This is a genomic window from Polaribacter sp. KT 15 (assembly GCF_900143115.1).
Classification (GTDB): Bacteria; Bacteroidota; Bacteroidia; order Flavobacteriales; family Flavobacteriaceae; genus Polaribacter; species Polaribacter marinaquae.
The window spans coordinates 906,072-1,021,414 of the sequence record NZ_LT670850.1 but is presented as its reverse complement, the minus strand read 5'-3'; the positions used below and the strand labels follow the sequence as shown (position 1 = coordinate 1,021,414).

Annotated in this window: 104 protein-coding genes, 2 tRNA genes and 1 riboswitch (2 of these 107 cut by a window edge); of the genes, 56 read left to right on the top strand and 50 right to left on the bottom strand. The window is 29.9% G+C overall.

What is annotated here, in order from left to right; genetic code table 11:
- Together ilvA and B5464_RS04780 are read left to right on the top strand one after the other, a co-directional pair.
- Nucleotides 1-860: the 3' portion of a threonine ammonia-lyase IlvA gene (gene ilvA / locus B5464_RS04785; protein WP_079738969.1), read on the top strand. The gene continues 403 nt to the left of window position 1, outside the view; the window shows 860 of its 1,263 coding nt (coding positions 404-1,263); the start codon falls outside the window, past its left edge; it ends in the stop codon at nucleotides 858-860.
- A gap of 142 nt (nucleotides 861-1,002) precedes the next feature.
- Nucleotides 1,003-2,595 carry an NADP-dependent glyceraldehyde-3-phosphate dehydrogenase gene (locus tag B5464_RS04780; protein ID WP_079737426.1) on the top strand — a complete coding sequence of 531 codons (1,593 nt, stop codon included), beginning with the start codon at nucleotides 1,003-1,005 and terminating at the stop codon, nucleotides 2,593-2,595.
- A gap of 57 nt (nucleotides 2,596-2,652) precedes the next feature.
- Here B5464_RS04780 and B5464_RS04775 read toward each other — a convergent pair whose 3' ends face one another.
- The gene (locus B5464_RS04775; protein ID WP_079737425.1) at nucleotides 2,653-3,480 is read right to left on the bottom strand and encodes a universal stress protein; all 828 of its coding nucleotides are present in this window, start codon (nucleotides 3,478-3,480) and stop codon (nucleotides 2,653-2,655) included.
- Between the two features lie 176 nt (nucleotides 3,481-3,656).
- Here B5464_RS04775 and rimP point away from each other — a divergent pair, with 176 nt between their 5' ends.
- The 3 genes from rimP (at nucleotide 3,657) to infB (ending at nucleotide 8,304) form a co-directional block, all read left to right on the top strand.
- Entirely contained in the window at nucleotides 3,657-4,118 is a 462-nt protein-coding gene (rimP, locus tag B5464_RS04770; protein WP_079737424.1) for a ribosome assembly cofactor RimP, read from the top strand.
- A 12-nt stretch (nucleotides 4,119-4,130) separates the two neighbouring features.
- Complete coding sequence (gene nusA / locus B5464_RS04765; protein WP_079737423.1) at nucleotides 4,131-5,387, top strand: transcription termination factor NusA; 1,257 nt, start codon at nucleotides 4,131-4,133, stop codon at nucleotides 5,385-5,387.
- 70 nt (nucleotides 5,388-5,457) lie between these two features.
- Entirely contained in the window at nucleotides 5,458-8,304 is a 2,847-nt protein-coding gene (gene infB, locus B5464_RS04760; RefSeq protein WP_079737422.1) for a translation initiation factor IF-2, read from the top strand.
- A gap of 74 nt (nucleotides 8,305-8,378) precedes the next feature.
- On the opposite strand, the gene B5464_RS04755 is transcribed toward infB, so the two are convergent.
- On the bottom strand, nucleotides 8,379-8,747 hold the full coding sequence (locus tag B5464_RS04755) for an SPOR domain-containing protein (RefSeq protein WP_079737421.1): 369 nt from the start codon (nucleotides 8,745-8,747) through the stop codon (nucleotides 8,379-8,381).
- Nucleotides 8,748-8,946: 199 nt separating this feature from the next.
- Here B5464_RS04755 and B5464_RS04750 point away from each other — a divergent pair, with 199 nt between their 5' ends.
- The 13 genes from B5464_RS04750 (at nucleotide 8,947) to B5464_RS04690 (ending at nucleotide 25,297) form a co-directional block, all read left to right on the top strand.
- Nucleotides 8,947-10,248, top strand: a complete 1,302-nt coding sequence (locus B5464_RS04750; protein ID WP_079737420.1) for a c-type cytochrome — start codon at nucleotides 8,947-8,949, stop codon at nucleotides 10,246-10,248.
- 88 nt (nucleotides 10,249-10,336) lie between these two features.
- Nucleotides 10,337-13,399, top strand: a complete 3,063-nt coding sequence (locus tag B5464_RS04745; RefSeq protein ID WP_079737419.1) for a TAT-variant-translocated molybdopterin oxidoreductase — start codon at nucleotides 10,337-10,339, stop codon at nucleotides 13,397-13,399.
- 22 nt (nucleotides 13,400-13,421) lie between these two features.
- Nucleotides 13,422-14,885, top strand: a complete 1,464-nt coding sequence (gene nrfD, locus B5464_RS04740) for an NrfD/PsrC family molybdoenzyme membrane anchor subunit (protein WP_077810259.1) — start codon at nucleotides 13,422-13,424, stop codon at nucleotides 14,883-14,885.
- Between the two features lie 2 nt (nucleotides 14,886-14,887).
- The gene (locus B5464_RS04735) at nucleotides 14,888-15,415 is read left to right on the top strand and encodes a DUF3341 domain-containing protein (protein WP_079737418.1); all 528 of its coding nucleotides are present in this window, start codon (nucleotides 14,888-14,890) and stop codon (nucleotides 15,413-15,415) included.
- Between the two features lie 10 nt (nucleotides 15,416-15,425).
- Nucleotides 15,426-15,974, top strand: a complete 549-nt coding sequence (locus B5464_RS04730) for a cytochrome c (RefSeq protein WP_231963650.1) — start codon at nucleotides 15,426-15,428, stop codon at nucleotides 15,972-15,974.
- 27 nt (nucleotides 15,975-16,001) lie between these two features.
- Complete coding sequence (locus tag B5464_RS04725; RefSeq protein ID WP_079737417.1) at nucleotides 16,002-17,453, top strand: quinol:cytochrome C oxidoreductase; 1,452 nt, start codon at nucleotides 16,002-16,004, stop codon at nucleotides 17,451-17,453.
- Between the two features lie 37 nt (nucleotides 17,454-17,490).
- Nucleotides 17,491-18,498 carry a cytochrome c oxidase subunit II gene (locus tag B5464_RS04720; RefSeq protein ID WP_079737416.1) on the top strand — a complete coding sequence of 336 codons (1,008 nt, stop codon included), beginning with the start codon at nucleotides 17,491-17,493 and terminating at the stop codon, nucleotides 18,496-18,498.
- Between the two features lie 33 nt (nucleotides 18,499-18,531).
- Complete coding sequence (locus tag B5464_RS04715; RefSeq protein ID WP_079737415.1) at nucleotides 18,532-20,313, top strand: cbb3-type cytochrome c oxidase subunit I; 1,782 nt, start codon at nucleotides 18,532-18,534, stop codon at nucleotides 20,311-20,313.
- 101 nt (nucleotides 20,314-20,414) lie between these two features.
- On the top strand, nucleotides 20,415-21,437 hold the full coding sequence (gene ruvB, locus B5464_RS04710; RefSeq protein ID WP_077810254.1) for a Holliday junction branch migration DNA helicase RuvB: 1,023 nt from the start codon (nucleotides 20,415-20,417) through the stop codon (nucleotides 21,435-21,437).
- Nucleotides 21,437-23,164 carry a SulP family inorganic anion transporter gene (locus tag B5464_RS04705; RefSeq protein ID WP_079737414.1) on the top strand — a complete coding sequence of 576 codons (1,728 nt, stop codon included), beginning with the start codon at nucleotides 21,437-21,439 and terminating at the stop codon, nucleotides 23,162-23,164. Before ruvB ends, B5464_RS04705 begins: the two co-directional genes overlap by 1 nt.
- Nucleotides 23,165-23,247: 83 nt before the next feature.
- Nucleotides 23,248-24,654 (top strand): rhodanese-like domain-containing protein, encoded by a 1,407-nt coding sequence (locus tag B5464_RS04700; protein WP_079737413.1) that lies wholly within the window; start codon nucleotides 23,248-23,250, stop codon nucleotides 24,652-24,654.
- Between the two features lie 5 nt (nucleotides 24,655-24,659).
- On the top strand, nucleotides 24,660-25,025 hold the full coding sequence (locus B5464_RS04695) for a rhodanese-like domain-containing protein (protein ID WP_079737412.1): 366 nt from the start codon (nucleotides 24,660-24,662) through the stop codon (nucleotides 25,023-25,025).
- Nucleotides 25,007-25,297 (top strand): heavy-metal-associated domain-containing protein, encoded by a 291-nt coding sequence (locus tag B5464_RS04690; protein WP_231963649.1) that lies wholly within the window; start codon nucleotides 25,007-25,009, stop codon nucleotides 25,295-25,297. The genes B5464_RS04695 and B5464_RS04690 overlap by 19 nt, the downstream gene beginning before the upstream one ends.
- Before the next feature lie 56 nt (nucleotides 25,298-25,353).
- Here B5464_RS04690 and B5464_RS04685 read toward each other — a convergent pair whose 3' ends face one another.
- Both B5464_RS04685 and B5464_RS04680 read right to left on the bottom strand, forming a co-directional pair.
- Entirely contained in the window at nucleotides 25,354-26,217 is an 864-nt protein-coding gene (locus B5464_RS04685) for an RNA polymerase sigma factor RpoD/SigA (RefSeq protein ID WP_077810250.1), read from the bottom strand.
- A 278-nt stretch (nucleotides 26,218-26,495) separates the two neighbouring features.
- Entirely contained in the window at nucleotides 26,496-28,913 is a 2,418-nt protein-coding gene (locus tag B5464_RS04680; RefSeq protein WP_079737411.1) for a TonB-dependent receptor, read from the bottom strand.
- Nucleotides 28,914-29,046: 133 nt separating this feature from the next.
- Nucleotides 29,047-29,139, bottom strand: a riboswitch (TPP riboswitch).
- Between the two features lie 160 nt (nucleotides 29,140-29,299).
- Between B5464_RS04680 and B5464_RS04675 the strand changes: the two genes are divergently transcribed.
- On the top strand, nucleotides 29,300-30,499 hold the full coding sequence (locus B5464_RS04675) for a BamA/TamA family outer membrane protein (RefSeq protein ID WP_079737410.1): 1,200 nt from the start codon (nucleotides 29,300-29,302) through the stop codon (nucleotides 30,497-30,499).
- Between the two features lie 7 nt (nucleotides 30,500-30,506).
- On the opposite strand, the gene arfB is transcribed toward B5464_RS04675, so the two are convergent.
- From arfB to B5464_RS04650, 5 genes are all read right to left on the bottom strand, one after another.
- Nucleotides 30,507-30,911, bottom strand: coding sequence for an alternative ribosome rescue aminoacyl-tRNA hydrolase ArfB (arfB, locus tag B5464_RS04670; RefSeq protein ID WP_079737409.1), 405 nt, complete (start codon nucleotides 30,909-30,911; stop codon nucleotides 30,507-30,509).
- Between the two features lies 1 nt (nucleotide 30,912).
- Nucleotides 30,913-31,572, bottom strand: a complete 660-nt coding sequence (locus tag B5464_RS04665; protein WP_079737408.1) for an AAA family ATPase — start codon at nucleotides 31,570-31,572, stop codon at nucleotides 30,913-30,915.
- On the bottom strand, nucleotides 31,533-32,165 hold the full coding sequence (gene pnuC / locus B5464_RS04660; protein ID WP_079737407.1) for a nicotinamide riboside transporter PnuC: 633 nt from the start codon (nucleotides 32,163-32,165) through the stop codon (nucleotides 31,533-31,535). The genes B5464_RS04665 and pnuC overlap by 40 nt, the downstream gene beginning before the upstream one ends.
- A 3-nt stretch (nucleotides 32,166-32,168) precedes the next feature.
- Nucleotides 32,169-32,891: a geranylgeranylglyceryl/heptaprenylglyceryl phosphate synthase gene (locus B5464_RS04655; RefSeq protein WP_079737406.1), complete on the bottom strand. Its 723-nt coding sequence runs from the start codon at nucleotides 32,889-32,891 to the stop codon at nucleotides 32,169-32,171.
- Nucleotides 32,892-33,016: 125 nt separating this feature from the next.
- Nucleotides 33,017-33,643 carry a 4'-phosphopantetheinyl transferase superfamily protein gene (locus B5464_RS04650; RefSeq protein ID WP_079737405.1) on the bottom strand — a complete coding sequence of 209 codons (627 nt, stop codon included), beginning with the start codon at nucleotides 33,641-33,643 and terminating at the stop codon, nucleotides 33,017-33,019.
- Between the two features lie 63 nt (nucleotides 33,644-33,706).
- Between B5464_RS04650 and ahcY the strand changes: the two genes are divergently transcribed.
- Both ahcY and B5464_RS04640 read left to right on the top strand, forming a co-directional pair.
- On the top strand, nucleotides 33,707-35,020 hold the full coding sequence (gene ahcY, locus B5464_RS04645) for an adenosylhomocysteinase (RefSeq protein ID WP_079737404.1): 1,314 nt from the start codon (nucleotides 33,707-33,709) through the stop codon (nucleotides 35,018-35,020).
- Nucleotides 35,021-35,265: 245 nt separating this feature from the next.
- Nucleotides 35,266-36,072 (top strand): DNA/RNA non-specific endonuclease, encoded by an 807-nt coding sequence (locus tag B5464_RS04640; protein WP_079737403.1) that lies wholly within the window; start codon nucleotides 35,266-35,268, stop codon nucleotides 36,070-36,072.
- A 68-nt stretch (nucleotides 36,073-36,140) separates the two neighbouring features.
- Here the strand turns inward: B5464_RS04640 and B5464_RS04635 are convergent, their stop codons facing one another.
- The 7 genes from B5464_RS04635 to xrtF form a co-directional block, all read right to left on the bottom strand.
- Nucleotides 36,141-37,259 carry a permease gene (locus B5464_RS04635; RefSeq protein WP_079737402.1) on the bottom strand — a complete coding sequence of 373 codons (1,119 nt, stop codon included), beginning with the start codon at nucleotides 37,257-37,259 and terminating at the stop codon, nucleotides 36,141-36,143.
- Nucleotides 37,260-37,262: 3 nt separating this feature from the next.
- The gene (locus tag B5464_RS04630) at nucleotides 37,263-38,453 is read right to left on the bottom strand and encodes a histidinol-phosphate transaminase (protein ID WP_079737401.1); all 1,191 of its coding nucleotides are present in this window, start codon (nucleotides 38,451-38,453) and stop codon (nucleotides 37,263-37,265) included.
- A gap of 330 nt (nucleotides 38,454-38,783) precedes the next feature.
- Complete coding sequence (locus B5464_RS04625; RefSeq protein WP_079737400.1) at nucleotides 38,784-39,173, bottom strand: heavy-metal-associated domain-containing protein; 390 nt, start codon at nucleotides 39,171-39,173, stop codon at nucleotides 38,784-38,786.
- Nucleotides 39,174-39,198: 25 nt separating this feature from the next.
- Nucleotides 39,199-41,442: a carboxypeptidase-like regulatory domain-containing protein gene (locus tag B5464_RS04620; protein WP_079737399.1), complete on the bottom strand. Its 2,244-nt coding sequence runs from the start codon at nucleotides 41,440-41,442 to the stop codon at nucleotides 39,199-39,201.
- Between the two features lie 70 nt (nucleotides 41,443-41,512).
- Nucleotides 41,513-41,917 (bottom strand): hypothetical protein, encoded by a 405-nt coding sequence (locus B5464_RS04615; protein ID WP_079737398.1) that lies wholly within the window; start codon nucleotides 41,915-41,917, stop codon nucleotides 41,513-41,515.
- Nucleotides 41,918-41,962: 45 nt separating this feature from the next.
- The gene (locus B5464_RS04610; protein ID WP_079737397.1) at nucleotides 41,963-42,394 is read right to left on the bottom strand and encodes an exosortase F system-associated protein; all 432 of its coding nucleotides are present in this window, start codon (nucleotides 42,392-42,394) and stop codon (nucleotides 41,963-41,965) included.
- A complete protein-coding gene (xrtF, locus tag B5464_RS04605; protein ID WP_079737396.1) occupies nucleotides 42,391-42,927 on the bottom strand; it encodes an exosortase family protein XrtF in 537 nt (178 codons plus the stop codon). The genes B5464_RS04610 and xrtF overlap by 4 nt, the downstream gene beginning before the upstream one ends.
- Nucleotides 42,928-42,983: 56 nt before the next feature.
- Here xrtF and B5464_RS04600 point away from each other — a divergent pair, with 56 nt between their 5' ends.
- The 9 genes from B5464_RS04600 to rodA all read left to right on the top strand — a co-directional run bounded on the left by B5464_RS04600 (nucleotide 42,984) and on the right by rodA (nucleotide 51,031).
- Nucleotides 42,984-43,436 carry a GAF domain-containing protein gene (locus tag B5464_RS04600; RefSeq protein ID WP_172830857.1) on the top strand — a complete coding sequence of 151 codons (453 nt, stop codon included), beginning with the start codon at nucleotides 42,984-42,986 and terminating at the stop codon, nucleotides 43,434-43,436.
- Nucleotides 43,437-43,524: 88 nt separating this feature from the next.
- Nucleotides 43,525-43,650 (top strand): hypothetical protein, encoded by a 126-nt coding sequence (locus B5464_RS14560; protein ID WP_302849546.1) that lies wholly within the window; start codon nucleotides 43,525-43,527, stop codon nucleotides 43,648-43,650.
- Nucleotides 43,651-43,683: 33 nt separating this feature from the next.
- Nucleotides 43,684-43,812 carry a hypothetical protein gene (locus B5464_RS14555; protein ID WP_299062036.1) on the top strand — a complete coding sequence of 43 codons (129 nt, stop codon included), beginning with the start codon at nucleotides 43,684-43,686 and terminating at the stop codon, nucleotides 43,810-43,812.
- Between the two features lie 91 nt (nucleotides 43,813-43,903).
- Nucleotides 43,904-45,433, top strand: coding sequence for a bifunctional phosphoribosylaminoimidazolecarboxamide formyltransferase/IMP cyclohydrolase (purH, locus tag B5464_RS04595; protein WP_079737394.1), 1,530 nt, complete (start codon nucleotides 43,904-43,906; stop codon nucleotides 45,431-45,433).
- 75 nt (nucleotides 45,434-45,508) lie between these two features.
- On the top strand, nucleotides 45,509-46,537 hold the full coding sequence (locus B5464_RS04590; RefSeq protein WP_079737393.1) for a rod shape-determining protein: 1,029 nt from the start codon (nucleotides 45,509-45,511) through the stop codon (nucleotides 46,535-46,537).
- A 17-nt stretch (nucleotides 46,538-46,554) separates the two neighbouring features.
- Nucleotides 46,555-47,382: a rod shape-determining protein MreC gene (mreC, locus tag B5464_RS04585; protein WP_079737392.1), complete on the top strand. Its 828-nt coding sequence runs from the start codon at nucleotides 46,555-46,557 to the stop codon at nucleotides 47,380-47,382.
- Entirely contained in the window at nucleotides 47,375-47,878 is a 504-nt protein-coding gene (gene mreD / locus B5464_RS04580) for a rod shape-determining protein MreD (protein WP_079737391.1), read from the top strand. Before mreC ends, mreD begins: the two co-directional genes overlap by 8 nt.
- The gene (mrdA, locus tag B5464_RS04575) at nucleotides 47,878-49,770 is read left to right on the top strand and encodes a penicillin-binding protein 2 (protein WP_079737390.1); all 1,893 of its coding nucleotides are present in this window, start codon (nucleotides 47,878-47,880) and stop codon (nucleotides 49,768-49,770) included. Before mreD ends, mrdA begins: the two co-directional genes overlap by 1 nt.
- A complete protein-coding gene (gene rodA / locus B5464_RS04570; protein ID WP_079737389.1) occupies nucleotides 49,751-51,031 on the top strand; it encodes a rod shape-determining protein RodA in 1,281 nt (426 codons plus the stop codon). Before mrdA ends, rodA begins: the two co-directional genes overlap by 20 nt.
- Before the next feature lie 385 nt (nucleotides 51,032-51,416).
- Here the strand turns inward: rodA and rpsT are convergent, their stop codons facing one another.
- The 3 genes from rpsT to proS all read right to left on the bottom strand — a co-directional run bounded on the left by rpsT (nucleotide 51,417) and on the right by proS (nucleotide 53,360).
- Nucleotides 51,417-51,668: a 30S ribosomal protein S20 gene (rpsT, locus tag B5464_RS04565; protein WP_077810216.1), complete on the bottom strand. Its 252-nt coding sequence runs from the start codon at nucleotides 51,666-51,668 to the stop codon at nucleotides 51,417-51,419.
- A gap of 33 nt (nucleotides 51,669-51,701) precedes the next feature.
- Nucleotides 51,702-51,773: transfer RNA gene (locus B5464_RS04560), tRNA-Glu, on the bottom strand.
- 108 nt (nucleotides 51,774-51,881) lie between these two features.
- Nucleotides 51,882-53,360, bottom strand: coding sequence for a proline--tRNA ligase (proS, locus tag B5464_RS04555; protein WP_079737388.1), 1,479 nt, complete (start codon nucleotides 53,358-53,360; stop codon nucleotides 51,882-51,884).
- A gap of 184 nt (nucleotides 53,361-53,544) precedes the next feature.
- Between proS and B5464_RS04550 the strand changes: the two genes are divergently transcribed.
- The 5 genes from B5464_RS04550 to B5464_RS04530 all read left to right on the top strand — a co-directional run bounded on the left by B5464_RS04550 (nucleotide 53,545) and on the right by B5464_RS04530 (nucleotide 58,584).
- A complete protein-coding gene (locus B5464_RS04550) occupies nucleotides 53,545-54,648 on the top strand; it encodes a hypothetical protein (protein ID WP_079737387.1) in 1,104 nt (367 codons plus the stop codon).
- A 33-nt stretch (nucleotides 54,649-54,681) separates the two neighbouring features.
- Nucleotides 54,682-56,064 carry an OmpP1/FadL family transporter gene (locus tag B5464_RS04545; protein WP_079737386.1) on the top strand — a complete coding sequence of 461 codons (1,383 nt, stop codon included), beginning with the start codon at nucleotides 54,682-54,684 and terminating at the stop codon, nucleotides 56,062-56,064.
- 138 nt (nucleotides 56,065-56,202) lie between these two features.
- Nucleotides 56,203-57,111, top strand: a complete 909-nt coding sequence (locus B5464_RS04540) for a NifU family protein (protein WP_079737385.1) — start codon at nucleotides 56,203-56,205, stop codon at nucleotides 57,109-57,111.
- 34 nt (nucleotides 57,112-57,145) lie between these two features.
- On the top strand, nucleotides 57,146-57,874 hold the full coding sequence (ubiE, locus tag B5464_RS04535) for a bifunctional demethylmenaquinone methyltransferase/2-methoxy-6-polyprenyl-1,4-benzoquinol methylase UbiE (protein WP_079737384.1): 729 nt from the start codon (nucleotides 57,146-57,148) through the stop codon (nucleotides 57,872-57,874).
- A gap of 2 nt (nucleotides 57,875-57,876) precedes the next feature.
- On the top strand, nucleotides 57,877-58,584 hold the full coding sequence (locus B5464_RS04530) for a porin family protein (RefSeq protein ID WP_172830856.1): 708 nt from the start codon (nucleotides 57,877-57,879) through the stop codon (nucleotides 58,582-58,584).
- 3 nt (nucleotides 58,585-58,587) lie between these two features.
- On the opposite strand, the gene B5464_RS04525 is transcribed toward B5464_RS04530, so the two are convergent.
- Nucleotides 58,588-59,319, bottom strand: a complete 732-nt coding sequence (locus B5464_RS04525) for an RNA methyltransferase (RefSeq protein WP_079737383.1) — start codon at nucleotides 59,317-59,319, stop codon at nucleotides 58,588-58,590.
- Nucleotides 59,320-59,388: 69 nt separating this feature from the next.
- On the opposite strand from B5464_RS04525, the gene B5464_RS04520 reads away from it, so the two are divergent.
- The 3 genes from B5464_RS04520 (at nucleotide 59,389) to accD (ending at nucleotide 64,144) form a co-directional block, all read left to right on the top strand.
- Nucleotides 59,389-61,893, top strand: a complete 2,505-nt coding sequence (locus tag B5464_RS04520) for a BamA/TamA family outer membrane protein (protein ID WP_079737382.1) — start codon at nucleotides 59,389-59,391, stop codon at nucleotides 61,891-61,893.
- Nucleotides 61,894-62,010: 117 nt separating this feature from the next.
- Nucleotides 62,011-63,078: a class II fructose-bisphosphate aldolase gene (gene fbaA / locus B5464_RS04515; RefSeq protein ID WP_079737381.1), complete on the top strand. Its 1,068-nt coding sequence runs from the start codon at nucleotides 62,011-62,013 to the stop codon at nucleotides 63,076-63,078.
- Between the two features lie 196 nt (nucleotides 63,079-63,274).
- Nucleotides 63,275-64,144 carry an acetyl-CoA carboxylase, carboxyltransferase subunit beta gene (gene accD / locus B5464_RS04510; protein WP_077810200.1) on the top strand — a complete coding sequence of 290 codons (870 nt, stop codon included), beginning with the start codon at nucleotides 63,275-63,277 and terminating at the stop codon, nucleotides 64,142-64,144.
- 75 nt (nucleotides 64,145-64,219) lie between these two features.
- On the opposite strand, the gene B5464_RS04505 is transcribed toward accD, so the two are convergent.
- From B5464_RS04505 to B5464_RS04485, 5 genes are read right to left on the bottom strand one after another with little or no spacing between them, the layout of a single operon-like run.
- A complete protein-coding gene (locus B5464_RS04505) occupies nucleotides 64,220-64,717 on the bottom strand; it encodes a hypothetical protein (protein ID WP_079737380.1) in 498 nt (165 codons plus the stop codon).
- 38 nt (nucleotides 64,718-64,755) lie between these two features.
- Nucleotides 64,756-65,319, bottom strand: coding sequence for a DUF3575 domain-containing protein (locus B5464_RS04500; protein WP_079737379.1), 564 nt, complete (start codon nucleotides 65,317-65,319; stop codon nucleotides 64,756-64,758).
- Between the two features lie 31 nt (nucleotides 65,320-65,350).
- Nucleotides 65,351-68,728 (bottom strand): hypothetical protein, encoded by a 3,378-nt coding sequence (locus B5464_RS14310; RefSeq protein ID WP_154066934.1) that lies wholly within the window; start codon nucleotides 68,726-68,728, stop codon nucleotides 65,351-65,353.
- Nucleotides 68,729-68,784: 56 nt separating this feature from the next.
- Nucleotides 68,785-69,279 carry a methylated-DNA--[protein]-cysteine S-methyltransferase gene (locus tag B5464_RS04490; RefSeq protein WP_079737378.1) on the bottom strand — a complete coding sequence of 165 codons (495 nt, stop codon included), beginning with the start codon at nucleotides 69,277-69,279 and terminating at the stop codon, nucleotides 68,785-68,787.
- Complete coding sequence (locus B5464_RS04485) at nucleotides 69,279-70,043, bottom strand: TatD family hydrolase (RefSeq protein ID WP_079737377.1); 765 nt, start codon at nucleotides 70,041-70,043, stop codon at nucleotides 69,279-69,281. The genes B5464_RS04490 and B5464_RS04485 overlap by 1 nt, the downstream gene beginning before the upstream one ends.
- 102 nt (nucleotides 70,044-70,145) lie before the next feature.
- Between B5464_RS04485 and B5464_RS04480 the strand changes: the two genes are divergently transcribed.
- Nucleotides 70,146-71,498, top strand: a complete 1,353-nt coding sequence (locus B5464_RS04480) for a DEAD/DEAH box helicase (RefSeq protein ID WP_079737376.1) — start codon at nucleotides 70,146-70,148, stop codon at nucleotides 71,496-71,498.
- Nucleotides 71,498-71,863, top strand: a complete 366-nt coding sequence (locus B5464_RS04475) for a Na(+)-translocating NADH-quinone reductase subunit F (RefSeq protein WP_077810192.1) — start codon at nucleotides 71,498-71,500, stop codon at nucleotides 71,861-71,863. The genes B5464_RS04480 and B5464_RS04475 overlap by 1 nt, the downstream gene beginning before the upstream one ends.
- A 69-nt stretch (nucleotides 71,864-71,932) precedes the next feature.
- On the opposite strand, the gene B5464_RS04470 is transcribed toward B5464_RS04475, so the two are convergent.
- Nucleotides 71,933-72,652, bottom strand: coding sequence for a 3-ketoacyl-ACP reductase (locus B5464_RS04470; protein WP_077810191.1), 720 nt, complete (start codon nucleotides 72,650-72,652; stop codon nucleotides 71,933-71,935).
- Nucleotides 72,653-72,731: 79 nt separating this feature from the next.
- Nucleotides 72,732-73,577, bottom strand: coding sequence for an OmpA family protein (locus B5464_RS04465; RefSeq protein WP_079737375.1), 846 nt, complete (start codon nucleotides 73,575-73,577; stop codon nucleotides 72,732-72,734).
- Nucleotides 73,578-73,696: 119 nt separating this feature from the next.
- On the opposite strand from B5464_RS04465, the gene B5464_RS04460 reads away from it, so the two are divergent.
- Nucleotides 73,697-74,686 carry an FAD:protein FMN transferase gene (locus B5464_RS04460; RefSeq protein ID WP_079737374.1) on the top strand — a complete coding sequence of 330 codons (990 nt, stop codon included), beginning with the start codon at nucleotides 73,697-73,699 and terminating at the stop codon, nucleotides 74,684-74,686.
- Between the two features lie 75 nt (nucleotides 74,687-74,761).
- Nucleotides 74,762-76,042: a hypothetical protein gene (locus B5464_RS04455; RefSeq protein ID WP_079737373.1), complete on the top strand. Its 1,281-nt coding sequence runs from the start codon at nucleotides 74,762-74,764 to the stop codon at nucleotides 76,040-76,042.
- A 6-nt stretch (nucleotides 76,043-76,048) separates the two neighbouring features.
- Here B5464_RS04455 and B5464_RS04450 read toward each other — a convergent pair whose 3' ends face one another.
- Genes B5464_RS04450 through gpmI form a run of 5 tightly spaced genes read right to left on the bottom strand, consistent with a single transcriptional unit; the run spans nucleotide 76,049 to nucleotide 80,153 of the window.
- Nucleotides 76,049-76,816: a class I SAM-dependent methyltransferase gene (locus B5464_RS04450; RefSeq protein WP_079737372.1), complete on the bottom strand. Its 768-nt coding sequence runs from the start codon at nucleotides 76,814-76,816 to the stop codon at nucleotides 76,049-76,051.
- A 10-nt stretch (nucleotides 76,817-76,826) separates the two neighbouring features.
- A complete protein-coding gene (map, locus tag B5464_RS04445) occupies nucleotides 76,827-77,630 on the bottom strand; it encodes a type I methionyl aminopeptidase (protein WP_077810183.1) in 804 nt (267 codons plus the stop codon).
- Nucleotides 77,631-77,688: 58 nt separating this feature from the next.
- Nucleotides 77,689-78,087, bottom strand: coding sequence for a BT0820 family HAD-type phosphatase (locus tag B5464_RS04440; RefSeq protein ID WP_077810182.1), 399 nt, complete (start codon nucleotides 78,085-78,087; stop codon nucleotides 77,689-77,691).
- Nucleotides 78,088-78,618, bottom strand: coding sequence for a thioredoxin family protein (locus tag B5464_RS04435; RefSeq protein ID WP_079737371.1), 531 nt, complete (start codon nucleotides 78,616-78,618; stop codon nucleotides 78,088-78,090). It lies immediately after the preceding gene.
- A gap of 17 nt (nucleotides 78,619-78,635) precedes the next feature.
- Complete coding sequence (gene gpmI / locus B5464_RS04430) at nucleotides 78,636-80,153, bottom strand: 2,3-bisphosphoglycerate-independent phosphoglycerate mutase (protein WP_079737370.1); 1,518 nt, start codon at nucleotides 80,151-80,153, stop codon at nucleotides 78,636-78,638.
- A 211-nt stretch (nucleotides 80,154-80,364) separates the two neighbouring features.
- On the opposite strand from gpmI, the gene B5464_RS04425 reads away from it, so the two are divergent.
- The gene (locus tag B5464_RS04425; protein ID WP_079737369.1) at nucleotides 80,365-82,101 is read left to right on the top strand and encodes an aromatic amino acid hydroxylase; all 1,737 of its coding nucleotides are present in this window, start codon (nucleotides 80,365-80,367) and stop codon (nucleotides 82,099-82,101) included.
- A gap of 51 nt (nucleotides 82,102-82,152) precedes the next feature.
- Nucleotides 82,153-82,428, top strand: a complete 276-nt coding sequence (locus B5464_RS04420) for a rhodanese-like domain-containing protein (protein ID WP_079738967.1) — start codon at nucleotides 82,153-82,155, stop codon at nucleotides 82,426-82,428.
- A 4-nt stretch (nucleotides 82,429-82,432) separates the two neighbouring features.
- Here the strand turns inward: B5464_RS04420 and B5464_RS04415 are convergent, their stop codons facing one another.
- The 5 genes from B5464_RS04415 to B5464_RS04395 all read right to left on the bottom strand — a co-directional run bounded on the left by B5464_RS04415 (nucleotide 82,433) and on the right by B5464_RS04395 (nucleotide 86,883).
- Nucleotides 82,433-82,819 (bottom strand): hypothetical protein, encoded by a 387-nt coding sequence (locus B5464_RS04415; protein ID WP_079737368.1) that lies wholly within the window; start codon nucleotides 82,817-82,819, stop codon nucleotides 82,433-82,435.
- Between the two features lie 51 nt (nucleotides 82,820-82,870).
- Complete coding sequence (locus tag B5464_RS04410) at nucleotides 82,871-83,524, bottom strand: response regulator transcription factor (RefSeq protein WP_079737367.1); 654 nt, start codon at nucleotides 83,522-83,524, stop codon at nucleotides 82,871-82,873.
- Nucleotides 83,525-83,570: 46 nt separating this feature from the next.
- Entirely contained in the window at nucleotides 83,571-85,406 is a 1,836-nt protein-coding gene (locus tag B5464_RS04405; RefSeq protein WP_079737366.1) for a sensor histidine kinase, read from the bottom strand.
- Between the two features lie 7 nt (nucleotides 85,407-85,413).
- Nucleotides 85,414-85,692, bottom strand: coding sequence for a hypothetical protein (locus tag B5464_RS04400; RefSeq protein ID WP_154066933.1), 279 nt, complete (start codon nucleotides 85,690-85,692; stop codon nucleotides 85,414-85,416).
- A gap of 117 nt (nucleotides 85,693-85,809) precedes the next feature.
- Entirely contained in the window at nucleotides 85,810-86,883 is a 1,074-nt protein-coding gene (locus B5464_RS04395) for a hypothetical protein (RefSeq protein ID WP_079737364.1), read from the bottom strand.
- 129 nt (nucleotides 86,884-87,012) lie between these two features.
- Here B5464_RS04395 and B5464_RS04390 point away from each other — a divergent pair, with 129 nt between their 5' ends.
- The gene (locus B5464_RS04390; protein WP_079737363.1) at nucleotides 87,013-87,462 is read left to right on the top strand and encodes a DUF6252 family protein; all 450 of its coding nucleotides are present in this window, start codon (nucleotides 87,013-87,015) and stop codon (nucleotides 87,460-87,462) included.
- Between the two features lie 91 nt (nucleotides 87,463-87,553).
- On the top strand, nucleotides 87,554-88,000 hold the full coding sequence (locus B5464_RS04385; RefSeq protein ID WP_079737362.1) for a hypothetical protein: 447 nt from the start codon (nucleotides 87,554-87,556) through the stop codon (nucleotides 87,998-88,000).
- 41 nt (nucleotides 88,001-88,041) lie between these two features.
- Here B5464_RS04385 and B5464_RS04380 read toward each other — a convergent pair whose 3' ends face one another.
- Nucleotides 88,042-88,992, bottom strand: coding sequence for a GSCFA domain-containing protein (locus B5464_RS04380; RefSeq protein ID WP_079737361.1), 951 nt, complete (start codon nucleotides 88,990-88,992; stop codon nucleotides 88,042-88,044).
- Nucleotides 88,993-91,611: an alanine--tRNA ligase gene (gene alaS, locus B5464_RS04375; RefSeq protein ID WP_079737360.1), complete on the bottom strand. Its 2,619-nt coding sequence runs from the start codon at nucleotides 91,609-91,611 to the stop codon at nucleotides 88,993-88,995.
- A gap of 160 nt (nucleotides 91,612-91,771) precedes the next feature.
- On the opposite strand from alaS, the gene B5464_RS04370 reads away from it, so the two are divergent.
- The 6 genes from B5464_RS04370 (at nucleotide 91,772) to B5464_RS04345 (ending at nucleotide 96,026) form a co-directional block, all read left to right on the top strand.
- Complete coding sequence (locus B5464_RS04370) at nucleotides 91,772-92,740, top strand: M23 family metallopeptidase (RefSeq protein ID WP_077810164.1); 969 nt, start codon at nucleotides 91,772-91,774, stop codon at nucleotides 92,738-92,740.
- Nucleotides 92,741-92,752: 12 nt separating this feature from the next.
- On the top strand, nucleotides 92,753-93,082 hold the full coding sequence (locus B5464_RS04365; RefSeq protein WP_079737359.1) for a MerR family transcriptional regulator: 330 nt from the start codon (nucleotides 92,753-92,755) through the stop codon (nucleotides 93,080-93,082).
- A 127-nt stretch (nucleotides 93,083-93,209) separates the two neighbouring features.
- On the top strand, nucleotides 93,210-93,809 hold the full coding sequence (locus tag B5464_RS04360) for a LemA family protein (RefSeq protein ID WP_079737358.1): 600 nt from the start codon (nucleotides 93,210-93,212) through the stop codon (nucleotides 93,807-93,809).
- 3 nt (nucleotides 93,810-93,812) lie between these two features.
- Nucleotides 93,813-94,247 carry a TPM domain-containing protein gene (locus tag B5464_RS04355; RefSeq protein ID WP_079737357.1) on the top strand — a complete coding sequence of 145 codons (435 nt, stop codon included), beginning with the start codon at nucleotides 93,813-93,815 and terminating at the stop codon, nucleotides 94,245-94,247.
- A gap of 8 nt (nucleotides 94,248-94,255) precedes the next feature.
- On the top strand, nucleotides 94,256-95,062 hold the full coding sequence (locus tag B5464_RS04350; RefSeq protein WP_231963646.1) for a YgcG family protein: 807 nt from the start codon (nucleotides 94,256-94,258) through the stop codon (nucleotides 95,060-95,062).
- 121 nt (nucleotides 95,063-95,183) lie between these two features.
- Complete coding sequence (locus tag B5464_RS04345) at nucleotides 95,184-96,026, top strand: hypothetical protein (RefSeq protein ID WP_231963645.1); 843 nt, start codon at nucleotides 95,184-95,186, stop codon at nucleotides 96,024-96,026.
- On the opposite strand, the gene B5464_RS04340 is transcribed toward B5464_RS04345, so the two are convergent.
- The 7 genes from B5464_RS04340 to msrB all read right to left on the bottom strand — a co-directional run bounded on the left by B5464_RS04340 (nucleotide 96,023) and on the right by msrB (nucleotide 104,396).
- Nucleotides 96,023-96,412 carry a DUF423 domain-containing protein gene (locus B5464_RS04340; RefSeq protein WP_079737354.1) on the bottom strand — a complete coding sequence of 130 codons (390 nt, stop codon included), beginning with the start codon at nucleotides 96,410-96,412 and terminating at the stop codon, nucleotides 96,023-96,025. The two genes, B5464_RS04345 and B5464_RS04340, sit on opposite strands and share 4 nt — an antisense overlap.
- Before the next feature lie 3 nt (nucleotides 96,413-96,415).
- On the bottom strand, nucleotides 96,416-100,114 hold the full coding sequence (locus B5464_RS04335; RefSeq protein ID WP_079737353.1) for a metallophosphoesterase: 3,699 nt from the start codon (nucleotides 100,112-100,114) through the stop codon (nucleotides 96,416-96,418).
- Between the two features lie 13 nt (nucleotides 100,115-100,127).
- On the bottom strand, nucleotides 100,128-100,721 hold the full coding sequence (locus tag B5464_RS04330) for an NTP transferase domain-containing protein (RefSeq protein WP_079737352.1): 594 nt from the start codon (nucleotides 100,719-100,721) through the stop codon (nucleotides 100,128-100,130).
- A gap of 5 nt (nucleotides 100,722-100,726) precedes the next feature.
- Nucleotides 100,727-101,746, bottom strand: coding sequence for an XdhC family protein (locus B5464_RS04325; RefSeq protein WP_079737351.1), 1,020 nt, complete (start codon nucleotides 101,744-101,746; stop codon nucleotides 100,727-100,729).
- Nucleotides 101,747-101,824: 78 nt separating this feature from the next.
- A complete protein-coding gene (locus tag B5464_RS04320) occupies nucleotides 101,825-103,384 on the bottom strand; it encodes a YdiU family protein (protein WP_079737350.1) in 1,560 nt (519 codons plus the stop codon).
- A 19-nt stretch (nucleotides 103,385-103,403) separates the two neighbouring features.
- Nucleotides 103,404-103,940: a peptide-methionine (S)-S-oxide reductase MsrA gene (gene msrA / locus B5464_RS04315; RefSeq protein ID WP_079737349.1), complete on the bottom strand. Its 537-nt coding sequence runs from the start codon at nucleotides 103,938-103,940 to the stop codon at nucleotides 103,404-103,406.
- 3 nt (nucleotides 103,941-103,943) lie between these two features.
- Nucleotides 103,944-104,396, bottom strand: a complete 453-nt coding sequence (gene msrB, locus B5464_RS04310; protein ID WP_079737348.1) for a peptide-methionine (R)-S-oxide reductase MsrB — start codon at nucleotides 104,394-104,396, stop codon at nucleotides 103,944-103,946.
- Nucleotides 104,397-104,563: 167 nt separating this feature from the next.
- Here msrB and B5464_RS04305 point away from each other — a divergent pair, with 167 nt between their 5' ends.
- Entirely contained in the window at nucleotides 104,564-105,766 is a 1,203-nt protein-coding gene (locus tag B5464_RS04305) for a Pycsar system effector family protein (protein ID WP_079737347.1), read from the top strand.
- Here B5464_RS04305 and B5464_RS04300 read toward each other — a convergent pair.
- The 4 genes from B5464_RS04300 to era all read right to left on the bottom strand — a co-directional run bounded on the left by B5464_RS04300 (nucleotide 105,763) and on the right by era (nucleotide 112,295).
- The gene (locus tag B5464_RS04300; RefSeq protein WP_079737346.1) at nucleotides 105,763-108,150 is read right to left on the bottom strand and encodes a GAF domain-containing protein; all 2,388 of its coding nucleotides are present in this window, start codon (nucleotides 108,148-108,150) and stop codon (nucleotides 105,763-105,765) included. The genes B5464_RS04305 and B5464_RS04300 overlap by 4 nt on opposite strands.
- Nucleotides 108,151-108,311: 161 nt before the next feature.
- Nucleotides 108,312-109,622, bottom strand: a complete 1,311-nt coding sequence (der, locus tag B5464_RS04295) for a ribosome biogenesis GTPase Der (RefSeq protein ID WP_079737345.1) — start codon at nucleotides 109,620-109,622, stop codon at nucleotides 108,312-108,314.
- Nucleotides 109,623-109,748: 126 nt separating this feature from the next.
- On the bottom strand, nucleotides 109,749-111,260 hold the full coding sequence (locus B5464_RS04290) for a choice-of-anchor I family protein (protein ID WP_079737344.1): 1,512 nt from the start codon (nucleotides 111,258-111,260) through the stop codon (nucleotides 109,749-109,751).
- A 150-nt stretch (nucleotides 111,261-111,410) separates the two neighbouring features.
- The gene (gene era / locus B5464_RS04285) at nucleotides 111,411-112,295 is read right to left on the bottom strand and encodes a GTPase Era (RefSeq protein WP_079737343.1); all 885 of its coding nucleotides are present in this window, start codon (nucleotides 112,293-112,295) and stop codon (nucleotides 111,411-111,413) included.
- Between the two features lie 180 nt (nucleotides 112,296-112,475).
- Here era and B5464_RS04280 point away from each other — a divergent pair.
- The 3 genes from B5464_RS04280 to B5464_RS04270 all read left to right on the top strand — a co-directional run.
- A tRNA-Met gene (locus B5464_RS04280) sits at nucleotides 112,476-112,548 on the top strand.
- A 315-nt stretch (nucleotides 112,549-112,863) separates the two neighbouring features.
- Nucleotides 112,864-114,786, top strand: a complete 1,923-nt coding sequence (locus B5464_RS04275; RefSeq protein WP_079737342.1) for a tetratricopeptide repeat-containing sensor histidine kinase — start codon at nucleotides 112,864-112,866, stop codon at nucleotides 114,784-114,786.
- Nucleotides 114,787-114,788: 2 nt separating this feature from the next.
- Nucleotides 114,789-115,343, top strand: partial view of a response regulator gene (locus B5464_RS04270; RefSeq protein ID WP_079737341.1) — the 5' portion only. Its footprint extends 114 nt past the window's final position; the window shows 555 of its 669 coding nt (coding positions 1-555); the start codon lies at nucleotides 114,789-114,791; its stop codon lies off the right edge, out of view.

Here is a 115,343-nt window from a genome sequence, read left to right as displayed (position 1 = left end):
ATGATGCTTTTAATGCAGCAAAATTAGAATGTGATGCTAAAAACAAAACATTTATTCATCCTTTTAATGATCAAAAAGTTATTGAAGGACAGGCAACAGTTGGTTTAGAAATTTTAAATCAAGCAAAAGAAAAAATAGATTATGTTTTTGTTCCTATTGGTGGCGGAGGTTTATCAGCAGGATTGTCATCCGTATTTAAATACGTATCACCAAACACTAAAATAATAGGTGTAGAGCCAGAAGGAGCGCCATCAATGTTAACTTCTATAAGAAATAATAAAAATACTTTTTTAGACAAAATTGATGCTTTTGTAGATGGTGCCGCGGTAAAAAAAGTTGGAGATTTAAACTTTGACATTTGTAATAGAAATTTATCTAAAGTAATTACTGTACCAGAAGGTAAAATTTGTCAAACAATTTTAGATTTGTATAATAAAGATGCTATTGTTGTGGAACCTGCTGGTGCTTTAAGTATTGCTGCGTTAGATTTTTATGCTGATGAAATTAAAGGTAAAAATGTTGTTTGTGTGGTTAGTGGAAGTAATAATGATATTACAAGAACAGCGGAAATAAAAGAAAGAGCATTATTATATGCTAAATTAAAGCATTATTTTATTGTGAAATTTCCGCAAAGAGCAGGTGCGTTAAAAGAGTTTGTTGCCGAAATTCTTGGTCCTAATGATGATATTACACATTTTGAATATACAAAAAAAACAAACAGAGAAAATGGTGCCGCTGTAGTTGGTTTAGAGCTGAAATCATCTTTAGATTTAGAACCTTTAATTCAACGAATGAAAGATAAAAGCTTTTTTGGAGACTACTTAAATGATAAACCAGATTTGTTTCAGTTCTTAGTTTAAAAGAAACAACTTAAGAGTGAAATACATTTTGGCTTTTCGCTCTAAAAAGAACTGTTTTACACTTATTTTAGTTAATTTTGAACTCTAATTAAAGTAGTTTTTTTAGAGCTCTTAATTAGAGATAATTTATAAAATTACATGTATGAACTATACGTTTAAAGAAATACCAAACGAATATAAAATTAATGAGACTTTAAGTCAAGATACTTATTTAATTAACGGAGAATTAAAAAAGTGGAATGGTGATAAAGCGGATGTTTTTTCTACTATTTCATCAACAGAAGAGTACAAACCAACTTTGTTGGGTTCTGTGCCAAATTTATCTGAAAATGAAGCGTTAGAAGCCTTAAACGCTGCTTCGAATGCTTATGCAAGAGGGCAAGGTTTATGGCCAACAATGAAGGTAGAAGGTAGAATTGCTGCTATGGAGAAATTTGTAGCACAAATGAAAACAAAAAGAGAAGAGATCGTTAAGCTTTTAATGTGGGAGATTGGAAAATCTTTACCAGATTCTGAAAAAGAGTTTGATAGGACAATAGAGTATATCTACGATACCATAGAAGATTACAAACAAATGGATAGAGATTCTGCTAAGTTTGAAAAAAATAGCGGAGTACATGCGCATATTAGACGTGGACCATTAGGTGTTGTTCTTTGTTTAGGGCCTTACAATTATCCTTTAAATGAAACTTTTGCGTTGTTAATTCCTGCTTTAATTATGGGAAATACAACTGTTTTTAAGCCAGCAAAACATGGTGTGTTATTGTTAACTCCTTTGTTAGAGGCTTTTCAAACAAGTTTTCCTGCTGGTGTAGTAAATATAATTTACGGTAGAGGTAGAACGTTAGTTACCCCAATAATGAAAACTGGTTTAGTAGATGTTTTAGCTTTAATTGGAAATAGTAAGTCTGCAAATGCTATTCAAGCAAATCATCCGCAGAAAAATAGATTGCGTTTAATTTTAGGTTTAGAAGCTAAAAATCCTGGAATTGTTTTGCCAGAAGCAGATTTAGATTTGGCAATTAACGAATGTTTGGCGGGTTCAACTTCTTTTAATGGGCAAAGATGTACTGCTTTAAAAGTATTATATGTTCATGAGGATATTGTTGAAGAGTTTAATAAAAGGTTTGCAGAACGTGTAGATGCTTTAAAGTTTGGTAATCCTTGGGAAGAAAGTGTTAAATTAACTCCTTTGCCAGAACCAGGAAAACCTGCTTACATTCAAGAATTAATTGATGATGCTACTGATAAAGGAGCAAAAGTATTGAATAATAATGGAGGGAAAACATCAGAAAATTACATTTTTCCTGCAGTTTTATACCCGGTTTCTAAAGATTCTAGAGTTTTTGAAGAAGAACAGTTTGGGCCAGTTATTCCGATAGTGTCTTTTAAAGATGTGCAAGAGCCTATAGATGATATGGCTGCTTCTAACTACGGACAACAAGTAAGTGTATTTGGTAGCAATGTTAAAACTTTAGCGCCTTTAATTGATACGTTGGTAAATTTAGTTTGTAGGGTTAACTTAAATAGTGCAGCACAAAGAGGGCCAGATGTGTATCCTTTTACAGGTAGAAAAGATTCTGCTGTTGGAACTTTAAGTGTTCATGATGCTTTGCGTTCTTTTTCTATAAGAACTTTTGTAGCAGCAAAAGATACAGATTATAATAAGGCTATTTTACAAGAAATTTTAGATCAGAAAAACTCTAATTTTATAAGTACAGATTACATATTATAAACATTAATTTAGATAAAAAAAGCTACTAATTCATAAGATTTTAGTAGCTTTTTTATTTTAGACTTTAACTGTAAACATCGGTTTTAAAGCTTTTTTAGATAAGTTTTTGGTAACACTTCCTGTAAAAAGGTGAGATATACCACTTCTACCGTGAGTGCTTAAAGCTATTAAGTCTGCTTTTTTCTCTTTTGCATAATTAAGAATTCCTTTTTCTACAGAAACATCGTTGTATATGTTTATTGTGTGTTTAGGTAGATTGTAATCTTTTATAAAAGTTTTTACTTTCTCTTTTGCATTAAATGTGCTTTCAAATTGAGAAGGTGTGTTAATTTTTAAAAGATGAATTTTACTATTAAAAGCATTTGCAAAATTGAGGAATTTACTAAAAACCTCTTTGTTTTCTTCTTTAAAATTCGAAGCAAAAACTAAGTTTTTTAGTTTAATTTTCGCATCATCTTTTTTAACAACAATTACAGGAGTTTTAGAGCTTCTAACAACCTTTTCTGTATTTGAGCCAATCATAATTTCTTCAAATTCAGAATGTCCTTTAGATCCCATTATAATTAAATCTGCGTTAATTTTTTCTGCATATTTTTTAATACCATCAAAAGGATTACTTAATTTAATAAAGTATTCTACATTCATTTCATCAGTAAAAAAAGTGTTTTTAAAAGCTACTATTTTTTCTTTTGTTTTTCGAAGGTATAACATGCTTTCTGGAATGCTAAATTTACTACCAGAACCCATGTCTATAACTCCTGTAGGTAATTCTATGAGGTGAATTAAATAAATTGAAGCACTCGTTTTTTCAGCAATTTTAGCAGCCATTTTAGCTGCATATTCAGACGGTTTTGAAAAATCTATTGGAACTAAAATTTTTTTCATGATATAGAATTTTAAATTAGAAAAGAGCGTGTATCTAAAGTTACGAAAAAATTTTGAATTCGACTTGGTTTGGTAAATCGTAAACAATTCGTATATTTGCACCGAAATTTATAGTAAATGAAGAAGGAAGGGGACTCAAAAGTCCCCTCTTTTTATACTTTATTTTAAGGTTTAAGATGGAGCAAGAAAAAATAAAAGACTTAGTAGAAGAGGCGTTGGCAAGTAATGACTCGTTGTATTTAATAGATTTATCTATTTCTGCAAACAACAAAATACAAGTTGTAGTTGATGGTGATAAAGGTGTTCCATTAAGCGAATGTATAAGAATTAGTAAAAATATAGATGGTAATTTAGATAGGGAAGAAGAAGATTTCTCTTTAGAAGTAACCACGCCAGATATTGCTCATCCATTAAAGGTGAAAAGGCAATATCTTAAAAATATTAATAGAATTCTTAAGGTAAAAACAGCAGAAAAAGAGTTTGAAGGAACTTTAACAAATGCAACAGAAGACAACATTGTCTTACAATGGAAGGCAAGAGAACCAAAACCAATTGGTAAAGGAAAAGTTACGGTACAAAAAACAGTAACATTAGAGTATAAGGAGATTAAAGAAGCAAAAGTGAAAATTGTATTTTAAGCAAAAGATGTAATGGAGAATATAGCATTAATTGATTCGTTTTCAGAATTTAAAGATAATAAAAGTATAGACAGAGTAACACTTATGTCTATTTTAGAAGAAGTGTTTAGAGCTACTTTAAAACGAAAGTTTGGGTCTGATGATAATTTTGATATTATTATCAATCCAGATAAAGGAGATTTAGAGATTTGGAGAAATAGAGTAGTGGTTGCAGATGGTTTTTCTGAAGATGATAACGAAGAAATAGAATTAGCAGAAGCAAGATTAATCGAGCCAGATTTTGAGATTGGAGAAGATGTTTCTGAAGAAGTTAAGTTAGTAGATTTAGGAAGAAGAGCAATTTTAGCATTACGCCAAAACCTAATTTCTAAAATTTATGAACACGATAGCACTAACATCTTTAAACAATTTAAAGATTTAGAAGGCGATTTATATAGTGCAGAAGTACATCACATTAGACATAATGCAATTATTTTGTTAGATGATGAAGGTAATGAGATTGTATTGCCAAAAAGTGAACAAATACGTTCAGATTTCTTTAGAAAAGGAGATTCTGTAAGAGGAGTAATTAAAGCAGTAGAATTAAGAGGTAATAAACCTGCAATAATTCTATCTAGAACCTCTCCGGCTTTTTTAACAAAATTATTTGAACAAGAAATTCCAGAAGTATTTGATGGTTTAATTACTGTTGAAGGTGTAGCAAGAATACCAGGAGAAAAAGCAAAAGTAGCAGTAGATTCTTATGATGATAGAATTGATCCTGTTGGAGCTTGTGTTGGTGTTAAAGGTTCTAGAATACATGGTATAGTTCGTGAATTAGGTAATGAAAATATTGATGTTATCAATTACACTAAAAACGAACAACTATTTATTTCAAGAGCATTAAGTCCTGCAAAAGTGACTTCAATGGAAATTGAAATGTACGAAGAAGAGAAAAATGGTAAAAAAGGTCGTGTAAACGTACTTTTAAAGCCAGAAGAAGTTTCTAAAGCAATTGGTCGAGGTGGTGTTAATATTCGTTTAGCGAGTGAATTAACAGGTTACGAAATAGATGTTAAGAGAGAAGGTCTTGAAGAGGAAGACGTTGAATTAACAGAATTTGGTGATGAAATCGAAGCTTGGGTAATAAAAGAATTTAAAAACATTGGTTTAGATACTGCAAGAAGCGTATTAGAAACAAGTGTACAAGAATTAGTTAAGAGAACTGATTTAGAAGAAGAAACTATTTTAGACGTTCAAAGAATTCTAAAAGAAGAATTTGAAGATTAGTTTGTGAAATAGTGAAAGAGTAATCGTAAAAAAGTATATTTTTACAAAATTAAAGGCTAAAAAATAATATATGTCTGAAGGCAAAACAACGAGGCTTAATAAAGTTTTAAGAGAATTAAATATCTCTCTAGATAGAGCAGTAGAATATTTAGCAGATAAAGGTCATGAAATAGAATCAAGACCAACTACTAAAATTTCTGGTGAGGTCTATCAAGTGCTCCTAGATGGTTTCCAAACAGATGCTAGCAAAAAAGCTGCATCTAAGGAGGTTGGTGAAGAGAAGCGTAAAGAGAAAGAAGCTATTCGTGCAGAACTAGAAGCTAAGCAAGAGAGAAAAAGAGCAGAAGACGCTAAAAAAGAAGAAGTTCTTAAAGCTAAAGCCGAAAAACTAGAGTTTAAAACTGTTGGTAAAATTGATATTGATAATATTGGTAAGCCTGCAGCAAAAAAACAAGAAGTAGAGGCTAAAGAAGAAGCACCAAAAGCAGAAGCGCCAAAAGTTGAAAAACCAACGGAAGTTGAAAAGCCTAAAGAAGAAGTAAAAAAGGAAACTGAACCTGTTGCTAAACCATCAGAAGATAAAAAAGTCGTTAAAGAGGTAAAGGTAGATAAGCCTATTTCTTTAGTTGAAAAAGAAGCTTCTAAGGTTGCTAAAAAAGCAGAAGGTAAAAAGGATGCTACAAAAACTTCAGAAAAAACTGAAGAAGTAACTCCAGAAAATGCTGAAGCTATTAAAACTCAGTATAAGAAGTTAGACGGACCAAACTTTACAGGTAAGAAGATTGATTTAAAGCAATTCGAAAAGCCTAAGAAGAAAAAACCAGAAGCTAAAAAGGATGCATCTTCAGATCCAAGAAAAAAGCGTAAGCGTATTGTAAATAAAGCTGGTGGTAATGCTGGTAATAGAACTCAAGGAAACAGAGGTCCTGGTAATAGAGGTCCAGGAAACAATAGAGGTTCTTTCAATAAAGGTAGAGGTAATAATAGACCAGCTGCTGTTAAGAAAGAAGAACCAACAGAAGCAGATATCCAAAAGCAGGTTAGAGAAACTCTTGAAAAACTTCAAGGGAAATCATCTAAAGGTAAAGGAGCTAAATATCGTAGAAATAAAAGGGATGCTCGTAGAGAGCAGTCTGAAGCAGAACAAGAAGCACAGGCATTAGACAACAAAGTTTTAAAAGTAACAGAATTTGTTACGGTAAGTGAAGTTGCAACAATGATGGACGTACCTGTTACTAACATTATTTCATCTTGTATGATGTTAGGAATGATGGTAACAATGAATCAGCGTTTAGATGCAGAGACTCTTGTTATTGTTGCTGAAGAATTCAATTATAAAGTAGAATTCATTGGTGCAGAAGTAGAAGAATCAATCGAAGAAGTTGTAGATAAGCCAGAAGATTTAATTAGTCGTGCGCCAATTATTACGGTAATGGGTCACGTAGATCACGGTAAAACATCTTTATTAGATTATATTAGAAAAGCAAATATTGTAGACGGAGAAAGTGGAGGAATTACACAGCATATTGGAGCATACTCTGTTAATGTTGGTGATGAAAAAATAGCTTTCTTAGATACACCAGGTCACGAAGCCTTTACGGCAATGCGTGCACGTGGGGCGCAAGTAACGGATTTAGTAATTATTGTTGCTGCAGCAGATGATGATGTAATGCCACAGACAAAAGAGGCAATTTCTCATGCACAAGCAGCAGGAGTACCAATTATATTTGCGATTAACAAAATTGATAAGCCAAACGCTAATCCAGATAATGTTAAGACACAATTATCTGCAATGAATTTGTTGATAGAAGAATGGGGTGGAAGTATTCAGTCTCAAGATATATCAGCAAAAACAGGTCAAGGTATTGAAGAGTTGTTAGAAAAGGTTTTATTAGAAGCAGAGATTTTAGAATTGAAAGCAAACCCTAATAAAAATGCAGTTGGTACAGTTGTAGAAGCACAGTTAGATAAAGGTAGAGGTTATGTAACAACTATTTTAGTACAGGCTGGTACTTTAAAAATTGGAGATTATATTCTTGCTGGTAAAAACAGTGGTAAAGTTAAAGCCATGTTTGATGATAAAGGAAGAAAATTAAATGAAGCAGGTCCTTCAACTCCAGTATCAATTTTAGGTTTAGACGGTGCGCCACAAGCGGGTGATAAGTTTAACGTATTTGAAGATGAAAGAGAAGCTAAACAAATAGCATCTAAGAGATCTCAATTACAACGTGAGCAATCTGTAAGAACTCAGAAAACATTAACGTTAGATGAAATCGGACGTAGAATTGCGTTAGGAGACTTTAAAGAATTAAATATTATCTTAAAAGGTGATGTTGATGGTTCTGTAGAAGCTTTAACAGATTCTTTCCAGAAATTATCTACAGAAGAGATACAAGTAAACATTTTACATAAAGGTGTTGGTGCTATTACAGAAAGTGATGTTTTATTAGCAACAGCTTCAGATGCAATTATTGTAGGGTTTAATGTGCGTCCGCAAGGAAACGCAAGAATGGTAGCAGATAGAGAAGAAGTAGATATTAGAACATACTCTATTATTTATGATGCTATTAATGATCTTAAAGATGCAATGGAAGGAATGTTATCTCCTGAAATGAAAGAAGAAGTTACAGGTAATGTCGAAATTAGAGAAGTTTATAAGATTTCTAAAGTAGGTAACATTGCAGGTTGTATGGTTATGTCTGGTAAGATTTATAGAGATTCTCAAATTAGAATTATTAGAGATGGAATTGTTGTACATGACGGAACATTAACTTCTTTAAAACGTTTTAAAGATGATGTTAAAGAAGTAGCTAAAGGTTACGATTGTGGTCTTCAGGTTAAGAATTACAATGATATTGTAGAAGGTGATGTAATTGAAGCTTACAAAGAAGTAGCAGTAAAAAAGAAGTTAAAATAAACTGATTTTAACCAAATATAAAAGCCGAAATTCTTCATTGAATTTCGGCTTTCTTTTTCTGATATTTTAGACATTTATTTTTTCATAGGTACTACAATTGTACCAGAAAATTCTTTTTTAAATATCAAATTAGCTCTGTCTGCTTCTAGTTTTGTTTTGTAGTTACCAACTTGCACTTTCCAGTCTGGGTTGTTGTATACAAGCTTCGTGTAAACTCTAGGATAAAGAACTTTAAAACGTGCGTGTTTAGACCTTGCAGTTCGTTCATTTCCGTAATAAATTTGAATGCTGTAACCATAACCATTAGACTTGTTATAACTTCTTTTCTTTTCTAATAAATTAGTTACTTCTTTGTCTTTTTTAGTTGAGTTTTGGGCATTTAAATTACCAATACTTACAAATAAACAGAACAAAAATATCTTTAAAAACAGTGTGTTTTTCATAATCTTAAATGTTTCTGCAAAAATAACGACTTGCTAAAGAATAAATTGAGTCTTTTCCTTATTTAGAATTATTATAAATTGATATTTAACATTCTATTAGCTTTTCAAAATTTAGCAATATGTAGTACTTTTGTTGAACTGTTCAAAATGTGTTTTTTGAACGAATTTATACACAATACTAAAATTATAGTTTGTAAATATGAAAAGTGTAACATTGCATAGTAGACTAAACTCTGTACTTCTAAAAAGTCTTACATTACTTTTGTTTTTTGCCTTTAGTGCATCAACTTATTCGCAAGATGTTGATGAGGCTCGTCAGAAAGAAGGTAGAAAATTATTTAAATCTTTATGTGCTTCTTGTCATAAGTTGGATAAGAAATTAGTTGGACCAGCTTTAGGTGGTGTAGAAGAGCGTAGAGATAATTCTTGGTTAAAATCTTGGATTAAAAACAATGCTGAATTTCAAAAAGTGAATGCAGATGCTGCAGAAGCTGCGCAGTACAGTGCAACTGCAATGAATGCATTTCCTCAATTAACGGATGAAAATATTGACAATATTTTATATTACACAACTGTTGGTGATATAAAAAAGGCTGCAGCTCCTGGAGCTGGAGGTGCTACAACTCAAGTATTAGAAAAAAGTGGTGCGCCAGATTGGTTAATTTATTTCTTAGCGGCAGCAATTGTTGTAGCGTTTTTAATGATCGCAAGTTTGTTAAAACAAGTTAGTGAGTTAAAAGGAAGTAAGAAGTCGGGTGTAGAGTCTAATTTAAGAAGAGATTTACAAGAGCTTTGGGTTGGTGTTAAAGAAAATACTTTCTTAAAAGTTTTAGGTACTATTTTAGTTTTATTGATTGGTGCTTACGTTGTTTTCGGTACAATGTTTAAAGTTGGTGTAGATCAAGGTTATCAGCCAATTCAGCCAATTGCATTTTCGCACAAGATTCACGCAGGTGAAAACAAAATAGATTGCCAATATTGTCACTCTTCGGCAAAACATAGTAAGCATTCAGGGATTCCATCTGTTAATGTTTGTATGAACTGTCATAAAGGTATTTCAGAAGTTGCTGAAGGAACTGAGATTCAGTGGAACGGTCAGACTTATGGTAAAGAGCAGTTAGATCAAGAGATTGCTAAAGTTTATAAAGCTGCAGGATGGGATCCAGATGAATTGGCTTATACAGGAGAGGAAAAGCCAGTAAAATGGATAAGAATACACAATCTTCCAGATTTTGCTTATTACAATCATGCTCAGCACGTAACTGTTGCAGGTGTAAAATGTCAAAAATGTCATGGTCCTGTAGAGGAAATGGATGAGATGTATCAATATTCTCCGTTAACAATGGGGTGGTGTATTGATTGTCATAGAGAGACGAATGTAGATTTAAAAGGAAATGAGTATTACGAAAAAATTCATGATCAGTTAGCTAAGAAATACGGTGTAGATAAAGTAACTATATCTCAGTTGGGTGGTTTAGAGTGTGGTAAATGTCATTACTAAACAAAGAATTAAAGATTCAAAATTAAAAGAGGAAAAAAATTGTTGATCAATTTTATAAATCTTTCAATCATTAAATAAAAAAGTATAAATGGCTTCAAACAAAAAATACTGGAAAAGTGTTGAAGAACTAAAAGATAGTTCTGTTGTTGAAACGCTGAGTAAAAATGAATTTGTAGAGAATATTCCTACAGATGATTTTTTAGGAGATAAAGAAACATTAGAGGCGTCTTCTACTTCTCGTAGAGATTTCTTAAAGTATGTTGGCTTTACTACAGCGGCAGCTTCATTAGCAGCTTGTGAAGGACCGGTTGTTAAATCGATTCCTTATGTTGTTAAACCAAATGATATTATTGCTGGTGTAGCAGATTGGTACGCTACTTCTATGGCAGATGGTTATGATTTTGCGAATATTTTAGTAAAAACTCGTGAAGGTAGACCAATTCAAATAATGCCTAATAAAGAAGCAAACGGGACAACAAGTGCTAGAGTGCAAGCTTCTGTTCTTTCTTTATATGATGAGAAGTTACGTTTGAAAGAACCTACCGAATCTGGAGCAGCTATTTCATGGGCTGAAGCAGATAAAGAAATAGGTCAAAAATTAAATAGTCTTAAAGAAGCGGGTAAGCAAGTTGTTTTGTTAACAGGAACGATGGCTAGCCCTTCTACAGATAAAGTTATAAGTGAATTCTTAACTACATATCCTAACGCTAAGCATGTTGTTTATGATGCTGTTTCAGAATCAGCAGCAGCAGATGCTTTTGAGAAAATGTATGGTAGAAGAGCTTTGCCAAATTATAAGCTTCAAAACGCTGAAACAATAGTTTCTTTTGGTGCAGATTTCTTAGGAGATTTTCATGGTGGATTTGAGAAAGCGTATATTGATGGTAGAAAACCAGAAACAGGTAAAATGTCTTACCATGTTCAGGTAGAAAGTAATATGTCTTTAAGTGGTGCCAATGCAGATAAGCGTTTGGTAGCTAAACCTTCTGATGTTGTTTTTTCATTGTTGAATCTTTATAAAGAGTTAACAGGAAATTCAGTAGCGTCTAATAGTACTCCTATTGATGCTGAAATTAAGAAATTAGCAAAAACATTAAAAAAGGCTGGTTCTAAAGGTGTTGTAATGACAGGTGTTAACGATGTTAATGCTCAATTGATTTCTTTAGCAATCAATCAATATTTAAGTAGTGAGATTTTAGATGCTAATAATTCTTTAAATATTCGTAAAGGTAATTTTAAAGATGTAGAAGCGTTAGTTTCTGATATGAAATCAGGTAATGTTGGTGGTTTATTAGCTGTTAATGTAGATCCTGCCTATACTTTGCCAAATTCAGCTGAGTTTACAGATTCATTAAGTAAAGTTGATTTAAAGGTTTCGTTGTCTGTAGAAAACAATGCTACAACAAATGCAATGGAATACGCATTGCCTGCACCACATTTCTTAGAATCTTGGGGTGATACTCAGTTTTCTGAAGAAAACTTCGGTTTAATGCAACCTACAATACAACCTTTATTCGACACGCGTCAAGTACAAGATACTTTATTAAAATGGTCTGGTAGTTCTACTACTTACTATGATTTCTTAAAGTCATTTTGGTCTGATAATGTTTTAGGTGGTTCGTCTTGGAATAAAGCTTTACATAATGGTTATTTCAGTAAAACTGTTGATGCTAGTTCTGTATCTGAATTTGTTTCAGAAGTTTCTATATCAGAAGTTGCATCAAACTTAAAAAAGAGTACAAAAGCTTCAGAAATGGAGTTGAATTTATATACTAAAACTGGTTTAGGAGACGGTAAACAAGCAAACAATCCTTGGTTACAAGAATTCCCTGATCCAATTACAAGAGCTTCTTGGGATAACTACTTAACAATGTCTATAGCAGATGCTAAAGCGTTAGGTTTTGAAAACCCTGTTAAAGATAACGGAGCAATTAATGGAGATTACGCAAAAGTAACCGTAAACGGTGAAGAAGTTGTAGTTCCTGTAATGATTCAACCAGGACAAGCAAAAGGTTCTGTAGGTTTATCATTAGGTTTTGGTAAAACATTCGGTTTAAAAGACGAAATGAAAGTTGGTGTTAACGCTTATCCTTTATACAAAGGAGGTAATAACATTCAATATAATGTTTCTATAGAAAAAGTATCTGGAACTCATAAGTTTGCTTGTACTCAAGTACAGAAAACAATTGCAGGACGTCACGATATTTTAAAAGTTACTTCATTAAAAGATTATAAGAATGTAGATCCAAAAGATCATCATCATGGTTGGAACAAGCCAGCTTATGTATCTTATGATCATAAAGAAGTAGAAGCTAATACAATAGATTTATGGGATGAACACAACAGAGAAGTTGGTCATCACTTTAATTTATCTATCGATTTAACTTCTTGTACAGGTTGTGGGGCATGTGTTGTAGCATGTCATGCAGAAAATAATGTACCAGTAGTTGGTAAAAATGAAGTAAGAGTTGGTAGAGATATGCATTGGTTGCGTATTGATAGATATTACTCTTCAGAAGTGGAAACTAGAGAAGAAGCAAAAGAATTAGGATTAAGTAGAGGAGCTACTTATGAGGCTTTAGAAACTGAAGCAGAAAATCCGGAAGTTACTTTTCAACCAATGATGTGTCAGCACTGTAATCACGCTCCTTGTGAAACTGTATGTCCAGTAGCAGCAACTTCACATGGTCGTCAAGGTCAAAATCAAATGGCGTATAACAGATGTGTTGGTACAAGATATTGTGCAAACAACTGTCCTTATAGAGTTCGTAGATTTAACTGGTTTAATTATGCAAATAATAACGAGTTTGATTTCAATATGAACAACGAGTACGGTAAGATGGTTTTAAATCCTGATGTTGTAGTGCGTTCTAGAGGAGTTATGGAGAAATGTTCTATGTGTATTCAAATGACACAAGCAACAATTCTTAAAGCTAAAAAAGAAGGTCGTAAGGTAAATGTTGATGAATTTGAAACGGCTTGTTCGTCTGCTTGTACTACAGGAGCAATGGTTTTTGGTGATGTTAATAACAAAGAAGATAAAGTAGCTGCATTAGCAGAAGATAAAAGAGCTTATAACGTATTAGATTACCTTCAAACGAAGCCAAATGTAATCTATCAAGTTAAAGTAAGAAACACAAACGAAGCGTAATTAATTTTTAAGATATAAAAACATGTCTCATTACGAAGCACCCATAAGGGAACCTTTAGTATTAGGTGATAAAAGTTACCACGATATTACCGAAGACATTGCAAAGCCTATCGAAGGTAAAGCAAATAAGAATTGGTATATAGCATTTTATATTTCTTTAGCAGCAATGTTATGGGGATTTGGATGTATTTTCTACACAGTAGGAACAGGAATTGGAGTTTGGGGATTGAGCAAGAACATTGGATGGGCTTGGGATATTACTAACTTCGTTTGGTGGGTAGGTATTGGTCACGCAGGAACACTAATTTCTGCAGTACTTTTATTATTCCGTCAAAAATGGAGAATGGCGATTAACCGTTCTGCAGAAGCAATGACGATTTTTGCTGTATTTCAAGCAGGATTGTTTCCAATTATTCACATGGGTAGACCATGGAATGCATTTTGGGTATTACCAATACCGAATCAGTTTGGTTCTTTGTGGGTAAACTTTAACTCACCATTGTTATGGGATGTATTTGCAATTTCTACATACTTATCTGTATCATTAGTTTTTTGGTGGACAGGTTTATTACCAGATTTTGCAATGATAAGAGACAGAGCTGTTAAACCTTTTCAGAAGAAAATATATGCTTTATTATCTTTTGGTTGGTCTGGTAGAGCAAAAGACTGGCAACGTTTTGAAGAAGTTTCTTTAGTACTTGCAGGTTTAGCTACACCTTTGGTATTATCTGTACATACGATTGTATCAATGGATTTTGCTACATCGATCAATCCAGGTTGGCACTCAACAATTTTTCCTCCTTATTTCGTTGCCGGAGCAATCTTTTCAGGATTCGCAATGGTACAAACATTATTAGGTATCATGAGAAAAGTTACTAATCTAGAAGATTACATTACTCGTATGCACGTAGAGTATATGAATATTGTAATTATCTTAACAGGTGGTATTGTTGCTGTAGCTTATGCAACTGAATTCTTTATCGCATGGTATACAGGTTCTCCTTATGAAAACTATACATATTTATCTGTAGGTGCTGCAACAGGACCTTATGCATGGGCATTCTATTCTTTATTATTCTTTAACATTTTAACTCCTCAGTTATTATGGTTTAAGAAAATTAGAAGAAGCTTTATATGGACTTTCGTAATCTCAATATTTATAAATATTGGTATGTGGTTTGAGCGTTTTGATATTATTGCGATTGTATTAAGTAAAGGTCATTTACCTTCTACTTGGTGGCGTTTCGAACCAACTTTTGTAGATGTTGGTATCTTTATCGGAACAATTGGATTTTTCTTTGTATTATTCTTATTATATGCGAGAACTTTCCCTGTAATAGCACAAGCAGAAGTAAAAACGATATTAAAGTCTTCAGGTGAATTTTACAAGAAGAGAAGCGAACAAGGTATTCCTACTAAACCAGCAATTGTAGTTAACAATACAGCTGTTAAAAAGGAAAACTTAGATAACAATATAAACGAATAAATATGGAAACTAATAAAGTTATTCATGCATTTTATACGGATGATGAAGTTTTAGTTGATGCAGTTAAAGCTGTTAAAGCAGAACACCATCATATCGAAGAAGTATTTTGTCCATTTCCTGTTCATGGTCTAGACAAAGCTATGGGATTAGCACCAACAAGGTTAGCTATTACAGCTTTCTTTTATGGTATTACTGGATTAGGAGTTGCAATTTGGTTAACAAATTATATAATGATTCAAGATTGGCCTCAAGATATAGGTGGTAAACCAAGTTTTTCATGGTTTGAGAACATGCCTGCTTTTGTACCAATTATGTTCGAATTAACGGTCTTTTTTGCTGCCCACTTAATGGTAATTACTTTTTACATGAGAAGTAGAATTTGGCCATTTAAAGAAGCAGAAAATCCAGATCCAAGAACTACAGATGATCATTTTTTAATGGAAATACCTGTACATAATAATGAGGAAGCTTTAACTTCTTTATTAGCTAAAACAGGAGCTGTAGAAATTAATGTAGTAGATAAGCACTAATAAATAGATAATGAAGAATTTAAAATTAATTATCGGTTTAATGGTTTTTACAAGTATTATTTCTTGTAACGACAATAAGAATAGACAAGTTCAATACATGCCAGACATGTATGAATCTATACCTTACAATGCAGACGGTGAAGAAAGTGTTAACGGTAACGTTGTAAACAGTAAACCTGTTGCAGGTACAATTCCAAGAGGCGGAGCACCAGCATATGATGTGCCTGATACTATTGAAGGATACGATACAGCTAAGGTTGATGTTAAATCTCCATTAGAAAAAAATGACGAGAACTTAGAAAATGGTAAAGCAATGTATACCATTTATTGTGTTTCTTGTCACGGTAAAAAAGGAGACGGTCAGGGTTACTTAGCAACCTCAGAAAAATTTGCAGGTGTACCAAATTATAAAGATAGAGATATTACAGAAGGAAGCATTTATCATGTACTTATGCACGGTAAAGGTTTGATGGGATCTCATTCTTCTCAATTGACTTATAAAGAGCGTTGGCAAATTGTTCAATACGTAGAAGTTTTACGTGCAGATTTGTTAAAATAAAATACAAAAAGATAGAATACGAAAGATATGTATCAATTCTCAGGTAAATTAAAGACATTCTCATTAGCACTTATTGTTTTAGGTGTTATAGGAATAGCATTCAGTTTTTACAGTGGTTCACAAACCACTATAGTAGATGCTAAACATGCAATTGAAGCAGCTAGTAATGATGGTCATGGAGGTTCACATGGTGAAGCTATTGAAGCACCTCATACTTCTGATAGTTCAAAAGTTGAAAATAATGCTTCTGGTGTTCATCACGGAGAAGGAAGTGTTGACACTACAATGAGTGGTCATGGTGCTCATGATGATGATTCTCATGCAGAACATGTTTTACATCAATTACAAAATAGACCATGGTCTGCATTTTATGTAGCATTGTTCTTTTCTCTTGGTTTAACTTTATTAGTTTTAACTTTCTATGCAATTCAAAGAGTAGCACAAGTTGGTTGGTCTGTAGTTATTTTAAGAGTTATGGAAGCTATTACAGGAAATTTATTACCTGTATCTATCTTAATGGCAATTGTTATTATTGCCTCTGTAATGCATTTAAATCATTTATTCCCTTGGATGGCCGAAGGTACTTTTGATCCTTCAAGTGAAAACTACGATCCTATTGTAGATGGTAAATCATGGTGGATAAATTCAACCGGTTTTCTTGTAAGAAGTATAATTTATTTAATCCTTTGGAATGCTTATAGATTTTTCATCAGAAAAAATTCTATTAAAGAAGATACTGCAAATGATGGTAACAAAACATACAAGAAGAATTATAACGCTTCAGTTATTTTCTTATTTGTATTTATGATTACAGAATCGATGATGTCTTGGGATTGGATAATGGGATTAGATCCTCACTGGTTCTCTACGTTATTTGGATGGTATGTATTATCTACATTATTAGTTAGTGCTTTAACAGTTATTGCATTCTTTACAATATACTTAAGATCTAAAAATGCTTTACCAGGAGTTAATGATAGTCATATTCATGATTTAGCTAAGTTTATGTTTGGTTTTTCAGTATTCTGGACATATTTATGGTTTGCTCAGTTTATGTTAATATGGTACGCAGATATACCAGAAGAAACAACATATTATGTAGCAAGATTTACAGAGTATAAATTACCATTTTTAAGTATGGTTGTTATGAACTTTGCTTTTCCAGTATTATTATTAATTAATAGTGATTTTAAAAGTAAACCTTGGTTTGTTTTTATTGGAGGAGTTGTAATATTAGCAGGACACTATATTGATGTATTTATTATGGTGATGCCATCTACAGTTGGTGCACAATGGTTCTTCGGAATTCCAGAAATTAGTGCTTTATTATTCTTTATTGGGTTAATAATTTATACAACTTTAAGTTCTTTTGCTAAAGCAAATCCTGTACCAAAAGGGAATCCATTTTTAGCTGAAAGTGAACATTTCCATTACTATAATATTGAACATTCTGGAGAAGATTCAGGAGATCATCATTAATAAATAATTTAATTAAAATAAATAAGACAAGATAAATATGCTAGCTCTATTTTATATTTTTATAGGTGTTGCAATTGGTGTAAGCGTTTGGCAAATTACTAGAATCATGGATTTTAGAAGTTCTATTGCCAATGATCAAGATAATGCTGCTCAAGGTAAATTTGCAATTGCTTTCATGGCTTTTCTATATGCTATGATGATTTACTGTTTAATTTTTATGAACGTAATTATGTTGCCAGAATCAGCTTCATATGAAGGTGAGCATGATGACAACTTATTCGATATTACTTTTTGGTTAATTGGTATCGTTCAATTTATAATGCAATTCTTAATTTTCTATTTCACATTTAAATATAGAGGAAGTAAAGACAGAAAAGCTAAGTTTTATGCAGACAGTCATAAGTTAGAATTTATTTGGACAGTTACTCCAGCCATCGTTTTAGTATTATTAATAGGATATGGTTTATGGCAATGGAATAACGTAATGGATTTATCTGACGCTGAAGATCCAATTGTAATAGAAGTTTATTCTCAACAATTTAGATGGGATGCTCGTTATGCTGGTGCAGATAACACTTTAGGATTAGGTAATGTAAACTATATTAAAGGTATTAACACAATGGGTGTTGATATGTCTGATAAAAATTCTGCAGACGACAAACAAGTTACAGAGTTGTATTTACCAAAAGGAAGGAAAATTCATTTTAAGTTCCGTTCTCAAGATGTGTTACACTCAGCTTATATGCCTCACTTTAGAGCTCAAATGAACTGTGTGCCTGGTATGGTTACAGAATTTGGATTTACACCGAAGTACACGACTTTAGAGATGAGAGATCAGCCAGAAGTTATAGAAAAGTCTATTGGTATTAATAAAATAAGAAAAGCTAAAGGAGAAGACCCTTATGTGTTTGATTATTTATTATTATGTAATAAGATTTGTGGTGCATCTCACTATAATATGCAAATGAAAATTACTGTTGTAGAACAAGAAGAATACGACAAGTGGTTATCAGAACAACCAACATTAGCTGAAGTTATTAAATAAATTATAATAAAATTACTACAAACAAGTAAGATTATGTCAGAACATCATCATAAAGAAACTTTTGTAACAAAATATATTTTTAGTCAAGATCATAAAATGATCTCTAAACAGTTTTTAGTAACTGGTATGTTTATGGGTATTATAGCCGTTTTAATGTCTATGTTATTCCGTTTACAACTTGCATGGCCAGATACTTCTTTTTCAATTGTTGAAGCATTTTTAGGTTCTCACCAAACAGATGGTATTATGGATCCTGATATGTATTTAGCATTAGTTACAATACATGGTACTATTATGGTATTCTTTGTATTGACAGCAGGATTAAGTGGTACTTTTTCAAACTTATTAATTCCATTACAAATTGGTGCTAGAGATATGGCTTCAGGATTCCTAAACATGGTTTCTTATTGGTTATTTTTCTTATCTAGTGTAATTATGGTTATGTCTTTATTTGTTGAGGCAGGACCAGCAGCAGCAGGTTGGACTATTTATCCTCCATTAAGTGCTTTACCACAAGCCATTCCTGGTTCTGGTATGGGTATGACTTTATGGTTGGTTTCTATGGCTATATTTATTGCATCTTCTTTAATAGGATCATTAAATTATATAGTTACCGTTCTTAACCTACGTACAAAAGGGATGAAAATGACAAGATTGCCATTAACAATGTGGGCATTCTTTATTACAGCAATAATTGGTGTAGTTTCTTTCCCAGTATTATTATCGGCTGCGTTATTATTGATTTTCGATAGAAGTTTTGGTACATCTTTTTACTTATCAGATATTTTTATTTCTGGTGAAGTATTACATTACCAAGGAGGATCACCAGTATTATTTGAACACTTATTTTGGTTCTTAGGTCACCCAGAGGTATATATTGTATTATTACCTGCATTAGGTATTACATCAGAAATTATTTCTACAAATGCAAGAAAGCCAATTTTTGGATATAGAGCAATGATTGGTTCTATTATGGCAATTGCATTTTTATCAACAATTGTGTGGGGTCACCATATGTTTATCTCTGGAATGAATCCTTTCTTAGGATCCGTGTTTACATTTACAACTTTATTAATTGCAATTCCTTCTGCAGTAAAGGCGTTTAATTACGTAACAACGTTGTGGAAAGGTAACTTACAATTAAATCCTGCTATGTTATTCTCTATTGGTTTAGTTTCTACTTTCGTAACAGGAGGTTTAACAGGACTAGTATTAGGAGATTCAGCTTTAGATATTAATATTCACGATACTTATTTTGTGGTTGCTCACTTCCACCTAGTAATAGGTGTTTCTGCAATCTTTGGTATGTTTGCAGGTGTTTATCACTGGTTCCCAAAAATGTATGGTAGAATGATGAATAAGACTTTGGGTTATTGGCATTTCTGGTTAAGTATTATTTGTGCTTACGGAGTATTCTGGCCAATGCACTTTATTGGTTTAGCAGGTTTACCACGTAGATACTATACAAACACTAACTTTCCAATGTTTGATGATTTAGCAGATATCAATGTTGTTATTACAATTTTTGCATTGGTAGGTGGTATCGCTCAGATATTCTTTATTGCTAATTTCTTTATCTCTATGTATAGAGGTGAAAAAGCAACACAAAATCCATGGAAATCTAACACTTTAGAATGGACAACACCGGTAGAGCATGTACATGGTAACTGGCCTGGTAAATTACCAGAAGTTCATAGATGGGCATATGATTACAGTAAGCGTGTAGATCCTAATGATGATGATAGTGATTATTTACATGGTGAAGATTTTGTTTTACAAACAACACCATTATTAGACGGTGAAGAACCTTCTTAATAATTATAAAATATAATTTAAAAACCTTTCCAGCAATGGAAAGGTTTTTTTGTGTAACAAAACTTACATTTTAGTATTTTAAATAATATTATCTTTGTTTTATGAACGAAAATTTAAATCCTGACAATAGTAACTTTTCTAATGAAGACTTTGATGTTGAAAAGAAGTTAAGACCTTTATCATTTGATGATTTTACTGGTCAAGATCAAGCTATTGATAATTTAAAAGTCTTTGTTCAAGCAGCAAATAAAAGGAATGAAGCTTTAGATCATACTTTATTTCATGGTCCTCCTGGTTTAGGAAAAACCACACTTGCACATATTCTAGCAAATGAATTAGAAGTAGGAATTAAGGTTACCTCTGGACCTGTTTTAGATAAACCGGGTGATTTAGCAGGATTACTTACAAATCTAGATGAAAGAGATGTTTTATTTATTGATGAAATACATCGTTTAAGCCCAATAGTAGAAGAGTATTTGTATTCTGCTATGGAAGATTACAAAATAGACATAATGATTGAATCTGGGCCAAATGCACGTACAGTTCAAATTCACTTAGAACCTTTTACTTTAATTGGTGCTACCACTCGTTCTGGATTATTAACTGCACCAATGCGAGCACGATTCGGAATTAGTAGTAGATTACATTATTATAAAACAGATTTATTAACCACTATTATTCAAAGAAGTGCGCACATTTTAGGCGTTCCTATTTCTATGGAAGCAGCGATTGAGATTGCTGGTCGTAGCAGAGGAACCCCAAGAATTGCGAATGCTTTGTTACGTAGAGTTAGAGATTTTGCAGAGATTAAAGGTGAAGGGAATATCACTATTGAAATAGCTAAATATTCTTTAAAAGCATTAAATGTTGATGCCCATGGTTTGGATGAAATGGATAACAAAATATTGGCTACAATAATCGATAAATTTAAAGGAGGACCAGTTGGTATTAGTACAATTGCAACTGCTGTTTCTGAAAATACAGAAACAATAGAAGAAGTTTATGAGCCTTTTCTTATACAACAAGGATTTATAATGAGAACTCCAAGAGGTAGAGAAGTAACAGAGTTAGCATACAAGCATTTAGGAAGAACAAAAGGAGCAAATCAAGGAGAATTGTTTTAATGAACTTAAAAAAGATAATACCTATTTTAGAATGGTTGCCAAACTACAATTCTTCGCTGTTTAAGGGAGATTTAGTAGCGGGTATAACTGTAGGAATTATTTTAATTCCACAAGGAATTGCATATGCTTTAATTGCAGGTTTACCACCAATTTATGGTTTATACTGTGCGTTGGTTCCACAGATTATGTATGCTATTTTTGGCTCTTCTAGGCAAGTAGCAATTGGTCCGGTAGCAATGGATTCTTTAATTGTTGCTACAGGTGTTTCCACCTTAGCTTTGGCAGGATCTGAAAGTTATATATCCATTGCAATATTATTAGCTTTAATGGTTGGTGCTATTCAGTTTATAATGGGGGTTTTTAGTCTCGGTTTTATTGTGAATTTCCTGTCAAAACCTGTTATTACTGGCTTTACATCTGCAGTTGCACTGATTATCGGTTTTAACCAATTTAGAAATTTATTGGGTGTAGATTTTGTTCAGAGCGATCAAATTCAGATAATTTTAGAAGATATTATTTATAATATTAGTAACTATAATTACCACACAACTGTTATAGGTTTGTTTTCTGTAATCGTAATTATTTTCTTTCGTAAGATAAATAGGAAAATTCCGAATGCATTAATTGTTGTTATTCTTGGTATTATCACAATGAAATACTTTGGTAAAAGCTTTGAAGATGTTTCTATTGTAAAAGACATACCGTCTGGATTACCAAAGTTTGAACTGCCAACTTTTGATTTTGATCAGATTAAAGAGTTAATGCCTATTGCTTTAACATTAGTAATGGTTGGTTATTTAGAAACTATTTCTATTGGTAAATCTTTAGAAGCTAAACAAGACGAATATAGAATTAGACCAAATCAAGAATTAATAGCATTAGGTATTAGTAATATGGTTGGTTCTTTATTTAAAGCATACCCAAGTACTTCTAGTTTTTCTAGATCTGCTATAAATCAAGAAAGTGGCGCTAAAACAGGTATGGCAGCATTAATATCTGTAATTATGGTGGTAATTACGTTGTTATTCTTAACACCTTTATTTTATCATTTACCAAAAACAGTTTTAGCAGCTATTATTATTGTTGCTGTATTTGGTTTGGTAAATTTTAAAGAAGCGGGTTTTTTATGGAAAGCAAATAAACTCGATTTTTGGTTAATGTTAGCAACCTTTTTGGCCACATTATTACTTGGAATTGAATATGGTATTATTGTTGGTGTAGGTTTATCTCTAATCATTTTAATTTTTAGAACCTCGAGACCCTATGTAGCAGAATTGGGTAAAGTTCCAAACTCTAATTTTTACAGAAATAAAAACAGATTTGATGAAGTTGTAATTGATGATGATATTCTAGTTTTTAGATTTGACGCACAATTATTTTATGCAAACTCTAGTTATTTTAGAGATAAACTTGATGAAATGATGTGTAGAAAAGGTTCTGCATTAAAATTAATTGTATTAGATGCAGAAAGTATTAATAGAGTAGACAGTACAGGAGTAGAAATGCTTAAAGAACGAATTAAATATTGTCAAAAACGAAATATTACATTCTATTTTGCAGGTGTTAAAGGTCCTGTAAGAGACGATTTATTTAGAAGTGGAATATTAGAAATTATAGACTTAAAACATTTCTTCATGCGCGCAAATCAAGCGGTAAAATTCTATAAAACCGGAGATCGATCGCATCAAGAGAAATACGCGAAATATATACATCAAGCTTACGATTAAGCTTTAACTTAAAACTGATAAATATCATATAGTAATTTACACTATTGATGTTATTTTGAAGTGTAATAAATGAAGAACAGATTATGATAATAGAACAAATTTATACAGGTTGTTTAGCACAAGGTGCTTATTATATTGAAAGTAAAGGAGAAGTAGCAATTATAGATCCTTTAAGAGAAGTACAAGATTATATTGATAGAGCAGCAAAAACTAATTCAAAAATTAAGTACATTTTTGAAACACATTTTCATGCAGATTTTGTTAGTGGGCACGTAACTCTTGCAGAAAAAACAGGAGCAGATATTGTATATGGTCCAACGGCAAAAACTAATTTTAATGCAATAATAGCAGAAGATAATCAAGTTTTTAAAGTAGGAGATATTTCTATAACGGTATTACACACACCTGGTCATACAATGGAAAGTTCTTGTTATTTATTAAAAGATGAGAATGGTAAAAACCATGCTCTTTTTAGCGGCGATACATTATTCTTAGGCGATGTTGGTAGACCAGATTTAGCTCAAAAAGGAGATATTACAGAAGAGGATTTAGCTGGTTTTCTATTTGATAGTTTAAGAACTAAAATTATGCCGTTAGCAGATGATGTTATTGTTTATCCAGCACACGGTGCGGGTTCTGCTTGTGGTAAAAATTTAAGCAAAGAAACAGTAGGTACAATTGGTAATCAAAAAGAAACCAATTATGCCTTAAGAGCTAACATGACAAAAGAAGAATTTATAAAAGAAGTTACAGATGGTTTATTACCACCACCAGCTTACTTTCCTTTAAATGTTAAACTAAATAAAGAAGGTTATAAATCTATAGATGATGTTATAAAAACATCTACAAAACCATTGTCTGTAAAAGATTTTGAACTGGTAGCAAACGAAACTGATGCCATTATTTTAGATGTACGTCATCAAACAGAATTTATAAAAGGATTTATTCCTCAATCTATTTTTATTGGAATAGACGGCGGATTTGCACCTTGGGTTGGCGCATTAATAAAAGATATTACACAACCAATTTTATTAGTAGCTGCAAAAGGTAGAGAAGAAGATACAATTACAAGATTGTCTAGAGTTGGTTTTGATAATGTATTAGGTTATTTAGAAGGTAGTTTTGATGCTTGGAAACAAGCAGGAAAAGAAATTGATACTTTAGAATCTGTTTCTGCAACTGTATTAGAAGAAAAAATAAAAGAAAACATGCCTGTTTTTGATGTAAGAAAGCCGGGTGAGTTTTCTAGTGAACATATAAATGTTGCTGAAAGCACACCTTTAGATTTTTTAAACGATCATATTTCACAATTTCCAAAAAAAGGAGATTTTTATATACATTGTGCAGGTGGTTACCGTTCTGTTATTGCTGCTTCGATACTTAAAGCTAGAGGTTTTCATAACGTAATTGATGTTGCAGGTGGTTTTGGTGCAATAAGAAAAACTGGTATCGATACAACTGCTGCTGTTTGTCCGTCTACTTTAAAATAGTTTTAATGAAGCATTTTATTTGTTTATTAGTTACAAGTATGTTTTTTATTGCTTGTAAACCTCAAAGTGATGCAAGTAATATAACTACTTTAGAATTAAAACGTGTTTTAGAAGAAGATAGCATACAATTATTAGATGTTAGAACAACGAAAGAAGTTAAACAAGGTTTTATAAAAACTGCTATTTTTGCAGATTATTTTGATGCAAATTTTTATAATAATGCCTCAAGAAAGTTAGATAAAAATCGAAAGGTGTTTGTGTATTGTAGAAGCGGAAATAGAAGTAAAAAAGCCATTAAAATATTAAGTAAAGCAGGTTTTAAGTGCGTTAATGTTTTAGGTGGATATAATCAATGGAAAAAAGAAAATTAGATAGTATGATTTCAGAAATAAAAATAGAAAATTTAAAATGTGGTGGTTGTGCAGCGACAATAAAAAAAGGTTTATTAAGTATAAATGAAGTTACAGATGTGCAAGTTGAAGTAGAGGATTCTACGGTTACCATAACATCAGAAAACGAAAATTTAGATTTGATAAAAGAAAAATTATCCAAATTAGGATATCCGGAAGTAGGAGATAAAAACACCATAGCTCATAAAGCAAAGTCATTTGTTAGTTGCGCTATTGGCAGAATAGATTCATAAAAATAAAAAATCTCAAAATGTAAATTTTGAGATTTTTTATTTTAAAAGTAATTTTTTTATCCTAAGTATGTTTTTAGCATTTGATTTTTAGATTTAGATTGCAATCGTCTTATTGCTCTTTGTTTTACTTGTCTTACTCTTTCTCTAGTTAAATCGAATTTTTCGCCAATTTCAGTTAAGCTTGTAGCAACTTCATTACCAATACCGTAATACATTTTTAAAACTTTAGCTTCTTTAGATGTTAAAGTGTTTAAAGCTCGATCGATTTCAATTTTTAAAGACTGGTTCATTAAATCTTTGTCTGGTTTCGGAGATTCATCAGACTGCAAAACATTGTATAAATTAGAATCTTCTCCGTCTTTAAAAGGCGCATCCATAGATAAAGATTTACCAGAATTTCTAATAGATTGTTCTACTTCTGTTTCTGTCATGTCTAAACTTTGCGCAATCTCTTTATTTGTTGGCATTCGTTGTTCATTTTGCTCTAGTCTAGCATAAATTTTGTTAATTTTACTAATGCTACCAATTTTATTTAATGGCAACCTTACAATTCTAGATTGTTCTGCTAAAGCTTGCATTATAGATTGACGAATCCACCAAACAGCATAAGAAATAAATTTAAAACCTCTTGTTTCATCAAAACGTTTTGCAGCTTTTACCAAACCTAAATTACCTTCGTTTATTAAGTCTGATAGTTTTAAACCTTGCCCTTGATATTGCTTAGCTACAGATACTACAAACCTTAAATTAGCCTTCACCAATTTATCTAACGCAATTGAATCTCCTGTTTTAATTTTTAGAGCCAATTCTACTTCTTCATCTGCAGTTATTAAACCTATTTTACTTATTTCTTGAAAATATTTTTCTAAAGATTTTGCGTCTCTGTTGGTTACTTGCTTTACAATTTTAAGTTGTCTCATAAATTTTTAGTTTATTTTTTTGAATGAAGTGAGCTACTCTTTTAATTAGATTTGTTCTTTAAAAGAGAAAAAAAGAAAAGGGATAAGATGTCTAGAAAACTTGTGGGTAAAACTTCTTGGTAAAAACACTGTAGAAAAGCGTAGTTTTTATGCTAAAAAAATTGAAGTTTAAAAGTTTTTTCATAGAATTTCAATATACAGAAAAACGAGCGATTTTCAAAGAAAAAGGCTCGTTTTGTGATTTTATTAACCAAAATTGATTAAAAAAGTATGTTTTTTTAGAATTTTAGCGTTACACCAACTAAGAAGTTTCTAGTTGCTTGAGGGTAAAAACCGGCATAATCTAAAGTAGTTGTTTTATTTGGATCTGACCAGGTGTCATCAAAAGTACCATAGTAACCTCTGTCTACATATTCTCTATCAAAAATATTGTTTATTAAAGCAGTAAATACAATTGATTTAAAAATTTTAGTAGGTTTTACTTCGTACACAAAGTTTAAATCTGAAGTAAAATAACTGTCTATAATATCACTATTAGAAACTTTGCTACCTAAGTTACTCATATATTGTTTGCCAACATATTTAGATAAGAAAGAAATTTGTAGGTTTTCTAATGGTTTGTAGATAAACATATTTCCAACAACTACGTCCGGAGAAAATGAAATGTCTGTATTTCCTAAATTTTGTAAAGTACCGTCTATTTTGGCAACAAAGTTTTTATTCTTATTAGAACTAAAAGCTGCATTTGGTTTAATTGAGAAATATTCATTTAAATAAATATCTGCATCTATTTCTAAACCTAATCTATAACTGTCTCCAGAAGTAGCTCTAATAGGTGCACCTACGTCATCTAAAGCACCAGTTAATACTAACTGGTTTTTATAATTCATGTAGTACACATTTGTATTTAATTTTACATATTCACTTTTTAATCTCCAACCAAATTCTAAATCATTTAAAGTTTCGTGTGTGTTTACACCACCTTCAAAATCATTTCTATTTGGCTCTCTATTAGCTACAGCAAAAGAAGTATATAAACTATTATTAGGATTTACTTTATATGTTAGTCCTACTTTAGGATTAAAGAAATCAAAATTTGCATCTACTGCAATGTTTTCTAAATCAGAAGTAATACCATTTGTTTGGTAGTTAACAAAACGACCTTGTAAATCTAAGTAACCAGAAAGATCTTCTGAAATTTTAAAGTTTGCTTTAGCAAAAACAGAAAAGTCGGTTTTTTTAGCATCAGAAAAATAATACTGATCTCTAATATTTGTGTTTGGTGCTAAATCTTCTCCCCAAATCACTTCTCCGAAATGATCTCCGGTATAATTTGAATAAGAAACACCAGAAATTACATTTAAAGATTCATTTTTGTAATTAGCATTAAAGTTAGCAACATAAAAGTCATTTTGTAACCAACGTCTTACAATAACATCTGAACCATCAACAATTAAATTATTAAAATCTACTGCATCTTCTTCTACTTTATATTGTTCGAAGTAACCAGAACCTTTTGTGTAGTTTAATGCTAAATTTGTAGACCAATTATCGTTTAATTGCTCATTCCAGTGCAATTGATAATGGTTTTGCTCGTAATTATCAACCTCATTATCATAAGTGTAATAATTGTATCTTCTATCAGAATTTCTTAAATTTTCTGCTTCGCTATCACTTAAAAAGTTATCTGTAATATAATCTTCGATACCTTGAGCGTCATTTTCTAATCTTACTTTAGGCGTACCGTACCAAGCTTGGTAGGTTTTTTCTTTCCCTCCGAAAGTAATTGCTTTTATTAAGGTATTATCATCAATATAACTTCCTTGTAAAAAGTAAGATTTTAGGTCTGATGATGCTCTGTCGATATATCCATCAGAAGAAATATTAGACAAACGACCTGCAATTTCTATATGATCGTTAATTTTACCTGTACTAAATTTTACTGTATGTTTTCTTGTGTTAAAAGAGCCAAAAGAGTTTGATATTTCTCCGGATGCTTCTTCTTGAGCAGCATCTGTTAAAATATTTAAACTTGCCCCAAAAGCACCAGAACCATTTGTAGAAGTACCAACACCACGTTGCAATTGTAAGTTTTGAGTTGAAGATGCAAAATCACCTAAATTAACCCAAAAAGTACCGTGGCTTTCTGCATCGTTATAAGGTATACCATTAACGGTTACATTAATTCTTTCTCCGTTAGAACCACGCACGCTCATATATGTGTAACCAACACCTGCACCAGCATCTGATGAAGAAACAACAGAAGGCATGTAGTTTAAAAGAATAGGAATATCTTGACCTAGATTACGTTTTGCAATTTCTTTTTTAGATAAGTTAGAAAATGTAACCGGAGCATCGGTATTTGCTCTTACGGCAGCAACTAAAACTTCGTCTAAAACCATAGAACCTGTTTTAAGTTTTATAAAATACTCTTCGTTTTTAGAAAGTAAAACTCTTTGCGAAATAGTTTTGTAACCAATAAAAGAAACTTCTACTGTATAAGTACCTTTTTTAAGTTGCAAACTAAAATTTCCTTTAAAATTTGTTGATGTTCCTTTTTTAATTTCTTTAATGTAAACAGATGCTCCTGGTAAAGGGTTTTCGTTTTCGTCTATTACAGTTCCAGAAAATTTAAAGGATTGTGCATTTGTAAGTATACTTACTAATAAGAATAAAAAAATTGTAATTTTTTTCATTTTAAATAATATAAAACGAATAAAAAGAGGCAATTATTCTGTGACTATTTTTGAATAATTAGTTTTGGCATTTAGAAGAGTTTGCAACGTAATAGTGTTTTATTTTTTTAAACCTACTGTAGTTAAAACTTCTTAATGACTTTGTTATAAATCCCTAAACAGCATTACCTGTTCTAGGTTCTTTGGGTATGATCTCAGCCTTTTTAAAGCACCCCTTTATGAGAACAATGCAAAATTAAGCTAGAATAGTTTAATGCGGAACTAAAAAGTGATTTATTTTAACTTTTAGTTAAGTTTTTCAACAACCATTACCGATAAGTAAAATTTTATATGAGTTAATGTGTATAAAAAATCAGCACTAAATTTGTATAAAATATCAATCAATCATGAAATATAATCCATCAAACAACCTTTATAAAATAACAGTTAATTTATTTTTTGTTTTTCTCTTCACTTTATCTGCTTATTCTCAGGAAGGTGAATCTAAAAAAGAAACCGGTTTAGATAAATTTGTAGAATATTTTACATTTTATCCGAATAAAGATAAAGTAGCTAAAGATTCTACCTTGTATTTATCAAAAATAATTACAGCACCAATTGTTAGTTATTCGCCAGAAACTAGTTTAGGGTTTGGTGTTGGTGCAAAATATTTGTTTAAATTTAAAGGAAGTGGAGATGAAACAAGAACGTCTAATATGCCTGTTTCTATGTTGTACACTTTAAATAATCAATTTTTTATTTATTCAGGATTCGAGATTTTTACAAATCAAGAAGAATGGGTGATTTCTGGTAATTTGAGTTTTCAAAATTATCCAAAATATTACTACGGAATTGGTACAGATACACCAGAATCTAATGAAGAAATTTATGATACTTATCAATTTTTAATTGAACCAATTTTGCTAAAAAGAGCGTTTACAAGATATTTATTTTTAGGTGGTGGAGTTAGATACAACAAAGTTTATAAAACTAAAGTTGAAGAAAATGGTTTGTTAGATGCAACTAGACCAACAGGTTATGATGGTTCTACTTCTACAGGTGTTGAGTTGGCAGTTTTGTATGATAGTAGAGATAATATTTTAAATGCATCTAAAGGTTGGTATTTCGAGTTAACTAGAGGTTTTTACAACACATCTATGGGCGGAACGCATGATTTTGATTTAACACGTTTCGATTTACGTCATTATTTTAAAGTTTCAGCATCTAACAATGATGTAATTGCTGTACAAGCAGTTGGTCATTTTGCGAACGGAAATGTGCCATTATCTGAGTTGGCATTATTAGGAAACGAACAAATAATGCGTGGTTATTTAGAAGGAAGATTTATTGAAGAAAATTTATTAGCAGCACAAATTGAATATAGAAAAACGTTTAAAGATAGTAGATTTGGTTTGGTAGGTTTTATTGGTGCAGGAGATGTGTTTAACAAAACTACTGATTTAAATATTGGCGATCTAAAGTTAAATTATGGTGTAGGGCTTCGTTTTATGTTAGATAAAAAAGAGAAATTAAATATAAGATTTGATTATGGTGCTGGTAACGAAACAGATGGTAATTTTTACGTAAATATTGCTGAAGCTTATTAAACAGTATTTAGTCTAATTTAGGTCTTTTTCTAAGTGCTTTTTTTACCGAGTTTTTCTGTTTAGAATCTAATCTTTTTTTGATGGCACTTTTAGAAGGTTTCGACTTTTTTCGCTTTTTTGCGACAATTAAATTCTTTTTAATTAATTCTAAAAACCGTTTGATAGCAAGTTCTTTATTTCTGTGCTGAGATCTAGTTTCTTCGCAAAAGAGTATTAAAGTGTTTTCTTTAGTAAGTTTTGATGAAAGGTTTTTTTGTAGTAAAGTTTTTTCTTCATCAGAAAAAGCAAAAGAATTTTCTAAACTAAAAGTTAATTCTATTTTAGAAGATGTCTTATTAACATGTTGCCCACCAGCACCAGAACTTCTAATTGCTTTAAAATTTAATTCTTTTAATAATAATTCTAAATTCATTTTAATAATCTAAAGAATTTCCGAAATCTGCAGAATTCTGATGTAAAAAATGCATATCTAAATCTAATAATGAATCTGAAAATGAGTGTAAATTATCTTTCGTTTCAATAATTTTATTGATAGCTTCTGTAGCGTTTTTTAATCTTGTTTCTTTATCTCCTTTTAATAAAAGATAGGGTCTTTTGTTTTTTATTAAGGCCTTTTCAAACGCTCTAAACATTTCGAGTCTTTCCTCTGGCCTGTCACGTAAATCATCTTCTTCCCAAGGAGTATCTATATAGGTTAAAAGATATAAGTCATATTGGTTTTTAGTAGCTGCTTCATTTAGTTTATCATCTACAAAACCACCATAAAATTCTTCTGAATATACTTTTGTTTCTAATAAATCTGTATCACAAATAAGTATTTTATCTGCTTTTTTTGCTAACGAATTTTCTAGTTTCATTTGCCCAATTGCAATTGGTAATAAATCTTCTTTCTCACAAGTTTTACGCTCGTTGTTCCATTTATCTTGCAGATATTCGCGTGCAAATTCCGGAGCCCAAACTGTATTGTAATAGCGTGCTAATTGTCTAGAAAGTGTTGTTTTTCCTGTAGATTCAGGGCCAAATAAAACAACTTTTACGATGTTAATGGGTTCTTGTTTAAGTTCTTTTTCCATGCTAAATAGCCAAAAATGGCAATAAAAGTAAATCCGAAATATTGAAAACTAGTAAAGGTAAATCCTTTGTATAAATATAAAGGTACAGAAATTAAATCTCCAATAATCCAAAAAATCCAGTTTTCTATTTTACGTTTCGCCATTAACCACATACCTACAAAGAAAATGGCAGTTGTAAATGTATCTACATAAGCAGTCCAATTTGTCCATTTTTCAAAATAAGTATAAACAGCGTACACAAAAATTAATGTTGCTATAAATATTAAAACACTTATTTTTTTCTCTTTATAAGTAGTTTTAGAAATTGGTGTTTCGTGTTCTCCATCGCTTTTGTAGGTCCAAATATACCAACCATAAATACTCATTATAAAATAATAAGCATTAATCATCATATCGCCTAAAAGTTCCCATTTTAGCAATAAATACACAAAAATTAAGGTACTTATCATTCCTGTCGGAAAAACTAAAACTTTATTTTTTTTGGAATACCAAACCGATAAAAACCCAAAAATAACGGCAATAATTTCTAAGACAATATCTATTGTTTCGTATGTTTTGTATTGCTCAAACAAGAAGTTAAAAATTTCTGTCATTTTTTATTTTTTTAAGTCCTCAAAAAAGGTTTCATCATCTTCAAAAGCAGTACCAATTACAACTATATCCGCACCAGCATTAAAAGTTATATCTAATTGTTCTTTAGAACGAATTCCGCCACCAACAATTAAAGGAATTGACAAGTTTTTTTTTACAACATTGATGATACTATTATGCACAGGAACTGTTGCACCAGAACCAGCTTCTAAATAGATTAACTTTTTGCCAGAGAATTCGCCTGCCAAAGCAGTATTTAAAATCAAATCTACATTTTCTTGTGAGATTGGTTTTGTGTTACTTACTTTTTGAGTTGCAGTTTCTTTTTTTCCATCAATAAGAATATAACCTGTAGGTAAAATTTCTATATGAATGTTTTTTAATATTGGCGCCGCTTTTATTTGTTGTTCTATTAAATACTCTGGGTTTCTGCCAGAAAGCAAACTTAAAAATAGAATTCCATCTGCTTTTTCTGAAATCTGAGAAACATCACCAGGAAATAAAACTACGGGTAAATGTGTGGTTTTTTTAATTTCTGAAACTACATTTTCTGTTTGATTATTTTCATCTGTGCTTCCGCCAATAAAAATATGTGTTGCAATAGATTGGTGAACTTTTTCAAAGAAAATAGCAATATTTTCTAAATCTATTTTTTCTGGATCTATAAGAACAGCCAATAACTTTTTGCCTTCTTTTTTCGCTAATAAAATGTTTTGGTAAATATTCACGAATGCGAAAATACAAAAGCTGAATGTGATTACGAGGATTTATGCAGAACTTGTTTCTGTAAGAATGAACAAGTAATCTTATTTTAAACATTAAAGATTACTTTATTTCTTCACAATAACGATACTTAATATGCAAACACGCAGGTAAAACCATCAAACTCTAAAAACTCTATGTTGTAAGAGAATTCTTCGCCATCATATCTAATAGCTCCTGTAGTTTTTTGATCTTCAAACTTAAAATCTTCAATATAAATATTATGTAAAAACAGTAATTTTTTCTTTCCGTAGATTTTATATAAACTTTCTTTTGCACCCCAAACTATGGTTAATTTGCTTACCAATGCATCATGATTTGCAATCGTTTTATATTCTTCTATTGGTGTAAATTTATGTGCAATTTTTAAAATTTTGTCTCGCTGCATTTCAATATCTATCCCAACATGAAGTTTATCAGAAATTATCAAGCCAGAAAAAGTAAAAGAATGCGTAATCGAAATGTATTTACCATCTTTTAAATGCGGTTTTCCAAATTCATCATACATTAAATCTTCATCTGTATAACCAACCTCTTTCAGTAAGTGCCTTACACTTAAAAAACCTTTTTGATGCAAATCAGATTTCATGCTCTCTAAACGTGTTCTACTTTTTGGGGTTAGTAAAACGTTCTTATTTAATTCGTTAAAAGATTCATCAATCTTCCAGATTAGAACTTTGGTGTTATTATTTACCGTTAAACTTTTGTAAAGAGGCATACTTTTTTAAAATGGATGTCGTAACTTTGTAGTTCGAAAAATTAGAATATAAATATACATAATATGAGCACAAAAATAGCTTACGTACCAAATAAAGTTAAAGATATTTCTTTAGCTGCATGGGGAAGAAAAGAAATTTTATTAGCTGAAGCAGAAATGCCAGGTTTAATGTCTTTAAGAGAAGAATATAAAAATGAGCAGCCATTAAAAGGAGCTAGAATTGCAGGATGTTTACACATGACAATTCAAACAGCTGTTTTAATAGAAACTTTACAAGCTTTAGGTGCAGAGGTTACTTGGAGCTCTTGTAATATTTTTTCTACGCAAGATCAAGCGGCTGCTGCAATAGCAGAAGCAGGTACTGCGGTTTATGCTTGGAAAGATATGACAGAAGAAGAGTTTGACTGGTGTATAGAACAAACTTTATTTTTTGGTGAAGACAGAAAACCATTAAATATGATTTTAGATGATGGTGGAGATTTAACAAACATGGTGTTAGATAAATATCCAGAATTAGCAGACGGAATTAACGGTTTATCTGAAGAAACTACAACTGGTGTTCACAGACTTTACGAAAGAGTAAAAAACGGAACGTTACCAATGCCAGCAATTAATGTAAACGATTCTGTTACAAAATCTAAATTCGATAACAAATATGGTTGTAAAGAATCTGCAGTAGATGCAATTCGTAGAGCAACAGATATTATGTTAGCTGGTAAAAGAGTAACAGTTTGTGGTTATGGTGATGTTGGTAAAGGTACAGCAGCTTCTTTTAAAGGAGCAGGTTCTATTGTAACTGTTACAGAAATAGACCCAATTTGTGCATTACAAGCTGCAATGGACGGTTTCGAAGTAAAAAGATTAGAAACTGTAGTTGCAAATTCTGATATTATTATTACAACAACTGGTAATAAAGATATTATTCAAGGGCGTCATTTTGAAGCAATGAAAGACAAAGTTATAGTATGTAACATTGGGCATTTCGATAACGAAATTGACATGGCTTGGTTAAATAAAAACCACGGTAACACAAAAGATACTATAAAACCACAAGTAGACAAGTACGTTATAGACGGCAAAGATATTATTGTTTTAGCAGAAGGACGTTTAGTAAACTTAGGTTGTGCAACTGGGCACCCAAGTTTTGTAATGTCTAACTCGTTTACAAACCAAACTTTGGCTCAAATAGAACTTTGGACAAATGCAGACGCGTATAAAAATGATGTGTACATGTTACCAAAACATTTAGATGAAAAAGTTGCAAAATTACACTTAGCAAAAATAGGAGTAGAGCTTACAGAATTAAGAGACGAGCAAGCTTCTTATATTGGTGTAACTGTAGAAGGACCATTTAAGCCAGAACATTACAGGTACTAATAAAAGATAACGTTTTGTCGTTACTAGTAATAAATGACAAAACAATTTTTTAAAACTCAAAACTCTCTCATTAATTTGAGAGAGTTTTTTATTTTGGGCGTTTTAACAGGCTTTCACTACTCGCTTTTTTTTGTTCCTCAAAAAGAGCTCAAACAAACCGTTCAATCCTTAACGCATGCTTACTTGCCTATTTTTAACATTCTTTCATACCTTTACAGTTATTAAGAATTTTAAACAAACCAATCTTGACAAAGAAGAAAATACTCTCTATAATAGCAGTTGTTATTTTAATTGCAGTTCTAGGTTACGAACAGTTTTTAGACAATCAAAAAGAAGATTTTATAATAGAAGAAGGTAAAAAACCAAAAGCAGCAACAAGTCAATATTTTTTGCCAACAAGTACTACAAATCAAGTAGTGCATCATCAACATTACTCTTTATCTTACAGCGAAAAACACGAACAAGCAGAATGGGTTGCTTACGAATTAAAAGCATCAGATTTAAGTAGAAATAATTTTAAAAGACCTTATTTTGAAATAGATAATACAGTAAAAACAAAAGCAGCACATTGGCGTAATTACAAAAATTCGGGTTATGATAGAGGACATTTATGTCCTGCCGGAGATAGAAAGTTTACAAAAACAGCGCACGACGAAACATTTTTAACAAGTAATATCAGTCCGCAGAAACATGCATTTAATGCTGGTATCTGGAATCGGTTAGAACAAAAAGTACGTTATTGGGCAAAGAAAAACGATGGTATTTTTGTAATAACAGGCGGTGTTTTAGAAAACAATTTACAAACAATTGGAAGCGAAAATGTAGCTGTGCCAAAAAAATTTTATAAAGTAATTTTAGACAAGACGAATAGCAAAATCAAAATGATTGCTTTTTTAGTACCACATAAAGACTCGAAGTTACCATTGTATAAATTTGTTGTTTCTGTAAATAAAATAGAAGCATTAACAGGTATCGACTTTTTTAAAGAACTAGAAGATGGTTTAGAAGAAAGGTTAGAAAGTTCTAGTAGTTATAAAAACTGGAGTTTTTAACTAAAAAAAAACCTTTCAAATATAAATTGAAAGGTTTTTTTAGAACTAATAAAGTATAAATAATTATGTTATTTATCTACAGAAAATTGAATTTCACTTTTTTTTAAACTCACTTTTTTATTAATCTTTAGATATATAGGATACAAAACACCTATAAAAAATAGGATGCCACATAGTATAAAAATGTTGCTAGTTTTAGCAAAAGTATCTCCAGCAGTTAAAATTCCTAAGATTAATAATACAGAAATTGGTAAAGAAAGTGCTAATATTGATAATGCGAAATTGATATCAAAAGTTCTTTTAACCGTTTTTTCTTTGGTTTCTTTTAAATGTATTGCAGAAATATGAGCAAAAGGCCAAAAGCTAGCAGAACTTAATCCGAAAGCAATCATTACTAAAATATCTTTAGTAACTGTTAAGTCTGCAAAAGAAATTACGGCAGCAATTAATAAAAGGGTAAACGAAGCCCTTAAAAGCAATAAAGAAAACAACTGAAAGAATTGTTGTTTTTTAATTTTAACCGCTAAACCAATAAAAAGCAATACCAAAGGCGTCATTATAAAGCTTAGTCTACTTAACGTCATCGATAAAAAATTTGGAATTTTATCTAAAGTAATTCCAAAAGAAACTAATACCAATGCAACAATTATAAAAATGTTTACAGGTTCGTATAACAAAGCTTTTAAAAGACCTTTAAGTTTTGTTTTTAACGAGTTTGCTTCGAAGTCTGCATTGTTATAATGCCATTTTAAGGCGACTAAATAAAGTAAAAAAAGCACAAAAAACTTATTTCCTAAATCTGCCATAGCAGCTTTTGCTAAATATCCATCACCTAAAAATTCTAAAATAAAAGCAAAGCAAGAAAGCCCAGGAGCCAAAGACGGTATTAAAAGTTTAGCACTTCTACCTTTATCAGAATTAGGATCAACACCAATAATTTTTAATAACAACGGTGTAACCGCAAAAAGTATTACATTAAAAGCTAATGCTAATAATGGAAACAACACCAGATTGCCATCAATTTTAACTTTTAATAAAGCAATAAAAATAGTTGCGGGTAATGCAAGTGTAAGAATTATTTTTTTTAATCCATTGGTTTCATCGCCTACAGAAATTTTCTTTTTTAAGATGATTCCTATGATTATAAAGAGAATAAACGAAATAGATTTTTCTAATGCACCATCCATATACTAGACAAATATTTCTGTCATAGCATTGGTAAATTTCTTCATTTCATCCATAGTACCAATACTTACTCTACACCAATTTTTGTCCCAGAATTTAAAAGATTTTACGGCAACATTTTTTGCGTAAATTTTCTTTAGAAATGCTCTTCCTTCCATTGGTATTTCAAAAATTAAAAAATTGGTTTCAGAAGGCAAACAAGAAAAATTGTTTTCTTTTAAGTATGCAATGGTATAATTTCTAGCATCGGTAATTTTTGTTTTACAAGAATCTAAAAATTCTTGATTGTCTAAGCTAGAAGATGCTGCAGCAATAGAAGGACCGGTAATTCCCATACCGCCACGTGTAATTTCGCTAATAATATCTAATGTTTCTTTTTTACCAATTGCATAACCCACTCTTAAACCTGCCATACCATGTATTTTAGAAAAAGTTCTGGCAACAATTACGTTTTTACCTTCTGCAACTAAAGTATTCATAGAGTCTCTTAAACCATTTTTAGATAATTCTAAATAAGCTTCGTCTACAAAAACGGGTACTTTTTCTGAAACTCTACTACAAAAATCTCTTAGTTTTTTAGCATCTGTAATAGAACCGGTTGGGTTGTTAGGGTTGCATATATAAACTAGCTTAGTGTTTTCATCTATTCCTGCTTCCATAGCATCTAAATCATGCTGAGAGTCTTCTAATAACTTGTATGACTTCCAATTACCACCAACAGATTTAGCAACAACAATTAAAGACATGTAACTTGGGTCTGCACTTATAACGTTACCTCCATTTTGAAAGAAAACCATGGCAACTTTTTCTAATAAATCTGAAGAACCAGGTCCCATTAAAATTTGATTGGTTTTAATACCTTCGTTTTTAGCTATTTTTTCTTTTAATCCGCCTAAAGATTTCCAAGAATACCTATTTCCTCCAAAAACTTCATTTTGAAATGCTTTTACTGATTTTGGTGGTGGCCCATAAGGATTTTCGTTAGACCTTAATATTGTTAAAGAAGCTTCTTCTTTTACTAATGGTGGTGTATATTCATTAAAATAATTATTAGAACTGTATAAAAAAGTACTGTTGTTTTTTTGAGCGTTGGCAACATTGCTGCTCCAGATATCATGAGGTACTAATGCCAATGCGCCAAGGGTTAATGATCCTTTTTTTAACCATTCTCTTCTATTAAAATTTGTTGAATTCATTTGTTTGTGTTTTATAAAAAGTTGACCTTACTAAGTTATAAAACTTTTAATTTTTTGAAGTATGGAATATTTAACAATAATCACAATTAATTAAATTTATTGTAATAATTTAAACTAAAAATCACATTTTAATAATTTAAATTTATTAAAAATTCAATTTTGTTGTAGATAATGTATTCTGATATTGGGTTGAAATATTTAAAAATTAGCTAAGAGATTTATATATAAAGTTTATTGTTAAGTTAGCTGAAACATATTGTAATCCTAGTTCTAGGTGAAATGTTTGTTGCAAAAAAAAAGCTTCATTTATATAAATGAAGCTTTTTTTTATTACTGTTTTTTCAGCTCGCCGTTATGATCTTCTATAATTTTGCTGTCTCTATACTTACAACAAGGATGCACAGAATTGTATGCTTCATCTGTTGCTTTAAACCCTTTTATATCATGGCCCACATTTGCGATGTTTTGTTTTAAAGTGTCGACAGGTGTTTTTCGTTCATCTAATATTACATTAATTTGATGCGTTTTAACATCCCAAATAGCAAACTTTACACCTTTTGTTTTTAAAGCTGCTGTCTCTATTCGTTTTTTACACATACCGCAAATACCGTCTACAGTAAAACTTACTTTTGCATTTTTCTTTTTTTCTTTTTTAACGTCTTGTGCTTGTGCAGAAAACCCAATTAGAAATAGACTGAATGCGAATATTAATTTTTTCATTTTTTATTAATTTTTATAGAGTTTGTTATTTTATTTTAAATCGTAAACCTGCATAAATTGTTCTACCAAATATTGGTGAGTATACAATTGTAGTATCAAAATTTGGTCCAAAAGGATTATCGTTACCTAATACAGGGTTTTCTTGTTGCACATTTGTTAGGTTTTCTCCACCAAAATAAACTTCAAATTTATTTGAAAAGACTTTGGTTATTTGAGAGTTTAATAAACTATAATTATCTGCATATTCTGGTAATCGATATTGAATAGGATTGTTTGCAGTATTAGGTAAACGTTGCTTACCAATTGCATTATAAGTTATATCAAACTTCCATTGATTTCCATTTTCTTTAGCAACTGTTTCGTAAGATAAGTTTGCGAAAAAACGATCTTTAGGCTGTATAGGTTTCTGCAGATTACCGTTTTTATAATCCGTAGAAATATCAAAATACTTATATGCGGTTCTTAAGTTTAAATTTTTAACCAATTCGTAATTTACTTCAACTTGAAAGCTGTCTGCAATACTTTTACCATTTAGATTGTAGAAAGAAATTGCTTGCGGATTTTCCCAATCTACAACAACTTTATTGCTAAAATCGGTTCTGTAAAAATCGAAAGTAATATCTCCTTTATTGTCAAGTAAATTAAACTTTTGTAGATATGAAACTCCGAAATTCCATGCAGTTTCAGCATTTAATCCGTAGAAATTCCCACCAATATCATCTATGTTTATTTGTCTAGAACTTGCAAATAATTGCTGATTTTCGGCAAAAATATTAGCACTTCTTTTTCCTCTACCAGCAGAAGCTCTAAAAACTCCTTTTTCCCAAGGAACATATCTTAGGTGAACTCTAGGAGTAATAAATGTGCCTAATAAATTATGTGCATCTACTCGAATACCAGCGGTTACACTAAAGTTGTCTAAATTGTCAAAAGCATATTCAAAAAATGCTCCGATAGAATTTTCTTTTCTATTGTAATTTGTGGTGTTTACAAGTTCTTCAAAGTTATCATAAGTAAAGTTGATACCTGTTTTAAATTTTGATCTTGTATCACCAATAATAGAGTTAAAAAGTAAGTTAGAGTATAAACTTTCTTGTTTAATATCATATATATGTAAACCAAAATAAGAGTCTTGTTGATGATTACTATAAGCTAATTGTAAACCAAAACTTTGAAACGGTAATTCTGGAAAAACATATCCAATTTTTGCCGATGTTTCAAAACGTTTGGTGTCTATTTCACTTCCCCAAGCATTGGTTGTGCCTTTATCTGTTTCTGGATTAAAATTAAGTTCTCCTGTTTGTTTTTCATCATTTAAATAACGAACATTTAAGAAACTAACCCAACCATTTTGAGCATCTGTATATTGCCAACGGTTCATAACATTTATTTGATTTGATAAAGGTGCGTCTAAGAAATTGTCGTTGTTTTTGTCAAATTTCTCTCCTCTATAATTACCATGAATGTATAAACCGGTTTGCCATTTTTCTGAAACCGTTTTATTAAAATGTGTGTTTAATTCTAATCTACCGTTAAGAGAACTGTATGCATTTAGAAAGAAAGTATTGTCAGAAAAAGGTTTTACTAATTCTGCGTTTATTTGTCCAGAAATACTTTCGTAACCATTAACTACAGATCCGGCTCCTTTTGTAATTTGAATACTTTCTACCCAAGTACCTGGCGTAAAAGTTAATCCAAAAGCTTGTGCTGCACCTCTAATAGAAGGAATGTTTTCTTGCATTATTTGTAAATACGGACTTTTTAGTCCTAACATTTGAATCTGTTTTGTGCCGGTTAAAGCATCAGAAAAACTAACGTCTATCGACGGATTTGTTTCAAAACTCTCTGCTAGATTACAACAAGCAGCTTTTAGAAGTTCATCGTTATTTACCGTAAAAGTGTTTGCAGTTGCAAATAAAGATTTTTGCACAGCATCTCTTTTACTTTTAATTGTAATTTCGGCTAAGTTGCTTTCTTGCGTAATGTAATGATGAATTGGTGTTAAGTCTAATACTCTAATTGTATCTGTTTTGTAGCCAATGTAACTAACAACTAGTTTTTTATACTCTTTTTTATAAGGTATCTTAAACCAACCTTTTTCATTAGTTATAGCACCGATATTTGTGTTTAACCAATTTACAGTTGCGCCTGCAACACCTAAATTGTTTTTAGGATTTTCTTTGTCCATAATCATTCCTTTTAAGTTGTTTTGAGAAAGAATAATTATAGGAAATAGTAGTATAAGACCACTAAGTATATTTTTTTTCATTGATATGTGACTTTATTAAAATTAAAACTATACTTCATAAATGAAGTTTTTAGTAAGAATTAGAATAAAATCAAATTAAAAAGGTTTGGTATAAAGCCAAGAAGTTTTTATCTGTACCTGGCGGATACGGATTTTTATGATAAATCTTAACAAAGTCTTTTGTAACAAATAAACTTTTATAAGAAGTTAAAAATGAAGTTAAGAAAAATTGTTTGCTAAAATCTAATTGTTTGTCAGAGTTTACTTGTAATTCATCTTGACCTTCAATTTTGTGTTGTTCATCAGAACAACAATCTTTCATAGCTATAGAAAGATCATTTGTCATGTCTGTTTTACAAACTTCAGCTTCACCTGTGTAAGAAATATCTACAACAAAATCACCACAATAATGCGCTTCTACCGTAAAAGAAAAGGTAGAAAATAGCACTAAAAATGCTAGAGAAAAAGCGGTTATTTTAGTTAGATATTTTTTCATTTCTGATGCAAATTTACAATAAGAAACACAAAAAATTTAGTTAAATTATCGATTACTTAATTTTTGAAAGTAAAATGCAGGTAAAAGTATCAGTAAAAATAATGGATGAATAATAAATCTTCTGATGTAAAATGGTAATAAATATCCAGATTGAAATTGATCTCTAAGTAAAAGAGAAAAAATGATAATTAAAATTAAAAAAGCTGTCATTAAGAAAAAGCCAGTAAACTTTACATAATCTTTTCTTTCAAAAATAACCCAAATAATTGCAATTGTAATTACAGAATTTAAAACATATCTAAAAAGCATATCTACAATTAAAGACCAAATATTTAGATTAGGCATATTTGTGTATAAATAATCGTTTTTAAAATAAGCAATTAAAGGATCGTAAAATAATTCCGCAGAAAATGCTCTCACAACAAATAATAGAGAAACAAAAAGAAAAAGCAATATTATTTTTATGTACCTATTCATCGTTTATAATTGCTAAATTTATTAACCCAAATTACCCAAAGTAAAAATACTGTACCATAAATTAATGCTGGAAAAACTAAATTGTGCAAAAACTCTTGTTTTTCTGGATATTTATAAATCATTACTGCAAGAAAAGCAATTCGAGCAATATTTATAACATAAATAAATAGACTACCTAAAACAGAATAAATTATAGTGGCTTTTAAAGAGCCCGCAAAAGCAACAATAAAAGCAACAAATAAAATAATAATGCTTACAGAGTTGCAACCTTCTATAACCCTAGCGGTGTATTTACCGTGAATTAATAATTTTACAGAAAGCTCTTCTTTATGCTGATATGCGCCAGAATCATAACCAAAAAAATCTAATAGGTCTACCGTTTGATCTGCAACAATAGTTGTTATAGAAGCCGTTTTAAATTGGCCTACTTTTGTTTGTGATTGTTGTAAGTAAGACGAGTAAATTGCGAACAAAATAAAGTATGTTGCAAAAAACTTAATTAAAAAAAAGACTACATTTTTATGTTTTTTCACAATATAAAATGATTTAATTTTGCAATTTACAATTATGCATAAACGAATATACGAAAATGGATATTAATATATTAAAAAATAAAGTAGAAAGCATTATTGCTTTAGAAGAAAATGTAGCTGTTAAGTTACAAGCTATTTGCGATTTGTTAGAACAAGAAATTTCTTACTACGATTGGGTTGGTTTTTATTTTAAAAACGGAGATAAGAACGAATTAAAATTAGCGCAATATACAGGTGAAGAAACAGAGCATACAATTATTCCTTTTGGAAAAGGTATTTGTGGGCAAGTTGCTGTCTCTAACGAAAACTTTGTTGTACAAGATGTTTCTGAACAAGATAATTACATTTCTTGTGGTTGGAAGGTGAAATCAGAAATTGTAATACCTATTTTTATAAACGAAGAAAATATTGGTCAAATTGATATAGATTCGCATACAGCAAATACTTTTACAGAAAAAGATGAAGAGCTTTTAGAGTTTGTATGTAACAAAGTAGCAACTATTTTATAGGATAGTTGTTACTTAAGGATTTTTTTTTATATTTGTTAACAACATTTTATTATTTATAGTATTTCTATAATCATTAAATCCCTAACTGATGAGAAAAGAACATTTTACCTCTGTTGCTAATAGCGACAATTCAACTAATTTTATAGAGAAAAAACAATCATGGACCCACATGTTTGTGCAATGGTTTCATAACTTTTTAGAAACTGCAGAGTAATAAAAGCCTTAAAAACTTACTAAATACCCTAAAATGAAAAAAATTACCCCTAATTTTTTACTAAAAATTTTATATTCAACAAAAAAAAATCAAGATAGAAGAGTGCCTAGAGATTATACCGCACTTGTAGAGAGTTTTAAATCGAAAGTGCAAGTAAACTAGTTGTTAATTACTTCTGGTTTTTGTTACTATCTTTTTATTGTCTTTCAAACTTGGTTTTACTAAATTTGCGTGCTTAACAACACAACATTAGATGAGCACTTCAAAAACAATCAAATCCGCATTAATTTCAGTATTTCACAAAGATGGTTTAGAGCCAATTGTTAGAAAATTAAATGAACTTAATGTAACTATTTACTCTACAGGAGGAACAGAAAAATTTATTAAAGATTTAGGAATAAATGTAGTACCTGTAGAAGATGTAACTTCTTATCCTTCTATTTTAGGAGGAAGAGTAAAAACCTTACACCCAAAAGTTTTTGGAGGTATTTTAAATAGACAAGATCACGAAGGTGATGTTGCAGAACTTAAAGAGTATAACATTCCGCAAATAGATTTAGTAATAGTAGATTTATATCCGTTTGAAAAAACAGTTGCGTCTGGTGCGCCAGAGCAAGATATTGTAGAAAAAATAGATATTGGTGGTATTTCTTTAATTAGAGCATCAGCAAAAAACTTTAAAGATACTTTTACAGTTTCTTCTATGGATCAATACGATGCTTTTTTATCTATTTTAGATGAAGGAAACGGAGAAACTACTCTCGAACAAAGAAAGAGTTTTGCAGCAAAATCTTTTAATATCTCTTCTCATTACGATACAGCAATTTTTAATTACTTTAATGCTGATGAAACTCCAGCCTTAAAAGTTAGCGAAACAAATGCTAAGGTTTTACGTTACGGAGAAAACCCACATCAAAAAGGATACTTTTTTGGTGATTTAGAAGCTATTTTCGATAAATTACATGGTAAAGAATTAAGTTACAACAATTTGTTAGATGTTGATGCTGCCGTAAATTTAATAGAAGAATTTAAAGGAGAAGCACCAACATTTGCAATTTTAAAACATAATAATGCTTGTGGTTTTGCGCAAAGAGAAACTATAAGACAAGCTTATGTAGATGCGTTAGCAGGAGATCCTGTTTCTGCTTTTGGCGGAATTTTAATTGCTAATACAGAAATTGATGCTGCAACTGCAGAAGAAATTCATAAATTATTTTGTGAAGTTGTAATTGCCCCTAGTTATTCAGAAGATGCTTTAGCAATTTTAAAAGGTAAAAAGAACAGAATAATTCTTGTGCAAAAAGAAGTTGCATTGCCAACAACAACTATTAGAACTTGTTTAAATGGTAATTTAGTGCAAGATAAAGATAGTATTACAGATAAATTAGAAGATTTAAAGTACGTTACAAACAATAAACCTACGCAATCTGAGTTAGATGATTTATTATTTGCGTCGAAGTTATGTAAAAACACAAAATCGAATACAATTATTCTTGTAAAAAATAAGCAATTATTAGCAGGAGGAACAGGGCAAACAAGTAGAGTAGATGCTTTAAATCAAGCTATTGAAAAAGCAACTTCTTTTAAATTTGATTTAAAAGGATCTGTGATGGCTAGTGATGCATTTTTCCCTTTTCCTGATTGTGTAGAAATTGCAGATAAAGCAGGAATAAAAAGTGTTATTCAACCAGGTGGTTCTATTAAAGATCAACTAAGTATAGATTATTGTAATGAAAATAATTTATCGATGGTAATGACAGGAACAAGACATTTTAAACATTAATAAATTATTAAGTTTACAAAGAGATTTTTAGTAGCTTTGTAATACTTACTTTAAATAATACATTAAAGATATTTTATGGGTTTTTTTGATTTTATGACGGAAGATATTGCGATTGATCTAGGAACCGCAAATACGTTGATAATTCACGACGGAAAAGTGGTTATAGACAGTCCTTCTATTGTTGCTAGAAATAGAATTTCCGGTAAAATAATTGCAATTGGTAAAGAAGCCAATTTAATGCAAGGAAAAACCCATGAAAATATCAAAACAATTCGTCCGTTAAAAGACGGAGTAATCGCAGATTTTCAGGCTTCTGAAGAAATGATTAAAGAGTTTGTAAAACAAATTCCGTCAATCAAAAAGAAGTTATTTCCACCAGCACTTAGAATGGTAATCTGTATTCCATCAGGAATTACAGAAGTAGAAAAACGTGCTGTTAGAGATTCTGCTAAACACATGAATGCTAAAGAAATCTATTTAATTTACGAACCTATGGCTGCTGCAATTGGTGTTGGTATAGACATTATGGAGCCAAAAGGGAATATGATTATTGATATAGGTGGTGGTACAACAGAAATTGCTGTTATTGCTTTAGCAGGTATTGTTTGTGATCAATCTGTAAAAGTTGCAGGAGATTTGTTTACTAACGATATTATGTACTACATGCGTACGCAACACAATTTACATGTAGGAGAAACTACTGCAGAAAAAATTAAAATAACAATTGGTGCTGCTACAGAAGATTTAGAAACTCCGCCAGAAGACATGTTGGTTCAAGGTAGAGATTTATTAAGTGGTAAGCCAAAACAAGTACAAGTTTCTTACAGAGAAATAGCAAAAGCATTAGACAAATCTATTTTAAGAATTGAAGATGCTGTTATGGAAACTCTATCTAAAACTCCGCCAGAATTGGCAGCAGATATTTACAATACAGGTATTTATTTAGCAGGTGGTGGTTCTATGTTAAGAGGTTTAGATAAGAGACTTTCTAGAAAAACAGATTTACCGGTTTACGTAGCAGAAGATCCTTTAAGAGCTGTTGTAAGAGGTACAGGTATTGCATTAAAAGAATTAGATAAATACAAAAATGTATTAATGAAATAAAACTTTAGCGGTTTAGTATGCAGCAGCTTATTTACTTTTTACAAAAATTTAAATATTTTTTATTTTTTATGTTGCTGCAATTTATTGCTTTAGCACTTACTTTTAATAACTTAAACTTTCATAAAAGTAAGTATGTAAACTCTGCAAACTCGTTAACGGGTGGTATGTATAATAAGGTTTCTAATATTTCTGAATATTTTAGTCTAAAGCATACAAACGATATTCTTTTAGAAGAAAATACGCGCTTAAGAAACTTATTACAGCAAAAAAATATTTCAATTGTAAACATAGATTCTACGGTTGTAGATACAATCAATTATTTTCAGAAATATACATTTTCAAACGCAAGAATTATCAATAATAATTACGCTAAAGAATTTAATTTTTTAACTATTGATAAAGGAGAACAAGATGGTGTTCAAAAAGAAATGGCTGTAATTAATAGTTTAGGAATTATTGGTATTACAGACAATACTTCTAAAAGATACGCTCGAGTTCAATCAATTCTAAATAAAAATTCTAATTTAAATGCAAGGTTAAAAAATAGCCAGTATTTTGGTTCTTTAAAATGGAATGGATTAGATTATAACACAGTACAATTGATTGATATACCAAGGCAAGCCTCTATAAAAGTAGGTGATACTATCGAAACAGGTGGTAAGTCTACAATTTTTCCAGAAGGAATTCTAATAGGAACCGTTAGTAGTGTTAATAAAAACAATGCAGTAGAAAATATTATAAACGTTAAGTTATTTAATGATATGAGTAATTTAGGTGACGTTTATATTGTTAAGAATTTGCATAAAGAAGAAATAAAGAACACAGAAAATCTAATAAATGAATAAGACAATTTTTTTCGGACTTCTGTTTGTCTTTATGATTTTGATACAAGTTTTTATTTTAAATAATATCTTGTTTTTAGGTTATGTAAATCCCTATTTATATATAATGTTTATATTTCTTTATCCATTAAATAAAAATAGATTTGTATTTCTTTTTCTGGCATTTTTATTGGGATTAATTATTGATTTTTTTTCAGATTCTGGCGGTATACACGCTTTTTCTACGTTGTTTATAGCATATATTCGCTTGTTTTTTGTAAGAGTCTATTTTAATAAATTTGAGGTAGATTTTCCTTTCTTCAGACTTAATTTAGAGCCTTTTGGTAAACGATTTAATTATGTTGTAACTTTAACAGTAATTCATCATTTTATATTATTTTCTTTTGCTAACTTTAGTTTTCAAAATTTTTCGAATGTTATAATTAACACAATTTACTCTAGTATTTTTACGTTAATTATATATTTTTTAGCAACGTTTATTTTTTCTAAAAAGCAATAATGCAAAAAAGTTTATTACTTTATACTTTAATCACACTTGTGGGTTTGGTTTTTATTGGTCGATTATTTCAACTACAAATCGTTAGAGGTGAAAGTTATGATCCTATACATAACTCTGCAGTAGAAAAAAAGTTTGATTATCCAGAAAGAGGTTACGTTTACGATAGAAATGGTAAGTTATTAATTGCAAACCAACTTTCTTATGATGTAATGGTGCAACCAAATAAGGTAAAACCGTTAGATACTTTAGAGTTTTGTAAATTATTAAAAATAACCAAAGAAGATTTTCATAAAAGATTTAGTCGGTCTGTAAATTTTGCATCATATAAACCTTCGGTTTTTTTAAAACAATTAGCAAAAGAAGATTTTGCTTTTCTTCAAGAAAAATTGCATAAGTATAAAGGCTTCTTTATACAGAAAAGAATCATTAGAGATTACCCTTTTAAATCTGCCGCAAATGTTGTTGGTTATATTAGCGAAGTTAATAATCAGCTAGCAAAAAGTAGTACGTATTACGAACAAGGAGAATTAATTGGAAAAGCTGGTGTAGAAAAGCAATACGAACTTTTTTTAAGAGGAAGAAAGGGTAAAAAGTATTATAGAAAAAACAAACTTAATAATATTGTTGGTTCTTTTAAAAACGGAGCTTATGATACTTTGCCGGAAAACGGAAAAGATTTAACTTTAACTTTAGACTTAGATTTACAACAATACGGCGAAAAGTTAATGAAAAATAAAAGAGGAGGTATTGTTGCAATAGAACCAGCTACCGGAGAAATTTTAGCATTAGTTACGGCGCCTTCTTACGACCCTAATATGATGGTTGGTAGAAAACGTTCTCCAAACTCAGTTATTTTAATGGATCCTAATAATTTAGAAAAACCAACTTATGACAGAGGTTTGAAGGCTTCATACCCTCCAGGGTCACCTTTTAAAATGATGAATGCTTTGATAGGTTTACAAGAAGGCGTTATCAATGAAAGTACTACTTTTAAATGCTTTAATGGTTACAGGTATGGTAGCAGAAAAGGTGAGTTTATGGGCTGCCATTGTAATATTTATAACAGACCAATTAGTCTAAAAACAGCAATAGCTAAATCTTGCAACAGTTATTTTTCTAATACCTACAAAAGAATTGTAGAAAAAGATAATAAACCTTCAGAAGGATTAGATAGTTGGGCAAATCATGTAAAAAGTTTTGGATTAGGAAATTATTTAGGTTATGATTTACCTCAAGGAAGTCCTGGTTTTATTCCGGTAGGTAAATATTATGATAATGCGTATCGATATTCTTGGAATGCATCTACAAATATTTCTAATGCAATTGGTCAAGGAGAGGTTCAAACAACACCAATTCAGTTAGCTAACTTTACAGCGGCAATTGCAAATAGAGGCTATTTTTATACACCACATATTCTAAAAAAAGTTAATAATCAACCAATAGGCAATCCTAATTTTACAAAAAAGAAAGTAACTTCTATCAATAAAGAATATTTTGATCCTGTTGTTGAAGCAATGCATGAAGTTTTTAAAACAGGAACAGGAAGTGGAGTAAAAGTTAAAGGGATTAATATCTGTGGAAAAACCGGAACTTCGGAAAATTATGCGGTTGTAGACGGTAAAAGAATTAAGTTAGAAGACCACTCTATATTGGTAGCATTCGCGCCAAAAGATAACCCTAAAATAGCGATAGCAATTTTTGTAGAAAATGGTGGTTATGGTTCTAGAATTGCGGCTCCTATTACTAGTTTGATGATAGAGAAATACCTTAACGGAAAAATATCAGAAGCAACTAAGTATAGAGAAACAAATATGCTAAACATCAGTTTAAAATCTGAATATGATAAATTAATACCTAAAACAGAAGAAGAAATTGCGTCAGGAACGAAATAATATTTTTGCAGGTATAGATTGGTTATTAGTATTACTATTTGTTGTTTTGGTCGGTTTTGGTTGGCTAAACATTTACTCTGCTTCTAAATCTGAAGAAGATATACAGATTCTTAGCTTTTCTACTAAATACGGTAAACAGTTAATTTTTATCTGTCTAACTATTCCGTTAATAGTACTTATTCTCTTTTTTAATTCTAAGTTTTACGAGAAATTTTCTAGTATTCTCTATATTATTTCCCTTTTATCTTTAGTTGGGTTGTTTCTTTTCGGGAAGACAATTAATGGTGCTACTTCTTGGTATAATTTTGGTGTGCTTGGTTTACAGCCTTCAGAATTTGTAAAAGCATTTACAGCTTTAGCAGTCGCAAAATTATTAAGTGATAGACAATACAATTTTAAATTGGTAAAAAACCAGATAAAAGCATTTGCTATTATCTTTTTACCAGCTTTTCTAATCATTTTACAACCAGATGCAGGTTCTGCGTTAATATATCTATCTTTCTTCTTTGTATTGCATAGAGAAGGTTTAACCTTATATTATATTATTATTGGTGTAGCAATTGTAGTTTTATTTTTACTAACCATATTATTTGGCACAACTATAGTTTTATCTTCGTTATTAGGAGTAATATCTGTTTTTACTGCTTACATTTTATACAAAGGCGGTAAACGATTTTTTCGTTTTAATTGGTATAAAATTATTGGGGTTTATCTAATAGTTACTGCGTTTGTATTAGGTTCAGGTTTTGCTTATAATAATGTATTTAAACAGCATCATAGAGATCGTTTCGAAATTTTGTTAGGACTAAAGCAAGATAATCAAGGAATCGGTTATAACTCTTATCAATCTGAATTAACTATAAGTTCTGGGGGTGTTAGTGGTAAAGGGTTTTTAAAAGGAGATTTAACACAAGGTGATTTTGTGCCAGAACAACATACAGATTATATTTTTAGTGTAATAGGAGAAGAGTGGGGTTTTATAGGTAGCTCTTTGGTAATTATTCTTTTTATGCTGATGATGTATAGAATATTATATTTATCTGAAACGCACACAAACAAGTTTGGTAGAATTTATGGTTACAGCTTAGCTTCGATACTGTTTTTTCATGTAATTGTAAATATTGGTATGGTAATAGGTTTGTTACCTACAGTTGGTATTCCTTTGCCATTTTTTAGTTATGGTGGTTCTTCTCTTTGGGGATTTACAATTCTTTTATTTATTTTTATTAGGCTAGATGCTCATAAAAAGTACGATTGGTAAAACAACCTTATTAATAATTTGTAAGTCTTTTAAAAACCTTATTTTGACTTTAATTTAAGCTAATTATTCTTTATTATTTCATCTTTGAAATGAACACTTATTCGTTGTGAATCCATCGACATAAATTATAATAGATTACTTAATTATTGATTTGATTTCTGATGTTTTAGTTTGTAAAAATCTTTTATGATATCAATCTGCCAATTCAAATCATTTAATAGAACTAATTAATTCATGAAGTAGAATCATATTTTTTTGGATTGTATTTAACTAAATAAATAATAAACCCAATAGCTCTTATATATTTATCGTCTAAAAAGTAAAGCACAAAAAAAACTCTGAATAAATATTCAGAGTTTTTTTAAATTTCTTAAGAATTAAAATCTTACAATGCAGCTACGTGCTTAGTTAATTTAGATTTTAAGTTAGCAGCCTTATTCTTGTGAATAATGTTATTCTTAGCTAATTTGTCTAACATAGAAATAACAGTACTTAATTTTCCTTCTGCTTCTTTCTTGTCTTCTGATGTACGTAAATCTCTAACAGCATTTCTAGTTGTCTTGTGCTGGTACTTGTTACGTAATCTTTTAGCTTCGTTGCTTCTAATTCTCTTTAATGCTGACTTATGATTTGCCATAATTTCTTAATTCGTTTTTTTATTAAAACTTTGTAGTCCGTACGGGAATCGAACCCGTGTTACATGGATGAAAACCATGCGTCCTAACCCCTAGACGAACGGACCATAACAATCAATCGATATGTTTAGTATGTCTCAATTGCGGGTGCAAATATACAACCTTTTTTTACTTCTGCAACTATTTTTTAAAAAAAAATGCATTTTTTTTTAAAATTAATATGCTTTGGCAAAAAGTACCCTTTTAGAAGACGGTTTTCCGCTAAAAACACAAACACCATTTTCTTCTTTTGCATCATTAGGAATACATCTTATAGTTGCTTTTGTAATTTCTTTTATTTTGTCTTCTGTTTCTTCTGTACCATCCCAATGCGCAGATACAAAACCACCTTTATTTTTAATTGCTTCTTTAAATTCATCAAAAGTATCTACAGATGTTGTGTGTGCTGTTCTAAAGTCTACAGCTTTTGTAAATAAGTTTTCTTGAATTTCTTCTAAAAGATTACTTACAAAATCAGAAACATCAACTTGGTTTATTGTTTGTTTCTCTAAAGTATCCCTTCTGGCAACTTCTACAGTTCCGTTTTCTAAATCTCTTTTACCAATAGCTATTCTTACTGGCACACCTTTTAGTTCGTATTCTGCAAATTTAGCACCAGGTCTAAAAGTATCTCTATTATCAAACTTTACAGAAATTCCTTTAGCTCTTAACTCTTTTACAAATACATTTACTTTTTCTGAAATTGCTTCTAATTGTTCTTCACCTTTATATATTGGTACAATAACAACTTGTATTGGCGCTAATTTTGGTGGCAACACTAAACCATTATCATCAGAGTGCGTCATTATTAAACCTCCAATTAGTCTAGTTGAAACTCCCCAAGAAGTTGCCCAAACATGTTCTTGTTTTCCTTCCTTAGAAGTAAACTTAACATCAAATGCTTTTGCAAAGTTTTGTCCTAAGAAATGACTTGTACCTGCTTGCAAAGCTTTACCATCTTGCATTAATGCTTCGATAGTTAATGTGTCTTCTGCTCCTGCAAAACGTTCGCTGTCAGACTTAGAACCTTTAATTACAGGCATTGCCATAAATTGTTCTGCAAATGTTGCATAAACTTCTTGCATTTGTTTTGCTTCGCTAATAGCTTCTGCTTTTGTTGCGTGTGCCGTATGGCCTTCTTGCCACAAGAACTCTGCAGTTCTTAAGAATAAACGAGTTCTCATTTCCCAACGAACAACATTTGCCCATTGATTAATAAGTAATGGTAAATCTCTATAAGATTGTATCCAGCCTTTATATGTGTTCCAAATAATAGCTTCCGAGGTTGGTCTAACTACCAATTCTTCTTCTAATTTTGCTTCTGGATCTACTCTTAATTTTCCTGGTTTATCTGGGTCGTTTTGTAATCTATAATGTGTTACAACCGCACATTCTTTAGCAAAACCTTCAGCATTTTTTTCTTCTGCTTCAAATAAACTTTTAGGAACAAACAAAGGGAAATAAGCATTTTCATGCCCCGTTTCTTTAAACATACGATCTAGCTCTGCTTGCATTTTTTCCCAGATTGCAAAACCATAGGGTTTTATTACCATACATCCTCTTACAGCAGAGTTTTCAGCTAAATCTGCTTTAACAACTAACTCATTATACCATTTAGAATAATCGTCTTCCCTTTTTGTTAAATGTTTACTCATAATTAAAAGTTTGGCACAAATATTGTTACCTTTAAAGTGAAATTTATGTTAAAAGATTGTTTGATATTTTTTCTATACAAACGATACAAAATTACTACAAAAAGGTTAGAGACCAAGTAAAGTTTAGATTTTTTTGTTTAACGTACTTTTTCAACAATAATAATACCTACATAAAATAAGCCTTATGAAAATACGACACATAAAAAATAATAGTAACTTAATTCTTCTTTTAATAACTACTAGTTTATTCTTAGTTTCTTGTGGTACTTACCAAAGTGCTTATAATGATGACGGAATTTACGGTAGCGATTCTAATGTTACAGAAAGTAACGTAAGAGTAGTAGATGAAGCGGGTTATAATAATTATAATAATGATTATTTTACAAGAGAATTAGAAAGGTTAGAAAATCTAAATGATACTGAAATCTTTACGGATGTTAATTCTTATAATTCACAAGATTCTATCTATTTAGAAGATAATTTAAATTACAATACCAATCCTTCTTGGGGAGCAAATGATAATAATGATGTTGTTGTTCAGGTGAATTTAATAAATGATCCTTATTGGAATAATTTTGGGCCTTATTACGGTAATTGGGGCTTTAACAACGGTTTTTATAATAACAACTGGAGATTTAGAAACAGATTATGGAATAACTATTGGGGATACAATCCTTACTGGCATCCTTATCATAATAATTTTGCTTGGGGATTTAATTATGGCTTCTATGGAAATCCTTATTACGGATTTTACAATCCTTATAGAAATAATAGATTTTACAATTATAACAACAGGTATTATAGAAATTCTACATACGGCAGAAGAACAGTTTATAATAATACGAACAGAAGGTATAATTTAAATTCTAGAAACACATCAGTTTCATCTAGAAGAAGAAATACAAGTACTAGACAAAATTCTAATACTACAAGAAGAAGATCTTCTAGTACTAGAAGTAGAACTTATGGTAACACTTCTAGAAATACGAATACTACTAGAAGAAGTTCTGGAAACACATCTAGAAACTCTAGTTCTACTAGAAGGAGTTCTGGTAATACCTCTAGAGGGTCTAGCAGTACAAGAAGATCTGGTTCTTCTACAACAAGAAGAAATAATGCTACTATAAATAGAAGTTCTAGAACTAGTTCTAATAGGTCTAGCTCTAATAGAAGTTATTCTAGATCGTCTTCAAGTTCTTCTAGAAATACATCTAGTAGAAGTTCATCAAACAGAAGTAGTAGATCTTCGGGTAGAAGTTCATCGTCTTCGTCTAGAAGAAGAAATTAAGACTCTTATTCATTAACAAATACAAAATTTAAAATGAAAAAAATTATAACATTAGCGGTATTATTCGCAGTAACAATAACGTCTTATTCTCAGTCTTTAGGATATCAAGATTTAGGATTGCTTTTCTCTCAAGACGATAATAATGGTACAGCAAGGTTTACTTCTATGAGTGGTGCTTTTGGTGCACTTGGCGGAGATTTATCTGTTATGAACATCAACCCTGCAGGTTTAGCGGTTTTTAATAACAGTGCTTTTGCAGCTACTTTAAATTCTAGAAATACTGATATTAACACAACGTATTATGGAAACAGTACTAATAATCAAGAACAATTTTTAAATTTATCGCAAGCCGGTGCAGTATTAGTTTTTGACAGTGCTTATAAATCTGATTGGAGCAAATTTGCAATAGGTTTTAATTATCGAATTACAAAAGATTTTACAAATAGTTTTAGCGCTATAGGTAATAGTGGTGTTGCTACTTTTAGAGATTTTCCTTTAGATAACAATACGCCAACGATAGATTATAATATTTCAGAAGAACAGCGTTTTTTTAATGATTATAAAGGTGAGTTGAGTGAAATGAATATTGCTTTTTCATCTGTGCACAGAAACAAACTGTATGTTGGTGCAGGGTTAAATTTTTACGATTTAAATTTTAGTCAGCGTTCTACTTTGGTCGAGTTTAATAATGATGGAAACGGAAATACCTTAGACGCTAATATATATCAAGAAAACTTTACAACAGGTGCAGGTGTTTCTTTAAATTTCGGTTTTATATATAAAGCACATCAAAATTTTAGATTTGGTATGTCTTATCAAACACCAACTTGGTTTACAGAAATGTTAGAAGAAACGAATATTATTGATAATGATGGTTATAATGGTGATACAGAAATAACAGTTAGTAATAACAATACTACTTACGATAATACTTTTGGCGGAAATTTTCCTTCTCAAAGATTAATTTATAGATTAAAGACGCCTAGTAAATTTACTACAAGTGCTGCTTTTGTCTTCGGAAAAAATGGCTTGTTGAGCATCGATTATATCAACAAGAATTACAAAGATATGCAGCTTTCTGAAGGAGATTTTTCTGATGAAAATAACTTTTTTGCCAATGAATTAAGAAATACACATGCAATTAACATTGGTTCAGAATGGCGTTTTGATAGATTTAGTGTAAGAGGAGGTTATAAATACGAGCAAAGTCCAGACAAAATGGCTTTAGATTCAGATAACTTAGAAGGTTATTCTTTTGGTGGAGGTTATAATTTTGGAAACTTTAAAATAGATTTAGCTTACAGTAATAATAATATAACAACACCCTATAATTTTTACTCAGGTTTTAATGTAAATGCTGCTGATTTAGATATTGATAATCGATTTTTTACAGCAACAGTTTCTATAAACCTATAGTATATTTATCAACTTATTTTTAAGACTCTGTTAGATTTTATATATTAATTATAAAATCTAACAGAGTCTTGAAGTTTTTAGCATTAGATAATCTTATTTATCTTTTTTGCCTTAATTTTGCAATTCAATTTTTAGAACATGTCAGATACTAAAATTACCATACAAGAAACTACTAATGATACAATCATTAAATATAACAGTAACACTATTTTAATAAATGGTGGTAGTTATGAGTTTAATAACATAGACGAAGCAAAAAACTCTCCGTTAGCACAACAATTATTTTATTTACCATTTGTAAAAAAGGTTTTTGTTACAGCAAATTTTATAGCAATACAACGTTTTGATATTGTACAATGGATTGATGTACAAGAAGAAGTAAAAGAGCAGATTGAAGCATATATAAATGCAGGTAATGTTGTTGTAAACGAACAAAAAACTTCAAAAAAAGAGGCGATAGAGGTATATGCAGAAGTTACGCCAAACCCAGCAGTAATGAAGTTTGGTACTAACAAAGCATTAACTCAAACAGATGTTGAGTTTAAAAATATAGACGAAGCGAATACGTCATCTCCTTTAGGGCAAGCAATTTTTAATTTTCCGTTTGTAAAAGAAGTTTTTATTTCTGATAACTATATTTCTATTACCAAATATGATATGGTAGAATGGAATGAAGTGTACGGAGAAGTAAGATCTTTCATTAGAGAATATTTAGCTGAAGGAAAAATAATAATCAAAGAATTACCAAAGCAAGAAGCATCAACTTCTGCAGATACTACAGAAACAGTTCCTGAAGTAGCCTTAGAAGGAATTTCTGCTCAAATTGTAGATATTTTAGACGAATATATTAAGCCTGCGGTTGCCGGAGACGGAGGAAATATTGCTTTTAGATCTTTTGATGAAGAGAATAAAGTAGTAAGTGTTGTTCTACAAGGTGCTTGTAGCGGTTGCCCATCATCTACAGCAACATTAAAAAACGGAATAGAAAATTTATTAAAAGAAATGCTACCAAATCAAATTAATGAAGTGGTTGCAATAAACGGATAATAATAGATAATATTTAAGCCTTAAGAAATAACGTATGTCGAAAATTATAAAACCTTATAAAGATTCTGAATTAGGAAAAAAAGAACAAGTTGCACAAATGTTCGATAATATTTCTGGTAATTACGATGGTTTAAATAGAGTTATTTCTTTAGGAATAGATGTTAAATGGCGTAAAAAAGTTGTAAAAATTGTTGGTGAAAATAATCCGAAGCAAATTTTAGATATTGCAACAGGAACTGGCGATTTAGCTTTAATGATGTCTAGTTTAAACCCTGATAGAATTGTAGGTTTAGATATTTCTGCAGGAATGTTAGAAGTTGGTAAGCAAAAAATAGCCAAAGCAAAACTTTCTGATAAAATAGAAATGATTGTAGGTGATTCTGAAGAAATGCCTTTCGAAGACAATACTTTTGATGCTATTACAGTTTCTTTTGGTGTTAGAAATTTTGCCAATTTAGATAAAGGAATTAAAGAGATTGCAAGAGTTTTAAAGCCTACAGGGGTTTTAGTAATTTTAGAAACATCAAATCCAACGAAATTCCCTTTTAAACAAGGTTATAAATTATATACAAATTTGTTTTTACCAATTGTAGGTAAACTGTTTTCTAAAGACAAAGTAGCGTATTCTTATTTGTCTGAATCTGCAAATTCTTTTCCGTTTGGTAAAGCTTTCAACAATATTTTACAAAAAAACGGGTTTACACATACAGAAGATAATCCTGTAACATTTGGTGTTGCAACAATTTACACAGCACGTAAATAATTATGAGTAAAAGAATTTTATTTTTTTGTTTTTCTATATTAGTTAGTAGTACTTTTTTTGCACAAAGAGAACGTGTAGACTATTTACCAACTTTTGATAAAAGACCTTTGCATTATGGTTTTTACTTAGGTTTGAATCAAAATGATTTTAAACTAAACCTTAAAGAAAGTAGTATTACAGATGCAAATATTACTGTAGAATCTACTACTGGTTTTAATGTTGGTTTAATAGCCGATTTGCGTTTGCATAAAAATTTAAACCTGCGTTTAGAACCTGGTTTAATGAGTAACTCTAAAAATATAATTTTTAATCACCTAAAAGGTTCTGCAAATCCGCAAGACAGTATTAGAGAGGTAAGTTCTACATATTTACATGTGCCGTTGGTATTTAAATTTAGTACGGATAGATATAAAAACTTTAGACCTTATTTACTTGCTGGTGTTTCTTATGATTATAATTTTTCTTCAAACGAAGACAATCAAGACGACAATTCTGCAGGACAATTTCGAATGAAAACAAACAATTTTATGTACGAGGTTGGTGTAGGTGTAGATTTCTATTTATACTACTTTAAGTTTTCCCCATCAATTCGAGGAGTTTTTGCAATGAATAACGAGATAAAATATGATGATGACCCAAATAGTAGATGGACGGCGCCAGTTAATTTTATGGGAACTCGTGGTATCTTTATAAATTTTGCGTTCGAGTAAATCTTAACTATTTCGTTTAAATTCGCTTAACAAAATAGCTGTTGCAGTTGCAACATTTAAGCTTTCGGTTTCTTGTACTTCTCCAAATCTTGGTATAGAAATCGTATTAGATATTAATTTTTTAATTTGGATAGAAACTCCGTTAGCTTCATTTCCCATAATTAAAATTCCTTCTTCAGGTAATTGTGTTTTATACACATTGTCACCATCCATATCAGCAATATAAGTTGGTAAATGGGTTTCGTTTAAGTAAGCTTCTAAATTAACGTAGTTAATAGCAATTCTAGTTAAAGAACCCATAGATGCTTGCACAACTTTTTGATTAAAACAGTCTACAGTATCTGTAGAGCAAATTAATTGTGTAACTCCGTACCAATCGCAAAGTCTTATAATTGTACCTAAATTACCAGGATCATTAATAGCGTCTAAAGCTACAATTAATCCAGAGTTGTTTATAGTATTTAGTTTGGGTATTTTAAACAATCCTAAAACTTTGTTAGGTGATTTTAAAGAACTTATTTTTTTTAAATCGGCTTCATCAATTCTAACAATTTTATCTTCTGTAAGATTAGTTTCGTAATCGTTTGTGCAAAATAATGTTGCTACTTCAAAAGAAGACTTTAATAATTCATTTACCACTTTTATACCTTCTGCAATAAATAAATTATGCTTTTGTCTATACTTTTTTTGTGATAAACTAGTTATTAATTTTAACTGATTTTTTGAGATGCTCATTAATTGTATCTAATTAGAAATAAACCGTTGAAAAATACTATTTTTGATGTTAAATGTATTGCTAAAGTAATGAAAAAACTTTCTTTTTACTTTCTTCTTGTTTTATTTTTGACAGCTTGTAATTCTACAAAACATGTTGCCGAAGATAAGCAGATGCTAACGCAAAATTATATTTTTGTTGACAGTGTAAAAAATAAAAGTGCAGATTTACAAAAGTACGTGCTTCAAAAACCAAATCCAAGTCTTTTAGGTTTGCCTTTTGGGCTGTACTTTCATAATATAGGAAACCATAATAAGCCCAAAACCCCAACAGAATGGGGATTGAAGCATCCGAAGAAATATAACTTTATTAAAAATATTTTTTCAGAAAAACAAAGTATTGCTTATGCAAATGCTTTTATCAGTTTAAATAATTGGTTTTTAAATTATGATGCTCCTGTAATTTTAAGTGAAAGTAAAGCAAATAGAACAGCCGATAATTTATGGGCTTTTTATAAAACCCAAGGTTATTTTGATTCTAAAATTAAGACAGTCATAGACAGAGATTCTACTGATAAAAAAGCAATAGTTAGTTATTACATAGATAAAGGAGAGCCTACATTATTAGATTCAATAAAGCTTAAAATAGAATCGCCCGTATTAGATTCTATTTATAAGGATTCAAAAATAAAATCTTTGTTAGTTAGCGGTAATCAATACAACGACAAAGTATTTCGAAAAGAAGCTAGTAACGTTGTAAAGTTATTTAAAAATAGCGGAATCTATTATTTTTCTGAATCTGCACTTGGTTTTTATGTAGATTCTACAAGAACAGATCACAAAACCAATGTAGAGTTTTTAATTGCTAAAGATAGGTTTAAAGAGAAAGATGGTGTTTACGAGAAGAAAGATTATAAAGTACATAAAGTTAGTAAAATTAATGTAGTTACAGATTATTCTTATACTAAGAAAGAAGAGGTTTATAAAGATTCTGTAAATTATAACGGAATTAATTTTTTAGCAATTGATAAATTAAAATACAATCCTAAATATTTATCGCAATCTATTTTCTTTAAATCTGGCGATGTTTATAAAGATACTTTAAGTAATTTAACAAGAAATCATTTAAAATCGCTTAAAAACTTTAAATCTACAAACATATCATTTAGTCCAATAGAAGGTACAGATGATGAATTAAAAATGGATATTTTTTTGTCTCCGAAAGAGAAATATACTTTAGGTTTCGAAACAGAACTAACACATTCTAATATTAGAAATATTGGTTCATCAGCAAAATTTTCTTTAACCAATAGAAATGCTTTTAAAGGTGCAGAATTATTAAAGTTTTCTTTTTTAGGTTCTTATTTTAATGCGAATAATGGTCCGGGTTGGGAGATTGGTGCAGACGCATCTTTAGAATTTCCTAGATTGGTAGCGCCTTTTGGATTGGATAAATTAGTGCCAAAAAGAATGTCGCCAAGAACGTTGTTTTCTTTAGGATCTAGTTTTCAGAAAAACATTGGTCTAGATAGGCAAACGTTTACCATTTTATCTGATTATAAGTGGCAATATAACAGTAAAAAAACCATTCAGTTAGAGATATTTAACACACAATACATTCAAAATTTAAATGTAAATCGTTTTTTTGATATTTATGGTTCAGAATTTACAAACCTAAATAATGTAGCAGAAATTTACGACCAAGAAAATAATACATCTTTTTTTCCGTTGGCTACGGATTTAGAAAATCAAGCATCAGAATCTTTAGCTTTTATAAGAAGTGTTGCTTCTAATGCAGGTTTTAGAAACACAAATCCAAATGATTTTAATACTGTATTAAATATTCAGAATAGGTACAATATTGTTACTTCAGATTTTTTAATTCCTACTTTGGCTTATTCATTTACATATAATAGTCAATCAGATTTTAAAGACAATAATTTTTCATTTTTTAAATTAAGAGTTTCAAATTCTGGTAATATTTTAGGGTTGTTTTCTAAGGATTATAATGCAAATGGTAAAAAAACATTTTTAAAGATTCCTTTAGCACAATATTTTAAAACAGATTTAGAGTATAAGCAATTTTGGGATGTTGGTTTAAATTCTGTTTTCGGATTTAGAACATTTTTAGGCGCTATTTTAACCTACGACAATTCTGATATTCCTTTTACAAGAAGTTATTTTGCAGGTGGTTCTAATGATATTAGAGCGTGGCAAACATATGAATTAGGCCCAGGAAGTAGAAACAGTGGTTTAGAATTTAATGTTGGTAGTTTAAAGTTTTTATCGAGTGCAGAATATCGATTTAATTTAATAGGAAGTTTTAAAGGAGCCTTATTTGTAGATGCTGGTAATATATGGGATATTTCTGATGCCGAGTTTGTAGACGAAGACGCAAAATTTAATAGTTTATCATCTTTAAAAGATATTGCAATAGGTTCTGGTATGGGAGTTCGATACGATTTAAATTTCTTTGTATTAAGATTTGATGTTGGTTTTAAAACCTACGAACCTTATTTAGAAGGTGGTAAGTGGTTTAAGAATTATAATTTTGCTAGTGCAGTTTACAATATAGGTATTAATTATCCTTTTTAAAAAATCATTAAAAGTCTATAACGTTTTCGTTATTTTATGCTCCGATTAAACATAAAAGTGCCTATTTTTAGTATTTTTGAAGAAATAAAAGAATCAACAAATTAAAATATCATAACTATGAGTCACAACATAAAACCTGGAGTTGCTACAGGTAAAGAAGTTCAAGAAATTTTTAAACTTGCAAAAGAAAAAGGATTTGCATTACCAGCTGTAAATGTTGTTGGTTCTAATACAATTAATGGTGTTTTAGAAACTGCAAGAGATTTAAATGCACCTGTTATTATTCAGTTTTCTAACGGAGGAGCGCAATTTCAAGCAGGAAAAGGATTATCTAATGAAGGGCAAAAAGCTGCAATTGCTGGTGGAATTGCAGGAGCAAAGCATATACACGAATTAGCTGTTGCTTATGGTGTGCCAGTTATTTTACACACAGATCACTGTGCAAAGAAATTATTACCTTGGATTGATGGATTATTAGATGCTTCTGAAAAACATTTCGAAGAAACAGGTAAGCCTCTATATAGTTCTCATATGATAGATTTATCTGAAGAGCCATTAGAAGAAAATATCGAAATTTGTAAAACTTATTTAGCTCGTATGAGTAAAATGGGAATGACTTTAGAGATAGAGTTAGGTATTACAGGTGGTGAAGAAGATGGTGTAGATAATTCTGATGTAGATGTTTCTAAACTATATACACAACCAGAAGAAGTTGCGTATGCTTATGAAGAATTATTAAAAGTATCGCCACAATTTACTATTGCAGCTGCATTTGGTAATGTACACGGTGTTTACAAGCCAGGAAACGTAAAATTAACTCCAAAAATTTTAAAGAATTCTCAAGAGTATATTTCAGAGAAGTACAATGTTGGTCATAATCATATCGATTTTGTATTTCATGGTGGTTCTGGTTCTACTTTAGAAGAAATTAGAGAATCTATTGGTTATGGTGTTATCAAAATGAATATCGATACAGATTTACAATTTGCTTTTACAGAAGGTATTAGAGATTATATGCATGGTAAAGCAGCGTATGTTGCAACTCAAATTGGTAATCCAGAAGGAGATGATTTACCAAATAAAAAATACTATGATCCAAGAAAATGGTTACGTGAAGGAGAAATTACTTTTACAAACCGTTTAAAGCAAGCATTTCAAGATTTAAATAACGTAGATACATTATAGTATTTATAATTAAATTAATTAAAAAGCATTTTGAATTATTTCAAAATGCTTTTTTTTTATGAAAATATCTAGCTCAAATAGAATAATCACATAAAGAAGAAAGTAGAATTAGAAAAAATCTTTTACATTTGTACTTCATATTTATTTTAAAATAGAATTTTTATTTTAAGATATTAAATTAAAACAAACACATAACATGGCTTGGTTTAAAAGAACAGATAAAGGAATACAGACTTCTACAGAAGATAAAAAAGATACTCCGAAAGGTTTATGGTATAAAACACCTAGCGGAAAAATTATAGATACAGAAGAATTAAAAAGAAACCTATACGTTAGTCCAGAAGATGGATATCATGTAAGAATAGGTAGTAAAGAATACTTCGAATTATTTTTTGATAATAATGAGTTTAAAGAATTAAATGAAGGTTTAACTTCTAAAGATCCTTTAAAATTTGAAGACACAAAAAAATATCCAGAAAGATTAAAAGCTGCACAAGCAAAAACAAAATTAAACGATGCTGTAAGAACTGCCGTTGGTAAATCTTTAGGTAAAGATATTGTTATTGCTGCCATGGATTTTGCTTTTATTGGAGGTTCTATGGGATCTGTAGTAGGAGAAAAAATTGCAAGAGCTATCGATTATTCAATTAAAAACAACATTCCGTTTTTAATGGTTTCTAAGTCTGGTGGTGCTAGAATGATGGAAGCATCTTTGTCTTTAATGCAATTGGTTAAAACTTCGTCTAAGTTAGCGCAATTGGCCAAAGCAAAAATACCTTATATATCTTTATGTACAGATCCAACAACGGGTGGTACAACAGCTTCTTATGCAATGTTAGGTGATATTAATATTGCAGAACCAAATGCATTAATTGCTTTTGCAGGACCAAGAGTTGTAAGAGATACAACAGGTAAAGATTTACCAGAAGGTTTTCAAAAATCTGAATTTGTTTTAGAACACGGTTTCTTAGATGCTATTTACGAGCGTAAAGATCTTAAAAAAGAAGTGAATTTATATATAGATTTAATCCAAAACTTACCAATTAGAAAAGAGGCAGTAGTTTAATAAGATAGGCTTATTATAAAATAAAAAAACCAGCATTTGCTGGTTTTTTTATTTTATAAAGGTTTGTTGTTTCTATTAGAATCTCCATCCTACATTTACACCAAGTCTAGGCACAAGAATTGGCGAATCTGTACCAAAAAGGTTTCTACCTAAACCACCATAAATATCTATAACCAAACCACCTTCAGAAGAATATTTAGTTCCTATTGCTACACCTAAGGCAGCATCTGTATATTTTAAATCGTAAACGCCAGAATCTTTAACAGTTTCTGTTTTTCCAGAATTTATGCCTACAAATCCTTCACCAAAAAAGTTCCATTGTGCATCTGCAGTGAAATAATGACGAAAATAAGGTGTTATCATTGTGTTTTCGTTATACCTAAAATCGATATCTTGTTTCGCTAGATTAAATAAGGCCGAAACTCCGAAAGAATTTTCTACACTAATATAATTTTCATAAGAAAATTCTAGACTTCGTATAACTAATGCATCAGCAACATCTAACTTAATTTCTTGTTGAGAAAATCCTAAAGAACTTACTAAAAGTCCTAATATTAAAACTATTTTTTTCATGTTATTAATTTTTACAAATTTACTAAAAATATGATTGCTTAAAATCTGTAGCCTAAAGAAATACCACCTCTAGTAATTAAATTATTTTCCAATCCGTTTTCATCATTGTTATTAAATAAGTTTCTTCCAACACCTAAATAAATTTCTGTAATAAAACCAGATTTAGTTATAAATTTTCCTCCTACAGATATACCTAACGCAAAATCTGTCTCTACAATTGTTTCATCATTGTTATTAAAAAAATAATAACGATCCTCATAAGTGTTTAACATACCAAAACCTTCTACAAAGAAACCTCTAGCATATCTTGTTTCAGAAAAAAACCATCTATAATAAGGGGTTAAAGAAAATTTCTTCGGAAAATATAAGTCATCAGAGATATCGTTAAAATTGTAAAATACATCGATACCAAAAGAGGAATCTTTATTTAATAGATTTTCATAACTTACATTTAAAGACGAAAAAGCAATCAAACTAAATGCATTTAATTTAAGTTCGTGTTTTTTTGCATTGTCTTGCGGATACTTGAATTTCTCTTTTTCTTGAGCTGTTAATTGAATGCTAGTGCATACTAACAATACAAATAAGATAATTTTTTTCATATAATTTTTGATTGATTTTTAGCCAAATGTATTAAAAAATAGCACGTAATTGTACACTTCCGGTGTGTATCGTTTTAGAATTTTCACTTTTTCTACCTAAATAACTTAAATTTAAATTTAAAAACGAATTTAATTTTCTGTTGAAAAGAAGGTTCCAAGTATAATTTTTTCCTTCTTGCAAACCTTTTAACATTTGGTAGGCAACAGGTGTGTTCGTGTCACCTTTATAATCGTTTAGAAAGACGTTTAAACCTGCGGATATTTGGTTCTTTTTAGTGCCTAAATAAAAGTATTCAATTCCGAATTTATGTTGTTGTAGGCTTTCGAAATCTTCTAATGTGTTTTCTTTGTTTTTAAAATGATAAAAGGCAGACAATCGGTTGTTTTGATTTTGTAAAAAACTTATTTTAGGTTGAAATTCATAAGCATCTATATTGTAATTTCTATTATCAAAATTTTCTGTAACTAAATTATTTGTAGATTTTTTTCCTAATAAATTAAAAACCCAAAATGTTGCAAATTTATGAGCAAAATCTACTTGATGCATCTTAATTATGTTTTCTTGCGTTCCTATAAAATACAATTGCTTATTCCTTTGATTGCCATAAGTATAACTTGTACTGTATTTTTGTAGGTTTTTGTTAAAATGTAAACTGTTTCTTAAACTATAGTTAAGACCAATTAAATTATTTTCATCAAAATTAAAAGGATTAAAATTAAAAGAGTTGCCATTTCTAGCTTGTTCATTTTCTATGCTTAAAAAGCTTTCGTTTTTAAAATAAGAAACTAATTTTTTAAATCCTTTTTGCATTTTCCATTGACTAAAATTTAGGTTGATTGCTTGTCTAAATTTTGCTTTTTGTGTTGCAATAAAACGAATGTTCGGTTTTAAAATTCTTAAATAATTTGCTTGATCTTTAAATTCGGCAATTTCAAATTCGTCAAAATCTTGTACACCATCATTGTTGTAATCAATCCAAGTATAAAAACCAAAACCAGGCTCTGTCTTAATATAAACGTATTCTTGCCTTGCAATATTGCCAGAAGAGGTTTCGTAGAGAGTGCTTAAGTTAACAAAGTTTTTAAATAATTTTTGATTGAAAAGAACTCTCGAGTTTAAAGATTTTTCATCGTTAGTAAAAGCATTATTAGTAAGTCTGTAATTTGCATAAATAGCTAAATTTGTACTTTCATTTTTGATTAACTTACTGTTTATATAAAAAGACTTTCTATTATTAATTTCGGAAAAAGCGTTCGATTTAATACTATCATTATTTCTATAGTTAAAACCAAACTTCGCAAATACTTTTGTGGTGTCTCCTAAACCAAAATAGGTTTCGAACTCTTTAAATCTGTGGCTTGTATTTGCGTAGGTATTCGTTTCGGTAAGTTTTCTGTTGTTCGTTTCTATATTAGTAAATGCACCTAACCAACCTTTTTTAAACGAATGCTCTATAGTAGCTTTTGCTCTTAAAAATGTGTTATTTTCTAATGTAGATGTATTGTTTAGTAAACTAGCATTTACAAAAAAAGAGGTTTTTTTAAGTTTTATTTTAGATGCAAGAAGATGTTTATTACCGTTGTAAGTGTTTAAATAATTAAGATTTTTAAAACTATATAAAACGTAATCTTTATTTTTATTTTGAAGGTTTATTTCTGATTGAAAATAGTTTTTAGTTGCGTTGTTTGTTAATAAATTCCAATCTCGATTAAACTCTATAGATTCCCATCGTTGTAATGTTTTAAAGTTTTGATGTGCGTATTCATGATTAAATTTACTTGTTAATTGCCAATCGCGATCTATTAAAATTTGTTCCCAACCAATTTTAGCAGCCAAACCTGTATTTTCGTCGTTATCTAAATTAGAAAATAAATTTGCATCATTATTACTGACAGCAATTTCTGATGTAATTTTTGTTTTATTAGTAGAATCATAATCTGACTTTAAAACAAATATTTGCGATTTTGTTGGCGGAATTAATCTTGTTATTGGTGCATAATCACCTTGATTTACGCCTACATAATTATAAATTGTACCAATAGCAGTAGTGCTTTCTATAGCATAATCTCCATTATTTGCACCAACATTGGCAAACGTAACAAAATACAATTCTTCATTTTCATCATCAGAATATTCAAAATTTTCTACAGCACCATTTATAACTTTTCTATATAGAATTTTATTTTCATCATAAGTGTCTAAATAAGCACTTTCAGCAAACATTAAATCTTCATTATTACCTGCATTTGCTAGTATTTCTTTTTGATTATCTGTTAAAACTTGTTGTAAAGGTTGGTTTTTAGCATCGTTTTCGCTGTAAAAAAAACTATTGATTTTTAATTTTTCGGTTTTATAATCAACAGATTCATAGGTAATAAAGCGCGTGTAATTTCTATCAGAATATTGAAAATCTATTGTAATCCTCATATCATTAGTAATAGGATATGTGGTGTTAAAAGTAATTTCACCTAAATTATAGTCAATTTCATAATCTTTATTTTCGCCTCTTTCAATCTTAATTCCGTTTACATAAACCCTTTCGCTACCTGCAATTATAAGAATATTCGATTCGTTATTTGCGCCAATAACCTTATAAGGACCTTGATTTCCTTCATTACCAACAATAGAAAATGTTGTAAATTTTCCTCGAACAATTGCACCAGAAGCACCAACTTTTAAATTATCAGAAACATTGGCTTCAACTTCTAAACCAGAAACTTGTTTTGTAAAAGGAGCAAAGAAACTTTGATTATTGCTTAAGGATAAATCTCCAGCTTTTACGCGCCAATCATCAGTAAACATTTCTATAAATATTCTATCAAAATCACTTATTTTTTGAGAATAACCGTTTTCTTGAATCGGAATGTTGGTATCCCAAATATTAGCTCTTAAAGTTACTCTTTCTGATAATTTACCAGAAATTTCTAAATCTAACGCAGCATTTGTAACCGTATTTTGGTTGTTACCAGATGTAATACCTCTAGATATAAAACCTTTGGTTTGCAAACCATCGAAAAGTTTAATTTCAGATGGTTTTTTATTAGTTGTTAGGCTGTAAAGTTTACCTGTATAAGTGCTGTTGGGTACAATTAAACTATCATTGTAATTTGTGTATACTTTGGTTAAAAATGCAGGGTATCTAAAGTATTTAATAGTAATTTCTGAGTATTTTTTAGAGTCTAAAATTAAAAGTGCTTTGTTAAAATCAACTTTATAATTAATAGTATCAATTACTTTTAGATCTTTATTTAAAACTTTAAACTTTTGAGGATTAATTGCAATCGAATCAAATTTTATAGAATCGTTTTTAACATTAAATTTTATAGATCTATAATTGGTAGGAATAGTTTGTGCTTGGATAAAGTACCCAATCAATAAAAAGAAAAAAAAGAGATTTTTTTTAAACATTTACAAACTATACGTTGTTAACGTAAAAATAAGATTTTTAATATCTTACAAAGAAATTAAAATAACGATTGCTGTTTTACTGGGTTTTCGTGTGCCAATAACCATTTTTTTCTCCAAATTCCGCCAGCGTAACCTGTTAAAGAACCATCAGAACCAATTACACGATGACAGGGAATTACAATCCATAAAGGGTTTTTACCATTTGCAGAAGCAACAGCTCTAATTGCTTTTACATCGCCTAAAAATTTACTTTGTTGTAAGTAAGTTCTGGTTTTACCGTACGGAATATCTAACAAACTTTTCCATACCTTTTTCTGAAAACTGGTTCCTTTTGGGTTAACAGTTAAATTAAAACTAGCTCTTTTGCCATTAAAATACTCTTGCAACTGTAATACACAATCTTGTAAACATTCTGGTGTTTTTTGGTGCAGTAATTCCTGTGAAATTTCATCATCATTTAAGACAGAAACAGATTGTATGCCGTTTGTATCTCCAATAATTTTAGCAATACCAATTGGTGTTTTATAGTATGTAGTTTCTGTTTTTAACATTAGACACCAAATATGGCTTTAGAGTTTTGAGTTGTTATTTCAGAAATTTCTTTAAATGAAACTCCGTAGATATCTACTAATTTATCAATAACATTTGTAATATAAGCACTTTCGTTTCTTTTACCTCGGTAAGGAGTTGGTGCTAAATAGGGCGCATCTGTTTCTAAAACGATGTGTTGTAAATCAATTTCATTTAAAAATTTATCAATTTTACCATTTTTAAAAGTAGCAACACCGCCAATACCTAATTTCATATTGTAAGAAATTGCTTTATCTGCTTGTTCTTTTGTACCTGTAAAACAATGAAAAATCCCTCTTAAATCATCACCTTTTTCTTCCTCTAAAATTTCGAAAATTTCATCAAAAGCATCTCTACAATGAATAACAATAGGTAGTTTTTTTTCTTTTGCCCACTTAATTTGAGTTCTAAAAGCTTCTTGTTGTTGTTTTAAAAAGCTTTTATCCCAATACAAATCGATACCAATTTCTCCTATTGCGTAGAAATCTTTTTTATCAATCCATTCTTTAACATGTTGCAATTCTTCTAAATAATTTTCTTTTACAGAAGTAGGATGAAGGCCCATCATTAAGTAAACATCTAAAGGATATTCTTCTTCTAACTTTAACATACTTTCTGTATAACTAGAATCTATTGCAGGTATAAAAAACCTCGAAACGCCCGCATCTTTTGCGCGTTGAATCATTTCTTTTTGATCTTCGTTAAACTGACTAGAATATAAATGCGTGTGCGTATCTGTAATCATTATTATTTCTGATAATTTTTAGCAAAATTACAAATTAATACAACGCTTAAGACTTGTTGTAAAACATTTTATAAAACGTACCTTTGCATAAAATTTTATAAGATGACTTTTGAAGATTTAGATTTATCAAATCAATTACAATATGCAATAGACGATTTGGGGTTTACAACACCAACACCAATTCAAGAGCAAGCATTTTCTGTGGTTAGATCTGGTAAAGATGTTGTAGGTATTGCGCAAACAGGTACAGGTAAAACTTTTGCTTATATGTTGCCAATTCTTAGAGATTTAAAATTTTCGAAACAACAACATCCTAGAATCTTGGTTTTGGTACCAACAAGAGAATTGGTTTTGCAAGTTGTAGAAGAAATAGAAAAACTATCTAAATACATAAATACACGTGTTTTAGGAGTTTATGGTGGTACAAATATCAACACGCAAAAACAAGCAATTTTACAAGGGCAAGATATTATTGTTGCAACACCTGGTAGATTGTATGATTTGGCTTTAAGTAATGCTTTAAAGTTAAAATCTATTCAGAAATTGGTGATTGATGAGGTAGATGTAATGTTAGATTTAGGTTTTCGTTTTCAATTGATGAACATTTTTGATGTGATACCAGAAAGAAGACAAAACATATTGTTTTCTGCTACAATGACAGAAGATGTAGATGCTTTAATTTACGATTTCTTTAAAAATCCTACTAAAATATCTGTTGCAGTAAGCGGAACACCATTAGACAATATCGAACAAGTTTCTTACAATATACCTAACTTTTTTACTAAAGTTAATTTATTGCATCATCTTTTAAGAGATAAAGAAACGTATAATAAAGTATTAATATTTGTAGGTTTTAAAAGAACTGCAGATTTACTTTTTAAGCATTTAGAAGAGGTTTTTAACGACGAAATGTGTGTTATTCACTCTAATAAAACTCAGAATTACAGAATACGTTCGATAAGGCAGTTCGATGAAGGTAATAATAGAATATTATTAGCAACAGATGTAATGGCACGTGGTTTAGATTTTGATAACGTTTCTCATGTAATTAATTTTGATACACCAGATTTTCCAGAAAATTATATGCACAGAATTGGTAGAACTGGTCGTGCAGAAAAAGCGGGTAAAACGTTATTGTTTTCTACGGATAAAGAGCAAGAAGCTAAAGAGCAAATAGAAACTTTAATGGATTATACTATTCCGGTTTTAGAATTACCAGAAGAAGTAGAAATTTCTAAATTGTTAACAGAAGACGAGCGCCCAAGAGAAGATCAAGGTATTTCTAAAAACAGAACAGGTTTAGAATATGTTCCGGGGCCAGCATTTCATGAAAAAAGCGAAAAGAACAAGAAGGTAAATTTAGGTGGTTCTTACAGAAGAGAAATTGCTAAAAAATATAAAAAGCCTAAAACAAGAGGAGATAAAAATTACAACAAACGTAACAAGAAAAAATAATGCAAGTTTTAACAGCGCAAGAATTGCACAATTTGGCCATGAATATTGTTGGCGAAAAATTACAAGAAATGGGCTATGAGTTTCAAGCGATTAATAGTCAATTAAAAAGACATCCTCAATTTGTATTATTTAAAAAAGGAGAACCCACAATTTTTGTATTAGTAAAAGCTACAAAAAATCTTCAAAATCCTAACGAATACGATGTTTTATGGATGGAAACTTTTAAAAACCATGCAAGAAAACAAAATGCTAAAGTTTGGTTTGCTGGTGTAGGAATTGCAAATGCAGAAAGTGTAGAAAGTCCTGTTTTTAAAGACCAACCTTACTATGTTGCTTTCGATAACTTTGTAAAAGTATTAGAATAGATAAATGTATTATTCACAAAAAAACGCCACAATTAATGTGGCGTTTTTTATGAATAAGAAGTTTTTTACTTACGGATTTGTAGACCATAAAGCAGCACTTTTTAACATTGCTCTTCTTGGTAATTTTAATCCGCTCACAATTAATTCTGCAAAATCTTCTGGTTGTAAAACACTATCTTCAGAGTCTTTATTTGCAATACCTAATTCTACAGACATATCCGAAGCAATAGTACTTGGTGTTAATGTGCAAACTCTTATGTTGTTTTTTCTTACTTCTTTCATTAAAGATTCAGACATACCAATTACGGCAAATTTAGATGCAGAATAAGCAGAAACGTTAGCATTACCGTTTAATCCAGCTGTAGAAGCTACATTTATAATGTCTCCTTTATTCTTTTCTATTAAATAAGGTAAAACTTCTTTAGTAACATAATACATTCCCATAACATTGGTTTGTATGATTTGTTCCCAAGTTTGTACATCCATTTCTGTAAAAGAACCAAAAGCAGCAATACCTGCATTATTTACTAAAATATCTACGCCGTTTAATTGCTCTATCAGTAATTTTATTCCTTTTTGAACTTCTTTATAATTACCAACATCAAAAGCGGCATAAGTAGCTTTTACACCAATTTTTTCAATTTCTTTTACAGTTTCTTTTAATACAGATTCATTTCTTCCTGTAATTGCAATATCTACGCCTTCTTTTGCTAAAGCCAATGCTGTTGCTTTTCCCAAGCCTCTGCTTCCGCCGGTAATTATTGCTTTTTTGTTTGATAAATTTTCCATTTTTCTATTTTTTTAAATTTGATAAAATAAAAAACCACTCAGAAATTGAGTGGTTTTAATATGTTAAAAGAACGAAGTGTTATTTAGCATCTTGCTCTAATAAATCAAAGAATTGATTTAATTTAGGCATGATAATAATTTTTGTTCTTCTGTTTTTTGATTTGTTTTCTGCTGAGTTGTTTGGTACTAAAGGAATGTACTGACTTCTACCTGCAGCAATTAATCTTTGTGGTTTTACACCATATTTATATTGTAAAATTCTAGTAATAGAAGTTGCTCTTAAAGCAGATAAATCCCAGTTGTCTTGAATTAAATCTCTTTTTATTGGTGTAGAATCTGTATGACCTTCAATCATCACTTCCATTTGCGGCTGATCGTTTACAACTTTAGCAATTTTTTCTAAAACTGTGTAAGCACCATCAGTTACGTTATAACTACCACTCTTAAATAATAATTTATCAGAAATAGAAATAAATACAACTGTTTTTTCTACGTTAACCTCGATGTCTTTGTCTTGAATACCTTCTGTTAAGTTTCTAGTTAAGTGATATTTTATAGCTAAGTTTAATGAGTCTTTTTGAGTCATCGCTTTTCTTACACCATTAATATACTTGTCTTTTTCACTTAATTGAGCAATAACAGTTTTAATATTATCTGAAGAAGATTGCGTTAAAACAGTTAAATTTTCAACTTGTTTTAAAGCCGTTTTTTTATCGTCTTTTAAATATTTTACCTGTTCTGTTAAAGCAAAAATTTTCCCTTCTTCTTTTTCCTTTTCAATTAAACATTTTTGTAAATTAGTTTTTACAGCTAATAATTCCTCTTCTGCTTTCGTTTTCTCTGCTTGTAACGCTACAAATTCTTTCTTAGAAACACAAGAACTAACTAAAATTGTAGATAATAAGATTAAAGATATTTTCTTCATTTTTTCTGCTTAATAATTTATTATTCGAACAAATTTAATAAAATCAAAGAACAAAAAGTGCGATTAACAATTTTTTGTGAAAAATTATAGACTATTTTTGTTTTTATTAAACTTTTATTATGAAAAATTACCCATTTGTTATACTACTAATTTGTGCTTTATGCTTTTCTTCTTGTTCTAAAGAAACTAAAAAGAAAAATTATACTTTTAAAGGAGCCGTATTTGGAACAACATACAAAATTACCTACTTAAATACAGATGAAAATTATAAAGAAAATATTGATAGTTTATTTCTTAAAATGAATAATTCTTTATCTACTTATATTTCAGATTCAGAAATTTCTAGAGTAAATAGAGATGAGGAAAATGTAGAGTTAGATCCTTATTTTATAGAGGTTTTTAAAAAGTCTAAAAGAATTTTTAAAGAAACTAATGGTTACTTCGATCCAACAGTTGGTAATTTGGTAAACGCTTGGGGTTTTGGGCCAAAGAAAACAAAATTAGATCTAACAGAGGCAGAGGTTGCCAAGGAAATGCAGTTTGTAGGTTTTGATAAATTACAATTAGAAAACTCGACAATTAAGAAAGAATTCCCCAGAATTTATTTAGATTTTAATTCAATTGCAAAAGGTTTTGGTATAGATGTAGTTGCACGTTTTTTAGAAAGTAAAAATGTAAAAAGTTATTTAGTAGAAATTGGCGGAGAGATTAGAACAAAAGGTTTTAAAGAGGCAGATAAACCATGGTTGGTAAAATTAGTAGATCCAATAAATGCAGATGGTTCTGGTTTTAAAACACTAAATCTATCTAATAAATCGATGGCAACATCTGGTAACTATAGAAAATATAGAATAGCAAAATCTGGTAAAAAGTTTGTACATACTGTTAATCCTAAAACTGGTTACGCACAAGAAAGTAATTTATTAAGTGCATCTGTAATTGCAGATTTAGATTGTGCAGATGTAGATGCGTATGCCACCGCATTTATGGCAATGGGATTAGAAAAAACAAAAAATTTCTTAAAGAAGAACAGTAAAATTAAAGCAATTTTATTGTATACAAATGAAAACGGAAATCTAGAAGAATACACCAATTATACCTACAAGTAGGTAGTGTTTTTCGGCTTTAAAATGACTATTTTTTTTTATATTGCACTCTAAAGTTCTCAATACCCAACATTTACTATGAAAAAACAATTGTTATCTATTTTTTTTGCTACCTTTTTTTGTAGCTTTTATGCCCAAAACAAATCTGAAATAGCCAAAGTATACATAAATAGGGCAAACAATGCTATTGAAGAGAGCATAGATTATAAAGAAGCTTTAGAGCTTTTTGAAAAAGCCATGAAATATATGGATACTGTAACAAAACCATCTGTTGCAGATCTAGGTGCAAAAATTTACTTTGAACTTGAAAATTACAGACAAGCGCAAAAATATTCGAAACAATATTTTCTACTAGCTAAAAATAAAAATTCAGAAACTTATCAGCAGCAATTAGAACTTTTTGTTACAATTGATGAAAAGTTGAAAGAGCAAATAGAAAGAGAAAGAATATTAGAAGAAGAAAGAATAAAAAAATCTAAAGAGCTTAAAAGAATAGATTCATTAAAATCTATTTGGAAAAAGACTTCTATGGATATGGCTTTAAAAGTAGACAGTGTTTACAATTTTAACGCTAACAATTATGCATTATTTTCTAAAGAAGGTAAGTATGGAGTTATAAATGATAAAGCAGAAATAATTTTAGAAGCCAAAGAATACTCAAATGCAATTAATTTTGCGGGTTATTTTTTATTACTGAATAAATCTAAAGAGGCAACTAAAATTTATAGTTTTAATACAAATAGCGGTACAGGTATTTTATTACCAAATCCATCTGACTTTAACGCGCTTTCTACACATTTTGGTAAGGTAATGTTGCCAAGAGAAAACGGAAGATTAATTACATATCCAAACAACTCATATGAACCTTTAGTTTTTGACTTAAATCAAGGTAAAATTGTTAAAATCTCTAATAAAGAAGATTTAATGAAAGATTTAAAAAAGAATGATGTTTTAAGAAAATATAATAAAGATGGTGAAGTAAAAGTAGATAAAGATTGGTATTTGTTTGGAGGTCATTTAGGTGGCGGAATTTACCCGCTATATGTAGAAGGAGATTATAATGTTAAAGCTTTTTTATGTTCTGTAGATGGTACAATGTTGTATGCTGATTCTAAGTACGATTATATTGGTTCTTTTCATGATAACAAAGCGCAAGCTGTAAAAGGAGATACTATTTCTTGGGTAAATCAAAACGGAACAAAAGTATCAAACGCAAAAGATAGTAAAGCAAATTATAAAGGAGATTCTAAAGTATTTAAAGTAGAAGATGGTGTTTATCAGATTCTTAAAAATGGAGTAATTATAAATGGAGATAAAAAACTAGAAAAATTACCAGAATATTTAAGGAAATTTCAGTAATCTCAATTATTTATAACATACAGGAAGAATTTCGTTCTTCATTAAACAAAATCGTTCTAGTTTTTCTGGAGCGATTTTTTTTGTATAATCAACTTCATCAACCTTAAAACCAATTGCACGCAGTTTATCAAAATAATCTCTTCCGTAAACTCTTACATGATCGTATTGACCAAATATTTTTGCACGTTCTTTTCTATCTGTTATAGTATCGTCTTCAAAAGTTTTTTCTCTTGATAAATCTTGCGGAATTTGAAAAATACCAAAACCACCTGGTTTTAAAACTCGATACAGTTCTTGCATCGCTTTAATATCATCAGGAATATGTTCTAAAACATGATTACAAAAAACAACATCAAATTCGTTATTTTCAAACGGTAAATCACAAATATCTGCTTTTACATCGGCAATTGGAGATTCTAAATCTGATGTTAAATAATTTAGATTTTCTTGTTTTCTAAAGATGTCTAAAAAACATTGTTCTGGTGCAATATGTAACACGTTAAGTTTTTCTTTAGAAGTGAAGAAATTAGTTTCATCCTTAAGAAAAAGCCACATTAAACGATGTCTTTCTAAAGAAAGAGTAGAAGGAGAAAGTGCATTTTCTCTCTGGTTTCCATATCCGTAAGGTAGAAATTTTTTAAAACTTCTACCATCAATAGGATCTGTAAAATTATCACCTTTTAAATACCAAGCTATAGTTGGTCTAACTAGATAGCTTGCTTTAATTAACCAAGGTCTAGGTATGGTGTTAAGTATGGTTTTAAATATAGACATTAACGGTTATTTACTGTCTAAATTCGTCTTCTTCTGTAGTTTCAATTCCTAAAGCTTCGTGTACATATTTAAATGTAGAAAGCAATTCTGGTTTTCCGTTTAGAATTGCAACATCGTGCTCAAAATGAGCAGATGGTTTGTCATCTAAAGTAGTAATTGTCCAACCATCAGAATGTTGTCTTATCTTTTGAGTTCCTAAATTTGTCATTGGTTCTATCGCTACAACCATTCCTTCTACAAACTTTTTTCCTCGTCCTCTTTTTCCGTAATTTGGCATTTCTGGGTCTTCGTGCATTTCTCTACCCAAACCATGACCAACAAGTTCTCTAACAACACCATAACCATGGTCTTCAGTAAATTTCTGAATCGCATAACCAACATCTCCCACTCTGTTACCAACTTTAAATTCTCTTATACCAACATACAAACTTTCTCTAGTTACGTCTAAAAGTTTTTTGGTTGCTGGTTCTATTTCGCCTACAGCAAAAGTGTATGCATGATCGCCATAAAATCCATTTTTTATTGCACCACAATCTATAGAAATAATATCGCCTTCTTTTAAAGGGTCTTTATTTGGAATACCATGAACAACTTGAGAGTTCGGACTCATACAAAGCGTGTTCGGAAAATCATATAATCCTAAAAAACCAGGAATAGCACCTTCTGCTCTAATAAATTCTTCTGCTAATTTATCTAAATATAAAGTTGAAACACCTGGCTTAACTTCTTTGGCAAGCATACCTAATGTTTTAGAAACTACTAATGCACTTTCGCGCATAATTTCTATTTCTTCTTTGGTTTTAATCTTTATCATGTTAAAAAAATTGAACCACAAAGTTAGTATAATTTAAGTAATTTGTAGACTGATTTTGTTATTTGAAAAAAGAGAAAAAACCTTTTTTCTTTTTAGGTTCTGGTTCGTGGTTAAAAATTTGCTTGTAAACTTGTGTCCAACCAATAAAACCACCCACATTTCTATCGTCTATAAATATGTCGGCGTTAATTTTTCTACTGTATTTTTCGTCATAAATTTCTTCTGGATAACTTTTGTTAACAGCATAAAATTCAATTCCGTTTTCTTTACAAAAAGCCACAGCTTCAGTTAATCTAGAGCCACTTCTATATGTCCATAAGATTAACCTAAAACCTTCTGCTTGAAGTTTTCTTAAGGTTTCGAAAGCAAAAAGTTGTGTTTTTCCTATTTTAGGATAACCATCTTCTACAATAGTACCGTCAAAATCTACAGCAATAATTAAATTATTGTTTTTCATTTATTTACTTCTGTCGTAAGAATGTTTATATGGTTTGTTTGTAACTATTTTAAGAATATCTTTTTCTAAAGTTTGTCTTGCATATTCTACATAACGCCCAACCTCTTTATCATTTTTATAAAAAATAAATGTTGGCACTCTTATAATATTAAAGCCTTCTTGTAAATTATCTGGTGTTCTTTTAGAACGATTAACGGTGATAAGCTCTACATTTTTAAGGTTGAAATTTGCCATTTCTAGTATTTTATAAAAACGCGGTGTTTCTCTTTTACTATCGCCACACCAAGTACCCATAAAACCTTTAATTTTATATCCTTTTAAAGCACTTTTTAAAGCTTCTATAGTTGCTGCGTCTGGTTTATAAGACTCATAATTTTTTGTAAACCAAGCATTGTAAGGTGCTTGGTTGAAAGATTCTTTGTTAGCAAAGCCAATTAAATTGCCTTTATTGTTTTTTTTAGCTGTAATTTCTTGTTGTGCACTGCAAGAACTTAATGCAATTACAAAAAATAAGAGTAAAATTTTTTTCATTGTATTTGTTTTCGATTCTATAATAAAGAGTTTTGTGTCATTTCTTCTGGTTGTGCTACACCCATTAATTCTAAAATTGTAGGTGCTACGTCTCCCAATATACCGCTTTTTATAGACTTTATCTCTTTATCAATTAAAACAAAAGGTACAGGGTTAGTAGTGTGCGCTGTGTGAGGTGAACCATCAGGGTTCATCATTGTTTCACAATTACCATGATCTGCAATTAATAAAATAGAATAATCATTTTCTAAACCAGTTTCTATAACTTCTTTTGCACAAGCATCTACAGCTTCACAAGCTTTTATTGCTGCTTCCATAATACCTGTATGGCCAACCATATCTCCGTTTGCAAAATTTAAGCAAACAAAATCTACTTCACCTTTTTCTAAATCTTCACACAAAGCATCTTTTAATTCATAAGCAGACATTTCTGGTTTTAAATCGTAAGTAGCTACTTTAGGTGAGTTTCTTAAAATTCTAGATTCACCTTCAAAAGGAGCTTCTTGGCCACCAGAAAAGAAAAAAGTTACGTGAGGATATTTTTCTGTTTCGGCAATTCTAATTTGCTTTTTACCAGCTTTTGATAAAACTTCACCCAATGTGTTTTTAATATTATCGTTATTATAAATTACATTTATTCCTTTAAAGTTTTCGTCATATAAAGTAATGGTTGTATAGTATAAGTCTAATTTTTTCATTCCGAATTCCGGAAAATCATTCTGCGACAGCGCATTTGTTAATTCTCTTCCTCGATCTGTTCTATAGTTAAAAAACAAGACAACATCTCCTTCTTTAATTTTTGCTTTCGGATTACCGTTGTTATCTGTAGCAATTATTGGTGTATGAAATTCATCTGTAATACCAGCCTCATAATTTGCATTCATTTCAGCAAGAACATTTGTTGTTTTTTTACCAATTCCGTTTACAACACCATCATAAGCTTCTTTTACGCGTTCCCATCTGTTGTCTCTATCCATAGCATAATAACGCCCAGTTACAGAAGCCAATTCTCCTGTACTTTCTTTCATGTATTCTTGAATATCATTTATAAAAAACGTACCAGATTTAGGATCACAATCTCTACCATCTGTAAATGCATGTAAGTAAACATTTTCTACTTGATTTTCTTTAGCGACATCTAAAATTCCTTTTAAATGATTAATATGTGCATGAATTCCTCCGTTAGAAACCAAACCAAGTAAATGCACGTCTTTATTATTTTCTTTTGCAAAGTTAAAAGTGTCTAAAAGCACTTTTTCTTTACCTAAAGTTTTTTCTTCTACAGCTTTGTTAATTCTAGCTAAATTTTGATATACAATTCTACCTGCACCCAAATTCATATGTCCAACTTCAGAATTACCCATTTGACCTTCTGGCAAACCAACATGCAAGCCGTCTGTTCTTAATTCTGCATGCGGATATTTGTCATACAAACTATTAATATAAGGTGTTTTTGCGTTGTATATTGCAGATACTTTTGGGTCTTGAGTTATTCCCCAACCATCTAAAATCATTAAGATTACTTTCTTGTCCATTTTTCTAAAATTATACAGTAAAAATAAGAAAGTTTTTTGTCTTCTTATTAAGTTTTTACGAAACCGATACCGTAAAACTACTAGTATTATTCTTGCTTTTTTTCAATTGTAATATTATTCAGATTAAAAAAAGAAATTTTCATGAAATAGAAATAAAGAATTACTATTTTAATCCGTAATTTTGTAAGAATAATTCAATAAATAGAAGAATATGCAGTTTCAATTGAATGATGTCACAAAAAAGTTACCAAAACACTTACATAAGTTTGTAGTTAAGCAGCCTTATGAAGAATATACAGCACAGAACCAAGCAGTTTGGCGCTATGTTATGAGAATTAATGTTGATTATTTAAGTAAAGTTGCACATAATTCTTACATAAAAGGTTTAGATAAAACAGGGATTTCTACAGAAGTTATACCACATATGGAAGGTATGAATCGTATTTTAAAAGATATTGGTTGGGCTGCAGTTTCTGTAGACGGATTTATTCCGCCAAATGCTTTTATGGAATTTCAGGCATACAATGTTTTGGTAATTGCATCAGACATGAGAACTATAAATCATATAGAATATACGCCTGCGCCAGATATTATTCATGAAGCAGCTGGTCATGCTCCAATTATTGCAAATCCAGAATATGCTGAGTATTTAAGAAGATTTGGAGAGATAGGATGTAAAGCAATTTCTTCTGCTAAAGATTATGAAATGTATGAAGCAATTCGTTTGTTGTCTATTTTGAAAGAAGATCCAAATTCTACAGAAAAAGAAATTACAGAAGCGCAAGAAAAAGTAGAGTATCTGCAAGAAAATATGGGTGAATTATCTGAAATGGCACAGATAAGAAACTTACACTGGTGGACTGTTGAGTACGGATTGATTGGATCTTTAGAAAATCCTAAAATTTATGGAGCTGGTTTACTTTCTTCTATAGGAGAAAGTGCATGGTGTATGAAAGAAGAAGTTGTTAAAAAACCATATTCTATAGAAGCTGCTAATATTAATTTTGATATTACAAAACCACAACCTCAACTTTTTGTAACTCCAGATTTTGCTCATTTAAGTTTAGTTTTAGAACAATTTGCCAATAAGATGGCAATTAGAAAAGGAGGTTTATCTGGTTTAAGAAAATTGATAGAATCTAAAAACCTTGGAACGATTGAGCTTAGTACGGGTATTCAAGTTTCTGGCGTTTTTACAAATGTTATTGCAGACGAAAATAACAAGCCAATTTATTTTCAAACAACAGGGCCAACTGCTTTGTCTAATAGAGATAAAGAGTTGATTGGTCATGGAATCGAAACGCATGCAGATGGTTTTGGTAGCCCAATAGGGAAATTAAAAGGAATTAATATTCCTATAGAAAATATGAGTCCTAGAGATTTAGAAGCTTACCAAATCTATGAAGGTAAAACAATTACTTTAGAGTTTGAAGGCGGTTTAAAAGTAATAGGAAATGTAATTACAGGTACCAGAGATTTAAAAGGAAAAATATTAATAATTTCTTTTGAAAACTGTACAGTTACCCATAATGATAAGGTTTTATTTCAACCAGAATGGGGTGTTTACGACATGGCTGTGGGTAAAGAAGTTGTATCGGCTTATGCTGGTGCAGCAGATATCAATTCTTTTGAAGATACAAGTGAAGTTTCTAAAACAAAAACACATAAAATTAAGTATTCTGATAATCAGAAAAGATTATATGGTTTATACGATAGTGTAAGAGAAATTAGAAATACAAAAAATGTAACAGAACAAAAAATTGAATCTATTTATAATGACCTTTTAAATAATTACAAAAATGATTGGTTATTGCTTTTAGAGCTATATGAATTAGCAAAAACATCTAAATTAGATATTCAAGAAAAGATTCTAAAATCTTTAGAGGTTTTAAAAAGTAATAATAGTTACACAAAATTGATAGAAAATGGTTTAGCTTTGTGTCATTAATCAAAATAACAACATAACATGGGCTTATTTAGCATGTTTAAAAGAAATGATATGAGTGCAGAAATTAAAGAATATTTACAAAACGATGCCGTAATTTTAGATGTTAGAACTGTAGAAGAATGGAATGAAGGACATATAGAGTCTTCTAAACACATTGTTTTAAATTTAATTCCGTTAGAAATAGAACAAATAAAATCATGGAACAAACCTGTAATTACAGTTTGTAGAAGTGGAGGTAGAAGTGGGCAAGCAGCTCAGTTTTTAGCTCAAAACGGAGTTGATGTTATAAATGGCGGACCTTGGCAAAATGTAGCAAAAGAGCTATAAAAATCTATTTACCAAACCCTTTTCTTCTACGCTTACGTAATTTCAAATAAATTATGTAAGTGTGTTTTATTTTTCTAATAATTGCAAAAATACCACCAAGCATTGCACCTACAAATGCTCCCATAGTTAAAGCATCTAAGTTTTGACCGGTAATTAAGCGTTTTAAAACGAAAGTAATAATACCTATTAGAATTAATACAAAAAAGACTTGTAATTTAGATTTAGATAAGTGTGCATAAATTCCGCCCAAACCACCAGTAATTATTGCTGTGGCGGTAATCTTAGTTAAAAATAATTCTATTAATTCGCTTGTAGTTGGTTGTATAATTGCAGAAACAAAAATACCAACCAGTGCACCAGAAATTAAACCTGTAATAATTTTTCTAATCATACTTTTAGTAATTATTTTACCTAAAATTTAAAGGTACAAAATATTAATGTACTAAATTAAGTTTCTTTTTTGTGCTTTTAAAACAGCTTCTACCTTGCTATGTACTTGTAGTTTCTTGTATATGTTTTCGATATGTTTTCTTACTGTTGCTGGAGAAATAATTAAATTGTCTGCTATTAAATTATAATTTAAACCTGTACTAAGTTGCACTAAAATTTCTATTTCTCTTTTAGATAATTTATAATTTTTGTTAGCGATATTTTTAGGTTCAGGTAAATTTGTATTTCTTAATAAATTTAATGTTTTTAGAGCTATACTTGGTGTCATTGGTGCGCCACCTTTAATCACTTCTACAATACTTTTGTGTAAGATTTCTGGGTTTGTTTCTTTTAACAAATAGCCGTTTGCACCCGATTTTATTGCTTTAAAAATATAATCATCATCATCTAAAACGGTTAGCATAATTATTTTTATCTGAGGATATTTGTTTTTAACCAATTCAGTTGCTTTTATACCATTCATTTCTGGCATTTGAATATCCATTAAAATAACATCTATGTTATGATTTTCTTCTAATTTATCAATTAATTCAGCACCATTTTTGGCATCAAATTTTACAGTAATATCATCAAAAAAAGATAGTTTTTCTTTAATTGCTTTTGTTAAAAAATAATTGTCTTCTGCAATACAGACCTTTAAACTCATAGTTTATTTTATTATCGATGTAAAATGTATTTAAATAACATGTTTCTTATAAATCATTTGGCGTGTTTTTTTGAATTAAAGCCTTAATTTCTGTACCAGAATTTAGTTTGGAAATAATTTTGATTTTTCCACCAATTTCGCTTATTCTTTTTTCCATGTTACTTAAACCACTGCCTAAATTTACTGTATTTACATCAAAACCAATTCCGTTATCGATTACAGAAATCTCAAAAGTATTTTGTTTTTTATCGAGTTTAATTTCAATTTTAGAGGCATTTGCATACTTTATTGCGTTGTTAAGGGCTTCTTGTATCACCCTAAATAAATTCATGCCTTCTAAAGAGGTAAAAGCTTCACTTTTATCGATGTTAAAATCTATAGAAAACTCTATGTTTTTTGTGGCGATTTTTGCTTTTTCTATAAAAGATAGAATTCTGGCATGCAGATCTTCCGCATTAATTTCACTTTTATTCATTGCCCAAATAGTATCTCTTAATTGATGAATTGTATCACCTGTAAAAGAACTAATAGTCGATAATTTGTCTTTTAGTTTTTGATTTGCATCTTTAGAAATGTATTTTAAATTATCTATAGATGATATAATAAATGTAAGTTGAGAGCCAATATTATCATGCAAATCTCTAGAAATACGCAAACGTTGTTCTTGTAATCTGTTTTGTGTTTTTATTTTAGATAATGCATCTTTTAAATCTATTTCTTTTTGTAATTGGTTCTTTTTTAATTGATTTCTTTTGTAAACAGCGTAAAAAATAATCGCTAAAATTATAAATGCAGATGCCAAAAGAATTGCATATAAGTTTCTGTTCTTTAGAGCTAATTCTTTTTCTAAAAGTTCTTCTTTTTGTTTTGCAATCTCTTTTTCTTTTTTAGCAGTTTCAAATTTAATTTGCAACTCATTAATTTTGTTTGTTTTGGAAACATTATTAATAGAGTCTTTCATTTGAGTGAATTCTCTAAAATATTTTAAAGAATTTCTATAATCATTTAAAGAATCGTAAGATTTGTGAAGTAACTTTAATGCATATTTTTTAAGAGGAAAGTAGTTGTTATTTCTCGAAATCGTTAGCCCTTTTTCGAAGTTTATTATTGCATTTTGAAATTCTTTTTTTTGATAATAGAAATCACCATAGTACAAATATGAATCTGTAATGCCATAAACATCGTTTCTTTTTTTTCTAATATTAAATGCTGAATCTAGATATTTTTTAGCTATTACATATTTGCTCTGTTTTAAATAAACATTAGCAATGTTTGAAAAAGCAAAAGGGATACCAATTTTATCTTTAATTAATTTTGCCAACTTTAAAGATTTTTTATGAAAATATAAAGCGCTATCTATTTCTTTACTTAATGTTTTTAAAGAACCATAATTATTATAACCTTCTACTAGATTTTTTGATTTAGGATTTTTTTCTTCTAAAGTTAAAATACCTATATTCATGTATTTTAAAGCTTTATTTAAGTCTATATACTTTAATCTCCAACCAAGTTCGATGTAAGAAAAAGCATAATTATCTACATCATTATTATCATCAAATATGTTTGCTGCTTTTATTGTGTTTTCGATAGATAAATCATAACTAGAGGTGTAGTGATATGCTAATGATTGTAATCTGTAAGATTTAGCAATTAAATTATTATTTTTAGTAGATAATGCTACATCTGTTGCTTTTTTTGATAGTTTTAAAAGTTTCTTAGGATTTAAAACAGCTTGTTCAAAGTTTAAATCAAACACCAATTTTAAAAAATTTTCATTTGAAATGTTATTTTTTAATTCTAAAATGCTGTCTATCTTTTGCTTTTGTTGGCAATGAATATTATTATGAGTTAACAATATTAGTATAAAGTAAAACTTTCGCATTTGTTTGCTATTTTAAAATTTCAGTAATAGTAAAATCAATATTTAATAATTTAACTCTAATTGTATTTAACTTAATTTGAGTATTGTTATTTAATTCAGTTAAAGAAGGTTTTACTTTTTTTAAATTTTCTGAAATTATTTTTTCTTTTTCAATTTCTAAAAATAAATAATTTAATTCACTTGTAGATAGGGTTTTAAGTTTTAATAATGTTTTGTGTAACATCAATACCAAAATAATTGTTAAGGTAATTATAACGAATAATAAGAGTTTTGTAATAATTATCATGTATTGGTTGTTTTTAGTTTAAAAAGGAGATGACTGCAGTTTTACAAACTACAGCCATCTGTAACCCTAAAATACAATTGTTTATATTTTATATGAGTTACGGGAGGGATCTCCTAATTATTTTATTTTACTAAAAAAAGCATTTAATTGTTTGTCCATAAAAGTATTACAGGCAATATAAAATCCATTTGCAAATGCATCTGAATCTACGGTAATCCATTTTGCGTTTTTAGAAAATCGATCTTCTTTTGCATCTAAATAGTTTGAGAAAGAGGTAAAAGAGGTTGGAGTAAAAGAGCCTTGTTTTTGATAAGCTACAATTTTTTCTTTTTTCATTACACCACTTATTTCTGCATCATCTTTTAAAGTGCCGTTAAATTGAGTTTGAGATCCTAAACCGGCTTTACCATAAGAGAAAGAGATCATTGAGTTTATTGGATAAGTATCAACAGCTCCTTTTATTTTTACAGAACCAAAAAGTTTACCTAAAGTAGATTTTTTCTTTTTTAATTTTTGTGGTACTGTAATCACATAATCGTTTACCAATCTTAAATTTGTTTTAATTTTAACTTTAGCTGCACGTCCTTTCATCCAATCATTACCAGATTCAGAAAACATTACATTTAAATTTACATCAGCAATTATTACATCACCTAATTCTTTAGATAGTTTTGCTTGTATACCCAAACCACCTAATCCTAAGGCGCCTTTTTTCTTGTAATAAAAAGCATAGTTTTCTGGTGCACAAGTTATAACACCTGGTATGTTTTCTTTCATGAAAGGTCCGGTTGCTTTATTCCATTTTTCTAAAGATTTTGCTTTACCAGCTACATCCGCAGAAATTATTTCATAACCTTCACTTTTTAAACGTTGCTTAAAGTTTTCGAAGAGTTTGTTTGTTTTTGCTTGCATTTTATTTGCATCTACACCACTTAAACCTACTGCAGCTTTTGCGGTTGCACTACTTGTATTGCCTCCAATTCTTCCTCCGTTTCCGCCAGCTTTAAAGTCTATGGCTTCTTTATAGATTTCAAAATTTACATTAAAAGAATTGATGTATACTTTTTTTTGAGCCTTTTTCATTTTACTCAATCCGTATTTTTTACTTGTAATTTTTAAGTTATCTAAAGTTTGAGCATTAAATGTGAAGCTTAGACATAATGCCATAGATAAAAGGATAATTTTTTTCATTTTATAGTATTTTAAAGTTACGCTACAAAACTCATTAAAAGGCTTAGGTTTTACAATACGGCAAATGACGTATTTCTAAAAATTTAATTTATAACAACCTTTGTATCAACTAATTTTAAAAATATTATTATGAAAGTAATTACTAAAAGTGTATTGATTTTTTCTGTGTTAATTTGTTTGTGCTCATGCGAAAGTTTGTTTGGTGACGGTGAAGATGAATTTTCTTGTGATAAGAATGCTACTGTTATATTAAATGGAGATGAAAAATGTGCATATGCAAAATCTTTAGTAAAAGCAGGTCGACTACAAATAGGATTTGGCTATTCCACAGGAGCAGTTGATTTATTAATTAATGAAGAAAATCTTAAAGAAAACGTTACGTATACATATGCCAAAGGAGAAGTAACTGTTTGGTTTAATAATTTAAATAAAGTAAAATCTGGCTTGTTTATGATTACCAAATTAGACGAAGAGAATAGAAAAATGTCTGGTCAGTTCGATTTTAATGCCGAAAGCAATAATAATAGTCAGGCTTTTGATTATGCAATTAGCGCAAGATTTACAGATGTAAGTTATTAAAATTTAAAAAAAAGGTAGGGTAAATTATAATTGAGTTGTTTTACTAATAGATAATAGAAATTATGTATTAGAATTTATAAATTTTTAAATTATGAAAACAATCAAATTAATAGCAACATTTACCGCTCTTTTTACAATCGGATTTTTAAATGCTCAAGAACAAAAAGAACAGCAATTAGAAAATAAAGAATTGTCTAAATCTGCTTATTATCAAAAAAGAGCGAAGGAGGATGCCAAATTCGAACAACAATATGAGGCTAAATCTAAAAAAGATGAAAAACAATTCTGGAAAGAACAAAAAGCCTACGAAAAAGAGTTAAAGAAAAAAGACAAAGAAGCGTATGATGCCTATATGCAAGGTAAAAGAGATGCTTATGCAGAACATTACAATCACTGTGATTCACATTGTCATCATGGTTATTATTACCACAATCATACAAGATATTATTACAGTTACGAGTATAGAAGTCAACCAAGACATAGAACACGAACAAGTGTAAGAGTTGGTGTGCCAAGAGTAAGAATTGGATTATTTTAATTAATTAAAAGCTTATCGAGCATAGTTTTCGGTAAGCTTTTTTAAAATTTAATAAAAGGAAGTTTTTTAGTTAACTGTGCTTTTTTTAAATGCAAGTTTTTTAAAAACTTTTGATGTTCTTCAGAAGCTCCATTAAAAGGTCTGTGTGCAATTCCTCGCTGAATTGTTTCAACATCTTTCATAATTGGTTTAGAATCTTCAGAAAACCAGGTTGCTGTAAATTTTTCCCAAATATAATTTATTGCCATATTATTCGGATGAATCATATCTTCACTATAAAAACGATAATCTCTCAATTCATCTACTACAATTTCATAGGAAGGGAAATAATACGAATTCATATAAGAATTTACGGTAGCATGAACCGCACTAATTAAATGCGCTTTACTTCTGTTGTTTTCTACAAAACCATCTTTTAAATGTCTAACCGGTGAAACTGTAAAAATAATGTTAGCATTTTTATTAATTGATTTTATTAGAGAAGTTATCTTTTTTAAAGTTGAGGTAATTTCATCAACAGAAAGTAAATCTTTAGAAAATTTTTTCTGCGGAATTTTATGACAATTTGCTACAATACAATCATTTTCTAAATAACGATATACCCAAGAAGTACCTAGTGTTACAAGAATATGAGATGCATTTTCTAAATAACTTTTAGTGCTTTTTAAAGCTAAATTTAAGTTGTCTAAAAGCGTTTTTTTATCCGAAGCACTTAAACTTGAGTGTGCATCAAAACAATGCCACCTTTCGTTGTTGTAAACCAATTCGTTTTCGGTGTAGAATTTACTGTTGATAGCTCTAGAAATTAAATTTTCTATTGCCTTCGGATGAAATAAAATTCCAAATGGATTTTGCTGTGTTTGAAACTTATAAAAAGCAAGTTTATTACCAATGTTTTCTGAAAAACAAGAACCAATTAAAAGTGCTTTAGAATGATAAGAAATAAGATTGTTATCTTCTCTTTTAATTGGTATTTGCGTCTGAAAAATCATTTATACTAAATAATCTTTTGCTTTGTCTAATGCTTTCGGTATTCCACCTGGGTTTTTACCACCAGCAGTTGCAAAAAAGTTTTGGCCACCACCGCCACCATGAATTAATTTACCTAATTCTCTAACAACCTTACCAGCATCGTAACCGCGTTCTTTTGCTAATTCTTTAGAAATGTAACAAGTTAACATCGCTTTGTCTTTTGAAGGAGCAGTTGCAAACAATAAAAATAAATTGTCTAGATCTTTACCTAAGCTAAAAGCTAAGTTTTTTATTCCGTTTGCATCTAAATCTACTTTTGTAGCTAAAAATTGCACTCCATTAATTTCTTGAAGATTGTTCTTAATTTCTCCTGATAAATTTTGCGCTTTTTCTTTTAATAGTTGCTCTATTTGTTTTTGTAGCGATGCATTATCTTCTTGTAATTTTAAAACTGCTTTTACGGGTTCTTTAGCGTTGTTAAGTAAGTCTTTAATTTCGAATAAAGTTTTGTTATTTTCAGAATAGAAATCTTTAACAGCATCATTAGTAATTGCTTCTATTCTTCTAATTCCAGAGGCAACAGCGCCTTCAGATTTAATTTTGAAATGCCATATGTCTCCGGTGTTTTGTACATGTGTACCACCACATAATTCTACAGATTTACCAAATTTAATAGCTCTAACAGTATCACCATATTTTTCTCCAAACAATGCCATTGCACCATCATCTAAAGCTTGTTGCATTGGTATATTCCTTTTTTCTACTAAAGGTAGTTTACCAGAAATACGCGCATTAACAAAATCTTCTACATCGCGTAATTCATCCGCAGTTAACTTAGAAAAGTGAGAAAAATCGAAACGTAAATATTTAGAATGCACAGCAGAACCTTTTTGCTCTACATGAGTTCCTAAAACTTCTCTTAAAGCTTGATGCAATAAATGTGTTGCTGTATGATTACATTCTGTTCTGTAGCGTTGTTTTTTATCTACAACAGCTTTAAAACTCTCGTTTAAATGCTTTGGTAAATTTTTGGTAAAATGTATAATTAAGTTGTTTTCTTTTTTAGTATCTAAAATATAAACAACATCACCGTGTGTATCTTCTAAATATCCTTTATCACCAACTTGTCCTCCGCCTTCAGGATAAAAAGGTGTTAAATTGAAGACTAATTGAAACATTTCGCCATCTTTTTTAGAGGTTACTTTTCTATACTTAGTTAGCTTTACATCAGCTTCTAAATAATCGTAACCAATAAATTCTTCTTCTTTGTCATCAATTAAAACTACCCAATCTTCTGTAGAGCTTTCGCTTGCAGCTCTAGATCTATTTTTTTGTTTCTGAAGTTCTTCTTTAAAACCGTTTTCATCTAAAGTATAGCCTTTTTCGGATAAAATTAAAGCAGTTAAATCAATAGGAAAACCAAAGGTATCATACAATTCGAATACTTTTTCACCAGAAATTTCTTTGGATTTAGAAGCATCAATAATTCCGTCTAATAAAAGCAATCCTTTGTCTAGAGTTTTTAAGAAAGAAGCTTCTTCTTCTCTAATTACATTTTCTATTAATTGTTTTTGGGCTTTAATTTCTGGAAAAGCTTCTCCCATTTTATTGCTTAAAACTTCTACAAGTCTATAAATAAAAGGATCTTTTTTATTTAAAAACGTAAATCCGTATCTAATAGCTCTTCTTAAAATTCGACGAATAACATAACCTGCACCTGTATTACTTGGTAGTTGGCCATCTGCTATTGAAAAAGCAACCGCTCTAACATGATCTGAAATTACACGAGTTGCAATGTCTTGTTTTTCGTTTTTTCCGTAAGTTGTATTTGTAATAGTCCCAATTTCGCTAATAATTGGTTTAAAAACATCTGTGTCGTAGTTAGATTGTACATTTTGCAAAACCATGCATAAACGTTCAAATCCCATACCTGTGTCTATATGTTTGTTTGGTAATTCTTCTAAAGTTCCGTTTGCTTTTCTATTGAACTGCATAAAAACTAAGTTCCATATTTCTACAACATGCGGATGATCTTCATTTATTAAAGTTCTACCATCAACTTTTGCTTTTTCTTCTGCAGAACGAATATCTACATGAATTTCAGAGCAAGGTCCACAAGGTCCTTGTTCTCCCATTTCCCAAAAGTTATCTTTTTTATTTCCTTTTAAAATTCTGTCTTCATCTATATATTGTTTCCAAATATCGTAGGCTTCGGTATCTAATTTTAAATTGTCTTTATCGTCAGAGCCTTCAAAAACGGTAACATATAAAATGTCTTTATCAATTTTATAAACTTCGGTTAATAATTCCCAAGCCCAAGCGATAGCTTCTTTCTTAAAATAATCTCCAAAAGACCAATTACCCAACATTTCAAATAATGTGTGATGATAGGTGTCGTAGCCAACTTCTTCTAAATCATTATGTTTACCAGAAACCCTTAAACATTTTTGCGAATCTGTAATTCTGGTACTTTTAGGCGAGCCATTGCCCAAGAAATACTCTTTAAAAGGTGCCATTCCAGAATTTACAAACATTAAAGTTGGGTCGTCTTTAGTTACCATGGGTGCAGACGGCACAATAAGGTGAGATTTATCTTTAAAAAAGTTTAAAAATGTAGCACGAATATCTTGAGATTTCATAAAGAAAGAAGTTTCTAGATTGGTTATTATATGTTAATATATCTATAAAACAACTGTTTTAAAAAGCAGTTGTAAAACATTTTGTAAATTAGCGAGTTCTTAAAAGTGAAATTTTAACTAAAATCAAATTTAAGAAAACAAAAATAGTACATTTACAATTATGGCAAAAGTAAAATATTATTACGATGCAGATACACTTTCTTACAGAAAAATTGCTGTTAAGAAAAGTGATTACTACAAGAAAACAATATTTGTTTTTTTAGCTATTTTATTAAACGGATTTATAGGTTTTATAGTGTTTAGCCAATTTATCATGTCGCCAAATGAAAGAGCCTTAAATAGAGAAAACGAAAATTTACAGTTAAATTTAGAATTATTATCTAAAAGAGTAGAAGAAAGTTCTACAATTTTAGCCCAGTTACAAGAAAGAGATAACAATATTTATAGAGTTTATTTTGAAGCTAACCCAATACCAGAAGAACAAAGAAAAGCAGGTTTTGGTGGTGTAAACAGATATAAAAGTTTACAAGGTTACGACAACTCTAAACTAATAACAGATTTAACTAAAAACGTAGATATTTTATCGAAACAGCTTGTAGTGCAATCTAAATCTTTAGACGAAATTGTTGTTTTAGCAAAAGAAAAAGAGAAAATGTTGGCAGCAATACCAGCAATTTTACCTGTAAAGTTAGTAGATTTAACAAGAATGGCTTCTGGTTATAAATGGAGAATGCATCCTATTTTAAAGATTCGTAAATTTCATAAAGGAATGGATTTTACCGCACCAGTTGGTACACCAATATACGCTTCTGGTAACGGTAAAGTTATTAGAGCAGAAAGAAGTGCTACTTTTGGTAAAGTTATTTATATAGATCATGGTTATGGTTATAAAACCATTTATGCTCACATGAGTAAAATGAAAGCTAGAAAAGGTCAAAAGGTAAAACGTGGCGATTTAATTGGTTATGTTGGTAATACAGGTAGATCTGTTTCTGCACATTTGCATTATGAAGTTCATAAAAATGATAGAGCTGTAAATCCTATTAATTTTTACTACGGAGATTTAACTCCAGAAGAGTTTGCTGCAATGCAAAAAGCGGCAGAAGAAGAAGGACAATCTTACGATTAAAATCGCTATAAAATGCATATAGATTTACCAGAAAAGCGTTACTACAAAATAGGTGAAGTTGCCAAAGCATTCGATGTAAATACGTCTTTAATTCGTTTTTGGGAAAAAGAATTCGATATTATTAAACCCAAAAAAAACGCAAAAGGTAACCGACTTTTTACTGCGGATGACATTAGTAATTTTAAACTAATTTTTAATTTAGTAAAAGAAAGAGGATTTACTCTAGAAGGTGCAAAACAAAAATTAAAAAAGAATCCGGATTCTACAATTTACAATCACGAAATTATTAGTAGATTAGAAAGTGTAAAAGCAGAATTGATTAAAATTAAAAATCAGTTGTAACACTTTTAACTTTTACGTGTCTAACAATTATATAAAGCAAATAACTACTTTATATTCTTAAGAATATTAGGTAAATTTGTAGAAATCGATTAAAAATCAACTAAAAAAACTTTAAAAAATAGAAATTATGAAAAAATGGTTAGTACCAGCAATTGTTATATTAGTAATAGTAATTGGTGTTTATAAATGGGGTGTAGGTTTTAATAATACAGCAATAGAATTAAACGAAAGTGTTTCAGAATCTTGGGCAAATGTAGAAACGTCTTACCAAAGAAGAAACGATTTAATTGGTAACTTAGTAAACACTGTGCAAGGTGCAGCAGATTATGAAAGAGGTACTTTGGTAGAGGTAATCGAAGCAAGAGCAAAAGCAACTTCTGTAAATATCGATCCTTCTAACATAACACCAGAACAACTGGCACAATTTAATAAAGTACAAGGAGGTTTAAGTGGTGCTTTAAAAAGTTTATTGGTAACTGTAGAAAGATATCCAGAGTTAAAAGCGAACGAGAACTTTTTAAAATTACAAGATGAATTGGCAAGTACAGAAAACCAAATTCTAACTGCAAGAACTCGTTTTAATGAGAAAATAAAACCTTATAACAATCACGTTAAGAAATTTCCTAATTCAATTTTAGCAGGTTGGTTTAATTTTGAAGGGAAACCATATTTTCAAGCAGAAGCAGGTGCAGAAAAACCAGTTAAAGTAGATTTTAGTAAAAAATAAAAGATGTCTAAAGTAGAAGAATTTCTTACACCAGCAGAAGAAAAAGAAATTATTTCTGCTATTAGAACTGCAGAGTCAAATACTTCTGGTGAAATACGTGTTCATATCGAAGCTACTTCAGATAAAGAACATTACAAAAGAGCGCTAGAAGTGTTTCATCTCTTAAAAATGGATAACACTAAAGATGCCAATGCTGTATTAATTTATGTGGCAGTTAAAGATCATAAATTTGTTATTTACGGTGATAAAGGTATTAATGATGTTGTGCCTAAAAATTTCTGGGATACTACAAAAGATGTAATTCAAAATCAATTTAAAAAAGGAAACTTTAAGCAAGGTCTTGTAGATGGTATTTTAAAAGCTGGTTTAGAATTGCAGAGTCATTTTCCTTGGCAAACAGATGATATTAACGAATTACCTAACGAAATTTCTAAATAATCAATTTCTTGAAAGCATTTAAAAACATCGGTTTTCTTCTTTTATTTTTTGTAACTCAAATTTCATTTGGGCAATTTACCATACCAGAAATTCCTAAAGAACAAACAAGTGTTTACGATTATGTAAACTTATTAACTGCTAGCCAGAAAACGAATTTAGAAAATAAACTAGTACGTTATTCAGATTCAACATCAACACAAATTGTTGTTATTGTAATAGAGTCTACAAAAAATGAAAGTATTGGTATCTTGGCTCCTAAATGGGCTCAAAAATGGGGAATTGGTCAAGAAAAAGAAGACAACGGTATATTAATTTTACTTGCCGAAAAAGACCGTAAAATTTGGATAGCACCAGGTTATGGTATCGAACCAATTTTAACCGCTGGTATTGTTGGTGAAATTACAAGAAATGTAATAATACCAGAGTTTAAAAGAGGGAATTTTTACGAAGGATTAGACAAAGGTTCTGATACTATTTTTCAATTACTAAACGGAGAATATAAAGGAACTCGAAAAAACAAATCGAAAGGTTTTGATCCAGGAATTTTTTTCTTCATCCTAATTGTCATCATCTTTTTTATTATAATCTCAAGAGGTAATAAAAATAATAGAGGTGGCGGCAACAGGCATAGAAGAGGTTCTTTAGCAGATACAATTTTTGATACCATTATATTAAGCAATGCCGGTAGAGGTGGCGGAAGCTTTGGAGGCGGTTTTGGCGGTTCTTCTGGTGGTGGAAGTTTCGGCGGAGGCGGCTTTGGAGGCGGTTTCGGTGGCGGTGGCTTTAGTGGCGGTGGAGCAGGAGGAAGTTGGTAACAAGCTACTAAAGATTATTTTAGTTATCATAATTTAAATACTTACAAAACAGAACACTTAATTTTTATTTAAAAAATTTAAGTGTTTTTATTATTTTCAATAATTCTAAAAGCAAAAATAAATGAAGAAAATAGTTTCGATATTTAGTTTTTTAATTTTGATGAGTTGTCAGAATTTTGGGCAATTAAATATAATTTCAGATTTACCAAAAACTTTAAGTGAAGTTTCTGGTACAGAAATAGTACCGAAATCTGATTTAATTTGGATGATAAATGATGGTGGAAATAAACCAACTTTGTTTGGCTTAAACGCTAAAGGAAAAATTAAAAAGGAAATTTATATTAAAGCTAAAAATCACGATTGGGAAGATTTAGCTTCGGATGAAAATGGAACTATTTACATTGGAGATTTTGGAAATAATTTAAACAAAAGAAAAAATTTATCGATTATAATAGTTGAACAAAATGAATTGGACGAAAAAAATGCAGAGGTAGATGAAATAGAGTTTGAATATCCAGATCAGAATAAATTCCCGCCAAAAAAGAAAGATCGCTACTTCGATACAGAAGCTTTTTTTTACTATAATAAGAACTTATATATTCTAACAAAAAGTAGAGTGAAAGGTGATTATGGTAAAACAACTTTATATAAGATACCTGCTAAAAAAGGAACTTACACAGCAGAAATAGTAGATGATTATGAAAACTGTAAAGATTTAGAATGCTGGATTACTTCTGCGGATATTTCACCTAACGGAAAAAAAGTTGCAGTTTTATCTCAAAGAAATATCTTAATATTTTCTAATTTTAAAGGGGATAAGTTTCTTTCTGGAGATGTGAAAAAGATAAATTTAACTTATCGATCTCAAAAAGAAAGTATAACTTTTAAAGACAATAACACGTTACTTATTTCAGATGAAAAAGCGCATGGTACTGGTGGTAATTTATACGAATTAAAGCTTTAAATAAAATATAGTAAACTAAATTTATAAAATATTAATGCCCAACCTAAGCATAAAAACAATCCTCCTAAAGGAGTAATTGGTCCTAAGAATTTCATTTTTTTATTTTTAGCTGAAGAAATTACCAATCCATAAATAGAAAATGAAAATAAAATTACACCAATTATAAAAGCGTAAACTATGTAATTATCTATAGACAATTCGCTGTTTAGTTTAAATCCTAAAAATAGTAAAACAATGGCGTGATACATTTGGTATTTTACACCTGTTTCAAAGCTTTGTAATTGTTCTTCTGATAATTTCTTTTTTAATAAATGCGCCCCAAAAGCCCCAAATATTATTGCTAATAATCCAAAAAAACTTCCAAATAAAATTGCTGTGTATATCATAATTTAAAAATCGAAACCTAAACTAAAAGTAATTCTAGAGCCTTCATTACCATCAAAAACACCAATACTTGTGGTTAACATATCTGCAGCGTTTAAAAATAATCCGCCTCCAAAAGAAGTATTCGGTTTAGAAGATGGGTTTGGTTGCACTGTTAAAGAAGTTGGGGTTCCCCACACTTTACCATAATCAAACCCAGAATAAATACCAATATTAATAGGTAAAATAGCAGTTCTTAAATTACTTATATTATACCTAAGATCTGTTGTGTGGTAAAAAGCATTTTTACCTGTAAATCGCTCGTTTCTATAAGCTCTCATACCTTCATTACCTCCAATAGACGCTCCTTGATAAAATTGAAAATCGTTGCCAAAAATAAAATGCCCGTCTACTTTTGATGCCAATACAAGTTTACCATTCGGAATTAATTTATGCGTAATTCCTAAAGAAGTGGTAGCGTATGAAAAATTACTTTTATTACTTAAATTACCTGTAAAGCCTATAAGAGCATTAAATTCTACACCTAAAGTAGGAAATGCAGGATTGTCTGAGTGTTGGTAATAGTAACCAGCTTCTGTATTTATAAAGTTTTGAGCTTTAAACAAATCGTTACCCGCGGCATATTGTGTTTCTAAAAACCTACCTGAAGTTCTTTCAATGTCAAAACTTTGAAAACTTGCAGAAGCTGTAAATTTTGCACCCAAATCACCTCTCCATTTTAAAAATGCACCAGCTTGTAGTTTTCTAATTTTTACTCGATTATAATCTCTATTTACAGTTCCGTTTGGTTCTAAGTTTATAGAATTGTTACCAAATCCAAAAAAGTTAGTAGCATAATTAGGACTGTTAAATTCTGCATTAAATCCTAAGTTAAAACGGTCTAAAATATTGGCAAACTCGCCGTTATATTTTATTTCTAAACCTTGTGTTGCAAATACATAGTAACCTTCTATAACGTGTTTTCTTGTAAACGGATTTCTTTCGAAACCATTTACCAAACGTGTATTTTTAATCCCTAGTTTAACTCCGTCATCTGGATTGTAACCAATTGCAGGAGAAACTAAATTACTTTTACTTCTTAATTTTTTATAATTGTATGTGTTGGTCTTATAATCGTCTGTGATTTTTTTATTGATATTCTTAGTTATAAAGGTGTTTTTTTTAGTTTTATAATCATAAACCTTAATAAACTTTTTAGTTTTTATGTCGTAAATATCGTTGTTTAATCCTCCGATTAATTTAATTTTTATCGGGTCAATGCCAGATGGACCGCTAACAACAAACCTGTCATCATCATCTAAACCATATACCCAAATATCTTTTGTAACATCTTTTTTATATCTCCTTTTATGAAAAATATCTGCTTTCTTACCGTCTTTTATTCTATAACCTATAATTTCTGTATCTCCGTTTACAAATCTGTTTATTTCAAACCAATCATCTTTATGAGTACCTGTTACTACTTGAAATTTGTTTAAGTGACTAAAATACTTATCCGATATTTTTTGTAGATTTTTTCTTCGCCCTTTTAGTTTTCTCTTGATGTCGTCGATTGCATTTCCTCTAACTTCTTTCGGGAATTTAGAAAACGCACTTTCTATAACTTCATCTGTAATTTGATTTTGAATTATTTGTACTTCTCTATCCCAATCTGCTTTGTTAGATTCTCTAATTAACCTCATATCTAAAGGATATGCAGATAAACTAAAATGGGCCGGATTTTTGATATCTTCTTCGTAAGATCGCATCCCTTTTAAAGCAGGAATGATACTTGTAATTGTGTTCATTAAAAAACCATCACTAAAAACAGAAAAAGCTTGATCGCGATCTCTTGGTACAGGTCGGTAAATTACTTTATTATCTTTTTCAAAAGTTGCCCATCGCCATTGATCTTGATGTCTATCCCAATCTCCAATTAACATGTCAAACAAACGTGCTCTTATATAAGAACCTTCATCTAAAACATATTTTTCGTCTTTCGCTAGATTTTTTCTTAAATCGTCTGTACTTATTATTTCATCAGAAAAACCAAAGTATTTTTTATCACCATGACCGTCTGCAGTTCTTGCCTCTATCATGTACAATTCATCACCAAAACCAGCATTAAACTCTTTTAAAGTCTCTTGCTTTGGTACGTAAAATAAAATTGGTTTGGTATGATATACGTTAATTGCTTCTGCCAATTTATCAATAGTAAAAGGCGCATACGGATGCGATCCTGTAAAAACATCTAATAACAAGTCTTCTGTAAAAGTGTTGCTAAATTGTCCTTCTACATATTGATTTTTAAAAGCAACAGCTTGCAGATATTGCACAGCATTTTTTCTTAATGCTCGCATTACATATTCTTTACCGTCTTTATCTTCTAATCGTAAAGATTTAGATTGATGTCCGCCACCTTTTCTAACGGGTTTTAATCCGCCGTATAAAGTGTCTAAACTTACTGTTGGGGCAATTATTTTCTGACCAAAGTATTTTCGGTATCTTTTTCCCCATAAGAAATTATAGAATTTCCCTTTATTTGTTTCTTTATCGGTGTAAATTCCCGCTTTTTTTTCTGAAACATCCATGTTAGGGAAATCTGTAAATTCTACAATACTATCTTTTTTAAATACATTCGCTTCAAAAACAATTTTGCGTTCTTTTGCCGTGTAAAAATGAACTGTAGATGCGCCGTCTTCATAAACATCCAATCTTGCAAAACCTTGAGTTCCGTAAGAAAAAACACCACCATTTACGTTTTTGGTTGCTGTTAATTTAGAACCAGAACCACTTACAATTTGCGGTATGTTGTCTTGCACAATATATTGTATACTATGTTCATGACCAGAAATAAACATTACTTTTTCATTCTGTTGCGCTAAACTAATAATACGTTTTCTTAATAAATTGTATTTTTCATTTTGTTGATCTGTATTTGTAACTCCAGATGTTTTTCTTAGAATATTTAAAGCAGAACCAAAAATAGGCAAAGGCTTCATATGACTTTTAAAAGAGTAGTAACCACCATGCGGACCGTTTGTAAACATTGGGTGGTGTAAAGCAACAATTGTAGTTTTACCTTGCGATTTTTTTAATAAACCTTCAAATTCTTCGAAGAATTTTTCTCTGGTTTTAATTTCGCAATTATCGTTAATTCCTGGGTGATTGTCCCAGTTTGTAACAAACCAATGCGTATCTACAACAATAACATTTATGTCGTCATTTATTTCAACTTTTTCTAACGGACAACCTTTTTCTGGTAAAAAAGAATTCTTACCAAGTGCTTTTTCTACTAATTTTTCTTGTCTTTTTAAACCATCTAAACCGCTATACCAATCGTGATTTCCGGGAATAAAAAATGTTCTACCAGGAAATTTTTCACCAATATCTGTTTGAACTTTTAATCTGTGTTCTGCTAACTTATAGTTTTTAGAATTCTCTTTCGGAATTCCTCTTTGATAAACATTATCACCTAAAAATATTAATGTAGAATTTTTCTTAGCATTTTTAATTTCTTGCTCTAAATAAGAGAGTGCAGAATCTTTTTTATTTAAAGCAGAATTACCAGCATCTCCTATTAAATAAAAAGAATGTAAAACTTTAGACGAGTCTTTTTTAGAAATATAACTATGGTTTTCTGCAACTTGCATTTTAATGGTTGCGCAAGCAGAAATTAATAGAGATAAGACAAGTAAAGTAAGTATTTGTTTGATGAAGTTCATCTTACAAAAATAGCTATTTTAAAATTGAATTTTTAAAGTCTTGATAGTCTTTTTCTGTATCTATATCTAAGAAGTTAGTTTTTTTAGGCATCGAAATTACTTCGCTATTGTTGTTTAAAATTTCTTTAGCGCCAATATCTCCATAAATATTTTTTAAATCTTTAAAATATTTATTAGGAAATAAAGCAGGAACACCTAATTTTTTTTCATAATTAGAAGCAATAATTTTAGTGTTACTTTTACTAAATAACGCAATCATGTTATTTAAATATTCTTTTTCTACAGCAGGTTGATCTCCTAAAAGTACTAAGATTCCGTCGTAATTTTGATATTGTTTTTCTATTTCTGATATTCCAAAAGAAATACTTTTGCTTAGTCCTTTTTCAAAATCTTTATTATAAAAAAAATGCACATCAGGACTAGAAATTTCTTTTAAAATAATTTCTGCATTAGCACCTAAAACACAGTAAACTGCATTTGTTTCTATAGATTTTGCTTTGGATAAAACAGTTTCAATTAGAAAATTGGTACCAATAGTAACCAATTGTTTCGGAGTTTTCATTCTTGATGATTTTCCTGCTGCTAAAACTAAAACTGCAATTTTCATTATTTTTAATTATTAATGTTTTTTGATAATTTTTTTAATGAGAACGGTTCTTTTTTTCTAACGACAGCTAAAATTTCTGCAATTATAGAAATTGCAATTTCCCCTGGCGTAGTTGCTCCAATATGTAAACCTGCAGGTGTAAAAATAGTGTCTAAAAACTCTTCTTCTAAATCGGGTACATACTCAAAAAGTTGGTTAAAAAGTTTTTCTCTTCTTTTGGGTGCACCAATTATACCAATATATTGAGGTTTATATTTACTAAGTTTTACTAAATATTTTAAATCTTGCACAAAACTATGATTCATTAATACAATGGCTGTATTTTCTTCAATAGAACTAAAAGTTATGGTTTCTGGTGTTGTACCTTTTACGCTAAAAGAGCCTGGAAAATCTACTTTAGATTTTGAATCTTTTATAGATGTGTAAACTTCTATTTGCCAACCTAAATTAGCGGCAATTTCACAGAGTTTTACCGCATCATGTTCGCCACCAATTATTATTAATTTGAATAAAGGTTTTAATTCTTGAGAAAAAACTTTCTTATCTTTTGTTTGCTTAATATCAAAAGAATTGGAGATAGCAACTTGTAGTTGATTATTGTAAGTAATTACAGAACCGTAATTTCCTTTAGCTTCATCTTCTGTTATAAAATAAGAATCAATTTTAATAGATTCTCTGTTTTCAATTGCATTTAAAAATAAGGTCCTAAAGTGTTTGGTTATGTCTAAAGGTTCTATCAAAATGTATAAAACACCTTCGCAACCTAATCTGTATCTGCCATCATAAGTAATTATTTTTGCAATATTATCATTAAAAACACTTTGTGCTCTTCTAATAATTTCTTTTTCTACACAACCACCACTTACAGCACCAACAGAAGTATCATCGCTAGAAATTAACATACGAACTCCGGGTTTTCTGTAAGAAGAACCATTTAAATCTACTACAGTAACCAATACATTTTTAATGTTATTTTCTTGGTTTATAATTGCTTGTTTAAATATGTTTTTAAGTTCGTGTAGCATTTAAATACTTTAATATTTTAGTTTAAATATAAAGGTTTTTTACAAAATGTATCTTAAAAAAGTAAAGGGTTGTTTCTTTTAAGAACTGCAAGACAACATAGAACAACCAATTTTGTTATTTGCCCAATCTGGTCTTTTTGCAAACCATTTATTGTACTTTGGTTGATCTGCATATGGTTGTTTAAGTACTGTAAATAATTCGTCTATAAAACTATAATCTTCATTATCAGCGGCATCAATTGCTAATTGCGCCATGTAATTTCGTAAAACATATTTAGGATTTACCAAATCCATATTTTCTTTTCTTTCTTCGGATGAAACTCGCTCTATTTTAAGTCTATCTGCGTATTTATTAAACCAAATATTCCAGCGTTTTTTTACATCCATAGAAATACTTTCTAAATCATAAAAAGCATCTTTAATCAAATCGATACCTGAAATTTTATCAGAAAAATCACTTAGATTTCTAAAGAAAATGGTCATATCAGTTTCTACTAATTGTAAATTATCTTCTAATTCTTGAATCAATTGAATGTCATCTTCATCAGAAACAAAAAGGCCCAATTTACTCTTCATCATCTGTAAAGATTTTACTTCAAAATCAGTTTTATATTGTTCTAAAATAGCATTTAAAGGTGCTACTTCTTCAATTATAGGATATAAAGCATTTGCAAGTTGATACAAATTCCATAGACTAATATTTGGTTGATTGCCAAAACGGTAACGTCTATTTTCTCTATCTGTAGTATTTGGCGTCCAGCTAAAATCGAAACCTTCTAACCAGCCATAAGGCCCATAATCTATAGTTAAACCAAGAATAGACATGTTATCTGTATTCATAACGCCATGCACAAAACCAACTCTTTGCCAGTTTATAATCATATCTAGAGTTCTTTTCGAAACTTCTTCAAACAGCTTAATATAATTTTCTTTAGATGGTTTTCCTAAATAAGAAAAATGGTTATTTATGGTGTAATCTACTAATTTTTTTAAATTTTTTAAATCGTTTCTTGCAGCAAAAATTTCAAAACTACCAAACCTTAAAAAAGAAGGTGAAACTCTAGCAACGATAGCTCCTTTTTCATAAGCCGCATTACCATTGTACATAATGTCTCTTAAAACGCTATCGCCAGTAACACTTAAAGAGAGTGCTCTTGTGGTTGCAATACCTAAATGATGCATTGCTTCGCTGCATAAATACTCTCTAATAGAAGATCTAAGTACAGCCAAACCATCTGCAGTTCTAGAATATGGTGTTTCTCCGGCACCTTTTAATTGAACTTTCCAGTTTTTATTCTGATGTTCAATTTCAAATAAATTGATTGCTCTACCGTCTCCTAATTGTCCTGCCCAATTACCAAATTGATGACCAGCATAACACATTGCAAAAGGTTTTGTATTCGGATAAATTTTATTACCCGTAACAATATCTCTAAAAAAATCTGTATTTAAATCTTTTTCTAAAATACCTAGTTCTGATGCCATTTCTTTTGAAGTATGCACAACTTTTGGGTTGGAAGTTTGTTTAGGATTTACATAAGAATAAGCTGCATTTTCTACTTGTCTTCTTGTGTTTTCTAAAATTTTATCCGCTGGTAGATTGTCAGTAAATTCACTTTTAATAGTAAGATTTTTCATCTAAAGATCATTGTATTTTTTATGCTAATTTGTCTGCGTGTAACTGTCTTAATTTGGCAAGCTTTGGTTCTATTACAAAACTACAATAACCTTGTGTTGTATTGTTTCTATAATAATTTTGATGTTCTTCTGTAGCTTTGTAAAAAATAGGTAAAGCACTTAATTCTGTAACTATCTTATCATCATAATAAGACTGAATTTGTTTAAGAACTTCAGAAGCTAATGCTTTTTGATTATCATCATGATAGAAAATAACCGATCTATATTGTGTACCTCTATCGGCACCTTGTCTATTTAATGTTGTAGGATCGTGTGTGGTCATAAAAATGACCAAAATATCTTGGTAAGTAATAATATCTGGATTGTAAGTAATTTGAATTACTTCTGCATGACCAGTTAATCCAGAACAAATTTCTCTATAAGTTGGTTCTCCTGGTACATTTCCGCCAGCATAACCAGAAACTACTTTTTCGACACCTTTTACTTCTTGAAACACAGCTTCTGTGCACCAAAAACAACCACCACCAACCGTTGCAACTTGTAAGTTTGTACTCATTTTTTAAGAATTTTCTTTTTCTAATTGCATAGATTCAGAATTAATACAATAGCGTAAACCGCTTGGTTCTGGTCCGTCAGGAAAAATATGACCTAAATGTGCATCGCAAGTATTGCATAAAACTTCTACTCTTACCATACCAAAAGAAACATCTTTGTGATATTTTATAGCATTTGTTGCAATAGGTTGTGTAAAACTAGGCCATCCAGAACTCGACTCAAATTTTATCGTAGAATCAAATAGAGGTGTGTTGCAACAAACACAATTGTATTTTCCTTCTTCGTATGTAGAACATAAATCGCCTGTATGCGGTCTTTCAGTCCCTTTTAATCTTGTAATTCTATATTGTTCAGAACTTAGTATTTCTTTCCACTCTGCCTCAGATTTTTCTACACGTTTCTCTGGGGTTGGATTTCCTTTTACTGTAAAATTTATAATATCTTTCCAAGTAAGCATTTTAATCTATTTTTTTAATTATTAATTGTCTTTATATAGACGAAAAATGTAGCAATAGCTTACAAAATTACAATTTTTGTATATGCTAAAATCAATACTTAAATTTACAACAAAAATCAATTAGAGAAAACCATTTTTAATTGTTTATTTTTGTTTAAAATTTTACCATGAGCGCATTAATTATAGAAGTAGAAAAATTTGTTTTTAGTTTTTTAAGTAAAAATATACACTCTAATTTTGTGTATCATAATCTTGCGCACACACAAAGAGTTGTAGAAAGCGTAAAAGAAATTGCAGAAAGTTTAAAGTTAGATAACATTGCTCTAGAAAACTTAGTTATTGCAGCTTGGTTTCATGATATAGGTTATGTAGAGGGTTCTGATAATCATGAACAAAAAAGTATAAAAATTGCTGCAAAATTTTTAAAAGAAAATAACTTTGATGAGAAAAGAATACAAGTTGTTTCTGAAGTTATTTTAGCAACCGAAATGAACTCTGTACCTAAAAATATTTTAGAAGAAATTATTAGAGATGCAGATTGTGCACATTTAGCATCTAAAGATTTTATAGATTATACTTCTTTACTTCGAAGAGAATGGGAACTTTCTTTAGAGAAAAAGTATACCAATGCTGAATGGATTAATCTTAATCTAGCCTTTTTAACACAAAAACATAGATATTATACAGATTTTGCTTTACGTAATTGGAGTGAGGGAAAAGAAAAAAATATAGCTAAACTATTAAAGAACAAAAAGAAACTAAAAAAAGAAAGTAAAAAATTTAAGCAGAAAAAAGTTGCTTTAGATTTAAAGAAAAATAAAAGTGAAGTACCCGAAAGAGGAGTAGAAACCATGTTTCGAGTAGCACTTAGAAATCATATTACCTTAAGTGATATTGCAGATACTAAGGCGAATATTTTACTTTCTGTAAATGCTATTATCGTTTCTTTGGCACTTTCTAGTTTATTACCAAAATTAGACAATCCTTCTAACTCGCATTTGTTAATACCTACAATTATTTTTATAGCTTTTACAGTTGTTTCTATAGTTTTATCAATTATAGCTACAAGACCAAACGTAACAGAGGGTAAGTTTACAAAGCAAGATGTTGCTAATAAAAAAGTGAATTTATTGTTCTTCGGAAATTTTCATCAAATGAAATTGGACGATTTCGAGTGGGGAATTTCAGAAATGATGACCGACAGAGATTATTTATACGGCTCGCTTACAAAAGATTTATACTTTTTAGGATTGGTTTTAAATAGAAAATATAAAATATTAAGATTAACCTACACTGTTTTTATGGTAGGTATTATTGTAAGTGTTTTAGCTTTTGCAATTTCGTTTAGATATCAAACAGTTACTGCTTAAGATTCTATTTGTCTTATTAAGTCGTTAAGAGTTATGGTTTTCTTTTCATCAAAATCTTTTTGATAAATAACCTCTACTCTTAATGCTTTTAAACCAGAAACACCTTGTAAATCTTCTAATTCTAAAAATTCAATTTTACCTAATTGTTTTCTAGATTGTAAAAAGTTTATGTATTTAATATATTCTAAAGCATCTTTATCTTGAGAATATATAATTGCAATTTTACCAGGCTGTGTAACCCTTTCTTCTGTATTTTTAATATTTGCTTTATCTATTCTTTTCTTAATTATTTCGTATCTAATATTATAAGCACCATCAACATCAAATTGTTTTTCATCCATCCTAAACTTAATAGCCATAGGATTACTGTGAACTAAAATTAAAGACGCAACTCTTAAGTTATGTGGCATTGTATCTACCAAAGTATATGCGATATTTTCCATTTCGCACATTGTTTGCAGTTGCCATAAACGCAAATTGTATAGATAAATGTTGTCGAAAGAATTCTTTTTAGTGATTGATTCACCAATATACATGTTAAACTCTACACCATCGGTTTTATATCTTTCAAAATAATGAGGATACATTTTTTGAGCATCCTTTTGTTTCTTGTCAATATATTTAGCAAGCTTTTCGTTGATTAGATTAACACTTTTTTCGTAGTCTTTTCTTTTTTCATAAACCACATTTAAATCTTCATCTAAACGGTTCATGTAAATATCTACTTTTTTGGCTAAATTTTTATCTAATTCTTTAATGTGATTAAAAACAGGGTATATTTCTCTTTGTAAAAAATCTAAAATATTAACCTCGTCACCAGCATTTAAATCTTGTTTAACATCTTTTAAAAAGGTTGATACTCTATACATCAACTCGTTGTAAATTGGTAATTTTTCCTTTTTACAAGCATCTTTTAAAACAGAAATTGCCAAAGATAATTGTGTAATTAAATCTTCTTTAATTGCTGTATTTCTTGCATCAGAAGAACCTTTAATATCACTTTGACCAAACAACGGATACACTTCTTTAAACACAATTTCGTCTAACTTTGCATTGTCGTTTGTTTGAAATTCTGTGTGATATTTTTCTGCAGCTTCATAAAAACGCCATTTAACAGATTCGTGAATAGAAGTATAGTTTTCTTGAATTGTAGCTTCTAAAACATTTTGTCTTTCTTCTGATGTTCTTTTTACCGCAGCTTCAAAAACAGGAATAATATCTTTTAATTTGTTAATGTTTACCGAGTTTAAATCGTAAGCATTTGGCGACGCAATTTCTAATAATGCCAAGTCGCCACTTTTGGTAGCTTTAATTGGTATTAAAATAATACTTTGAATTCCGCCATCATATAAGTTATGATAAAAAGGATTTTTATCTGTGGCTTTACCATATTCTTCGATATCAGAAATGATAAAAGTTTCATGATTTACAAAAACCTTTTGCATTACTTCTTCACAAAAGTAATTTGAAGAACAATTAATTTCTTCTTTATTATTTAAAATGATGCTATTTGATTTGTTTACGATAGTTTCACACAACTTGTCGTTTAAATTGTCGAAAATAGAATAGCCTAATTTTAAATCTTTAATAGCATAAAAATCTCTTAAGTTGTTTTGAAGTTTAAAGATTAAACTATCATCACTTGCCAATAAATTTGCTTTTATAGAAGACAGCATTTCTTCTGATGTAACATCAAAAAGATTGATAAGCCCAAAGCCTTTAAAAATATAACTATTTGGTGGAAATTTCTCTTTCCAAATATCTATGTTATCAAAGTTATTTAATAAATCTCTGTAATCTTCTTTTGTGATTTTAGGTGCTATTTCTGTTGGTGTAATTTCAGAAAAGTCACCATTAAAAGCCGCTCTATAATATTTCATTGTACCAGAAGTTCTATCTGGAATATCAAAATAAAAAGGTCTTTTTAAATCGATTTTATATCCATAAACAAAACTTAGAATAAAAGTACATGCTAGAATATACATGCTTTCGTCTTGAAAATTTCTAACAGAAAGTTCGTAATCTTCGCCAGCGTTGTCTAAAATGTTTTTAAAACGATCTGTAAATTTAAATGAAGTAAATGAAAACGGTATACTTGCTGCTTTTATTTCATTTAAAAGTAAAGGTTCTGGAAATAAAGGGTTTAATACTAACTCTATTTCTTCTTCATATTTATCTAAAAGTGAATAATCTGAAAAACCATCATTTAATTCTGGATGCTGCTTAAACAGCTTTACCATTTCTAAAGCAGAACTGTAAAACGGATGCCCTTTATAAGATTCATGCGTATATTTTTCATAAAGATCATAAACCTTTCTAAAAGAAATGTTTAGCTGTAGCGGTAATTCTACTTCGGTTTCTATGTTAGATTTTATGATTTTCATCTTTTAAATTTAGGGTGCAAATTTACAAAATTGTGCTTATTTGGTCGTTTATAGCAACAATAACTTTCAAGGTTTTACTCTTAAAGATATAAAAAAAATAGCTAAGTAGTCCTTTATAATTTATTGCTAAATTATTTTTAAGCCTTAAATAAAGTGTTTTATTATTTTTGTCTGAAATAAATTGTAATTGGTACACCAGAAAAATCATATAAATCTCTTAGTTTATTTTCTAAGAATCTTTTATAAGGATCTCTTACATACTGCGGTAAATTACAAAAGAATGCAAATTGCGGAGTAGGAGTTGGCAACTGCATACAGTACTTTATTTTTACAAATTTTCCTTTAATTGCTGGTGGCGGGTAACTTTTAACAATGTCTAACATAGCATCGTTTAGTTTACTTGTAGGTATTTTAAATTTACGTTTTTCAAAAACTTCTACAGCCGTTTCTATTGCTTTAAATAAACGTTGTTTTGTTAATGCAGAAATAAATACAATTGGTACATCTGTAAATGGTTCGATTTGTTTTCTAACCATTGCTTCAAAATCTCTCATTGTATTGGTTTCTTTCTCAATTAAATCCCATTTATTAATTAAGATCACCACACCTTTTCTGTTTTTTTCTGCTAACCAGAAAATATTTTGATCTTGTCCTTCGAAACCACGAGTAGCATCTACAACTAAAACAATTACATCAGAATATTCGATAGATCTTACAGCTCTCATTACAGAGTAAAACTCTAAATCTTCTTTAACTTTAGATTTTTTTCTAATTCCGGCAGTATCTACAAGATTAAAATCGAAACCAAATCTATTATATTTTGTATCTATAGAATCTCTAGTTGTACCTGCAATATTGGTAACTATGTTTCTGTCTTTACCAATTAAGGCATTTATAAATGACGATTTACCTGCGTTTGGTCTACCAACTACGGCAAATCTTGGTAACTCTTCTTTTTCTAAATCAACTTCTTCTGGTTCTGGCATTTTTTCTGTAATGGCATCTAAAATGTCTCCGGTACCACTACCGTTAATAGAAGAAATTGTATGGTAATCTCCTAAACCTAAGTTGTAAAATTCAACAGCATCTGCATCTCGCATTGCGTTGTCTACTTTGTTAACTGTTAAGAAAATTGGTTTTTTAACTTTACGTAAAAGTTTTGCAACTTCAGCATCCATAGGTGTTATACCTTCTTCTACATCTACAACAAAAACAATAATATCTGCTTCTTCTATAGCTAAAGCTACTTGTTTTCTAATTTCTTCTTCAAAAATATCATCAGAACCAATAGTATATCCACCTGTATCTATAACAGAAAATTCTTTTCCGTTCCAGTCAGATTTTCCATAATGTCTATCACGTGTAACTCCACTTACAGAATCTACAATTGCTTCTCTTCTTTGTACAAGTCTATTAAAAAGTGTCGACTTTCCTACATTTGGTCTTCCTACAATGGCAACAATACTATTCATTTTGAATTCTAATTTTTTGCAAAGATACAATTTAAGGTTGTAAGAAAGATACTAAAAAAAGAAGTCTTTAAAAAACAAAAAACCAGCAAGTTAAATTGCTGGTTTTATTTTAATTAAAAGTAGTAATTAGTTATTCTGATAAATAGTAACAGTTCCGCTATCTTCATTAGAAACTACTAGTAAATCTTTACCGTTTGGGCTATCTTCTGATTTTATAACTAATAATCCTTCTGGTGCTTCATCATCAGCATTAGAAAGTATTTGTAAAAACTCTGGAGCATTTGGGTTTGTAATATCATACACCATAACTTGATCGTTTCTTTCTAAACCAACAAATAAAATATAACGTTGATCGCCTATGTTTAAAACTTCTACACTTTCTGGTTCTGCACCTTTATCATCACTTCTTTTATCATTATCATTAAATCTGTCTGTAGTTAATGCTAAAGTTTGAGTTGCGATGCTGTTTCCAGAATCGTATACCAAATTACCGTTATCAGACCAAATACTAAAAGATCTAGCACCATAACTATATAGTTCTTCAACTTTACCATCGTTATTTGCATCACCTAAAGTTGTAGTAGTTTTTAAACGACCAAGATTCATTTCATTTAAATAATCTTTATCAGCATCAAATACAGTTTCGTCTAAAGTTAAATCGTCCATTCTTACTTCTTCGCTAAATCCATCGTAATCTCTTGCATCACCTTCATTTGCAGAAATAATGTATTCTACTCCGTTAATTTTAACATATACAATAGCATCTGGCATGTAAATACCTTTCACTGGCCAAGATTTTAATTCTTTTACGTCGTCTTTATCACTTGCGTCTAAAGTATTTTTTGCCAAAGAGTAATCTTTAAAACCTAAAGGATAAATGGCTTCGATTGTTTTTGTTTGTAAATTAACTTTAGCAATTCCGTTGTTTTCTTGTAAAGAAACCCAAGCAGTTTTAGAATCTTCTGAAATTGCAACATATTCTGGTTCTACATCTTTAGCTAAATCTGCATTTGGTCCAAAAACTCTAAAACCTTCACTTTCTAAAGAAGCTTCTTGTGCGTTAAAAGCAGTGAAATTTAAAGTTGTAACAGCATCATTTTCTAGGTTAATGATACTTATACTCCCTTCTGGGTCTACTGTATAGTCATCATTTGGTTCACCTTCATTTGCAGAAACAATCATCTTTCCGTCTGGTGAAAAAGTTACCATGTCTGGTAAAGAACCTACAGTATATTGTTTTAATAAAGAATTGTCTACTGTATTGTAAAGTAATATTTTCCCAGGATTTTGTTTCACGTTATCTTCTACTGCAATTGCTAATTTTCCTTCAAAAATAGCAACACTATTAGGTGCACCGTAAGCATTTAAACTTATAGAGTTTTCTTTTACAGGTGTGTCTAAATTTGAAATATCATGAATAGAAATCTCGTTTAAATCTACGTTTACAGTAAAAAGTTTTTTTGAGATTTTGTCGTAAGCTGTAATTTCTGATGCACCTTCACCACCTACTTTAATGGTTGTTTTATGAGTAAAATTAACTGATGTATCTACAGGAGTGATAACAGGATTAACATCGTCTTTACAACTAAAAGTAAAAGCTAATAAGGAGAATAAAGTAATTTTTTGTAATGTTTTCATTGTTTGATTTTTAGTTTTTGCAAAAATGAACTCAAAAACTAAAAATCGTGTTAAATGAAATATAAGTAAACATTAGATTTTACATTTATTTGTAAAATAATTGTTTATTAAGGTTGTAAGATAGTTGTCTAATGTAAATTAAATGTAATATTATTTTTGATTGTAACCAAAGCGTTTTAATTGTGTTTTATCGCTACGCCAGTTTTTATTAACCTTAACGTAAAGTTCTATAAAAACCTTTTTCATAAAAAACTTTTCTAGATCTTTTCTGGCTTCTGCACCAACTCTTTTAATGGCAGAACCTTTATGACCTATAATTATTCCTTTTTGAGTTTCTCTCTCGACCATAATTACAGATCTTATTCTAACAATATTTTCTTCTTCTATAAACTCTTCTGTTTCTACTTCTACAGAATACGGAATTTCTTTTTTGTAATGAATTAAAATCTTTTCTCTAATTTTTTCATTTACAAAAAAACGTTCTGGTTTATCTGTTAATTGGTCTTTCGGATAAAAAGGAGGTCCTTCTGGTAAAAGTTCTTTAATTTTATTAAAAACGGCAGAAACATTAAACCTTTCTAATGCAGAAATAACAAAAACTTCTGCATTTGGTACTTTTTCTCGCCAGTATTTTATTTTTTCTTCGACATCTTCTTGAGATGATTTATCAATTTTGTTTAATAAAAGAATAACAGGAATTTCGCTATGGATTATCTTATTGAAGAAAGCTTCGTTTTTCAATTCTTTTTCGCCAATTTCTACCATGTAGATTAAAATATCGGCATCCTCAAAAGCAGATTTCACAAAATCCATCATCGAAGATTGAAGCTCATAAGCTGGTTTTAAGATACCTGGCGTGTCAGAAAATACAATTTGATGCTCCTCATCATTTACAATACCCAAAATACGATGTCTAGTCGTTTGAGCTTTCGGAGTAATTATTGATAGTTTTTCTCCTACCAAAGCATTCATTAATGTCGATTTTCCTACGTTAGGATTTCCTATGATGTTTACAAAACCTGCTTTATGTGTCATAATGCAAAGATAAATAGATTTTATATCGGATTAGAATTTAGAGGATTAAAAAAAGATTAAAATTTTTTCGATAAAAGTTTGGTTAGTACTTTAAATATGTTGTATATTTGCAACCCGGAAATAACGTGTCGAATTTATGAGTCGAAAGTTTAAAGCTAAGTCGTTTTTCTGAAATCACAACGCGGGATAGAGCAGTAGGTAGCTCGTCGGGCTCATAACCCGAAGGTCACTGGTTCGAGTCCAGTTCCCGCTACTAAGTAAAAGCTTCATAGAAATATGAAGCTTTTTTTTGTGCTTAATTTTTTTACTTTTATTTGCTTTACTATACCGCAAAACGTGCACAGTTTGTTTGTAAAATTATCTGCAATTCTTTACCATTTAAAATAAGTTATATGAAGTGAAAAAGTGTTTCTTACTTCTTTTGCAGATTTAGATGAAAACATAGAAAATAGTTCAATTGAAAATGAAATTTCAGCAATATTAGGAGAAGATGAACAAAGTCCAAGATAAGATGAAAACCCAACTTATGGAGGATAGTGATTTTAAGAAATTATAGTACATTAGAGGAATGAAACAAGTAAAAGTAGCATTCCTATTTTTTGTTTTATTTTCATTTTTATCATGTGAAAAACAAGATGATAAATTAGAGAATGATTCAAAACAAAAATCCCTAGCAAAAGAATTCTTTAAAAGTGCAGATTATAAAAAATCGAGTAATGCCAAAAGATTAGAAAATTCAAAAATATTTATTTCTGATAATAAGTTAAATTCAACTGATAAGTATTTGATGTACAATAATATCAGCTATTTATCGAGTAAATTAAACAAAATAGACAGTGCAATATTTTATTCAAAAAAAATGTTGAGACTGCCTAGTGTAGAAAATGATATAAATCTAAAAGGAAAAGTTTATTATAAGCTAGGGATTTATCAGTACAAAAAAAACGCACAGGATAGTTCTTATTTTTTCTATGCTAAATCTAAAAATGAGTTTTTAAAATTAAAGGATAGTGTATCTGTTGGGAAAAGCTTATCTAATTTAGCAATAATAGAATCAAATTTTGGAAGCTATTCTTTAAGTGATTCTTTGGCTGTAGAATCTTTAAAGTTTTTTAATGGAAAAGAACCAAAAACAATGGCTTCTAGTTTAAATTGTTTAGCCATTAATGCTAAAAAAAGATCATTTTATAACGAAGCTATTGCTTACTATATTTCTGCTTTGAAAATTACTACAAGAAAAAGCTCTAAAATTAGGTTTCGAAATAATTTAGCGATTGCACACAAAGACTTAAAGAATTATAAAAAATCGATTTTAATTTTTGAAGAGTTGTTGCAAGACACTATTACAAGTCAAAAAACAAAGACAAGAGTTATAGATAATTTAGCACATGTAAAGTGGTTAGAAAATTCAGATGTAAATGTATTAAAAGAATTGTTGTTTGCTAATTCTAAAAAACTTCAGCTTAAAGATAATTATGGTTTAATAGCAAGTTACAGTCATTTATCCGATTATTTTCAAGAAAAAAACAGAAAAAAATCATTGCAATATGCTATAGAAATGTATAAAATTTCAAGAAAAGTAAAAAGCATTCAAGATGTTTTAGAAGCTATAGATAAGATTGTAGAAAGACAGCCGCCTGAAAAGGCTATTAAATATTATAAAGAAAGTATTTATTTAAGAGATAGTTTACAAGAAGCAGAAACTAAAAGACAGTTTAGGTTTGCTAAAATTAAATATAATTACGACGAAGAAGAAAAACTAAAAGAAAAGTTTAGAAACCTAGCAATTGAAAATGAATTAAAAGTAGAAAAAGAGAATAGCCAAAAGAAGAACAGTATAATTATCGGAATTCTTTTAATTTCTGGTCTGTTATTTTTATTATACAGACGTAAACAATTACATAAAAAAAGAGTTTTACAAGAGAGTTATAATACTGAAACAAGAATAGCAAAGAGATTACATGATGAATTGGGTAATGATGTTTTTAATACGCTTGTAAAAGTTCAGAATCCAAAGATCAATACATTAGAGATTATAGATGATTTAGATAAAATCTACCATCAAACACGTTCCATTTCACATGAAAATAATGCTATTAAAACAGGAGATAAATTCGAAAGTTATTTTAGACATTTAGTAGCAAGTTATAATACAAATGATTGTAAGATTATTATAAAAGGATTATCTGACATTCATCTAAACAATTTAGCTGCTGAAAAGCAAATTGTGGTTTACAGAATATTTAATGAGCTTTTTGTAAATATGAAGAAGCATAGTAAAGCTAGTTTGGTAATGTTGACTTTTACAAAAAAGAATAGTCGAATAGAAATGATTTATTTTGATAACGGAATTGGTTTTGAAAAAGATAGTTTTGTTCATAAAAATGGACTTAAAAATATGGAAACCCGTATAAAAACTATTAACGGAACTATTAATTTTGAAAACAAACCAGGCAAAGGATTAAAAGTTAGTATTCATTTTAAAAGTTAAAAATGTTTAAAAAAGTTTTAGTTGTAGAAGATTTTGATGTTATAAATAGCGGTATTAAAATTGCTTTAGATGAAATAGGAATTCATCATGTAGATTATATTTCTTATTGTGATGAAGCTTTTTTAAAAATTAAAAGCGCTTTTTTAAAAGGAGAACCTTACGGTTTAATTATTTCAGATTTATCTTTTGAAAACGATGGTACACCTCAACAATTAAAATCCGGAGAAGAATTGATAACCAAAATTAGAGAAGAATTTATTGATTTAAAAATTATAGTTTTTTCTGTAGAAGATAAACCGTACACAATACAAAATTTATATAAAAATTTAAAGATCCAAAGTTACATCTGGAAAAATAGAAACGGATTAAAAGAATTAAAAAAAGCAATTTATAAATCTTTTACTTCTAGTGAGTTTTACATTTCTCCAGAGTTACATGCTGCAATTCATCCTAAAAAAGCTGTAGAAATTACAGATTATGATCTTTCTTTGATCAAATACCTTTCGCTAGGCTTTTTACAAGAAGTGATTAGTGAAAAATTAAAAGAAAAAGGAATA

Coding starts and splice junctions, on each gene's coding strand:
- B5464_RS04780 (WP_079737426.1), top strand. CDS start 1,003: ATGAACTATACGTTTAAAGAAATACCAAACGAATATAAAATTAATGAG.
- B5464_RS04775 (WP_079737425.1), bottom strand. CDS start 3,480: ATGAAAAAAATTTTAGTTCCAATAGATTTTTCAAAACCGTCTGAATAT.
- rimP (WP_079737424.1), top strand. CDS start 3,657: ATGGAGCAAGAAAAAATAAAAGACTTAGTAGAAGAGGCGTTGGCAAGT.
- nusA (WP_079737423.1), top strand. CDS start 4,131: ATGGAGAATATAGCATTAATTGATTCGTTTTCAGAATTTAAAGATAAT.
- infB (WP_079737422.1), top strand. CDS start 5,458: ATGTCTGAAGGCAAAACAACGAGGCTTAATAAAGTTTTAAGAGAATTA.
- B5464_RS04755 (WP_079737421.1), bottom strand. CDS start 8,747: ATGAAAAACACACTGTTTTTAAAGATATTTTTGTTCTGTTTATTTGTA.
- B5464_RS04750 (WP_079737420.1), top strand. CDS start 8,947: ATGAAAAGTGTAACATTGCATAGTAGACTAAACTCTGTACTTCTAAAA.
- B5464_RS04745 (WP_079737419.1), top strand. CDS start 10,337: ATGGCTTCAAACAAAAAATACTGGAAAAGTGTTGAAGAACTAAAAGAT.
- nrfD (WP_077810259.1), top strand. CDS start 13,422: ATGTCTCATTACGAAGCACCCATAAGGGAACCTTTAGTATTAGGTGAT.
- B5464_RS04735 (WP_079737418.1), top strand. CDS start 14,888: ATGGAAACTAATAAAGTTATTCATGCATTTTATACGGATGATGAAGTT.
- B5464_RS04730 (WP_231963650.1), top strand. CDS start 15,426: ATGAAGAATTTAAAATTAATTATCGGTTTAATGGTTTTTACAAGTATT.
- B5464_RS04725 (WP_079737417.1), top strand. CDS start 16,002: ATGTATCAATTCTCAGGTAAATTAAAGACATTCTCATTAGCACTTATT.
- B5464_RS04720 (WP_079737416.1), top strand. CDS start 17,491: ATGCTAGCTCTATTTTATATTTTTATAGGTGTTGCAATTGGTGTAAGC.
- B5464_RS04715 (WP_079737415.1), top strand. CDS start 18,532: ATGTCAGAACATCATCATAAAGAAACTTTTGTAACAAAATATATTTTT.
- ruvB (WP_077810254.1), top strand. CDS start 20,415: ATGAACGAAAATTTAAATCCTGACAATAGTAACTTTTCTAATGAAGAC.
- B5464_RS04705 (WP_079737414.1), top strand. CDS start 21,437: ATGAACTTAAAAAAGATAATACCTATTTTAGAATGGTTGCCAAACTAC.
- B5464_RS04700 (WP_079737413.1), top strand. CDS start 23,248: ATGATAATAGAACAAATTTATACAGGTTGTTTAGCACAAGGTGCTTAT.
- B5464_RS04695 (WP_079737412.1), top strand. CDS start 24,660: ATGAAGCATTTTATTTGTTTATTAGTTACAAGTATGTTTTTTATTGCT.
- B5464_RS04690 (WP_231963649.1), top strand. CDS start 25,007: ATGGAAAAAAGAAAATTAGATAGTATGATTTCAGAAATAAAAATAGAA.
- B5464_RS04685 (WP_077810250.1), bottom strand. CDS start 26,217: ATGAGACAACTTAAAATTGTAAAGCAAGTAACCAACAGAGACGCAAAA.
- B5464_RS04680 (WP_079737411.1), bottom strand. CDS start 28,913: ATGAAAAAAATTACAATTTTTTTATTCTTATTAGTAAGTATACTTACA.
- B5464_RS04675 (WP_079737410.1), top strand. CDS start 29,300: ATGAAATATAATCCATCAAACAACCTTTATAAAATAACAGTTAATTTA.
- arfB (WP_079737409.1), bottom strand. CDS start 30,911: ATGAATTTAGAATTATTATTAAAAGAATTAAATTTTAAAGCAATTAGA.
- B5464_RS04665 (WP_079737408.1), bottom strand. CDS start 31,572: ATGGAAAAAGAACTTAAACAAGAACCCATTAACATCGTAAAAGTTGTT.
- pnuC (WP_079737407.1), bottom strand. CDS start 32,165: ATGACAGAAATTTTTAACTTCTTGTTTGAGCAATACAAAACATACGAA.
- B5464_RS04650 (WP_079737405.1), bottom strand. CDS start 33,643: ATGCCTCTTTACAAAAGTTTAACGGTAAATAATAACACCAAAGTTCTA.
- ahcY (WP_079737404.1), top strand. CDS start 33,707: ATGAGCACAAAAATAGCTTACGTACCAAATAAAGTTAAAGATATTTCT.
- B5464_RS04635 (WP_079737402.1), bottom strand. CDS start 37,259: ATGGATGGTGCATTAGAAAAATCTATTTCGTTTATTCTCTTTATAATC.
- B5464_RS04630 (WP_079737401.1), bottom strand. CDS start 38,453: ATGAATTCAACAAATTTTAATAGAAGAGAATGGTTAAAAAAAGGATCA.
- B5464_RS04625 (WP_079737400.1), bottom strand. CDS start 39,173: ATGAAAAAATTAATATTCGCATTCAGTCTATTTCTAATTGGGTTTTCT.
- B5464_RS04620 (WP_079737399.1), bottom strand. CDS start 41,442: ATGAAAAAAAATATACTTAGTGGTCTTATACTACTATTTCCTATAATT.
- B5464_RS04615 (WP_079737398.1), bottom strand. CDS start 41,917: ATGAAAAAATATCTAACTAAAATAACCGCTTTTTCTCTAGCATTTTTA.
- B5464_RS04610 (WP_079737397.1), bottom strand. CDS start 42,394: ATGAATAGGTACATAAAAATAATATTGCTTTTTCTTTTTGTTTCTCTA.
- B5464_RS04600 (WP_172830857.1), top strand. CDS start 42,984: ATGGATATTAATATATTAAAAAATAAAGTAGAAAGCATTATTGCTTTA.
- B5464_RS14560 (WP_302849546.1), top strand. CDS start 43,525: ATGAGAAAAGAACATTTTACCTCTGTTGCTAATAGCGACAATTCAACT.
- B5464_RS14555 (WP_299062036.1), top strand. CDS start 43,684: ATGAAAAAAATTACCCCTAATTTTTTACTAAAAATTTTATATTCAACA.
- purH (WP_079737394.1), top strand. CDS start 43,904: ATGAGCACTTCAAAAACAATCAAATCCGCATTAATTTCAGTATTTCAC.
- B5464_RS04590 (WP_079737393.1), top strand. CDS start 45,509: ATGGGTTTTTTTGATTTTATGACGGAAGATATTGCGATTGATCTAGGA.
- mreC (WP_079737392.1), top strand. CDS start 46,555: ATGCAGCAGCTTATTTACTTTTTACAAAAATTTAAATATTTTTTATTT.
- mreD (WP_079737391.1), top strand. CDS start 47,375: ATGAATAAGACAATTTTTTTCGGACTTCTGTTTGTCTTTATGATTTTG.
- mrdA (WP_079737390.1), top strand. CDS start 47,878: ATGCAAAAAAGTTTATTACTTTATACTTTAATCACACTTGTGGGTTTG.
- rpsT (WP_077810216.1), bottom strand. CDS start 51,668: ATGGCAAATCATAAGTCAGCATTAAAGAGAATTAGAAGCAACGAAGCT.
- proS (WP_079737388.1), bottom strand. CDS start 53,360: ATGAGTAAACATTTAACAAAAAGGGAAGACGATTATTCTAAATGGTAT.
- B5464_RS04550 (WP_079737387.1), top strand. CDS start 53,545: ATGAAAATACGACACATAAAAAATAATAGTAACTTAATTCTTCTTTTA.
- B5464_RS04545 (WP_079737386.1), top strand. CDS start 54,682: ATGAAAAAAATTATAACATTAGCGGTATTATTCGCAGTAACAATAACG.
- B5464_RS04540 (WP_079737385.1), top strand. CDS start 56,203: ATGTCAGATACTAAAATTACCATACAAGAAACTACTAATGATACAATC.
- ubiE (WP_079737384.1), top strand. CDS start 57,146: ATGTCGAAAATTATAAAACCTTATAAAGATTCTGAATTAGGAAAAAAA.
- B5464_RS04530 (WP_172830856.1), top strand. CDS start 57,877: ATGAGTAAAAGAATTTTATTTTTTTGTTTTTCTATATTAGTTAGTAGT.
- B5464_RS04525 (WP_079737383.1), bottom strand. CDS start 59,319: ATGAGCATCTCAAAAAATCAGTTAAAATTAATAACTAGTTTATCACAA.
- B5464_RS04520 (WP_079737382.1), top strand. CDS start 59,389: ATGAAAAAACTTTCTTTTTACTTTCTTCTTGTTTTATTTTTGACAGCT.
- fbaA (WP_079737381.1), top strand. CDS start 62,011: ATGAGTCACAACATAAAACCTGGAGTTGCTACAGGTAAAGAAGTTCAA.
- accD (WP_077810200.1), top strand. CDS start 63,275: ATGGCTTGGTTTAAAAGAACAGATAAAGGAATACAGACTTCTACAGAA.
- B5464_RS04505 (WP_079737380.1), bottom strand. CDS start 64,717: ATGAAAAAAATAGTTTTAATATTAGGACTTTTAGTAAGTTCTTTAGGA.
- B5464_RS04500 (WP_079737379.1), bottom strand. CDS start 65,319: ATGAAAAAAATTATCTTATTTGTATTGTTAGTATGCACTAGCATTCAA.
- B5464_RS14310 (WP_154066934.1), bottom strand. CDS start 68,728: ATGTTTAAAAAAAATCTCTTTTTTTTCTTTTTATTGATTGGGTACTTT.
- B5464_RS04490 (WP_079737378.1), bottom strand. CDS start 69,279: ATGTTAAAAACAGAAACTACATACTATAAAACACCAATTGGTATTGCT.
- B5464_RS04485 (WP_079737377.1), bottom strand. CDS start 70,043: ATGATTACAGATACGCACACGCATTTATATTCTAGTCAGTTTAACGAA.
- B5464_RS04480 (WP_079737376.1), top strand. CDS start 70,146: ATGACTTTTGAAGATTTAGATTTATCAAATCAATTACAATATGCAATA.
- B5464_RS04475 (WP_077810192.1), top strand. CDS start 71,498: ATGCAAGTTTTAACAGCGCAAGAATTGCACAATTTGGCCATGAATATT.
- B5464_RS04470 (WP_077810191.1), bottom strand. CDS start 72,652: ATGGAAAATTTATCAAACAAAAAAGCAATAATTACCGGCGGAAGCAGA.
- B5464_RS04465 (WP_079737375.1), bottom strand. CDS start 73,577: ATGAAGAAAATATCTTTAATCTTATTATCTACAATTTTAGTTAGTTCT.
- B5464_RS04460 (WP_079737374.1), top strand. CDS start 73,697: ATGAAAAATTACCCATTTGTTATACTACTAATTTGTGCTTTATGCTTT.
- B5464_RS04455 (WP_079737373.1), top strand. CDS start 74,762: ATGAAAAAACAATTGTTATCTATTTTTTTTGCTACCTTTTTTTGTAGC.
- B5464_RS04450 (WP_079737372.1), bottom strand. CDS start 76,816: ATGTCTATATTTAAAACCATACTTAACACCATACCTAGACCTTGGTTA.
- map (WP_077810183.1), bottom strand. CDS start 77,630: ATGATAAAGATTAAAACCAAAGAAGAAATAGAAATTATGCGCGAAAGT.
- B5464_RS04440 (WP_077810182.1), bottom strand. CDS start 78,087: ATGAAAAACAATAATTTAATTATTGCTGTAGATTTTGACGGTACTATT.
- B5464_RS04435 (WP_079737371.1), bottom strand. CDS start 78,618: ATGAAAAAAATTTTACTCTTATTTTTTGTAATTGCATTAAGTTCTTGC.
- gpmI (WP_079737370.1), bottom strand. CDS start 80,153: ATGGACAAGAAAGTAATCTTAATGATTTTAGATGGTTGGGGAATAACT.
- B5464_RS04425 (WP_079737369.1), top strand. CDS start 80,365: ATGCAGTTTCAATTGAATGATGTCACAAAAAAGTTACCAAAACACTTA.
- B5464_RS04420 (WP_079738967.1), top strand. CDS start 82,153: ATGAGTGCAGAAATTAAAGAATATTTACAAAACGATGCCGTAATTTTA.
- B5464_RS04415 (WP_079737368.1), bottom strand. CDS start 82,819: ATGATTAGAAAAATTATTACAGGTTTAATTTCTGGTGCACTGGTTGGT.
- B5464_RS04410 (WP_079737367.1), bottom strand. CDS start 83,524: ATGAGTTTAAAGGTCTGTATTGCAGAAGACAATTATTTTTTAACAAAA.
- B5464_RS04405 (WP_079737366.1), bottom strand. CDS start 85,406: ATGCGAAAGTTTTACTTTATACTAATATTGTTAACTCATAATAATATT.
- B5464_RS04400 (WP_154066933.1), bottom strand. CDS start 85,692: ATGATAATTATTACAAAACTCTTATTATTCGTTATAATTACCTTAACA.
- B5464_RS04395 (WP_079737364.1), bottom strand. CDS start 86,883: ATGAAAAAAATTATCCTTTTATCTATGGCATTATGTCTAAGCTTCACA.
- B5464_RS04390 (WP_079737363.1), top strand. CDS start 87,013: ATGAAAGTAATTACTAAAAGTGTATTGATTTTTTCTGTGTTAATTTGT.
- B5464_RS04385 (WP_079737362.1), top strand. CDS start 87,554: ATGAAAACAATCAAATTAATAGCAACATTTACCGCTCTTTTTACAATC.
- B5464_RS04380 (WP_079737361.1), bottom strand. CDS start 88,992: ATGATTTTTCAGACGCAAATACCAATTAAAAGAGAAGATAACAATCTT.
- alaS (WP_079737360.1), bottom strand. CDS start 91,611: ATGAAATCTCAAGATATTCGTGCTACATTTTTAAACTTTTTTAAAGAT.
- B5464_RS04370 (WP_077810164.1), top strand. CDS start 91,772: ATGGCAAAAGTAAAATATTATTACGATGCAGATACACTTTCTTACAGA.
- B5464_RS04365 (WP_079737359.1), top strand. CDS start 92,753: ATGCATATAGATTTACCAGAAAAGCGTTACTACAAAATAGGTGAAGTT.
- B5464_RS04360 (WP_079737358.1), top strand. CDS start 93,210: ATGAAAAAATGGTTAGTACCAGCAATTGTTATATTAGTAATAGTAATT.
- B5464_RS04355 (WP_079737357.1), top strand. CDS start 93,813: ATGTCTAAAGTAGAAGAATTTCTTACACCAGCAGAAGAAAAAGAAATT.
- B5464_RS04345 (WP_231963645.1), top strand. CDS start 95,184: ATGAAGAAAATAGTTTCGATATTTAGTTTTTTAATTTTGATGAGTTGT.
- B5464_RS04340 (WP_079737354.1), bottom strand. CDS start 96,412: ATGATATACACAGCAATTTTATTTGGAAGTTTTTTTGGATTATTAGCA.
- B5464_RS04335 (WP_079737353.1), bottom strand. CDS start 100,114: ATGAACTTCATCAAACAAATACTTACTTTACTTGTCTTATCTCTATTA.
- B5464_RS04330 (WP_079737352.1), bottom strand. CDS start 100,721: ATGAAAATTGCAGTTTTAGTTTTAGCAGCAGGAAAATCATCAAGAATG.
- B5464_RS04325 (WP_079737351.1), bottom strand. CDS start 101,746: ATGCTACACGAACTTAAAAACATATTTAAACAAGCAATTATAAACCAA.
- B5464_RS04320 (WP_079737350.1), bottom strand. CDS start 103,384: ATGAAAAATCTTACTATTAAAAGTGAATTTACTGACAATCTACCAGCG.
- msrA (WP_079737349.1), bottom strand. CDS start 103,940: ATGAGTACAAACTTACAAGTTGCAACGGTTGGTGGTGGTTGTTTTTGG.
- msrB (WP_079737348.1), bottom strand. CDS start 104,396: ATGCTTACTTGGAAAGATATTATAAATTTTACAGTAAAAGGAAATCCA.
- B5464_RS04305 (WP_079737347.1), top strand. CDS start 104,564: ATGAGCGCATTAATTATAGAAGTAGAAAAATTTGTTTTTAGTTTTTTA.
- B5464_RS04300 (WP_079737346.1), bottom strand. CDS start 108,150: ATGAAAATCATAAAATCTAACATAGAAACCGAAGTAGAATTACCGCTA.
- der (WP_079737345.1), bottom strand. CDS start 109,622: ATGAATAGTATTGTTGCCATTGTAGGAAGACCAAATGTAGGAAAGTCG.
- B5464_RS04290 (WP_079737344.1), bottom strand. CDS start 111,260: ATGAAAACATTACAAAAAATTACTTTATTCTCCTTATTAGCTTTTACT.
- era (WP_079737343.1), bottom strand. CDS start 112,295: ATGACACATAAAGCAGGTTTTGTAAACATCATAGGAAATCCTAACGTA.
- B5464_RS04275 (WP_079737342.1), top strand. CDS start 112,864: ATGAAACAAGTAAAAGTAGCATTCCTATTTTTTGTTTTATTTTCATTT.